Annotated in this window: 105 protein-coding genes and 2 pseudogenes (2 of these 107 cut by a window edge); 45 read left to right on the top strand and 62 right to left on the bottom strand. The window is 62.8% G+C overall.

The genetic code is table 11. The features are described 5' to 3' along the window. Positions 1-584, bottom strand: partial view of a D-amino acid dehydrogenase gene (gene dadA, locus J4D52_RS02030; RefSeq protein ID WP_063433644.1) — the 5' end (the start) only. Its footprint begins 718 nt before the window's first position; 584 of the gene's 1302 nt are visible here — the first part of the coding sequence; the start codon lies at positions 582-584; the stop codon falls past the left edge of the window. 156 nt (positions 585-740) lie between these two features. On the opposite strand from dadA, the gene J4D52_RS02035 reads away from it, so the two are divergent. Beyond that, positions 741-1229 (top strand): Lrp/AsnC ligand binding domain-containing protein, encoded by a 489-nt coding sequence (locus J4D52_RS02035; RefSeq protein WP_007932443.1) that lies wholly within the window; start codon positions 741-743, stop codon positions 1227-1229. 123 nt (positions 1230-1352) lie between these two features. Here the strand turns inward: J4D52_RS02035 and J4D52_RS02040 are convergent, their stop codons facing one another. Next, entirely contained in the window at positions 1353-1706 is a 354-nt protein-coding gene (locus J4D52_RS02040; RefSeq protein WP_009051553.1) for a YkgJ family cysteine cluster protein, read from the bottom strand. 148 nt (positions 1707-1854) lie between these two features. Between J4D52_RS02040 and J4D52_RS02045 the strand changes: the two genes are divergently transcribed. Beyond that, positions 1855-3168, top strand: a complete 1314-nt coding sequence (locus tag J4D52_RS02045) for an FAD-binding oxidoreductase (protein WP_102676141.1) — start codon at positions 1855-1857, stop codon at positions 3166-3168. A 108-nt stretch (positions 3169-3276) separates the two neighbouring features. Here J4D52_RS02045 and J4D52_RS02050 read toward each other — a convergent pair whose 3' ends face one another. Next, positions 3277-3522, bottom strand: coding sequence for a DUF1127 domain-containing protein (locus tag J4D52_RS02050; protein WP_025807022.1), 246 nt, complete (start codon positions 3520-3522; stop codon positions 3277-3279). 180 nt (positions 3523-3702) lie between these two features. On the opposite strand from J4D52_RS02050, the gene J4D52_RS02055 reads away from it, so the two are divergent. After that, complete coding sequence (locus J4D52_RS02055) at positions 3703-5133, top strand: PLP-dependent aminotransferase family protein (protein ID WP_025807021.1); 1431 nt, start codon at positions 3703-3705, stop codon at positions 5131-5133. 60 nt (positions 5134-5193) lie between these two features. Then, entirely contained in the window at positions 5194-6762 is a 1569-nt protein-coding gene (locus J4D52_RS02060; protein WP_173678521.1) for a phospholipase D family protein, read from the top strand. Positions 6763-6859: 97 nt separating this feature from the next. Here the strand turns inward: J4D52_RS02060 and J4D52_RS02065 are convergent, their stop codons facing one another. Together J4D52_RS02065 and J4D52_RS02070 are read right to left on the bottom strand one after the other, a co-directional pair. Then, the gene (locus tag J4D52_RS02065; protein ID WP_025807019.1) at positions 6860-8008 is read right to left on the bottom strand and encodes an MFS transporter; all 1149 of its coding nucleotides are present in this window, start codon (positions 8006-8008) and stop codon (positions 6860-6862) included. A 143-nt stretch (positions 8009-8151) separates the two neighbouring features. Then, positions 8152-9645: an aldehyde dehydrogenase gene (locus J4D52_RS02070; RefSeq protein WP_102676139.1), complete on the bottom strand. Its 1494-nt coding sequence runs from the start codon at positions 9643-9645 to the stop codon at positions 8152-8154. 235 nt (positions 9646-9880) lie between these two features. Here J4D52_RS02070 and J4D52_RS02075 point away from each other — a divergent pair, with 235 nt between their 5' ends. Then, complete coding sequence (locus J4D52_RS02075; protein ID WP_063433394.1) at positions 9881-10243, top strand: cupin domain-containing protein; 363 nt, start codon at positions 9881-9883, stop codon at positions 10241-10243. A 58-nt stretch (positions 10244-10301) separates the two neighbouring features. Here the strand turns inward: J4D52_RS02075 and rpmG are convergent, their stop codons facing one another. Beyond that, positions 10302-10457 carry a 50S ribosomal protein L33 gene (gene rpmG, locus J4D52_RS02080; protein WP_003177274.1) on the bottom strand — a complete coding sequence of 52 codons (156 nt, stop codon included), beginning with the start codon at positions 10455-10457 and terminating at the stop codon, positions 10302-10304. An 11-nt stretch (positions 10458-10468) separates the two neighbouring features. Further along, on the bottom strand, positions 10469-10702 hold the full coding sequence (rpmB, locus tag J4D52_RS02085; RefSeq protein ID WP_007921114.1) for a 50S ribosomal protein L28: 234 nt from the start codon (positions 10700-10702) through the stop codon (positions 10469-10471). A 545-nt stretch (positions 10703-11247) separates the two neighbouring features. On the opposite strand from rpmB, the gene J4D52_RS02090 reads away from it, so the two are divergent. Further along, entirely contained in the window at positions 11248-12837 is a 1590-nt protein-coding gene (locus J4D52_RS02090) for an ABC transporter substrate-binding protein (RefSeq protein WP_063433395.1), read from the top strand. 7 nt (positions 12838-12844) lie between these two features. Here the strand turns inward: J4D52_RS02090 and radC are convergent, their stop codons facing one another. Next, positions 12845-13519, bottom strand: coding sequence for a RadC family protein (gene radC / locus J4D52_RS02095; RefSeq protein WP_007921116.1), 675 nt, complete (start codon positions 13517-13519; stop codon positions 12845-12847). 131 nt (positions 13520-13650) lie between these two features. On the opposite strand from radC, the gene coaBC reads away from it, so the two are divergent. The 4 genes and pseudogenes from coaBC (at position 13651) to argB (ending at position 17920) form a co-directional block, all read left to right on the top strand. Then, positions 13651-14859, top strand: a complete 1209-nt coding sequence (coaBC, locus tag J4D52_RS02100; RefSeq protein WP_007921117.1) for a bifunctional phosphopantothenoylcysteine decarboxylase/phosphopantothenate--cysteine ligase CoaBC — start codon at positions 13651-13653, stop codon at positions 14857-14859. Between the two features lie 5 nt (positions 14860-14864). After that, positions 14865-15320, top strand: a complete 456-nt coding sequence (dut, locus tag J4D52_RS02105) for a dUTP diphosphatase (protein ID WP_016703155.1) — start codon at positions 14865-14867, stop codon at positions 15318-15320. 251 nt (positions 15321-15571) lie between these two features. After that, positions 15572-16975: pseudogene (locus tag J4D52_RS02110) on the top strand (phosphomannomutase/phosphoglucomutase); the annotation flags it as partial. Between the two features lie 39 nt (positions 16976-17014). Next, positions 17015-17920, top strand: a complete 906-nt coding sequence (gene argB, locus J4D52_RS02115; RefSeq protein WP_007921120.1) for an acetylglutamate kinase — start codon at positions 17015-17017, stop codon at positions 17918-17920. A gap of 143 nt (positions 17921-18063) precedes the next feature. On the opposite strand, the gene pyrE is transcribed toward argB, so the two are convergent. Then, complete coding sequence (gene pyrE, locus J4D52_RS02120; protein ID WP_063433397.1) at positions 18064-18708, bottom strand: orotate phosphoribosyltransferase; 645 nt, start codon at positions 18706-18708, stop codon at positions 18064-18066. Positions 18709-18789: 81 nt separating this feature from the next. Here pyrE and J4D52_RS02125 point away from each other — a divergent pair, with 81 nt between their 5' ends. After that, positions 18790-19569 carry an exodeoxyribonuclease III gene (locus tag J4D52_RS02125; RefSeq protein WP_003176915.1) on the top strand — a complete coding sequence of 260 codons (780 nt, stop codon included), beginning with the start codon at positions 18790-18792 and terminating at the stop codon, positions 19567-19569. A gap of 61 nt (positions 19570-19630) precedes the next feature. On the opposite strand, the gene J4D52_RS02130 is transcribed toward J4D52_RS02125, so the two are convergent. Beyond that, entirely contained in the window at positions 19631-19999 is a 369-nt protein-coding gene (locus J4D52_RS02130) for a DUF4870 domain-containing protein (RefSeq protein ID WP_007921123.1), read from the bottom strand. A gap of 31 nt (positions 20000-20030) precedes the next feature. Then, a complete protein-coding gene (rph, locus tag J4D52_RS02135; protein WP_007921124.1) occupies positions 20031-20753 on the bottom strand; it encodes a ribonuclease PH in 723 nt (240 codons plus the stop codon). Between the two features lie 270 nt (positions 20754-21023). Between rph and J4D52_RS02140 the strand changes: the two genes are divergently transcribed. The 6 genes from J4D52_RS02140 to J4D52_RS02165 all read left to right on the top strand — a co-directional run bounded on the left by J4D52_RS02140 (position 21024) and on the right by J4D52_RS02165 (position 26328). Continuing rightward, the gene (locus J4D52_RS02140) at positions 21024-21887 is read left to right on the top strand and encodes a YicC/YloC family endoribonuclease (RefSeq protein ID WP_007921125.1); all 864 of its coding nucleotides are present in this window, start codon (positions 21024-21026) and stop codon (positions 21885-21887) included. A gap of 12 nt (positions 21888-21899) precedes the next feature. After that, positions 21900-22520 carry a guanylate kinase gene (gmk, locus tag J4D52_RS02145; RefSeq protein ID WP_102676138.1) on the top strand — a complete coding sequence of 207 codons (621 nt, stop codon included), beginning with the start codon at positions 21900-21902 and terminating at the stop codon, positions 22518-22520. 168 nt (positions 22521-22688) lie between these two features. Further along, positions 22689-22952, top strand: a complete 264-nt coding sequence (gene rpoZ / locus J4D52_RS02150; protein WP_007921129.1) for a DNA-directed RNA polymerase subunit omega — start codon at positions 22689-22691, stop codon at positions 22950-22952. Positions 22953-23009: 57 nt separating this feature from the next. Further along, positions 23010-25115 carry a bifunctional GTP diphosphokinase/guanosine-3',5'-bis pyrophosphate 3'-pyrophosphohydrolase gene (spoT, locus tag J4D52_RS02155; RefSeq protein ID WP_025807013.1) on the top strand — a complete coding sequence of 702 codons (2106 nt, stop codon included), beginning with the start codon at positions 23010-23012 and terminating at the stop codon, positions 25113-25115. 36 nt (positions 25116-25151) lie between these two features. Beyond that, the gene (locus J4D52_RS02160; protein ID WP_007921133.1) at positions 25152-25532 is read left to right on the top strand and encodes a RidA family protein; all 381 of its coding nucleotides are present in this window, start codon (positions 25152-25154) and stop codon (positions 25530-25532) included. Between the two features lie 55 nt (positions 25533-25587). Continuing rightward, on the top strand, positions 25588-26328 hold the full coding sequence (locus J4D52_RS02165; RefSeq protein ID WP_097306480.1) for a hypothetical protein: 741 nt from the start codon (positions 25588-25590) through the stop codon (positions 26326-26328). 46 nt (positions 26329-26374) lie between these two features. Here the strand turns inward: J4D52_RS02165 and J4D52_RS02170 are convergent, their stop codons facing one another. After that, the gene (locus J4D52_RS02170; protein WP_102676137.1) at positions 26375-27232 is read right to left on the bottom strand and encodes an SDR family oxidoreductase; all 858 of its coding nucleotides are present in this window, start codon (positions 27230-27232) and stop codon (positions 26375-26377) included. A 187-nt stretch (positions 27233-27419) separates the two neighbouring features. On the opposite strand from J4D52_RS02170, the gene exbB reads away from it, so the two are divergent. The 6 genes from exbB to J4D52_RS02200 all read left to right on the top strand — a co-directional run bounded on the left by exbB (position 27420) and on the right by J4D52_RS02200 (position 34238). Continuing rightward, positions 27420-28406 (top strand): tonB-system energizer ExbB, encoded by a 987-nt coding sequence (gene exbB / locus J4D52_RS02175; RefSeq protein WP_025807010.1) that lies wholly within the window; start codon positions 27420-27422, stop codon positions 28404-28406. A 6-nt stretch (positions 28407-28412) separates the two neighbouring features. Next, positions 28413-28841 carry a TonB system transport protein ExbD gene (gene exbD, locus J4D52_RS02180; RefSeq protein WP_044465779.1) on the top strand — a complete coding sequence of 143 codons (429 nt, stop codon included), beginning with the start codon at positions 28413-28415 and terminating at the stop codon, positions 28839-28841. After that, positions 28838-29584: an energy transducer TonB gene (locus J4D52_RS02185; protein WP_007921144.1), complete on the top strand. Its 747-nt coding sequence runs from the start codon at positions 28838-28840 to the stop codon at positions 29582-29584. Before exbD ends, J4D52_RS02185 begins: the two co-directional genes overlap by 4 nt. Positions 29585-29753: 169 nt before the next feature. Next, complete coding sequence (locus J4D52_RS02190; RefSeq protein ID WP_025807009.1) at positions 29754-30674, top strand: hydrogen peroxide-inducible genes activator; 921 nt, start codon at positions 29754-29756, stop codon at positions 30672-30674. A 9-nt stretch (positions 30675-30683) separates the two neighbouring features. Beyond that, on the top strand, positions 30684-32759 hold the full coding sequence (recG, locus tag J4D52_RS02195; RefSeq protein ID WP_025807008.1) for an ATP-dependent DNA helicase RecG: 2076 nt from the start codon (positions 30684-30686) through the stop codon (positions 32757-32759). A 78-nt stretch (positions 32760-32837) separates the two neighbouring features. After that, complete coding sequence (locus J4D52_RS02200; RefSeq protein WP_009051575.1) at positions 32838-34238, top strand: aminoacyl-tRNA deacylase and HDOD domain-containing protein; 1401 nt, start codon at positions 32838-32840, stop codon at positions 34236-34238. A 76-nt stretch (positions 34239-34314) separates the two neighbouring features. Here the strand turns inward: J4D52_RS02200 and J4D52_RS02205 are convergent, their stop codons facing one another. The 30 genes from J4D52_RS02205 to J4D52_RS02350 form a co-directional block, all read right to left on the bottom strand. Further along, complete coding sequence (locus J4D52_RS02205; RefSeq protein ID WP_009051576.1) at positions 34315-34698, bottom strand: hypothetical protein; 384 nt, start codon at positions 34696-34698, stop codon at positions 34315-34317. 204 nt (positions 34699-34902) lie between these two features. Beyond that, positions 34903-35112, bottom strand: a complete 210-nt coding sequence (locus J4D52_RS02210) for a hypothetical protein (RefSeq protein ID WP_102676135.1) — start codon at positions 35110-35112, stop codon at positions 34903-34905. Between the two features lie 103 nt (positions 35113-35215). Beyond that, a complete protein-coding gene (locus tag J4D52_RS02215; protein WP_102676134.1) occupies positions 35216-36082 on the bottom strand; it encodes a tetratricopeptide repeat protein in 867 nt (288 codons plus the stop codon). Then, positions 36069-36878, bottom strand: coding sequence for a tetratricopeptide repeat protein (locus J4D52_RS02220; protein WP_158246962.1), 810 nt, complete (start codon positions 36876-36878; stop codon positions 36069-36071). Before J4D52_RS02220 ends, J4D52_RS02215 begins: the two co-directional genes overlap by 14 nt. Positions 36879-36921: 43 nt before the next feature. Then, a complete protein-coding gene (locus tag J4D52_RS02225; protein WP_102676133.1) occupies positions 36922-39108 on the bottom strand; it encodes a phosphatidylserine/phosphatidylglycerophosphate/cardiolipin synthase family protein in 2187 nt (728 codons plus the stop codon). 12 nt (positions 39109-39120) lie between these two features. After that, on the bottom strand, positions 39121-41481 hold the full coding sequence (locus J4D52_RS02230; protein ID WP_102676132.1) for a type VI secretion system tip protein VgrG: 2361 nt from the start codon (positions 41479-41481) through the stop codon (positions 39121-39123). 21 nt (positions 41482-41502) lie between these two features. Beyond that, positions 41503-42567 (bottom strand): serine/threonine-protein kinase, encoded by a 1065-nt coding sequence (locus J4D52_RS02235; protein ID WP_102676131.1) that lies wholly within the window; start codon positions 42565-42567, stop codon positions 41503-41505. Next, positions 42564-43292 (bottom strand): PP2C family serine/threonine-protein phosphatase, encoded by a 729-nt coding sequence (locus tag J4D52_RS02240; RefSeq protein ID WP_102676130.1) that lies wholly within the window; start codon positions 43290-43292, stop codon positions 42564-42566. The genes J4D52_RS02235 and J4D52_RS02240 overlap by 4 nt, the downstream gene beginning before the upstream one ends. Beyond that, positions 43292-46819 carry a type VI secretion system membrane subunit TssM gene (gene tssM, locus J4D52_RS02245; RefSeq protein ID WP_097306465.1) on the bottom strand — a complete coding sequence of 1176 codons (3528 nt, stop codon included), beginning with the start codon at positions 46817-46819 and terminating at the stop codon, positions 43292-43294. The genes J4D52_RS02240 and tssM overlap by 1 nt, the downstream gene beginning before the upstream one ends. A 14-nt stretch (positions 46820-46833) precedes the next feature. After that, positions 46834-47703, bottom strand: a complete 870-nt coding sequence (gene icmH, locus J4D52_RS02250; RefSeq protein ID WP_102676129.1) for a type IVB secretion system protein IcmH/DotU — start codon at positions 47701-47703, stop codon at positions 46834-46836. 5 nt (positions 47704-47708) lie between these two features. Beyond that, positions 47709-49040 (bottom strand): type VI secretion system baseplate subunit TssK, encoded by a 1332-nt coding sequence (gene tssK / locus J4D52_RS02255; protein ID WP_007930267.1) that lies wholly within the window; start codon positions 49038-49040, stop codon positions 47709-47711. Between the two features lie 2 nt (positions 49041-49042). Beyond that, on the bottom strand, positions 49043-49543 hold the full coding sequence (tssJ, locus tag J4D52_RS02260; protein ID WP_025807000.1) for a type VI secretion system lipoprotein TssJ: 501 nt from the start codon (positions 49541-49543) through the stop codon (positions 49043-49045). 5 nt (positions 49544-49548) lie between these two features. Further along, on the bottom strand, positions 49549-50742 hold the full coding sequence (gene tagH / locus J4D52_RS02265) for a type VI secretion system-associated FHA domain protein TagH (RefSeq protein WP_063433408.1): 1194 nt from the start codon (positions 50740-50742) through the stop codon (positions 49549-49551). 17 nt (positions 50743-50759) lie between these two features. Then, on the bottom strand, positions 50760-50900 hold the full coding sequence (locus tag J4D52_RS02270; protein WP_007930271.1) for a hypothetical protein: 141 nt from the start codon (positions 50898-50900) through the stop codon (positions 50760-50762). Positions 50901-50995: 95 nt separating this feature from the next. Further along, positions 50996-52513 (bottom strand): sigma-54-dependent Fis family transcriptional regulator, encoded by a 1518-nt coding sequence (locus tag J4D52_RS02275; protein ID WP_102676128.1) that lies wholly within the window; start codon positions 52511-52513, stop codon positions 50996-50998. 10 nt (positions 52514-52523) lie between these two features. Further along, positions 52524-55178, bottom strand: a complete 2655-nt coding sequence (gene tssH / locus J4D52_RS02280; protein ID WP_102676127.1) for a type VI secretion system ATPase TssH — start codon at positions 55176-55178, stop codon at positions 52524-52526. Positions 55179-55189: 11 nt separating this feature from the next. After that, positions 55190-56197 (bottom strand): type VI secretion system baseplate subunit TssG, encoded by a 1008-nt coding sequence (gene tssG / locus J4D52_RS02285; protein ID WP_007930277.1) that lies wholly within the window; start codon positions 56195-56197, stop codon positions 55190-55192. Then, a complete protein-coding gene (gene tssF / locus J4D52_RS02290) occupies positions 56161-57948 on the bottom strand; it encodes a type VI secretion system baseplate subunit TssF (protein WP_063433411.1) in 1788 nt (595 codons plus the stop codon). The genes tssG and tssF overlap by 37 nt, the downstream gene beginning before the upstream one ends. A 24-nt stretch (positions 57949-57972) precedes the next feature. Beyond that, on the bottom strand, positions 57973-58392 hold the full coding sequence (locus J4D52_RS02295) for a hypothetical protein (RefSeq protein WP_063433646.1): 420 nt from the start codon (positions 58390-58392) through the stop codon (positions 57973-57975). A gap of 20 nt (positions 58393-58412) precedes the next feature. Further along, positions 58413-58733, bottom strand: coding sequence for a hypothetical protein (locus tag J4D52_RS02300; protein WP_173678519.1), 321 nt, complete (start codon positions 58731-58733; stop codon positions 58413-58415). Between the two features lie 131 nt (positions 58734-58864). Further along, positions 58865-59218, bottom strand: a complete 354-nt coding sequence (locus J4D52_RS02305; protein WP_124303779.1) for a hypothetical protein — start codon at positions 59216-59218, stop codon at positions 58865-58867. Further along, positions 59184-60023, bottom strand: coding sequence for a hypothetical protein (locus J4D52_RS02310; protein ID WP_025806992.1), 840 nt, complete (start codon positions 60021-60023; stop codon positions 59184-59186). Before J4D52_RS02310 ends, J4D52_RS02305 begins: the two co-directional genes overlap by 35 nt. Positions 60024-60026: 3 nt before the next feature. Continuing rightward, positions 60027-60533, bottom strand: a complete 507-nt coding sequence (locus J4D52_RS02315; protein WP_036998079.1) for a PAAR domain-containing protein — start codon at positions 60531-60533, stop codon at positions 60027-60029. 14 nt (positions 60534-60547) lie between these two features. Then, positions 60548-60955 (bottom strand): type VI secretion system baseplate subunit TssE, encoded by a 408-nt coding sequence (tssE, locus tag J4D52_RS02320; RefSeq protein WP_007930282.1) that lies wholly within the window; start codon positions 60953-60955, stop codon positions 60548-60550. A 14-nt stretch (positions 60956-60969) separates the two neighbouring features. Next, complete coding sequence (gene tssC / locus J4D52_RS02325; protein WP_007930285.1) at positions 60970-62445, bottom strand: type VI secretion system contractile sheath large subunit; 1476 nt, start codon at positions 62443-62445, stop codon at positions 60970-60972. A gap of 29 nt (positions 62446-62474) precedes the next feature. Beyond that, entirely contained in the window at positions 62475-62978 is a 504-nt protein-coding gene (gene tssB, locus J4D52_RS02330; protein ID WP_007930286.1) for a type VI secretion system contractile sheath small subunit, read from the bottom strand. Positions 62979-63011: 33 nt separating this feature from the next. Continuing rightward, on the bottom strand, positions 63012-64568 hold the full coding sequence (tssA, locus tag J4D52_RS02335) for a type VI secretion system protein TssA (protein ID WP_102676126.1): 1557 nt from the start codon (positions 64566-64568) through the stop codon (positions 63012-63014). A gap of 630 nt (positions 64569-65198) precedes the next feature. Beyond that, positions 65199-65474, bottom strand: a complete 276-nt coding sequence (locus tag J4D52_RS02340; protein WP_003213368.1) for an HU family DNA-binding protein — start codon at positions 65472-65474, stop codon at positions 65199-65201. Positions 65475-65662: 188 nt separating this feature from the next. Continuing rightward, complete coding sequence (locus J4D52_RS02345) at positions 65663-66811, bottom strand: NAD(P)/FAD-dependent oxidoreductase (RefSeq protein WP_102676125.1); 1149 nt, start codon at positions 66809-66811, stop codon at positions 65663-65665. 38 nt (positions 66812-66849) lie between these two features. After that, positions 66850-67017: a rubredoxin gene (locus tag J4D52_RS02350; RefSeq protein WP_007930291.1), complete on the bottom strand. Its 168-nt coding sequence runs from the start codon at positions 67015-67017 to the stop codon at positions 66850-66852. Positions 67018-67233: 216 nt separating this feature from the next. Between J4D52_RS02350 and J4D52_RS02355 the strand changes: the two genes are divergently transcribed. After that, positions 67234-67797 (top strand): chorismate lyase, encoded by a 564-nt coding sequence (locus tag J4D52_RS02355; RefSeq protein ID WP_102676124.1) that lies wholly within the window; start codon positions 67234-67236, stop codon positions 67795-67797. Next, positions 67797-68687, top strand: a complete 891-nt coding sequence (gene ubiA / locus J4D52_RS02360) for a 4-hydroxybenzoate octaprenyltransferase (protein ID WP_102676123.1) — start codon at positions 67797-67799, stop codon at positions 68685-68687. Before J4D52_RS02355 ends, ubiA begins: the two co-directional genes overlap by 1 nt. 68 nt (positions 68688-68755) lie before the next feature. Here the strand turns inward: ubiA and J4D52_RS02365 are convergent, their stop codons facing one another. After that, on the bottom strand, positions 68756-69139 hold the full coding sequence (locus tag J4D52_RS02365; protein WP_025806986.1) for a hypothetical protein: 384 nt from the start codon (positions 69137-69139) through the stop codon (positions 68756-68758). A 151-nt stretch (positions 69140-69290) separates the two neighbouring features. Between J4D52_RS02365 and phoB the strand changes: the two genes are divergently transcribed. From phoB to J4D52_RS02380, 3 genes are all read left to right on the top strand, one after another. Then, entirely contained in the window at positions 69291-69980 is a 690-nt protein-coding gene (gene phoB / locus J4D52_RS02370; RefSeq protein WP_007896474.1) for a phosphate regulon transcriptional regulator PhoB, read from the top strand. 80 nt (positions 69981-70060) lie between these two features. Further along, on the top strand, positions 70061-71353 hold the full coding sequence (gene phoR, locus J4D52_RS02375; protein ID WP_219736151.1) for a phosphate regulon sensor histidine kinase PhoR: 1293 nt from the start codon (positions 70061-70063) through the stop codon (positions 71351-71353). 116 nt (positions 71354-71469) lie between these two features. Further along, entirely contained in the window at positions 71470-72810 is a 1341-nt protein-coding gene (locus J4D52_RS02380) for a hemolysin family protein (RefSeq protein ID WP_063433418.1), read from the top strand. A 207-nt stretch (positions 72811-73017) separates the two neighbouring features. Here J4D52_RS02380 and J4D52_RS02385 read toward each other — a convergent pair whose 3' ends face one another. The 10 genes and pseudogenes from J4D52_RS02385 to J4D52_RS02430 form a co-directional block, all read right to left on the bottom strand. After that, on the bottom strand, positions 73018-73914 hold the full coding sequence (locus tag J4D52_RS02385; protein WP_102676121.1) for a M23 family metallopeptidase: 897 nt from the start codon (positions 73912-73914) through the stop codon (positions 73018-73020). 61 nt (positions 73915-73975) lie between these two features. Continuing rightward, positions 73976-74290, bottom strand: coding sequence for a helix-turn-helix domain-containing protein (locus J4D52_RS02390; RefSeq protein ID WP_025806982.1), 315 nt, complete (start codon positions 74288-74290; stop codon positions 73976-73978). Between the two features lie 7 nt (positions 74291-74297). Beyond that, positions 74298-74618: pseudogene (locus J4D52_RS02395) on the bottom strand (type II toxin-antitoxin system RelE/ParE family toxin); the annotation flags it as partial. A gap of 532 nt (positions 74619-75150) precedes the next feature. Beyond that, positions 75151-76113: a response regulator gene (locus tag J4D52_RS02400; RefSeq protein WP_053263131.1), complete on the bottom strand. Its 963-nt coding sequence runs from the start codon at positions 76111-76113 to the stop codon at positions 75151-75153. Positions 76114-76281: 168 nt separating this feature from the next. Beyond that, positions 76282-77043: a phosphate signaling complex protein PhoU gene (gene phoU, locus J4D52_RS02405; RefSeq protein ID WP_007928528.1), complete on the bottom strand. Its 762-nt coding sequence runs from the start codon at positions 77041-77043 to the stop codon at positions 76282-76284. A gap of 72 nt (positions 77044-77115) precedes the next feature. After that, positions 77116-77949, bottom strand: coding sequence for a phosphate ABC transporter ATP-binding protein PstB (pstB, locus tag J4D52_RS02410; protein ID WP_009051604.1), 834 nt, complete (start codon positions 77947-77949; stop codon positions 77116-77118). Between the two features lie 91 nt (positions 77950-78040). After that, a complete protein-coding gene (pstA, locus tag J4D52_RS02415) occupies positions 78041-79711 on the bottom strand; it encodes a phosphate ABC transporter permease PstA (protein ID WP_009051605.1) in 1671 nt (556 codons plus the stop codon). 15 nt (positions 79712-79726) lie between these two features. Then, positions 79727-81760: an ABC transporter permease subunit gene (locus J4D52_RS02420; protein ID WP_164486759.1), complete on the bottom strand. Its 2034-nt coding sequence runs from the start codon at positions 81758-81760 to the stop codon at positions 79727-79729. Positions 81761-82169: 409 nt separating this feature from the next. After that, complete coding sequence (locus tag J4D52_RS02425; RefSeq protein ID WP_007928520.1) at positions 82170-83168, bottom strand: phosphate ABC transporter substrate-binding protein PstS family protein; 999 nt, start codon at positions 83166-83168, stop codon at positions 82170-82172. 251 nt (positions 83169-83419) lie between these two features. Continuing rightward, the gene (locus J4D52_RS02430; RefSeq protein WP_102676118.1) at positions 83420-84718 is read right to left on the bottom strand and encodes an MFS transporter; all 1299 of its coding nucleotides are present in this window, start codon (positions 84716-84718) and stop codon (positions 83420-83422) included. A 388-nt stretch (positions 84719-85106) separates the two neighbouring features. Between J4D52_RS02430 and J4D52_RS02435 the strand changes: the two genes are divergently transcribed. Both J4D52_RS02435 and J4D52_RS02440 read left to right on the top strand, forming a co-directional pair. Continuing rightward, positions 85107-85511 carry an acyl-CoA thioesterase gene (locus J4D52_RS02435; RefSeq protein ID WP_003229628.1) on the top strand — a complete coding sequence of 135 codons (405 nt, stop codon included), beginning with the start codon at positions 85107-85109 and terminating at the stop codon, positions 85509-85511. Between the two features lie 72 nt (positions 85512-85583). Then, positions 85584-86483: a D-hexose-6-phosphate mutarotase gene (locus tag J4D52_RS02440; RefSeq protein ID WP_102676117.1), complete on the top strand. Its 900-nt coding sequence runs from the start codon at positions 85584-85586 to the stop codon at positions 86481-86483. Between the two features lie 135 nt (positions 86484-86618). Here J4D52_RS02440 and J4D52_RS02445 read toward each other — a convergent pair whose 3' ends face one another. The 5 genes from J4D52_RS02445 to J4D52_RS02465 all read right to left on the bottom strand — a co-directional run bounded on the left by J4D52_RS02445 (position 86619) and on the right by J4D52_RS02465 (position 90406). Further along, the gene (locus J4D52_RS02445) at positions 86619-87155 is read right to left on the bottom strand and encodes a DUF3299 domain-containing protein (protein WP_025806977.1); all 537 of its coding nucleotides are present in this window, start codon (positions 87153-87155) and stop codon (positions 86619-86621) included. 86 nt (positions 87156-87241) lie between these two features. Next, complete coding sequence (locus J4D52_RS02450; protein ID WP_007928514.1) at positions 87242-87487, bottom strand: GlsB/YeaQ/YmgE family stress response membrane protein; 246 nt, start codon at positions 87485-87487, stop codon at positions 87242-87244. Between the two features lie 107 nt (positions 87488-87594). Further along, complete coding sequence (locus tag J4D52_RS02455; protein WP_025806976.1) at positions 87595-88677, bottom strand: 5-(carboxyamino)imidazole ribonucleotide synthase; 1083 nt, start codon at positions 88675-88677, stop codon at positions 87595-87597. 11 nt (positions 88678-88688) lie between these two features. Beyond that, positions 88689-89180, bottom strand: coding sequence for a 5-(carboxyamino)imidazole ribonucleotide mutase (purE, locus tag J4D52_RS02460; RefSeq protein WP_009051611.1), 492 nt, complete (start codon positions 89178-89180; stop codon positions 88689-88691). Between the two features lie 308 nt (positions 89181-89488). After that, positions 89489-90406 carry a LysR substrate-binding domain-containing protein gene (locus J4D52_RS02465; RefSeq protein ID WP_053276707.1) on the bottom strand — a complete coding sequence of 306 codons (918 nt, stop codon included), beginning with the start codon at positions 90404-90406 and terminating at the stop codon, positions 89489-89491. Positions 90407-90587: 181 nt separating this feature from the next. On the opposite strand from J4D52_RS02465, the gene aspA reads away from it, so the two are divergent. From aspA to J4D52_RS02510, 9 genes are all read left to right on the top strand, one after another. Beyond that, positions 90588-92012 (top strand): aspartate ammonia-lyase, encoded by a 1425-nt coding sequence (gene aspA, locus J4D52_RS02470; protein WP_007928510.1) that lies wholly within the window; start codon positions 90588-90590, stop codon positions 92010-92012. Between the two features lie 238 nt (positions 92013-92250). Beyond that, positions 92251-92976, top strand: a complete 726-nt coding sequence (locus J4D52_RS02475; protein WP_102676116.1) for a hypothetical protein — start codon at positions 92251-92253, stop codon at positions 92974-92976. Positions 92977-93050: 74 nt separating this feature from the next. Next, a complete protein-coding gene (locus tag J4D52_RS02480; RefSeq protein WP_102676115.1) occupies positions 93051-93341 on the top strand; it encodes a hypothetical protein in 291 nt (96 codons plus the stop codon). Between the two features lie 617 nt (positions 93342-93958). Then, entirely contained in the window at positions 93959-95404 is a 1446-nt protein-coding gene (locus J4D52_RS02485) for a sodium:alanine symporter family protein (protein WP_053276710.1), read from the top strand. Positions 95405-95503: 99 nt separating this feature from the next. Continuing rightward, entirely contained in the window at positions 95504-96508 is a 1005-nt protein-coding gene (locus J4D52_RS02490) for an asparaginase (protein ID WP_102676113.1), read from the top strand. A gap of 207 nt (positions 96509-96715) precedes the next feature. Then, positions 96716-97708: an AraC family transcriptional regulator gene (locus J4D52_RS02495; protein WP_102676112.1), complete on the top strand. Its 993-nt coding sequence runs from the start codon at positions 96716-96718 to the stop codon at positions 97706-97708. A gap of 71 nt (positions 97709-97779) precedes the next feature. Beyond that, positions 97780-99699 carry an ankyrin repeat domain-containing protein gene (locus tag J4D52_RS02500; protein ID WP_102676111.1) on the top strand — a complete coding sequence of 640 codons (1920 nt, stop codon included), beginning with the start codon at positions 97780-97782 and terminating at the stop codon, positions 99697-99699. A gap of 161 nt (positions 99700-99860) precedes the next feature. Then, positions 99861-100892 carry a histone deacetylase family protein gene (locus J4D52_RS02505; protein WP_009051617.1) on the top strand — a complete coding sequence of 344 codons (1032 nt, stop codon included), beginning with the start codon at positions 99861-99863 and terminating at the stop codon, positions 100890-100892. A gap of 14 nt (positions 100893-100906) precedes the next feature. Continuing rightward, positions 100907-102007: a polyamine ABC transporter substrate-binding protein gene (locus J4D52_RS02510; RefSeq protein ID WP_102676110.1), complete on the top strand. Its 1101-nt coding sequence runs from the start codon at positions 100907-100909 to the stop codon at positions 102005-102007. Between the two features lie 139 nt (positions 102008-102146). Here the strand turns inward: J4D52_RS02510 and J4D52_RS02515 are convergent, their stop codons facing one another. Next, on the bottom strand, positions 102147-103358 hold the full coding sequence (locus J4D52_RS02515; RefSeq protein ID WP_102676109.1) for a YeeE/YedE family protein: 1212 nt from the start codon (positions 103356-103358) through the stop codon (positions 102147-102149). Positions 103359-103397: 39 nt separating this feature from the next. Continuing rightward, positions 103398-104972, bottom strand: a complete 1575-nt coding sequence (locus J4D52_RS02520; RefSeq protein ID WP_102676108.1) for a PLP-dependent aminotransferase family protein — start codon at positions 104970-104972, stop codon at positions 103398-103400. 123 nt (positions 104973-105095) lie between these two features. On the opposite strand from J4D52_RS02520, the gene J4D52_RS02525 reads away from it, so the two are divergent. Genes J4D52_RS02525 through J4D52_RS02535 form a run of 3 tightly spaced genes read left to right on the top strand, consistent with a single transcriptional unit; the run spans position 105096 to position 106864 of the window. After that, positions 105096-105731 (top strand): FMN-binding negative transcriptional regulator, encoded by a 636-nt coding sequence (locus tag J4D52_RS02525; RefSeq protein WP_102676107.1) that lies wholly within the window; start codon positions 105096-105098, stop codon positions 105729-105731. Continuing rightward, positions 105728-106174 carry a GNAT family N-acetyltransferase gene (locus tag J4D52_RS02530; protein WP_102676106.1) on the top strand — a complete coding sequence of 149 codons (447 nt, stop codon included), beginning with the start codon at positions 105728-105730 and terminating at the stop codon, positions 106172-106174. The genes J4D52_RS02525 and J4D52_RS02530 overlap by 4 nt, the downstream gene beginning before the upstream one ends. Positions 106175-106192: 18 nt before the next feature. Next, positions 106193-106864: a GNAT family N-acetyltransferase gene (locus tag J4D52_RS02535; RefSeq protein ID WP_102676105.1), complete on the top strand. Its 672-nt coding sequence runs from the start codon at positions 106193-106195 to the stop codon at positions 106862-106864. Between the two features lie 124 nt (positions 106865-106988). Here J4D52_RS02535 and J4D52_RS02540 read toward each other — a convergent pair whose 3' ends face one another. Then, a complete protein-coding gene (locus J4D52_RS02540) occupies positions 106989-107888 on the bottom strand; it encodes a homocysteine S-methyltransferase family protein (protein WP_102676104.1) in 900 nt (299 codons plus the stop codon). Between the two features lie 111 nt (positions 107889-107999). On the opposite strand from J4D52_RS02540, the gene J4D52_RS02545 reads away from it, so the two are divergent. From J4D52_RS02545 to J4D52_RS02555, 3 genes are all read left to right on the top strand, one after another. Then, on the top strand, positions 108000-108821 hold the full coding sequence (locus J4D52_RS02545; protein WP_025806960.1) for an ABC transporter substrate-binding protein: 822 nt from the start codon (positions 108000-108002) through the stop codon (positions 108819-108821). Further along, on the top strand, positions 108818-109654 hold the full coding sequence (locus tag J4D52_RS02550; protein ID WP_102676103.1) for an amino acid ABC transporter permease: 837 nt from the start codon (positions 108818-108820) through the stop codon (positions 109652-109654). Before J4D52_RS02545 ends, J4D52_RS02550 begins: the two co-directional genes overlap by 4 nt. A gap of 115 nt (positions 109655-109769) precedes the next feature. After that, the gene (locus J4D52_RS02555) at positions 109770-112802 is read left to right on the top strand and encodes an autotransporter outer membrane beta-barrel domain-containing protein (protein ID WP_102676102.1); all 3033 of its coding nucleotides are present in this window, start codon (positions 109770-109772) and stop codon (positions 112800-112802) included. A 96-nt stretch (positions 112803-112898) separates the two neighbouring features. On the opposite strand, the gene oadA is transcribed toward J4D52_RS02555, so the two are convergent. Beyond that, a protein-coding gene (gene oadA, locus J4D52_RS02560) for a sodium-extruding oxaloacetate decarboxylase subunit alpha (RefSeq protein ID WP_063433435.1) crosses the window boundary here: on the bottom strand, positions 112899-113155 show its end. It continues 1552 nt past the right edge of the window; the window shows 257 of its 1809 coding nt (coding positions 1553-1809); its start codon lies off the right edge, out of view — the gene reads right to left on this strand; it ends in the stop codon at positions 112899-112901.

The following is a 113155-nucleotide window of genomic DNA, read 5'->3' on the forward strand; positions in this document are numbered from 1 at the left end:
TCGTTCGGCAGGCGCAGGGCGCCGGCCAGGATGTCGGTGACGCTGGCCAGGGCCGGCTCGACGCGGGCGATGCCTTCGCGGTCCAGCAGCTCGAAAGGCACGCCGGACTCCTTGAGCACGGCGATATCCTTGGCCGCGCCATCCAGTTGCGCCTGGGTGCGGAACAGCTGGGTGGTCCCCAGGCTGCGGCCTTCGTAGGCGATGCCGGTTTCCAAGCGCAGTTCGTCGAGGCAGTCGCGGCTGTACTCGGACAGGCGGACCATGCGTTCCTTGTTCACCGCGTAGCGGGCAGCGGTGCAGTTGCGCAGCATCTGCGCCATCCACAGGTATTGATCGATGTCGGCGGTGGCCTTGATCGCCAGCGGTGCGTGGCGCTGCAGCAGCCACTTGATGGCCTTGAGCGGCACGCCCGGCGCAGCCCAGGGTGAGGCATAACCCGGCGAAACCTGGCCGGCGTTGGCGAAGCTGGTTTCCATGGCAACGGCCGGCTGACGGTCGACAACCGTCACTTCGAAACCGGCACGGGCCAGATAGTAGGCACTGGTGGTACCGATCACGCCGCTACCCAAGACCAGAACGCGCATTTTCATATCCCTCATCGCGGATAACCGCTGACGTTTGTTATTCAGAGCGAAGATGCGCGCAGTATAAAAAGCAACGGCCAGTGCTTTTCACTATATAAACGCCTATATTTGGCGAGAATTCTCGGCAAAAACCCTTTTCACGGAGGCGCATCCCCTATGCGTACCAACCATCAGACAAAGCGCGAGCTAGACAAGATCGATCGCAATATCCTGCGCATCCTGCAGGCCGATGGGCGCATCTCCTTTACCGAGCTGGGGGAAAAGGTCGGGCTGTCGACCACGCCGTGCACCGAGCGGGTCCGCCGCCTGGAGCGTGAAGGCATCATCATGGGCTACAACGCCCGCCTCAACCCGCAACACCTCAAGGGTAGCTTGCTGGTGTTCGTCGAAATCAGCCTGGACTACAAGTCCGGCGACACTTTCGAAGAGTTCCGGCGCGCGGTGCTGAAACTGCCGCACGTACTGGAATGCCACCTGGTGTCGGGGGACTTCGACTATCTGGTGAAGGCGCGGATTTCCGAAATGGCCTCGTACCGCAAACTGCTGGGCGACATCCTGCTCAAGCTGCCCCACGTGCGCGAATCCAAGAGCTATATCGTGATGGAAGAGGTGAAAGAGAGCCTGAGCCTGCCGATTCCGGATTGATTGCAACGGGCCAGGACCAGTGTTGTCAGGATAATCGCTTCGCGGGCAATCGAGCGTCGACCGGCCGCTCCTACGGGACCTGTGCAACCTGAAGAAGCGAGGCTTGCCCGCGATGGCTTTGGATCAGACCAGCACCTGCCGGGTGCTCGCCATGTATTCATGGATCTGCTTCTCCACCCGCGGGTGGATCAGCTCCACCGGGCGCCGGCCATTGGGGCATGGCAGGCTCGGCGTGGTCCCGAACAGGCGACAGATCAGCGGTCGCTCGTCATACACCGTGCAGCCGTTGGGCCCCAGGTGCACACAGTTCAGCTCTTCCATCGCCGCGTCCTGCTCGGCCCGGGTCTTGCGCGGCAGGCGCGACATCTCTTCGGTCGAGGTAGTGACCGGACCGCAGCAGTCATGACAGCCGGGCACGCACTCGAACGAGGGGATCTGCTGTCGGAGCATGCGGACTTTCTGGCTGTTGCAGCTCATCGAAGCGCTTACCGGGAGTATGGAGAGGCGGCGATTTTGCCCTAAAAGCCCTGTTCCAGACAGCACTGGCCGACCAATGTTGCCGTGCCGGAAAGGTCCGGCTTATGCTCCGTCAAATTTTCCAAACACACGAATCAGGATGATCCACATGAGCACCCGTGTTCAGCCGTCGGGGCCAGGCCATTCGCACCCCGCCTCCTACTACGCCGCCAGCAGCCTGCCCCAGCCCGATTATCCGGCGCTGACCGGCGAGCAGGTGGCGGATGTCTGCGTGGTCGGCGGCGGCTTCTCCGGGCTCAACACCGCGATCGAGCTGGCCGAGCGCGGGCTCAGCGTCATTCTGCTGGAAGCGCGCAAGATCGGCTGGGGCGCCAGTGGGCGCAACGGCGGGCAACTGATTCGCGGGGTGGGTCACGGCCTCGAGCAGTTCGCCCCAATAATCGGCGAAGACGGCGTACGCCAGATGAAGCTGATGGGCCTGGAAGCGGTGGAAATCGTCCGCCAGCGCATCGAACGCTTCCAGATCCCTTGCGACCTGACCTGGGGTTATTGCGACCTGGCCAACAAACCGCGCGACCTCGAAGGTTTCGCCGAAGATGCCCAAGAGCTGCGCGACCTGGGCTATCGCTATGAAACCCGCCTGCTGCAAGCCCATGAGATGCACAGCGTGGTGGGTTCCGACCGTTACGTCGGCGGCCTGATCGACATGGGCTCGGGGCACCTGCACCCGCTGAACCTGGCCCTGGGCGAAGCCGCGGTGGCGCAGCAACTGGGTGTGCGCCTGTTCGAACACTCGGCCGTGACCCGTATCGATTACGGGCCGCAGGTCAAAGTCCATACCGCCCAGGGATCGGTGCGCGCCAACAGCCTGGTGCTGGGGTGCAACGCCTACCTCAACGATCTCAACCCGCAACTGGGTGGCAAGGTGCTGCCAGCCGGCAGCTACATCATCGCCACCGAGCCCTTGAGCGAAGAGCTGGCCCATGCCCTGTTGCCACAGAACATGGCGGTCTGCGACCAGCGGGTGGCCCTGGACTACTACCGCCTTTCGGCCGACCGCCGCTTGCTGTTCGGCGGCGCCTGCCATTATTCCGGCCGCGACCCGCAGGACATTGCTGCTTATATGCGGCCGAAGATGCTGCAGGTGTTCCCGCAGCTGGCGGCCGTGAAGATCGACTATCAATGGGGCGGCATGATCGGCATCGGCGCCAACCGCCTGCCGCAGATCGGCCGGCTCAAGGACCAGCCCAATGTGTATTACGCCCAGGCCTATTCGGGCCACGGCGTGAATGCCACGCACCTGGCTGGCAAGCTGCTGGCCGAAGCCATCAGTGGCCAGCAGAGCGGCGGTTTCGATCTGTTCGCCCAGGTCCCGCACATCACCTTCCCGGGCGGCAAGCACCTGCGCTCACCCCTGCTGGCGTTGGGGATGCTCTGGCATCGGTTGAAAGAACTGGTCTGAAGGTGCCTGTAGCCGCCACATGGCAGGCATGAAAAAGGCCGCATCCAGTGAAATCGGATGCGGCCTTTTTGCGATTGCTGCGCAACCGATCGCAGGCTGCGCCAGCGGCTACAGCCGCCAGAACGGCTTGAGCCCTTCCTGCCGCGCCTGTTCGCGACTCAGGCCGATATCGCGCAACTGTTCGGGGGTCAGCTCAAGCAGCGCCTTGCGTGTACGCAGTCGATGCCAGTACAGGCCCCAGAGACCGAGGCCGGACGGCGCATTGTGGACGGACGTCGCCCCTGCTGCCCGCTCCTGCCCAGCCGCCAGTTCCTGACTGTGTAACGACAGACGCACATCGCTCAAGCCGTTCATTTTTGCTGCTCCTGTTTACTTGGGTCGCTATGAGCAGACATCATGCGCGGGAGCCAAAAACCATTACAGATTCAAAGTGTCGCTATTATCTCCATACAGAATTTCCCCTATCCGGGCTGAATCCTGTAATTTTGCGCCATCTGTACTGGTTACCCGATTAAATCACCCCGAGGCTGCGCCATGACCCTGTATGTCAATCTCGCCGAACTGCTGGGCACACGTATCGAACAAGGCTTCTATCGCCCCGGCGACCGGCTGCCGTCGGTACGGGCCTTGAGTGTCGAACACGGGGTCAGCCTGAGTACCGTGCAGCAGGCCTATCGGGTGCTGGAGGACAGTGGCCTGGCGACCCCCAAGCCCAAGTCCGGTTACTTCGTGCCGGTCAGCCGCGAGCTGCCGGCATTGCCCGCAGTGGGTCGCCCGGCGCAGCGGCCGGTGGAGATTTCGCAGTGGGACCAGGTGCTGGAACTGATCCGCAGCGTGCCGCGCAAGGACATCGTCCAGCTGGGCCGCGGCATGCCCGACGTCACCAGCCCGACCCTCAAGCCCCTGCTGCGCGGGCTGGCCCGCATCAGCCGGCGCCAGGACATGCCCGGTCTGTATTACGACACCATCTACGGCGTGCACGAACTGCGTGAACAGCTGGCGCGGCTGATGCTCGATTCCGGCTGCCAGCTCGGCGCCAACGACCTGGTGATCACCACCGGCTGCCATGAAGCCCTGTCCACCAGCATCCGTGCCACCTGCGAGCCCGGGGATATCGTCGCCGTCGACTCGCCGAGCTTCCACGGCGCCATGCAGACCCTCAAGGGCCTGGGCATGAAGGCCCTGGAAATCCCCACCGACCCGCTCACCGGCATCAGCCTCGATGCCCTGGAACTGGCCCTGGAGCAATGGCCGATCAAGGCCATACAGTTGACCCCCAACTGCAACAATCCGCTGGGCTATATCATGCCGGAGTCGCGCAAACGGGCCCTGCTGACCCTGGCCCAGCGCTTCGACGTGGCGATCATCGAAGACGATGTGTATGGCGAGCTGTCCTACACCTACCCGCGCCCGCGGACCATCAAGTCGTTCGACGACGATGGCCGGGTATTGCTGTGCAGCTCCTTCTCCAAGACCCTGGCGCCGGGGCTGCGTATCGGCTGGGTCGCCCCCGGGCGCTACCTGGAACGGGTGTTGCACATGAAATACATCAGCACCGGTTCCACCGCGCCGCAACCGCAGATCGCCATCGCCGAGTTCCTCAAGAGCGGCAATTTCGAGCCGCACCTGCGGCGCATGCGCACCCAGTACCAGCGCAACCGCGACCTGATGATCGACTGGGTCAGCCGCTACTTCCCTACTGGCACCCGCGCCAGCCGGCCGCAGGGCGGGTTCATGCTGTGGGTCGAACTGCCGGAAGGCTTCGATACCCTGCGCCTGAACCGTGCGCTGCTCGGCCAGGGCGTGCAGATTGCGGTGGGCAGCATCTTTTCGGCCTCGGGCAAGTACCGCAATTGCCTGCGGATGAACTACGCTGCCAAGCCAACCCCGCAGATCGAGGAAGCCGTGCGCAAAGTGGGGGCCGCGGCCATCAAGCTGCTGGCTGAAGAGCGCGCAACGGACTGACCTTTTCCTGTGAAACCGGCGTCACAGCTAGACCATCGCAGCGATTCGAGATGAGCTGACTTGAGATCCAGACAGGCCCTGGCCTTCCTTATGCTGATCGCGCTGTGCCTGAGCGGCTGCGTCAGCCTGAATGTGCCTCGCGAGCCCAGCCAGGCGCTGCCGGCCGCCGACTCGGCCTTCGGTCGCTCGATCCAGGCCCAGGCCGCCCCCTACCAGGGGCGCTCCGGTTTTCGCCTGCTGTCCGACAGCAGTGAAGCCTTCATGGCCCGCGCCGAGCTGATCCGCAATGCCCAAAGCAGCCTCGACCTGCAGTACTACATCGTCCATGACGGCATCAGCACCCGGATGCTGGTGGACGAACTGCTCAAGGCCGCCGACCGCGGCGTGCGCATCCGCATTCTGCTGGACGACACCACCAGCGACGGCCTGGACCAGATCATGGCCACCCTCGCCGCCCATCCGCGGATACAGATCCGCCTGTTCAATCCCCTGCATCTGGGGCGCAGCACCGGCGTGACCCGTACCATGGGACGCCTGTTCAACCTGTCGCTGCAACATCGGCGGATGCACAACAAGCTGTGGCTGGCGGACAACAGCGCGGCCATCGTCGGCGGGCGCAACCTGGGGGACGAGTACTTCGACGCCGAACCCAACCTGAACTTCACCGACATCGACATCCTCGGTGTCGGCCCCGTGGCCGAGCAGCTCGGGCACAGCTTCGACCAGTACTGGAACAGCGCCCTGAGCAAACCCATCGGCGAGTTTTTGTCGCGCCTGCCATCGGCCAGGGAGCTGGCCAACACCCGGCTGCGCCTGGAGCAATCGCTGGACGAGGCGCAGCAACAGAACCATGCGCTGTTTCAGGAGCTCAAGACCTATCGGACCCAGCCGCGCATGAATGCCTGGCGCAAGGAGCTGATCTGGGCTTGGAACCAGGCGCTGTGGGACGCCCCGAGCAAGGTCCTGTCCAACGGCGAGCCCGACCCGCGCCTGCTGCTGACCACCCAGCTGGCGCCGGAGCTGCAGGGCGTCAGCAACGAACTGATAATGGTTTCGGCCTACTTCGTCCCCGGCCAGCCGGGCCTGGTCTACCTCACCGGGCGCGCCGACGCCGGGGTTGCGGTGAGCCTGCTGACCAACTCCCTGGAAGCCACCGACGTGCCGGCGGTCCACGGTGGCTACGCGCCGTACCGCAAGGCGCTGCTGCAACACGGCGTGAAACTCTACGAACTGCGGCGCCAACCCGGTAACGGCGGCGGCAGCGGTCCTCATCTGTTCCACAGTGGCTCGTATCCTGGCTCGGACTCCAGCCTGCACAGCAAGGCGATGATTTTCGATCGCCAGAAGTCCTTTATCGGCTCCTTCAATTTCGACCCGCGCTCGGTGCTGTGGAACACCGAAGTCGGGGTGCTGGTGGACAGCCCCGAGCTGGCCGAACGCGTTCGCAGCCTGGCGCTGCAAGGCATGGCGCCGGCCCTGAGCTACGAAGCGAAGCTGCAGGACGGCAAGCTGGTCTGGGTCACCGAAGACAACCAGCAACTGCACACCCTGACCCGCGAGCCGGGCAGCTGGTGGCGGCGCTTCAATGCCTGGATGAGCAATACCATCGGCCTCGAACGGATGCTCTGAGCGCCGCCCTTGTAGGAGCGAGGCTTGCCCGCGATGAGGGGCTGACAGGCAACATCTTGATTGAATGTAACTCCGTCATCGCGGGTAAGCCTCGCTCCTACAGGGTTTGTGGCTGGGCCACGCCAAACGCGCCTTCACGCAACAACAGCACAATCAGCCCCAGGGCCCCGGCCGCCATCAGCAACAGCAAGGCATGCCCGCTGATCCATTGGCTGCCCGCACCCGCCACCAGCGGCCCGATCAGGCAGCCGATGCCCCACAGCTGGGCGACGTGGGCATTGGCGCGCACCAGCGCATCGTCGCGGTAGCGTTCGCCGATCAGAATCAACGACAAGGTGAACAGGCCACCGGCGCTGGCGCCGAACAGCACCCACAGCGGCCAGATCAGCAGGGTGTCGAGCAACAACGGAATGGCCAGGCTCGACAGCAGCAGGATCACCGCACAGCCGGCAAACAAGGCGCGCCGCGATACGCGGTCGGCCAGGGCGCCAATCGGCAACTGCAACAAGGCATCGCCCACCACCACGGTGCTGACCATCGCCAGGGCGATGTCTTCGGTAAACCCCTGGCGCAGGCAATAGACCGGCAGCAGGGTCAGGATCATCGCTTCAAACGCGGCGAACAGCGCCACCGCCCAGCCAATGGCCGGCAGTCCGCGGCAGAACCGCCACAGGTCGCCGAAGGTCACGCTGCAGGACTCGCTGCTCGGCGCGCCGCTACGGCCCATCAGCAGCAAGGGCGACACCACCAGCAGCACGACGCCCACCCAGAAACCGTAGTCATGCTCGGTGCCCAAGGCCCCCAGCAGCAGCGGGCCAGCCAACTGGCTCAGGGCGTAGCTGCTGCCATACAACGCCACCAGGCGACCGCGCCACTGCTCCACCACCAACTGGTTGATCCAGCTTTCGCCGAGAATGAAGACGATGGTCAGCACCACGCCAATCATCAGCCGCAGCACCAGCCACAGGGGATAACTCGGCAACAGCGCCAGCAGGCCAATGGAGATCGCCCCGCCCCACAGGCACAGGCGCATCAGCCCCGCCGTACCGAAGCGCGCCGCCAGACGGCTGGAAACCTTCGCCCCGAGCAAGACGCCAATCGCCGGCATCGAGGCCATCACCCCGATTGCAAAGGGTCCATAACCCCAGCTCTCCAGGCGAAACGACACCAACGGCATGCTCACGCCCAGAGCCAGGCCCACACTCAGCACAGCCGCCAAAACGGCGAAGTAAGTTGCCCAGCGCATTTCCACGCTCCTGTGGATGTTTTTTTTCATGACAGAGACAACGCAGCCGGACCTCCCTTGCGGAAAGTCCGGCTGCGATATGGATCGGCTAACGGTGTGCGGCATGGCGTCTGTTCAGACGCCCGATATCCGCGCCCCTTGAATTACAGCTTGATCCAGGTCGCCTTCAGCTCGGTGTACTTGTCGAACGCATGCAGCGACTTGTCGCGACCGTTGCCCGACTGCTTGAAGCCGCCGAACGGCGCGGTCATGTCGCCACCGTCGTACTGGTTGACCCAGACGCTGCCGGCACGCAGCGCCTTGGCGGTCAGGTGGGCCTTGGAGATATTGGCCGTCCATACCGCCGCGGCCAGACCATAAGGCGTGTCGTTGGCGATCTGGATGGCTTCTTCCACTGTGTCGAAGGCGATGACCGAGAGCACCGGGCCGAAGATCTCTTCCTGGGCGATCTTCATCGCGTTGCTGACGCCGTCGAAGATGGTCGGCTCAACATAGGTCCCGCCAGTCTCCTGCAGGGTGCGCTTGCCGCCCACCACCAGCTTGGCGCCATCGGCATGGCCGGACTCGATGTATGACAGCACGGTGTTCATCTGCTGGGTATCCACCAGCGCACCGACGTTGGTGGCCGGGTCCAGCGGGTTGCCCGGCTTCCAGCCCTTGAGGGCCTCGATCACCAGCGGCAGGAATTTATCCTTGATCGAACGCTCCACCAGCAGGCGCGAACCGGCGGTGCAGACTTCGCCCTGGTTGAAGGCAATGGCGCTGGCCGCAGATTCGGCCGCGGCCTTCAGGTCGGGGGCATCGGCGAACACGATGTTCGGGCTCTTGCCGCCCGCCTCCAGCCAGACGCGCTTCATGTTCGATTCGCCGGAGTAGACCATCAGCTGCTTGGCGATCTTGGTCGAACCGGTGAACACCAGGGTATCGACGTCCATGTGCAGGGCCAGGGCCTTGCCCACGGTGTGGCCATAACCTGGCAACACGTTGAGCACGCCGGCCGGGATCCCGGCCTCGACGGCCAGGGCAGCGATACGGATAGCGGTCAGCGGCGATTTTTCCGACGGCTTGAGGATCACCGAGTTACCGGTGGACAGTGCCGGACCGAGTTTCCAGCAGGCCATCATCAACGGGAAGTTCCACGGCACGATGGCGCCGACCACGCCCACCGGCTCGCGAGTCACCAGGCCCAGCTGGTCGTGAGGCGTGGCGGCGACTTCGTCGTAGATCTTGTCGATGGCTTCGCCGCTCCAGCTCAGCGCTTGCGCCGCGCCTGGAACGTCGATGCCCAGGGAGTCGCTGATCGGCTTGCCCATGTCCAGGGTTTCAAGCAGGGCCAGTTCTTCGGCGTGTTTTTTCAGCAGGCCGGCAAAACGAATCATGGCGGCTTTGCGCTTGGCCGGCGCCAGGCGCGACCAGACGCCGGAGTTGAAGGTGGCGCGGGCGTTTTCCACGGCACGTTGCGCGTCGGCGGCGTCACAGCTGGCAATACTGGCCAGCAGACGGCCATCGACCGGGCTGATGCATTCGAAGGTTTCGTTGGAAACGGCAGCGGTGTATTCGCCATTGATGTAGGCGCGGCCTTCGATTTTCAGTTCGCGGGCGCGTTGTTCCCAGTCGGCTCGAGTCAGGGTGGTCATGCGAGTGTCCTCCTCTTGTTGGATACAGGCGCCACGCGATCGATGCCGGCACCTTCAGGAATTCTGCCCGGCCAGCCTGCTTCGGCCCATGGCATTCGCCACCCTAAACCAGCGGCACCCGAAGTTTCAATATATTTGACAGAGGCCAGGCAAACGCCATTGCTATGTTCATTTTAATAAACATAGACTTTGGGCTTTCCAGCCACACACAGCGCAATCAGGGGGGAATACCAGCATGAGCATCCAGGACATCGTCGACTTCAATCAGGCCAACACTGCGCCCGAGCGGTACCGCCCCGCCCAGGAAAAAGTCCTCAAGGGCGACCCTGAGCAAACCGTGTTCAACCACTACAACAGCCCGTGCGGCCAGATGAACGCCGGGGTGTGGGAAGGCGCGGTCGGCCAGTGGACGGTGAGTTATACCGAGCATGAATACTGCGAGATCGTGCAGGGGGTTTCGGTCCTGCGTGACGGCGAAGGCAATGCCAAGACCTTGCGCGCCGGCGATCGCTTCGTCATTCCCGCTGGCTTCAAGGGCACCTGGGAGGTGCTGGAACCGTGCCGCAAGATCTATGTGATCTTCGAACCGAAAGCCTGAACCCCAGGCACAAAAAAACCCGCTTGAAGGCGGGTTTTTTTGTCAGAAGAAAAATCAATTACTTGATTTTGCCTTCCTTGTAGATCACGTGCTTACGAACAACCGGATCATATTTCTTGATCTCGATTTTGTCCGGAGTAGTGCGCTTGTTCTTGTCGGTAGTGTAGAAGTGACCAGTACCGGCGCTCGAAATCAAACGAATCAATTCACGCATGATTAGCTCCCTTAAACCTTGCCATCGCGACGAAGTTCGGCCAGCACGACATCAATGCCACGCTTGTCGATGATACGCATGCCTTTGGCAGATACGCGCAGACGCACAAAACGTTTCTCGGACTCAACCCAGAAGCGGTGATGCTGCAGGTTCGGCAGGAAACGACGACGGGTTTTGTTGTTTGCGTGGGAAATGTTATTCCCAGTCACCGGACCCTTACCGGTAACTTGACAGACTCTCGACATGCCTCAGCCCTCTAAAACCACATGCCCAACCCGGCATGGGTTGGCCGCTTAATCTCTCAGTCATTTGGCGCCAGGCGCCGCGTTTCTTTAGGGTCTTACCGGCTACACCTACAAGCGAAGGAACCGGGCCCCTAGAAAAGAGCGCTGCTTTATACCAGAAAGACCCCGTAGCAACAACAGCCGCTGTGCTTTGGATTTCGAAAAGTCCCTGTTTTCTGGCTCCGGATGCCTGCACCAAAGGCTGGCGCCATGCCTGACCGCTCGTCGCAGAATACATTTTCCGTGGACGAAACAGGCGGTAAAACCAGCATGAACAGCCGCTGTGCCGGTCACTCCAGGTCAATATATGGGAAAAACCTCTGTCAATTTATGCCTGATGTGACCATGACAGCCGGCCGCAGAGAGGCTTGGCGCAGCAATAAACGCAAAGCTTTCCGGCCCGCAGGCCAAAAAAGGGGATAGTCATTTTCCAGCGAGGCCACTAGGGTAAGCCTTTTCCAGACTGCACTCGCAGATGGGCCTTCGATCTGCAAAGGAAGCCAAACATGCGCCTCGCTGCCCTCCCGCTCCTGTTCGCCCCTCTTCTTCTGAGCCCGCTGGCCCACGCCGCCGCATTAAGTGTGTGCACCGAGGCCAGCCCGGAAGGTTTCGACGTAGTGCAGTACAACTCGCTGACCACCACCAATGCCTCGGCCGATGTGCTGATGAATCGCCTGGTGGAGTTCGACGCCAACAGCGGCAAGGTGGTACCGAGCCTGGCCGACAGCTGGGAAGTCTCGGCCGACGGCCTGACCTATGTGTTCAAGCTGCACCCGAAAGTGAAGTTTCACCGCACCGCGTACTTCAACCCGAGCCGCGAGCTGACCGCCGAAGACGTGAAGTACAGCTTCGACCGCATGCTCGACCCGGCCAACCCCTGGCATAAAGTGGCGCAGAGCGGCTATCCCCATGCCCAGTCGCTGCAGCTGCCGGCGCTGATCAAGAAGATCGACGCACTGGACCCGCTGACCCTGCGCTTCACCCTCGACCATGCCGACTCGACCTTCCTCGCCACCCTGAGCATGGGGTTTGCGTCGATCTACTCCGCCGAATACGCCGACCAGTTGCTCAAGGCCGGCACCCAGGACAAGCTCAACAGCCAGCCGATCGGCACCGGCCCCTTCGTTTTCGGCCGTTTCCAGAAAGACGCATCGATCCGCTACAAGGCCAACCCCGACTACTTTGCCGGCAAGCCGGCGGTGGACTCGCTGATCTTCGCCATCACCCCGGACGCCAACGTGCGCCTGCAGAAGCTGCGCCGCAACGAATGCCAGATCGCCCTGTCGCCCAAGCCGCTGGACGTGACCGCTGCGCTTGAAGAGCCTGCGCTCAAAGTCGAGAAAACCGCGGCTTTCATGACTGCGTTCGTTGCTATCAACAGCCAGCACCCACCGCTGGACAAACCTGAAGTGCGCCAGGCCATCAACCTCGCCTTCGACAAGGCCAACTACCTGAAAGCGGTCTTCGAAAACACCGCGGAACCCGCCAACGGCCCCTTCCCGCCCAACACCTGGAGCTACGCCAAGGAGTTGCCGGGCTACGCCCACGACCCGGCGAAAGCGCGCCAGCTGCTGGCCAAGGCCGGCCTGAAGGACGGCTTCCAGACCACGATCTGGACCCGCCCTTCCGGCAGTTTGCTGAACCCCAACCCAAGCCTGGGCGCGCAACAGCTGCAAGCAGACCTGGCGGAAGTCGGGATCCAGGCAGAGATCCGCGTGATCGAATGGGGCGAACTGATCCGTCGGGCCAAGGCCGGCGAGCACGACCTGCTGTTCATGGGCTGGGCCGGCGACAACGGCGACCCGGATAACTTCCTCACCCCGCAGTTCACCTGCGCGGCCGTGAAGTCCGGGACCAACTTCGCCCGCTACTGCGACCCAGGCCTGGACAAGCTGATCACCGCCGGCAAGACCACCACCGAGCAGGGCGTGCGCAGCAAGCTCTACCAGCAGGCGCAAACCCAGATCCAGCAGCAGGCCCTGTGGCTACCGCTGGCCCATCCGACCGCCTTCGCCCTGACGCGCAAGGATGTCCAGGGTTATCAGGTTAGCCCGTTCGGTCGCCAGGATTACTCGAAGGTCAGCCTCAAACCCTGACCGAGGGCTACATCCAGCCGTACTCGGCCATCGACAGCGGCTCGCCCTCGCCGACGATGAAATGGTCGAGTACGCGCACATCCACCAGGTCCAGCGCTTCCGTGAGCCTGCGGGTCAGCACCCGATCCGCCTGGCTCGGCTCGGACACGCCCGAAGGATGGTTGTGACACAGGATCAAGGCTGCCGCGTTATGCGCCAGGGCACGCTTGACCACCTGCCGTGGATAGACGCTGGTGGTGTTGATGGAGCCCTGGAACAGCGCCTCGAACGCCAGCACTCGGTGTTTGGAGTCGAGAAACAGGCAGCCGAAGACCTCATGCGGCTCATGCCGCAACATCGCCTTGAGGTAGTCGCGGACCGCCACCGGGCTTTCCAGCACCGAATTGCGACTGAGCTTTTCCGCCAGATGCCGCCGCGCCATTTCCAGCACCGCCTGCAATTGCGCGAACTTGGCCGGGCCCAGGCCCAGTTGCCGGCTGAAGGTCAATTGATCCGCCTCGAGCAGGCCACGCAGGCTGCCGAACTGATGCAACAGGTGTCGCGCCAGGTCGACCGCGCTTTTTCCGGCGACCCCGGTGCGCAGGAAGATCGCCAGCAATTCGGCGTCGGAAAGGGCCAGCGCGCCCTGCTCGAGAAGCTTCTCCCGCGGGCGCTCCGCCGCAGGCCAGTCGCGAATGCTCATAGCACCTCCATGTGTGTGGGCGCCGCTGTTCCATAGCGGTCGCTGTGCTATCTTAGCCCATCTTTTTGCGTGGAATTTCCCCTGGGGAGGGGGTGTTACACGCAGCAATCATTGAACTGAAAGGCAGGCCTATGCAGCGGCTGTATCGGAAACGCATCGTTCTCGGCGTCGGCGGCGGCATCGCTGCCTATAAGAGCGCCGAGCTGGTTCGCCGACTCCTCGACCACGGCGCGGAAGTGCGTGTGGTCATGACCCGTGGCGGCAGTGAATTCATCACCCCGCTGACCATGCAGGCCCTGTCCGGGCACCCGGTCCACCTGGACCTGCTCGACCCCGCGGCCGAAGCCGCCATGGGCCATATCGAACTGGCCAAGTGGGCCGACCTGGTGCTGATCGCCCCGGCCACGGCCGACCTGATCGCCCGCCTGGCCCAAGGCATCGCCGACGACCTGCTGACCACCCTGGTCCTGGCCACCGATGCCACCGTCGCCATCGCCCCGGCCATGAACCAGGCCATGTGGCGCGACCCTGCCACCCAGGCCAACACCCAACTGCTGCAAAGCCGTGGCCTGAAAGTCTTCGGCCCGGCTTCCGGCAGCCAGGCCTGTGGCGACGTCGGCCTGGGCCGCATGCTCGAGGCCAACGATCTGGCGCTGTGCGCCGCCGACTGCTTCCAGCACCTGGCACTGACCGGTAAACATGTGCTGATCACCGCCGGTCCGACCCAGGAAAACATCGACCCGGTGCGCTACATCACCAACCACAGCTCCGGAAAAATGGGCTTTGCCCTGGCTGAAGCCGCGGTCGAAGCCGGCGCCCGGGTGACCCTGATCACCGGCCCGGTGCACCTGCCGACCCCGGATCGCGTGACCCGCATCGACGTGGTCAGCGCCCGCGACATGCTCGCTGCCTGTGAGGCCGCCATCCCGTGCGACCTGTTCATCGCCTCGGCCGCGGTCGCGGACTACCGCCCGGAAGTCGTCGCCCCACAGAAATTGAAGAAAGACCCTACGAACGGCGACGGCCTGCTGCTGCAGATGGTGCGCAACCCGGACATCCTGGCCACCATCGCCACCCGCCCCGACCGTCCGTTCAGCGTCGGCTTCGCCGCTGAAACCGAACACTTGCTCGACTACGCTGCGCGCAAACTCAAAGACAAGAACCTCGACCTGATCGTCGCCAACGACGTGGCCAACCCGAGCATTGGCTTCAACAGCGAGGAAAACGCCTGCAGCGTGATTGACCGGGAGTTGCACGCAACTCTCTTCGCCCAGACCAGCAAGGGCAAGATTGCCCGCCAACTGATCTCTTTCATCGCCGAACGGCTGAACCAGGTTTAACTCGCATGCACGCTTTACAAGCCAAGATCCTCGACCCACGCATCGGCAACGAATTCCCTCTGCCGCAGTACGCCACGCCAGGCTCCGCCGGCCTCGACCTGCGCGCCATGCTCAAGCAGGACACCATCCTGGAACCAGGCCAGACCCTGCTGATTCCTACCGGCCTGTCCGTCTACATCGGCGATCCTGGCCTCGCCGCGCTGATCCTGCCGCGCTCCGGCCTGGGTCACAAGCACGGCATCGTCCTGGGCAACCTGGTCGGCCTGATCGATTCCGATTACCAGGGCGAACTCATGGTCTCCTGCTGGAACCGTGGCCAGACCGCGTTCAACATCGCGGTGGGCGAACGCATTGCCCAGCTGGTGCTGGTACCTGTGGTCCAGGCGCACTTCGAAGTGGTCGAAGCCTTCGACGAAAGCCAGCGTGGCGCGGGTGGTTTCGGTCACTCCGGCAGCCATTGAGCAAAAAATCCGGGCCGCGCCAGCGGCTCGCCTAAGATTGGTGGGTTGTGTTTCAGCACGAAAAACTCAGCAGATTTATTCGCGGACTCAAGCACCCGGAATCACGGTACAAGGTGATTGAAAAGAGCTGACGCTCATCAGATGGCATTTTTGCACCATGAACCCAAGGGCAAAAACACCGTCATACCCTTCAGTTTGAGCCTTCCGGTCAGTATTCCGGCCTGTCCTGCCCCCTTTTAGACGGAGCACCCCCAGTGATGAGCAATGCAGCCCAAGTCGCACCCAAGTTCCCTGAAAGCATCTTTCGCGCTTACGACATTCGCGGAACCGTTCCGGAAACCCTGAACGCTGAAACCGCCTACTGGATCGGTCGCGCCATTGGCTCCGAGAGCCTGGCCCAGGGCGAACCCAACGTTTGCGTAGGCCGTGACGGTCGCCTGTCCGGCCCTGAGCTGGTGGAGCAACTGATCCAGGGCCTGCACGACAGTGGCTGCCACGTCAGCGATGTCGGCCTGGTACCGACACCGGCGCTGTATTACGCGGCCAACGTGCTGGCTGGCAAATCCGGGGTGATGCTGACCGGTAGCCACAACCCGTCGAACTACAACGGCTTCAAGATCGTCATCGCCGGCGATACCCTGGCCAACGAACAGATCCAGGCCCTGCACGATCGCCTCAAGACCAACAACCTGAGCAGCGGCCAGGGCAGCATCACCAAGGTCGACATCCTCGATCGCTACGGCAAGGAAATCACTGCCGACGTCAAACTCGCCCGTCGCCTGAAGGTGGTGGTCGACTGCGGTAACGGCGCGGCCGGCGTTATCGCGCCTCAGCTGATCGAAGCGCTGAACTGCGAAGTCATCCCGCTGTTCTGCGAAGTGGACGGCAACTTCCCCAACCATCACCCGGATCCGGGCAAGCCCGAGAACCTGGAAGACCTGATCGCCAAGGTCGCCGAAACCAACGCCGATATCGGCCTGGCCTTCGACGGCGACGGCGACCGCGTCGGCGTAGTGACCAACACCGGCAGCATCGTCTTCCCCGATCGCCTGTTGATGCTGTTCGCCAAGGACGTGGTAGCGCGCAACCCGGGCGCGGAGATCATCTTCGACGTCAAATGCACCCGCCGCCTGATCCCGCTGATCAAGGAATACGGCGGTCGCCCACTCATGTGGAAGACCGGCCACTCGTTGATCAAAAAGAAAATGAAGCAGACCGGCGCGTTGCTGGCCGGCGAAATGAGCGGCCATGTCTTCTTCAAGGAACGCTGGTTCGGTTTCGACGACGGCATCTACAGCGCCGCGCGGCTGCTGGAGATCCTCAGCAAGGAAAAATCCAACGCGGAAGAGCTGTTTGCCACCTTCCCGAACGATATTTCTACGCCGGAAATCAATATCCATGTGACCGAAGAGAGCAAATTCAGCATCATTGATGCGCTGCACGACGCGCAATGGGGCGAAGGCGCCGACCTGACCACCATCGACGGCGTACGAGTCGACTACCCCAAAGGCTGGGGCCTGGTTCGCGCCTCCAACACCACGCCGGTGCTGGTACTGCGCTTCGAAGCCGATGACGAAGCCGAACTGCAGCGCATCAAGGATGTGTTCCACACCCAGCTGAAACGTGTTGCACCTGACCTCCAACTACCGTTTTGATTTTCTTCAAGCGCCTTTATTGAAGTGCCGGAGCCCTGAATGACCCTCGAACGCGATGCCGCCGCCAATACCGCCAAGGTCCTGTCCGAAGCGCTGCCTTATATTCGCCGCTATGTCGGCAAGACCCTGGTGATCAAATACGGCGGCAACGCGATGGAAAGCGAGGAGCTGAAGACCGGCTTCGCCCGCGACATCGTGCTGATGAAGGCTGTCGGGATCAACCCGGTGGTGGTACACGGCGGCGGCCCGCAAATCGGTGACCTGCTCAAGCGCCTGTCCATCGAAAGCCACTTCATCGATGGCATGCGCGTCACCGACGCGGCGACCATGGATGTGGTGGAGATGGTCCTCGGCGGCCAGGTGAACAAGGACATCGTCAACCTGATCAACCGTCATGGCGGCAGCGCCATCGGCCTGACCGGCAAGGACGCGGAGCTGATTCGCGCGAAGAAGCTCACCGTCACCCGCAAGACGCCGGAAATGACCACCCCGGAAATCATCGACATCGGCCACGTGGGCGAAGTGGTCGGGATCAACACCGACCTGCTGAACCTGCTGGTCAAAGGTGACTTCATCCCGGTGATCGCCCCGATCGGCGTCGGCGCCAACGGCGAGTCGTACAACATCAACGCCGACCTGGTGGCCGGCAAGGTGGCCGAGGCGCTGAAAGCCGAGAAGCTGATGCTGCTGACCAACATCGCCGGCCTGATGGACAAGTCGGGCAAGGTCCTGACCGGCCTGACCACCCAGCAGGTCGATGCCCTGATCGAAGACGGCACCATCTACGGCGGCATGCTGCCGAAGATTCGTTGCGCGCTGGAAGCGGTACAGGGTGGCGTGGGCAGCTCGTTGATCATCGACGGTCGCGTACCCAATGCGATTCTGCTGGAGATCTTCACCGATACCGGTGTCGGCACCCTGATCAGCAATCGCAAGCGTCCTTAAGCGCTGCAAATAAAAAGACCCCGCCTGGCCAAGCCAGGCGGGGTCTTTTTATTGCGCCTTCTGTAGGAGCGGAGCTTGCCCGCGATAGCGGTGTAACCTGATGCACCGCAATCGCGGGCAAGCCTCGCACCTACAAAACAGGGTCAGACGCCGAATTGCGCGCGGTAGGCTTCCACCGCCGGCAGATGTTGCTTGAGCACCGGGTCGTCCGCCAGGAACTGCAGGACCTGGGTCAGGGAAACGATGCTCACCACCGGAATGCCGAAGTCGCGCTCGACCTCCTGGATCGCCGACAACTCACCGTTGCCACGCTCCTGACGGTTCAGGGCGATCAACACACCCGCCGCCTTGGCGCCTTCCTGGGATTCGATGATCTGCATCACTTCGCGAATAGCGGTGCCTGCGGTGATCACGTCGTCGATGATCAGCACATCGCCAGTCAATGGCGCGCCGACCAGGCTGCCGCCTTCTCCGTGAGCCTTGGCTTCCTTGCGGTTGAAGCACCATGGCAGATCGTGCTGATGATGCTCGGCCAAGGCCACGGCCGTCGCCGCCGCCAAAGGAATGCCTTTGTACGCAGGGCCGAAAAGCACGTCGAAAGAAATGCCGCTGTCGACAATCGCCGCGGCATAAAAACGCCCCAGCTGCGCCAGGGCCGAACCGCTGTTGAACAGGCCGGCATTGAAGAAGTAAGGACTGGTACGCCCGGACTTCAGGGTGAACTCACCGAAGCGCAAAACCCCGCGATCGATGGCAAAACGAATGAAATCGCGCTGATACGCCTGCATGAAAAAGCCCCAAATACCACGGATTTAGCTAATTAGGTAGACCTCGGGTATCATACACGCACGTGATTTTTGGGGCCATTTATGCGGATCATCAGTGTGAACGTCAATGGTATTCAGGCTGCAGTGGAGCGAGGTTTGCTCAGTTGGCTGCAAGCACAGAATGCCGACGTCATCTGCCTGCAGGACACCCGCGCCTCCGCCTTTGAACTGGACGATCCAGCCTTCCAACTGGATGGCTACTTCCTTTATGCCTGCGATGCCGAAGTTCCCGCCCAAGGCGGTGTGGCTTTGTATTCGCGGTTGCAACCGAAGGCTGTCATCAGCGGTCTCGGCTTCGAGACGGCCGACCGCTACGGGCGCTACCTGCAAGCCGATTTCGACAAGGTCAGCATCGCGACCTTGCTGCTTCCTTCCGGGCAGAACGGCGATGAAGACTTGAACCAGAAGTTCAAGCTTATGGACGACTTCGCCCGTTACCTGGATAAACAGCGGCGCAAACGTCGCGAGTACATTTATTGTGGCTCGCTGTACGTGGCGCAACAGAAGCTGGATATCAAGAACTGGCGTGACAGCCAGCAATCTCCGGGTTTCCTGGCGCCTGAGCGTGCCTGGATGGACGAGATTGTCGGCAACATGGGTTATGTCGACGCCCTGCGCGAAGTCAGCCGCGAAGGCGATCAATACAGCTGGTGGCCGGACAACGAACAGGCCGAAATGCTCAACCTGGGTTGGCGCTTCGACTATCAGTTGCTGACCCCGGGCCTGCGTCGCTTTGTGCGCAGCGCACGCCTGCCACGCCAGCCGCGCTTCTCGCAGCACGCGCCGCTGATCGTGGACTACGACTGGACGCTGACCATCTAAGCGTCTTTTCGCAGCCACAAAAAAGCCGACATCGCTGTCGGCTTTTTTGTGGGCGCTCGTCCTACTTGATCAATCGCCAGGTGAAGGGGTAGCGGTACGCCACCCCTTCATTGGCCTTGACCCCGGCGATGATGGTCAGCACCAGGGCGCCGATCGCCAGCAGACCAAAGAGCAGGAAACCCACCAGCACCACCATCAGCAGGAAGCAGACCAGCGAGGCCAGGGCCACGGTGATCTGAAAGTTCAGCGCCTCCTTGCCCTGGGCATCGATGAACGGGTCCGTCTCGCGCTTCATCTGCCAGAGCACCAGCGGGCCGATCAGGGTACCGAACGGAATCCAGATGCCCAGCAAGGCCGACAGGTGACAGAACATCGCCCACTGACGCACCTCATGGCTCGGGACAGGTTGCGGAAGCTGGTCGTCGTTCATGCTGCTCTCCTTGCTGAAAGCTACCGGGCCATCAGTCAGCCAGGGCTGCCTGTTGCAATTCAAAGATCTCGCTCATGCCTTTCTTGGCCAGCGCCAGCATGGCGTTCAGCTCTTCCGGCTGGAACGGCGCGCCTTCGGCAGTACCCTGGACTTCGATGAAACCGCCGGTGCTGGTCATGACCACGTTGAGGTCGGTCTCGGCCGCCGAGTCTTCCAGGTAATCCAGATCCAGCACCGGCTCGCCCTGGTACATGCCCACGGACACCGCCGCGATCATTTGCTTGATCGGGTCGCCGCCCTTCAGGCCGCCACGCTTCTTGATCACTTTCAACGCATCCACCAGGGCCACCATGGCACCGGTGATCGACGCGGTACGGGTACCGCCGTCTGCCTGGATCACATCGCAGTCGACATACAGGGTGACGTCGCCCAGTTTGGTCATGTCCAGCGCGGCGCGCAGGGAACGACCGATCAGACGCTGGATCTCCAGGGTACGACCGCCTTGCTTGCCGCGACTGGCTTCACGCTGGTTACGCTCGCCGGTGGCACGCGGCAGCATGCCGTATTCGGCGGTCAACCAACCCTGGCCCTGGCCCTTGAGGAAGCGGGGCACGCCGTTCTCGACGCTGACCGTGCAGATCACTTTGGTATCACCGAACTCGACCAGTACAGATCCCTCGGCGTGTTTGGTGTAGTTGCGGGTGATGCGGATCGAGCGGAGCTGATCGGCAGCGCGACCACTTGGACGTTTCATAGGGAAATACCTGTACGGGGACGGAAAACTGCCGATCATTATAGGGCCCGCGGCCTTGCCTGGGCAGTTCTAAAAACCCCGGCCCGTCGGCGACACCTCTGGAATGGCCCTCCGGTCGCTCCGCAGCGCTTTGTCACACCCGCAGTTTGGGAGCATCCACCGCACTGCGCTACAATCCTGCGCCTTCGCAGCCTGTCGGCTTCAATTCATTCATATCGGGCCCGTGCAACCCTCCGCGGTTGGTGGCGGACCTGTATCGGAGGTACCTCCATGGTGCACAGCATGACCGCCTTCGCCCGGGTAGAACGGGCCGGCACTCAGGGCACCCTGAGTTGGGAACTGCGCTCGGTCAACAGCCGTTACCTGGAACCGCACCTGCGCTTGCCGGAGTCCTTTCGCGATCTGGAAGGCGCAGTCCGTGAGGCGCTGCGCCAGGGGCTGTCGCGCGGCAAGCTCGAATGCACCTTGCGCTTCACCGAAGAAACCACCGGCAAACCACTGCAGGTCGACCGAGAGCGCGCCGCGCAACTGGTGGCGGCAGCCGAGTCCGTTGCCAGCCTGATCAAGCAGCCGGCAGCGCTGAACCCACTGGAAGTGCTGGCCTGGCCCGGCGTCCTGGTGGCCGATGCCAGCGACCCACAGGCGCTGAACAATGAAGCCCTGAGCCTGTTCAACCAGGGGCTGAAAGAGTTGAAGAGCGGCCGCGAGCGCGAAGGTGCGGAGCTGGCCCGACTGATCAACGAACGCCTGACCTCCATCGAGGAAGACGTCGTGACCCTGCGCGAACTGGTTCCGCAGATGCTCGCCACCCAGCGCCAGAAAGTGCTCGACCGCTTCGCCGACATGCAGGCCGAGCTGGACCCGACGCGCCTGGAACAGGAAATGGTGCTGCTCGCCCAGAAGAGCGACGTCGCCGAAGAACTGGACCGCCTGAGCACCCACATCATCGAAGTGCGCCGCGTGCTCAAGTCCGGCGGCGCCGCCGGCCGGCGCCTGGACTTCCTGATGCAGGAACTCAACCGCGAAGCCAACACACTGGGCTCCAAGGCCTTCGACCCGCGCAGCACCCAGGCTGCGGTCAACCTCAAGGTGTTGATCGAGCAGATGCGCGAACAAGTACAGAATATTGAGTAAGGCTACCCAGACATGAACCACAGCACCGGCACCCTCTACATCATTTCCGCCCCCTCGGGCGCGGGCAAGACCAGCCTGGTCAAGGCCTTGATCGACGCCGACCCGTCGATCCGCGTTTCCGTTTCCCACACCACCCGCGCCATGCGCCCGGGCGAAGTGGACGGCGTGAACTATCACTTCGTCTCGCGTGAAACGTTCGTGAAGATGGGCGAACACGGCGACTTCCTCGAGCGCGCCGAAGTCTTCGGCAATCTCTATGGCACTTCCCAAAGCCACTTGCAGCAGACCCTGGACGAAGGTCACGACCTGATCCTGGAGATCGACTGGCAAGGTGCCGAGCAGGTGCGCAAGCTGATGCCCCAGGCTCGCTCGATCTTCATCCTGCCGCCGTCCCAGCAGGCCTTGCGCCAGCGCCTGACCAACCGCGGCCAGGACAGCGACGAGATCATCGAAGGCCGGATGCGCGAAGCCGTCAGCGAGATGAGCCACTACGTCGACTATGACTACCTGATCATCAACGACGATTTCGCCCATGCGCTGGACGATCTGAAGGCGATTTTCCGCACCAACCAGCTGCAGCAGAAGCGCCAACAACAGCGTTTCGGCAAATTGCTCGCCGAATTGCTGGGCTGATATAGCACTTCCCAAAACCGCTGCAAGGGCTTTACATTGGCACTTGTAGCGCGTCGGAAAGCTTGGTTAAAAAATCAGCGCTTCCCTAATCGCTGGTGATTTTTTAAACTGTTGAGTCCGCTCGCCCATCCGGGCAGCGCGCATATTGCATTTGCTACGAGGAAGACCATGGCCCGCGTAACCGTTGAAGACTGTCTAGAACACGTGGATAACCGCTTTGAGCTGGTCATGCTCTCTACCAAGCGTGCCCGTCAACTGGCAACCGGCGGCAAAGAGCCGAAAGTAGCATGGGAAAACGACAAGCCTACCGTCGTCGCCCTGCGCGAAATCGCTGAAGGCCTGATCGACTACGCAGCTATCGCCGAAGCCGAAATCGTTGAAGATGAACCGCTTTTTGCTGCTTTCGAGGACGAGTCCAACGAGGCCGTCTAAGCCTATGCCTGGTCGACGTAGCACGGCGCGGGATCACAGCTTACGGCAGGAGTCATCATGCCGAGCATAGACGCCCTCGCCGATCGCTTATCGACCTATCTCGGCACGGACCAGGTCAATCTGGTCCGCCGAGCGTATTTCTACGCCGAACAAGCCCATGACGGTCAGCGCCGTCGCAGCGGCGAGGCGTACGTCACGCACCCATTAGCGGTCGCAAATATTCTCGCCGACATGCATATGGACCATCAGAGCCTGATGGCAGCCATGCTGCATGACGTGATCGAAGACACCGGTATCGCCAAAGAAGCGCTTTGCGCGCAGTTCGGTGAAACCGTGGCCGAACTGGTCGACGGGGTCAGCAAACTGACCCAGATGAACTTCGAGACCAAGGCCGAAGCCCAAGCGGAAAACTTCCAGAAAATGGCCATGGCCATGGCGCGCGACATCCGCGTGATCCTGGTCAAGCTGGCCGACCGCCTGCACAACATGCGCACCCTGGAAGTGCTGTCCGGTGAAAAACGCCGGCGGATCGCCAAGGAAACCCTGGAGATCTACGCGCCCATCGCCAACCGCCTGGGCATGCACAGCATTCGCATCGAATTCGAAGACCTCGGGTTCAAGGCCATGCACCCGATGCGTTCCGCGCGGATCTACCAGGCGGTCAAGCGCGCCCGGGGCAACCGCAAGGAAATCGTCAACAAGATCGAAGAATCCTTGAGCCACTGCCTGGCCATCGACGGCATCCAGGGCGAAGTCAGCGGCCGCCAGAAGCACCTGTACGGCATCTACAAGAAGATGCGCGGCAAACGCCGGGCCTTCAACGAGATCATGGACGTCTATGCGTTCCGGATCATCGTCGACAAGGTCGATACCTGCTACCGCGTGCTCGGCGCCGTACACAATCTGTACAAGCCACTGCCGGGTCGCTTCAAGGATTACATCGCGATTCCCAAGGCCAACGGCTACCAGTCGCTGCATACGACGCTGTTCGGCATGCACGGCGTTCCGATCGAGATCCAGATCCGCACCCGCGAAATGGAAGAGATGGCCAACAACGGCATCGCCGCCCACTGGCTGTACAAATCCAGCGGTGACGAACAGCCGAAGGGCACCCATGCCCGGGCTCGTCAGTGGGTCAAGGGCGTGCTGGAGATGCAGCAACGCGCCGGCAACTCCCTGGAATTCATCGAAAGCGTGAAGATCGACCTGTTCCCGGACGAGGTCTACGTGTTTACGCCGAAGGGCCGAATCATGGAGCTGCCCAAAGGCTCCACGGCGGTGGACTTCGCCTATGCGGTGCATACCGATGTGGGCAACAGCTGCATCGCCTGTCGTATCAATCGCCGCCTGGCGCCGCTGTCCGAACCGCTGCAAAGCGGCTCCACCGTGGAAATCGTCAGCGCCCCGGGCGCACGCCCCAACCCGGCCTGGCTCAACTTCGTGGTCACCGGCAAGGCTCGCACCCACATCCGCCACGCCCTGAAACTGCAACGCCGCTCCGAGTCCATTAGCCTGGGCGAACGCCTGCTGAACAAGGTGCTCAACGGTTTCGACAGCGCACTGGAAAAGATCCCCGCCGAACGCGTGCAAGCGATGCTCACCGAGTATCGCCTGGAGCTGATCGAAGACCTGCTGGAAGACATCGGCCTGGGCAATCGCATGGCTTATGTGGTCGCCCGCCGCCTGCTCGGCGAAGGCGAACAGCTGCCAAGCCCGGAAGGCCCGCTGGCCATTCGCGGCACCGAAGGCCTGGTCCTGAGCTACGCCAAGTGCTGCACGCCGATCCCGGGCGACCCGATTGTCGGGCACCTGTCCGCGGGCAAAGGGATGGTGGTGCACCTGGACAACTGCCGCAACATCAGCGAAATCCGCCACAACCCGGAAAAATGCATCCAGCTTTCGTGGGCCAAGGATGTCACCGGCGAATTCAACGTCGAGCTGCGCGTCGAGCTGGAACACCAGCGTGGCCTGATCGCCCTGCTGGCCAGCAGCGTCAACGCGGCCGACGGCAATATCGAGAAAATCAGCATGGACGAACGGGATGGTCGCATCAGCGTGGTCCAACTGGTGGTCAGCGTGCACGACCGCGTGCACCTGGCCCGCGTGATCAAGAAACTGCGCGCCCTGACCGGGGTCATCCGCATCACTCGCATGCGTGCATAGCTCGCTATATAGCCCGCCCATTACAAGGAGTCATTCATGACCAAGACCGTTATCACCAGCGACAAGGCACCCGCCGCGATCGGCACCTACTCCCAGGCGATCAAGGCAGGCAACACCGTCTACATGTCCGGCCAGATCCCGCTCGACCCAAAGACCATGGAACTGGTGGAAGGCTTCGAAGCCCAGACCGTCCAGGTCTTCGAGAACCTCAAGTCCGTGGCCGAGGCCGCCGGTGGTTCGTTCAAGGACATCGTCAAGCTCAACATCTTCCTCACCGACCTGAGCCACTTCGCCAAGGTCAACGAGATCATGGGCAAGTACTTCCAGCAGCCTTACCCTGCCCGCGCCGCCATCGGCGTTGCCGCCCTGCCAAAAGGCGCACAGGTTGAAATGGATGCCATCCTGGTCATCGAGTAATACGTCCGGCGCGGCTACCCAGGTCGCGCCGTCTTCGTTCTGAAAGGATTTCCTCATGCGCAAAGCGCTAGCCCTCTCGTTGTGCGCCCTGTTCCTCGGTGGCTGTGCCAGCGATCCCGCCGACCGTGACATCAGTGGCACCTGGATCAACCAGGTCGCCATCGACGCCGCCGCCAAAGGCGGACCGCTGCGCGAAGCCCTGCAAAGCTACGGCCCGAACCTGGAATGGGACGTCAACACCAAGGCCAGTCAGGCGCGCTACACCAACGGCTTCGAAAACGTCGAAGGCAAGGTGCTGGCTGAAGAGTCCGGCTCCTGGAAAATCGATTTCTACGGCAGCTCCGCCAGCACATTGAGCCGCGACGGCAAACAGCTGCTGCAAGAAGCCAACGACAACGAGCCGGAACAGGTATTCGATCGTCCCAAGGAGCCAGCACCGGAAGGCGCGCCACTGGGCGCCAACTTCGAGCGCGCGCTGTACTCGGCCTACCTGGGCGGCGAATGGAAAATCGTCAACGGCCCGGGCGAAGGCGGCACCGTGCTGTTCCAGTCCAACGGCCAGGTCATGGGCCTGCCGGGCGCCGATCGCTACGCACTCTGCCTCGCCGGCGACTGTGCGTCGATGAGCGGTGGCTACGATAACCTGTGGCTGCAGCTCAACGGCCAGGGCAACCCCTGGATCTTCGCACGCGACGGCAAGCAGCTGGAGATCTTCCAGACCATCAACGCCTCCCAGGCGGACGAGGTACCTTCCCTCACCCCGGGTACGCGCCAGTGGCTACTGGAAAAACAGTGATCCAGCAAAAAGGAGCCGAAAGGCTCCTTTTTTTATCCAGCGCGATTCAGCCCTGCCCTTCGATAATCTCCGCATAGCCCTCGCGAAAACTCGGATAACGCGGCTCCCAGCCCAGGGCCTTGGCGCGGGCATTGCTGCAGCGCTTGCTGCCGGAGCGCCGCACACTCGAATTCTCCGCCCACTCGGTCACGCCCAGGTACTCCCGTAACCAGTCCACCACCTCGGCCAAAGGCGCTGGCGCATCGTCGACCCCGATGTAGCAGTCCTCAAGCGCCACGCCGCGCCGATCGGCCTGCAGCAGGAAAGCCAACAGCCCCGCAGCGTCGTCGGCATGAATGCGGTTGCCATACAGCGGCGGATCGATGGCCACGCGATACCCCTGGCGCACCTGGCTCAACAGCCATTCCCGCCCCGGGCCGTAAATCCCGGTCAGGCGCACCAGGCTGGCTGGAATGCCGCTCTGCAAAGCCACTTGCTCGGCCTCGAGCATCAGCCGTCCGGAATAGCCGTCGGCCTGCGCCGGCGAAGTTTCGTCGATCCACTCGCCGTCTTTCTGCCCATAGACGCTGCTGCTGGAAACGAACAGCAGGCGCTTCGGCGACTGCCCGTTCTGCTTGAGCCAACCCAGCACATGGGTCAGCCCCTCGACATAGGCCGCGCGGTAGCCCGCCTCGTCATGTTCGGTAGCGGCCGCGCTGTACACCAGGTAATCCAGCGGTGTGGTGGGCCAGGCTACCGGACACTGCTCACTGAAAAGATCGCCCGCCACGCCAATCACCCCTTCCGGTAATTGCGCAACCCTGCGCCGCAGGCCGTAGACCTGCCAGTTTTCAGCCAGCAGTTGCTTCGCCAGACGGCTGCCGACATCACCGCAGCCAGCGATCAGAACAGAAGGGGCGGACATCAGAAAACTCCTATCAGAAAGGCACAGACTAGCGTCGGCAATGGACGAGCGGCTAGCAATCAAAGAAAAAAAGATACTCTATTACTTCTGTTAACAAGAATTAGTTGCAATAATGACGGCCCATTTGTTCTCGGCCCTGCGAGGCCTAGAAGGACACTTACCCTTTTCCCTCTCAGGTCCGGCCAGCATGACACGCAATCAACTCCCCGCTTCGCCAACCCAACGCCCAAGCCCGCTGCGCGCCATGAGCGCGGCCGCAGCGTTGCTGTTCAGCCTGCTGCTGGCACCGACCGCGGCCTTCGCCGATGAGCAGGCCCCGACTGGCGCCTCGACACCTGCGGCAGCCCACGCGCCAGCCGATGCCACGGCACCGGTAGCCACTCCGGTCGCTGCGGTACCGGCACCCGCCGAAGGCGAACCGGCCGAAGACGCGCCTGAAGTCCTCGAAGCGGACAACACCCTGGGTATGGCCCACGACCTGTCCCCTTGGGGCATGTACCAGAACGCCGACATTATCGTGAAGCTGGTGATGATCGGCCTGGCCATCGCCTCGATCATCACCTGGACCATCTGGATCGCCAAAGGCTTCGAGCTGATGGGCGCCAAGCGTCGCCTGCGCGGTGAGATCCTCAACCTGAAAAAGGCCACCACCCTCAAGGAAGCCAGCGTCACCGCCGCCAAAGAAGGCACCCTGGCCAATCTGCTGGTCCACGACGCTCTGGAAGAAATGCGCCTGTCGGCCAACAGCCGCGAGAAAGAAGGCATCAAGGAACGCGTCAGCTTCCGCCTCGAGCGCCTGGTAGCCGCCTGCGGCCGCAACATGAGCAGCGGCACCGGCGTGCTCGCCACCATCGGTTCCACCGCGCCCTTCGTCGGCCTGTTCGGTACCGTGTGGGGCATCATGAACAGCTTCATCGGCATCGCCAAAACCCAGACCACCAACCTCGCCGTCGTCGCCCCCGGCATCGCCGAAGCCCTGCTGGCAACCGCCCTGGGCCTGGTCGCGGCCATTCCGGCGGTGGTCATCTACAACGTCTTCGCCCGCTCCATCGCCGGCTACAAGGCCCAGGTCTCCGACGCTTCCGCAGAAGTCCTGCTGCTGGTCAGCCGTGATCTCGATCACCTGCCGACCGCCGAGCGCTCTGCGCAACCTCATGTGGCCAAAGTAGGGTAATCCGCCATGGGCCTGCATTTGAAAGAAGGCGCAGAAGACGATCTCGCCGAAAACCACGAAATCAACGTCACGCCGTTCATCGACGTGATGCTGGTGCTGCTGATCATCTTCATGGTCGCGGCGCCACTGGCTACCGTGGACATCAAGGTCGACCTCCCGGCCTCGACGGCCAAACCGGCGCCACGCCCCGAGAAACCGGTGTTTCTCAGCGTCAAGGCCGACCAACGCCTGTACCTCGGCGACGACGAAGTGAAAGCCGAAGCCCTCGGCGCCACCCTCGACGCCAAGACCCATGGCAAAAAAGACACGACGATCTTCTTCCAGGCCGACAAAGGCGTGGATTACGGCGACCTGATGAGCGTGATGGATGCCCTGCGGGCCGCCGGATACCTGAAGGTCGGCCTGGTCGGACTTGAGACGGCTACCAAGAAATGATCACGACGCGCCAAAAACTGACGCGTTACAGCGGTAGCCTGGCCATCGTACTGGGGGTCCATGCGGTCGCGATCCTGCTCGCGCTCAACTGGAGCTCCCCCATGCCGGTCGAGCTGCCACCCCAGGCGATGATGGTCGAGCTGGCGCCGCTTCCGGCACCGCCTCCTCCTGCACCGCCCAAGGTCGTGACGCCACCGCAGCCACCGGCTCCGGTCGAAGAGTTGCCGCTGCCCAAACTCGCGGAAGCGCCGAAGCCGACGATTTCCGTGCCCAAGCCGGTCAAACCCAAGCCCAAGCCACAACCGCCCAAGCCTGTGGAGAAAAAGCCGGAACCGCCGAAGGAAAAGCCGAGCGAAGAGAAGCCCAGCGACGCTCCGCCGACGCCCACCGCGGCACCGTCCTCGGCACCTGCTCCGGGTCCGTCGCCGGCCCAGATCGCCGCCAAGGAAAGCTGGCAAGGCACGCTGCTGGCGCACCTGGCCAAGTACAAGAAGTACCCGCCGGGCGCTCAGGCACGCGGCAAGGAAGGCCTGAACCGGCTGCGCTTCGTGGTCGATGCTCAAGGCAACGTGCTGTCCTATGAACTGGTAGGACGCTCGGGCAACGCCGATCTGGACCGGGCCACCCTGGAAATGATCCGCCGCGCCCAGCCGCTGCCCAAGCCGCCGGCGGACATGCTCAACAACGGCTCGATCGAGATCGTCGCGCCCTTCGTTTACTCCCTGGAGAAACGTCGCCGCTGAGCATGACGCACAGGTAATCCCCAGCAAAAAGGCACCCCAAGGTGCCTTTTTGCTTTTCCGGGCATGAGCAACATGGATTGCCCAGTGTCACAGCGAGCATTGAGTCTGATAACGTGCGTCTATCGATTGCAGCCGGTATGCTTGGCCCGCAACCTCATGGACGTCCGCTATGACTCTTACTGAATTACGCTACATCGTTACCCTCGCCCAAGAGCAGCACTTCGGCCACGCGGCCGAGCGTTGCCATGTCAGCCAGCCGACCCTGTCGGTGGGCGTGAAGAAGCTTGAAGACGAACTCGGTGTGCTGATTTTCGAGCGCAGCAAGAGTGCGGTACGTCTGACACCGGTTGGCGAAGGCATTGTCGCCCAGGCGCAAAAGGTCCTCGAACAGGCCCAGGGCATTCGCGAGCTGGCCCAGGCTGGCAAGAACCAGCTGACCGCCCCGCTGAAAGTCGGCGCGATCTACACCGTCGGCCCGTACCTGTTCCCGCACCTGATCCCACAACTGCACCGGGTCGCCCCGCAGATGCCGTTGTATATCGAAGAGAACTTCACCCACGTACTGCGCGACAAGCTGCGCAACGGCGAACTGGACGCGATCATCATCGCCCTGCCGTTCAACGAAGCCGACGTGCTGACTCTGCCGCTGTACGACGAACCCTTCTACGTGCTGATGCCAAGCACCCACCCCTGGACCCAGAAAGAGAGCATCGACGCCAACCTGCTCAACGACAAGAGCCTGTTGCTGCTGGGCGAAGGCCACTGTTTCCGCGACCAGGTACTCGAGGCCTGCCCGACCCTGGCCAAAGGCAACGATGGCGCCAAGCACACCACGGTGGAATCCAGCTCCCTGGAAACCATTCGCCACATGGTCGCTTCCGGCCTTGGCGTCTCGATCCTGCCGCTCTCGGCGGTGGACAGCCATCACTACGCTCCGGGCGTGATCGAAGTGCGGCCGCTGACCGCGCCCGTGCCGTTCCGCACCGTGGCGATCGCCTGGCGCGCCAGCTTCCCGCGGCCGAAAGCCATCGAGATCCTCGCCGACTCGATCCGCCTGTGTTCGGTGGCCAAGCCGCCTGCCGCGAGTTAAGCCGTCGCGATGACTGAGCTGTCGAACGTGCCGGTCACGGCACTCAAGGGCGTCGGCGAAGCCATGGCCGAAAAGCTGGCCAAGGTCGGCCTGGAGAACCTGCAGGACGTGCTGTTCCACCTGCCCCTGCGTTATCAGGACCGTACCCGCGTGGTGCCGATCGGCGCGCTGCGCCCCGGGCAGGACGCGGTGATCGAAGGCACCGTCAGCGGCGCCGACGTGGTGATGGGCAAGCGCCGCAGCCTGCTGGTGCGCCTGCAGGACGGCACCGGCGGGCTCAGCCTGCGCTTCTACCATTTCAGCAACGCGCAGAAGGAAGGCCTCAAGCGCGGCACCCGCGTGCGCTGTTATGGCGAAGCCCGTCCCGGCGCCTCGGGGCTGGAAATCTACCACCCGGAATACCGCGCCATCAGCGGCGATGAACCGCCGCCCGTGGACCAGACCCTGACCCCCATCTACCCGCTCACCGAAGGCCTGACCCAGCAGCGCCTGCGCATGCTGTGCCAGCAGAGCCTGGCCCTGCTCGGCCCGCGCAGCCTGCCGGACTGGCTGCCGCAAGAGCTGGCGCGGGACTACCAGCTGGCGCCGCTGGACGATGCGATTCGCTACCTGCACCACCCGCCGGCCGACGCCGATGTCGACGAGCTGGCCCTGGGTCACCATTGGGCACAGCATCGCCTGGCGTTCGAGGAACTGCTGACCCATCAGCTGTCCCAGCAGCGCCTGCGCGAAAGCCTGCGCTCGCAACTCGCCCCGGCGCTGCCCAAGGCTACCCGGCTGCCGGCGCAGTACCTGAAGAACCTCGGCTTTCCGCCCACTGGGGCGCAGCAGCGGGTCGGCAACGAGATCGCCTACGACCTCAGCCAGCCAGAACCGATGCTGCGGCTGATCCAGGGCGACGTGGGGGCCGGCAAGACCGTGGTCGCCGCCCTTGCCGCCCTGCAGGCGCTGGAGGCCGGCTATCAGGTGGCGCTGATGGCGCCGACCGAGATCCTCGCCGAACAGCACTTCATCACCTTCAAGCGCTGGCTCGAGCCGCTGGGGCTGGAAGTCGCCTGGCTGGCCGGCAAGCTCAAGGGCAAGAACCGCACAGCGGCCCTGGAACAGATCGCCGCCGGCGCGCCGATGGTGGTCGGCACCCACGCGCTGTTCCAGGACGAAGTGCAGTTCAAGAACCTGGCGCTGGTGATCATCGACGAACAACACCGCTTCGGCGTGCAGCAGCGCCTGGCCCTCCGCCAGAAGGGCGTGGGCGGACGCCTGTGCCCGCACCAGCTGATCATGACCGCCACGCCGATTCCACGGACCCTGGCCATGAGCGCCTACGCCGACCTGGACACCTCGATCCTCGACGAACTGCCCCCAGGCCGCACGCCGGTGAACACCGTGCTGGTGACCGACTCGCGCCGCGTCGAGGTCATCGAGCGGGTGCGCGCCGCCTGCGCCGAAGGGCGCCAGGCCTATTGGGTGTGCACGCTGATCGAGGAATCCGAAGAGCTGACCTGCCAGGCCGCGGAAACCACTTACGAAGACCTGAGCAGCGCCCTGGGCGAACTGCGGGTCGGCCTGATCCACGGGCGCATGAAGCCGGCGGAAAAAGCCGAGGTCATGGGCCAGTTCAAGGCCGGAGAGTTGCAGCTGCTGGTGGCCACCACCGTGATCGAAGTCGGCGTCGATGTGCCCAATGCCAGCCTGATGATCATCGAGAACCCCGAGCGCCTGGGCCTGGCCCAGTTGCACCAGCTGCGCGGTCGCGTTGGTCGGGGCAGCGCCGCCAGCCATTGCGTCATGCTCTACCATCCTCCCTTGTCGCAGATCGGCCGCCAGCGCCTGGGCATCATGCGCGAAACCAACGACGGTTTTGTCATCGCCGAAAAGGACCTGGAACTGCGCGGCCCCGGCGAGATGCTCGGCACCCGCCAGACCGGCCTGCTGCAATTCAAGGTCGCCGACCTGATGCGTGACGCCGACTTGCTGCCGGCCGTGCGCGATGCCGCCCAGGCCTTGCTGGAGCGCTGGCCGCACCACGTCAGCCCGCTGCTGGAACGCTGGCTGCGCCACGGGCAGCAATACGGCCAAGTGTGAGCAGTGTCTCAGTTAAGGGGCGAATGCCCCGATCAAGCTGGTTATACTCCTGAAATTGTTTGAAAACGGATACAGACCATGACAGAAGTTGCCCTCGCCACCGCAGCCCCGCACGCTCCGTCTGTAATCCGGCTGCTGCTCGGCAAACTGAACATCGGCTTCACGGAAGTCCTCGACCACCCGGGCCTGCCAGCCGCGCGCAAGGTACAGGCCGTCCTGCTGGATGACGCCGTCGGTGCGCTGATGGTGCTGTTCCCGCAGAGCCAGTTGCTGGACCTCAATCGCCTCGCCGAATTGACCGGCCGCCGCCTGACCGCCGTCTCCACGGAACGCCTGGAGCGCATGCTCGGCAAACACAACCTGAGCCTGCTGCCCGGCCTGCCGGCGCTCACCAGCTCGCCCTGCCTGTATGAAGAAAGCCTGCTGCGCGAGCCGCTCCTGCTGATCAACTCCGGCGAACCGGGCCTGCTGCTGGAAATCACCAGCGACGCCTTCAAGAGCATGCTGAGCAAGGCCAGCGCCGGCAACTTCGGCGAAGCCCTGAGCAGCATCCGCCCGAACCTCGACCGCCCGGACGACGACCGCGAGGAAATCACCCAGGCCATGCAGGCCTTCACCGCCCGGCGCATCCAGCAACGCCTGGAAGCGACCATCGAGATTCCGCCGCTCGCCGAAACCGCGCAGAAGATCATCAAGCTGCGGGTCGACCCCAACGCCACCATCGACGACATCACCGGCGTGGTGGAAACCGACCCGGCCCTGGCCGCGCAAGTGGTGAGCTGGGCGGCTTCGCCCTACTACGCCTCGCCGGGCAAGATCCGCTCGGTGGAAGACGCCATCGTCCGCGTGCTGGGCTTCGACCTGGTGATCAACCTGGCGCTGGGCCTGGCCCTGGGCAAGACCCTGAGCCTGCCCAAGGACCATCCGCAACACAGCACGCCGTACTGGCAGCAGTCGATCTACACCGCCGCCGTCATCGAAGGCCTGACCCGCGCCATGCCGCGCGCCCAGCGCCCGGAATCCGGCCTGACCTACCTCGCCGGCCTGCTGCACAACTTCGGCTACCTGCTGCTGGCCCACGTCTTCCCGCCGCACTTCTCGCTGATCTGCCGCCACCTGGAGGTCAACCCGCACCTGTGCCACAGCTACGTGGAACAGCACCTGCTGGGCATCAGCCGCGAGCAGATCGGCGCCTGGCTGATGCGCTACTGGGATATGCCGGACGAGCTGTCCACCGCCCTGCGCTTCCAGCACGACCCGAGCTATGACGGCGCCTACGCCGAATACCCGAACCTGGTATGCCTGGCCGTGCGCCTGCTGCGCAGCCGCGGCATCGGCTCCGGCCCCGTCGAAGACATCCCTGACGCCCTGCTCGAACGTCTCGGTCTATCCCGCGATAAAGCCGAAGACGTGGTCAGCAAAGTCCTGGAAGCCGAAGTGCTGCTGCGCGAACTGGCCTCGCAGTTCAGCCAGCACTGACACCCAGAAAAAAGCCCCGCTCCTGTAGGAGCGAGGCTTGCCCGCGATCATCTTCCGGCTGGTATACAGCTCGCCCTCAAGCCTTCGGCTTGGCCTTCTTCGGTTTCAGGTACTTGGTCAGCCCCTGGAACCAGATCACCAGCGCCGGGTTGCCCTTGATCTGGATCGACTTGTCCTGAATCCCGGTCATAAAGGCCAATTGCTTGTTCTTCGCCTGCATCGTGGCAAAACCATAGGCCGCATCCTTGAAGGCAATGGCGAACGCCGGCTCGGGATACACACCAGACTTACTGGTAATCCGCTGGTCCTTCACCCGGAAATGCCGCGCCACCTTGCCATCCAGCGTCTGCAGTTGGAACACCAGTTCCTTGTCACCCAACTGCTGCTGGAACGCAGGATTGGTCCGGCTGGCCTTGCCCATCAACAGCCCCATCATCCACAGCAGAAAACGAAATTTCATGCGCAAAGCCCCAAAGAAAAAATGAACGGCTGGCGCAGTGTAGCGGCTTCGGAAGGGAACGCCACAGTTATGCAGCGTTAAGGGAAGATGAACGCGTTATTGGGGATTATGACTGCCAAGTCACGCTTATTTACGAGCAGCCTTTATAAGTCGTCACGAAGAGACCTGCTCATAACCCTGTGAATCCTGAAACCTGCTCCAGCCTCATCCACTCCTGGGCCAGGCAATAGCCAGCACTCCAGACAACAGGCTCAAGGCGAGCAGCACTTTGGCAACCAGGAACGCAACGTCGACGGAGCCGGAAATGCTCCCACTGCCGCTTGCCCCGCCAGCAATGCCAGCCAGCCCGAGCAAAGCGCTGAGTATCGAGATGGCAAGCAGTAAAATCGCCAGGACCGTGAATATCTTATGCATTATGCGGCTCCTTGATCGGGACAGCCCATAGGTCGCGTTTTGATGCTTCGCATAGGCTCGTTGAAGCTATTTTTTCGGGATACTTCTCGTTGTGGGGTTTCTCTTAATAATCGTCATCGCGTCCGGTTGGTTTCCAGTTGATGTCTTTGTCGGCGTGATAGCCCTGCACAGGGTTCGGTGGCAGTGGGTGGTCTTTGGCCAGATTGGGGAAGCGCAAGTCTGGATTATTGGCTAGCTCCCTAGATACTTTGTAGTATGCATCTTCAATCTTCTTGTCTGTATTATAAGAAAACTTACCATTTTGAAATACATTTTCTATTTCCATGGCACCTTTCCGCTCACCTAGGGCTGCAGCTCTCTGATAATAATGCAAGGCAACAGGGTAGTTCCTATCCAAGATCTCGTAGTATGTGGCCAACTCATAATTCGCGCTTGCATCGTTTTGATCTGCAGCACAGCGTAGATAGGAAACCCCTAGATCTCTTTTCTTCGCCTCATAAATATAGATATTTCCCAGCCTGACTTGAGCTATCGGGTTACCTACATCTCCCGCCTTGAGTAAATATATTACTGATTGCCTATCAGACTGCACCACACCGACGCCTCTTTTGGTCATTGCACTCATATCGTAATAACCCAGCGGCACCTGTAGCTTGACCATTTCCAGATACAGATCAATAGCTTTATTCGTATCCTTGACTACCCCATCACCGCGTAAATATAGCTCTGCAAGGTTGTGCATCGCTTTCCAATGGTTCTTTTCTACAGCCTGCTGATACAGGCTGGCCACTTTGCTCCAGTCGGCCGGACGCTCTTTACTAAGTACCCGAGCTTGCTTAAACCATTGGTCTGCTTGCTGGTCCAGAGGCGGAGCAGTGTCTTTTTCATGAACACACTTGAAATCGTATGCCATGGAAAAACCACTGCTGCCCAATAGCACAACAGCCAGCAGTGCTTTAATAGTCGTCATTACGTCCGGTCGGTTTCCAGTTGATGTCTTTATCTGCGTGATAACCCTGCACAGGGTTCGGTGGAAGCGGGTGATCTTTGGCCAGATTGGGAAAGCGCAAATCTGGATTTTTGGCAAGTTCCCTGGATACTTTGTAGTATGCATCTTCAGTCTTCTTGTCTTTATTATAAGAAAACTTACCATTTTGAAATACATCTTCTATTTCCATGGCTCCTTTCCGCTCACCTAACGCTGCAGCTCGTTGATAATAATGCATGGAGACAGGGTAATTTTTGTCTACCGACTCATAATATGTACCAAGCTTGTATGCAGCATCTGCATAATCCTGACTTTCGGCGCACTTCAGATAGTTGATACCAACAGAATCTTTATTTTTTTCATATATATAAATGTAACCAATCCTTGTTTGAGCTTGAGGGCTTCCCAATTCTGCTGCCTTAATCAGAAATTGCATGGCAGTCCTGTCTGATTGCACAACACCAATTCCTCTTTGTGTCATTACGCTCATATCGTAGTAACCCAGCGGAACCTGCAACTGTGTCATTTTCAGGTATAAGTCAATCGCCTTATTCGTGTCCTTAGAAACCCCATCACCACGTAGATGTAACTCCGCAAGGTTATGCATTGCTTTCCAGTGATCTTTATCTACTGCTTGTTGGTATAGATGGGCGGCTTTGGGCCAGTCAGGCAAGCGCTCTTTACTGATAGATCGAGCTTGTTTGAACCATTCGTCAGCTTGTTGGTTCAGAGGGGGAGCAGTGTCCTTCTCATGCACACATTTGAATTCGTAAGCCATAACCGGGACTCCATAAAAAAATAAAAACAGAGCAAATATCGATCTAATCAAGGGCTTTTGCATAAGGTGTCACCACATCCCAAAATCTGACTAAGTTTCCATTTAGTGGTAGTTTTTTCTTTTGATTTTCCCAATTCTTGGTGATGATCGCGTCCCATTTTTCATAATCATCTTGAATATTATCGATTAAAAAGGGTGTCTTCTTACTTACCCCTTTCCCCGAATGCATCCCCCACAACCGCTCCCGCCAGGTCCGGGTGGTTTGCGGGCTTGGCATGGCGATATTCAGTTCGGAGTCCGAGTTCAGGCTGCGTTCGTTGATGTTGGCGGAGCCTAGGGTGAAGAACAGGTCGTCCACCAGCAGCAGCTTGCTGTGCACATAGATGGACTTGTATTGCGCCATGCCTTGTTCCGGGCCGAGGTGTTCGGTGATATCGCGTTCGGTCTGGCGTTGCTCGCGTGTCTTGGCAGTAGCCGTTTCGCCGCCGTCCTTGCAACTGACCAGGGTCGCGATAATGATTTTCAAACCCTTGGGCGGCAGCAGCTCCGGCTCCAGCTCGCGAGCCGCAGCCTGGTTGTAGTGCTTGTTGGGGTCCATGGCCAGGAGTTCATCGGTATGGCTCGAATCGATACCCTGCTCATTCATTTGCGTCTGCACCTTGGCCAGTTCCTGATCGCGTGTCGGCGATTCGTCGCGGGCCTTCAGTTCGCGCTGGCGATAGGCAAGCTGGCGTTGATCGTAGAGCAGGTCGCGGTGGGCCAGGGGCATCAGTTCACCCTGCCCAAGGGTGTCGAGCATCTCATAGGTGGAGCTGGAGTAGTGCCCGCTCTCCGGGTTGTTGGTAACCACGAACAGGTGCAGGTCCTGTTGTTTGCCGGCAGCGACGTAGTCGGCGGCAACTTTCTTCAGGCGTTCGGCCAGCGGTTTGTAGCGGAAGTACTGGTTCTCGATATAGGCGTACTGATGCACATTGCCCAGGGCCTTTTCATATACCTCGAGAATGGTTTTTTCCGGGCCTTCCTCCGGTTGGGTCCGGCAAATCTGCGCGGGCTCTCCGCCGTCACGAATCAGGCTCAGCGGTTTGACCGAAGAGCGCTCATGGTTCAGGGTGCCCTTGAAGACGCGGCGTATCCAGCTGCTGCTTTTGTCCCAGGCATTGCAGAAGTTGTGATTGAGGTCGAACAGCACCGGACCGAGTACGTGCAGTGAGAGGTCCTGCCAGGGGCCAAAGCCCTGGTCACGCTTGCCGGCTTCGTCGTCGTAGGCGTGGGCAGTGGTGTCCCAGTAGTTGCGCTGCAGGTTATGGCCCATCACGAAGCCTTCCGCCTTTTGCGGGTCCATGTAGTCGATCACCAGGGTTTTCTGGTGATGGCTGGGAAATAGGCTCAGGACCAACATCTGCATGAAGGGTACATCGTGAGACTCGTCCTTGAGCATTCGCCATAGGATGGCAAGGCGCCCCCAATGCATCCGCAGGCCATTCTGATCGTCGTAGGTCAACTGTCCTAAGAACTCGAAATCTCTTGTACGAAACTCGATATTGCGGGCTTCGCGACTGTGTACCCAGCGATGCCAATCGCGGGTCTTGACCTGTTCGTTCGGGTCCTGGACCGTTCCCCCCGAATCGCTGCCCTTGGTGTAGCCGCTGTCCAGGTCGTCCAGGCTTTTCTGGATGTCGATCAGACGGTTACGCGAGGTGCGTCGGCCGGACTCGTCGTTTGCCGAGAGCTTCTCCAGACGCACCTGCTCCTCCTGCTGCTTTCGCAGAAGTTTTTGCCGTTTGACCTCCCGGGCACTGGTATCAGCCGGCTTACCCGCGGTCAGACCGGAGCCTGCCGAGGTCCCACCCTCGCCGCTCCAGCCCTCACCGATAACCGAGTTTTCAACGAACTGGGCCGCCCGGTTGTTCCAGATCAGTACCCGCACCTCGACGCCCTGGTCAGCCTTCTGCTTGAGCAACTCACCCAGGCTGAGGCTGTCGGCTGAAGCTCGGTTGAGACGCAACCCCGGGTCGAAGCCCCAGCTGATGAGATCAATACTTTTCGTGGCTTTCTGGATGCATTCATAGACTTTGCCGAAGGCTTCCTCGCCACACACCAGCGGCGTCACCACGTTGCCTGCCGGACGTGGCGGGCTTAGCGGATTGTTCTTGTGGGCGAACCAATCCGAGGTCAGGGTTGCGGCGCTTTCTTCAAGCGAGATCGACAGTTTCTGATCGAGGTATGTCATGGAGTGCTTCCTTTACTCTTTCTGCTCGCTTTGATCCGCCCACAATTGGCGGAACGCCTCACTGCTGCTCAACGCCTCCAGAGAGGCAGCCGCGCCCGGGAAGTCGCGGTATCCCTCACGCCCCAGGCGTTCACTGCGTTGGCGCGTCTGTTCGGTCGAGGTTTCGCTCATGTCCAGGTTGAAACGGTGTCCGTTCACCGTTTCCACCGAGTAGTTGCGGGTACCGGGAATATGCTGGAAAAGCACATTGCCCTTCTCGTCGCTGAAGCCTTTGTCGACAAGTGCGCCATCGGCGTAGAGCTGATAGGGCTCATCCGGATACCCCGGCATGTTGGGCAACGGGGAAATACGGATGCACAGCTGACCCGGCACGGTTTCTTTCGCCGGGTTGGCCAATGCCTCCTCCATCAGGCTGCCAGCCTTGTCCGCATCGGCCGCTCCCGGCAGACCCGGCATCAGAATGCCGATCCCAGTGCCACTCCCCGCCGAGCCCCCCGCATTGATCTTCACCACCGGCCCCACCACCGTGACGCCGCCGGCATCGAGTTTGATAAAACTCCCCCCGGCCTTGATCGTCAGTTCGCTGCCGGCTTCGATCACCATCTTGGCGCCGGCCTTGAGGTGGATTTCCTGGCCGGCTTTGGTCAGTTGCGCGGTGCCGAGTTTGATGTGCTGGTTTTCGCCCACGGTCAGGTGGTCGTCGACGCGAGTCTCGGTCTTGCGGTCGGCGTGGGTGATGCGGTGTTCTTCGGCCTTGAGTTCGGTGTAGGTGTTCTTCACCACGGTGTCGTGGCGTTCGTGGCCGATGCGGATTTTCTGGTCGTGCTCGATGTTTTCGTCCCAGTCGCGCTGGGCGTGGATGAAGATCTGTTCGGCGCCTTTTTTGTCTTCGATGCGCAGTTCGTTGTAGCCGGCGCCGCCGGGTGAGCTCATGGACTTGAAGACGGTGCGGGTCTTGTTCGCCGGCAAGGCGTAAGGCACCGGGTGTTCCTTGTGGTACAGGCAGCCGGTGATCAGCGGCTGGTCGGGGTCGCCTTCGAGGAAGGTCACCAGCACTTCCATGCCGATGCGCGGGATGACGATGGCGCCGTAGCGGTCGCCGGCCCAGCTGGAGGACACGCGCAGCCAGCAGCTGGTCTTGTCGTCGGCCTTGCCTTCGCGGTCCCAGTGGAACTGCACCTTCACCCGGCCGTACTGGTCGCAGTGGATTTCTTCGCCCTTGGGCCCGGTGACCACCGCGGTCTGGCTGCCGAGGACACGCGGTTTCGGGTGGTTCAGGGCCGGGCGATAGAACACCTGCCAGGGCGTGGCGAGAAAGCGGTTGCGGTAGCCCTGGTGGAAGTCGTCCTTGTTGTCGGTGGTGTCGCTGGTCACCGACTCTTCCAGCACCTGCGGCTGCTTGCCTTCGTGGACGATGTGGGTCAGCAGCCACAGGTCGTTCCACTCGCTGCGCGGGTGCTCGGACAATTCCAGGAAGTGGCCACTGACCAGTCGTGTCTGGTCGCCCCAGCCTTCGGCCTGCTGGTAGTCGGCGCGGTGGCGTTCGAGGGCGCGCTGGCTGAGGAACTTGCCGCGTGCGCGGTCGGTGAAGCGCCCCGGGTAGTCGTAGTCTTCCAGGTCCGGCTCTTCGCTTTCGGCCTCGGGTTTATAGGCCGCTTCCAGTTGCAGGCGCGGCTTCTCGAAGTCGTAGTCGCGGCGGGTGGTGCGGCTGGTTCGGGTTTCCAGGCGCAGGTTGAAGCCCTTGATCACCGGCTCGTCGGCGACCATGCCGCTGCCCTGGATATAGGCGGTGGGCTGGCCGAGCTTGGGGAATACGGTCTGGTCGTCGCCGAACACCAGCAAATGACCTTGCGGGCTGTGCTGGAAGTGGTAATGCAGGCCTTCCTCTTCGCACAGGCGCTGGATGAAGTGCAGGTCGGTTTCGTCGTACTGCACGCAGTAGTCGCGGTCCGGGCACGGGGTGCCGAGCTGGAACTGGTAGGCATTGCTCTGGATGCCGTGCTCCTCGAGGATCAGGGCGATGATCTTCGGCGCCGACAGCTGCTGGTAGATGCGCTGGTTGGTACGGTGTTCGAGGTAGGCCAGCTGCGGCACCAGCGACACCTTGTAGCGGGTCAGACGCTTGCCGGCATCGCCCTGGGCCACGCGGTAGATCTGGCCGTGGATGCCGCTACCTTGCGGATCAAACGCCAGAAAAGCCTGCTTGTGCAGCAGCGTCTCCAGGTCCAGGTCGGGGTTCTCGCTGACCAGTTCCAGATCGAAACGGAACGGCTGGCTGATGCCTTCGATCCCTTCGAAAGACAGCACCTGCAAGTCACCCTGGAAGTCGTCGACCGTCAGGCTGAAGTGAGTTTCATTGGAAGGATTGAACATATCTTGCTCCCTGTTCGATGGTCATCCGTTACGCCGATGGAACCAGCGTTGCAGCCAGGACGAATCCGCGCGCATGGCGTCGCGCAATGCTTGGGCGCAGATGCTGCGTTGCGCCACGTCGAAGGCCAGCGCCGCGCGCAGGGCTGGCCAACAATGTCTGGGAAGGTTCTTGGGCGCTTGCAGCGTGCGGTCCAGGCGTTCGTCGCGGGCCTGGGTCGACGGCAACCGGCGATACGGGTGCTTGCCGCAGGCCAGCTCAAAGATCACACAGGCCACCGCGTACAGATCGGCGCTGGCCGACAAGGCCCCGCCCTCCAGCAATTCGGGGGCGGCATAGCCGGGCGTCCAGGCGTTGAAGCGGCTGCGGCTCAGCTGCGGCAGGCCGGGCAGCACGCCCTCCTCGGCCTGGCTCAGGCCGAAGTCGAACAGCCGCACGCCGTCTTCGCACAGCATCACGTTGCTCGGCTTCAGGTCGCCGTGCAGCACACCGCGAGCGTGGCTGTACGCCAGGGCATCGAGCAGTGGCCGCACCACATCGCGCAGCTCTTTCCACGGCAGGCCGGTAGGCCGCTCGCAGAGCAGTTTGTCCAGGGTCAGGCCGCGCATCAGCTCCATGGTGATGAAGGCGCGCTGGCACTGGGTGTCCACCTCGAAGCTGTGCAAGCGCACGACGTTCGGGTGGCGCAGGCGTCGGGTCAGGGCGAACTCGCTGTAGAGCAAGGCACTGGCATCCGGCGTCTCGGAGAATTCTTCGCTCATGACTTTGAGCGCTATGTAAGGGTCGGGATCGCCGAACTGCTCATGCAGCAGGTCCCGCGCGCGGTAGACCGCACCCATGCCACCGGCCCCGAGCAGGCGCTCGAGGCGGTAACGTCCGGCCAGCACATCCGGCAGCCCACCCACCGGCGCCACGGCCTTGGCCTTGGAACGGGAGCGGTTCCTCGAGCGGTTGCGCCCCTTGCCCTTGGCCTTGGGCGCCACGGGACGCGGCGCCTCATTGGCCTTGGCGAAGGCGAAGTAGGTCAGGTTGCTGGCCTCTTCCTCGCTCATCAGGATGTTATCCAGACCGGATTTGAGATCACTCATTGGCGGATCACCACGGCTGTCAGGTTGTCCCGCGCCGAGCCGCGCATGGCGCCGTCGAACAGACGCTCCAGCGCCACCTGCGGCGAAGCCAGGCTCAAGGCGTTACCCAGCGCGTCGCTGGTCAGCCCCTGGTACAGGCCGTCGCTGCACAGCAGGAAGGCATCGCCGGGGTAGACCTGCAGCTCCAGCACATCCAGGGTCAGCTGCTCGCTGGCGCCCACCGCCCGGGTCAGGGCATTGGCCGCCGGATGGGCCCGCGCCTGCTCGACGCTCATCTGCTGCTCGTCGATCAGTTGCTGTTGCAGCGAATGGTCCTTGGACAGCTGGTACAGACGCTGCCCGCGCCACAGGTAACAACGGCTGTCGCCGGCCCAGATGCACGCCGCGCGGTCGCCTTCCAGCAACAGCGCGACCACGGTGCTGCCCATGATGCTGTCGTGGCGCTCGGCAGTGACGGTCAACTCCTGGCCCAGGCGCCGGTTGAGCCAGTGCAGGCACTGGCGCAGGCCCTTGAGCCGCTCGTCGAAACTGTCCTGCGCCGGCAACTCGGCCAGACTGGCGACGATCAACTGGCTGGCGATGTCACCACCCTGATGCCCGCCCATGCCGTCCGCGACCACCCAGAGCCCCTGCTCCGGACAGTCGAGGAAGGCATCTTCGTTGCGCGCCCGAACCTTGCCCGGGTCGGTGCGCGCAGCGCTGCGCCAGGTACTGGCAACCAGCATCAGAGCTGCACCGGCATGCGGAAGGTGCGCAGCACGCCCATGTCGAACGGGTTCGGCGTGCGCTGGCTCATCAGCAGGTAGTTGGCGCGCAGGCCGCCCAGGTCGGCCTTGAGCACCAGCACGTCACGGCCGGTCAGGTACTCGGTCTGCATCAGGTCGAACAGACGGAACAGCGACCAGGGGCCGGTGTTCTTTTCGATACCCACCGGGCGCCCGGCCATCTTGTCCAGCACCAGGCTGGTGCGGCCATCTTCGGCATCGGTCGGCCACTTGAAGGACACCGGCACGATCGGGCCGTGGCGGTACTCCATGGTCTTGTCGCCGAAACGGAACTCGGAGCGGCTCACCGCCGGGTCCAGGGTGTAGGGCTCCAGCTTGAACTGCACCTGCGGCTCCGCCGGGTTCTCCGAGAAGAAGCTCTGGCGAATCACCTGGGCCGCGGCCATCTGGTCGAGGTAGACCTTGGACATCGGCAGGCTGTGGCCGTCGATGCTGCGCAGGCGGTAGTTGCCCGGATCGCCGCTGACGAAAGGCCGCATGTAGGTTTCGAAGAAGCGATCGGCAATGCCCTGGGCCTTGAAGAACTCGCGGAAGTCGCTGATGGCGACATCGCTGGTGCTGTGGGCGCTGAACGGATAACGCTTGCTGATGGCCTTGCCATAGAAGCTGTACAGCTCGCTCTGATAACGCTGGTTCAGGTACTGGTAGGAGTCGTTGAGCACCAGGCGCCAGGTGTCTTCCGCCAGTACGTTGAACCACACGCTCACCGGACGCGGCAGGCGCACCGAAGCGTTGCGCAGGTTGCTCAGCGCATCGCGCTGGCCGCTCATGCGGGTCTTGGCCATTTCGAACGCCGCCTGCTCGGGCGCGCTGGCACGGGCCAGGCCGGCCAGTTGCAGTTGCAGGTCGTTCAGCGCTTGCAGCGCCGGCGTCAGGTCCGCCGCCGGGCCGTTGTTGTCGTCCAGCAGACGGTGCAGCGGCTCGAAGCGACGTTGCAGCGACTTCTTCGCCGTGTCCGGCAGGTTCTTGGCCAGGGCTTCCTGGGCCTTGCCCGCGGCAGCCGCCGCGACCTTGCCCAGCGCCCCGCCCTTCTCGGCGGCCTTGTCCGCCGCGGCGGTCGCGTCTTCGGCCGCTTCGGCGATGGCCTGGAAGCGGGTGTTCTCGCGCACCTCCACCAGCAGTTGCAGCACCGGCGAGTTAGCCGAAGTCAGGCCAGCGACCTGATCGGCGCCTTCGCCGGCATCGTTGAACGGCTGCAGGCCGACCTGGCCGACCGCTTCGCTCCAGAAGTTGGCGTAGTCGCGGAAGTACAGCTGCTCCAGCTCCACCATCAGGCGGCGCAGGTCCATGCCGCTGATGCCGCTGCCTTCGCCCAGCACCCAGTTGTCACGCAGGATATCGGTGACCAGCGCCGTGCCCTGGACCGAGAAATACTGCTGGTAACCCTGCTGGGTGTAGAAGCCCGGGATCGCGTAGTCGGTGCCAACGAACAGGCTGCCTTGCGGCCCCAAGTGCTGGCTCAGACGGTACTCCGGCAGGCTCCGTGCCTGTTCGCGCAGCACGCGATAGACCACGTTGGCCAGCGACTCGCTGCGCAACACCTGGCGCGCCTGGGCCACCAGAGTGTCGTTGAGCGGGTAGCTGAACGGCAGCTTGAGCAGGCGTTCGAAGTGCGCGCCCAGGCCGTTCTGCACCGCGGTGTTGCCGGCGTAGCGCGTCGACCAGTCGGTGGCCACCCAGTCCTTGAGCCAGGACGGATCGCGACGGTCCTGCATGTTCAGCATCAGGTACGCCCGCAGGCTGTTGAGCAGGCGGTCGCGGTCGCGCATGTTGCTGCGGATCTGCCCTTCCAGCATCTGCGCCACCCGTGGCAGCAGCTGCGCTTGCAGCTCACGCTCGTAGGCGCTGAGCACCACCGGGTTGCTTTCCTCGCCCTGGTACAGGCCGACCCGCTCGTGCAGCGAGACGTCGCCCTTGGCCGGGAACACCTTGGTGGCTTCGAAGCTGGTGTCGAGGGTCTTGAGCGCCGCCATCGCGTCGTCGCGGGCGGTCAGCGCGGTGCGCTGCTGGTTCCAGTTCTGCGCCAGGGAGCGCAGGTTTTCCAGGCGCTCGTAGTTGGCGGAGAAGCCGCCGGCCCAGAGCAGGCCGAACAAGGCCAGGGCCACCAGCGCGCCAACGTACAGCGCACGCTGGCCCCAATGGATGCGATTGCGCTCGCGCTTGTCCAGGCCAGCCAGGTCGGCCTCGGGGAAAATCACCCGGCTCAGCAGGTGGTGAATGAAACGCGAACGACCGCTGCGCAGGGTCGGCAGCACGCCGGCCGCCATGCCCAGGCTGGCGCCGATGCTGGCGGTGTCGTGGTCGAGCTTTTCCGTCAGGTGCGGCGCGCTGGTCAGGTAGAAACCGCGCAGCTGGCTGGCCCGCTGGTAGCGGTTGCCGGTGAACGCCATGTCGACGAACAGGCACAAGCGCTCGCCGATCTGGCCCAGCTGGTGCGGGAAGTCGAGGATGCGGCCACGGCGCTGGGTGTCGCGCTCCTGGTGCATGCGCATGATCACCTGGCTGTTCAGGCGGCGCAGCAGTTCTTCGAACTCCTGGCGCAGCACGGCGACGTCGGTGCCGTTCTGTTCCTTGCGGAAGCTGGTGCCGAGCACCTGGTCGCTTTCCTCGCGGCTCAGCTGGTCGAAGAACTCGTCGAAGCCCAGCAACTGGTCGGCCTTGCTCAGCACCAGGTACACCGGTACATCGACGTGCAGCTTCTGGTGCACGTCCTGCAGGCGCGCGCGGACCTGGCGCGCCAGGGTGTCGAGATCCTGCTCGTTGCCGCTCAGCAGCAGTTCCACCGGAATGGTCACCAGCACGCCATTGAGCGGACGCCCGCGACGGCGCTTGCGCAGCAGGTTGAGCAAGGTGCTCCAGGCGCTGCCGTCGACTTCCGCGTCGGGCTGGGTCAGGTAGCGGCCGGCGGTGTCGATCAGTACGCCGTGGTCGGCGAAGTACCAGTCGCAATGCCGGGTGCCGATGGTGTCGCGGGTCAGCTTGCGGTCGATCTTGTTGATCGGGAACTCAAGGCCCGAGAAGTCCAGCAGGCTGGTCTTGCCACTGCTCTGCGGACCGATCAGCAGGTACCAGGGCAGGTCGTTGCGCCAGCGCTCGCTGCGCCCGCGGTACAGGCTCGAGGTCTTGAGGGTGCGCATGGCTTCCTTGAAGCGGCTGCGCAGCTCTTTCTGTTCCTCGTCGATCAGCTCTTCACGGCGCAGGCGTTCCTGGCCATCTTCGCTGTCTTCCATTTCTTTCTTGCGGATCCCGGCGCGCCAGCTGACGAAGACCATGGTCAGGCCCCAGATCAGGAACAGCACGCTGATGGTCAGCAGGCGCGAGGTCGCGCTTTCCCAGAACTTGTAGTCGTTGACCGCCAGCAGCGGCCCGACGAACCACACCAACAGTGCCACGAACAGCACCAGCAACAGCGTCCAGACCCACGTCTTGCGCAGGAAGGCGCCGACTTTCTTGAAGAAGTTTTTCATCACACGTCCCTGTATTACTGCTGGGGCTGGACCACGGCCGGGTCAAGCTGCTGATAAGGTTGCAGAACGGTCTCGCGCTGCTCGCCCAGAACCCAGGCGAACCCCGAATACATCACCACCAGGCAGACCACCGTGAACAGCGCGACCATCCACCACGGCACGATACGCACCAGGCTGCGGCGCTTGTCGTGCAAGCCTTCCCAATGCGGTGACAGCTCGCGCGGCACATCGCCACGCAGCTGACGGATCTGCCGGTACAGCGCATCGCGGATGCCTTCGAGTTCGAGCATGCCGCGGGCCATGACCCGGTACTTGCCCTCGAAGCCCAGCGACAGGCACAGGTACATCAGTTCCAGCATCGGCAGGTGCTTGACCGGGTTCTTCGACAGCCGATCCAGCAGCTGGAAGAACTTCTCGCCACCAAAGGTCTCGTTGTGGAAGCTGCTGAGCAGGCTCATCTGCGACCACTCGCTTTCATTGCCCCAGGGGGTAGTGACCACCGCCTCGTCAACCACGGTGCACAGCACGTAGCGGGCGGCCATGACCTGGCTGCTTTCGGCGCCGTTGTGCAGGGCGCGCACCTCGAACAGTTTCAGGGCCGAGGTCAGGCGCTCGTTGAGCGCGTACAGGTCTTCGCGGGTGTCGCTGTGCTTGAGACGCACCACTTCCGACAACAGATCGGAGGCCGCCGCCACCAGCGCGTTCAGGCTGATGTTGAAGGCCTCGGCCGGGCGCAGGCGCGCGGCGTAGATCATTCGTTCTTCCAGTTGCTCGAAGCGCGGCGGCGCGGCGAAATCGGTCAGCGGACTCTGCGCCGGGCCATGGCCCTGGCGATCGAGCAGGACGGTCTTGTCGTCCTGGTTGTGTTCCATGTCCTTGATCATGTCAGTCAGTTCCTGATGGCCCAGAATTTCAGTTCAAGCTCGGCGAATTCGCCGGACACGTGGAAGGCGAAACCGCCGGAACGCTCCAGTTGCGCCAGGTCTTCGGAACTGAGTTCGAGGATGAAATAGGTTTTGTTGGAGTGGAACGCGATCTGCCGTGGCGCCACCGGCAAGGGTTTGACCTTGATCCCCGGCAGGTGCAGGTTGACCAGCTGGCGAATGCGCTCCACCGGGCCGACCTTGAGGTGCGCCGGCAAGCGATGGCGCAGTTCTTCGGAGTCGCAGTTGGCACTGGCGGCCAGGACAAACGAGGCCGAACCCAGCAGCTTGTGGTCGTGCAGCGGCGACACGATGATCCCGTACTGGCGCGCCTGCAGTACCAGCTCGATGGCGTGCTGTTCGAGCACCATCGACAGCACCTGGCGGATCGCATCCATCAACTTGCGGAAGCTCGCGCCCTGGTCGCTGTGCTGGTAGCGGCTGTCCAGGCGCGGGCGCTTGCTGTCGCTGGCGAAGGTCGCCAGATCGCCGAGCATGGTCAGCAGCGTGCGGTACAGCTCTTCCGGGTGCACCTGCTCCAGGCCCAGGTAGTGGCGCAGCAGCAGTTCGGTGCGGTTGATCAGTTGCAGCATCATGAAGTCGCCGACTTCGGCGCCACCGACCTTGCCGTTGGAACGAATCCGGTCGGCAATGGTGTCGCCACGGTGGCTGAGCATGCTGATCACTTCCTTCAGGCACGACAGCAGGTAGCTCGAGGCATGGGCGTGAATGAAGGTCGGCACGAAGTCCGGGTCGAGGCTGATCACCCCGTCGGGCGTGGTGTCGAGGACTTCACAGAGCTTGAGCTTCACATAGGCCTGGTCGCTCTGTTGCTCGCCGAGCAGCAGGCGGAAGTCCGGCCGGGCGCAGCTGACCTGGCTGCTGGAGTCGTCGCCGGCGTTGGAGTCGGCCACTTCCGCCTCGTAGGCGGTGTAGCGCGCCAGCACGTCGGACTGCTCCGGACGGCGCGACTCGATGTGGTTGCCGGTCACCAGCGGCAAGGCCAGGTAGACCGGGGTGTTGCCGGTGTTCGGCGGCACGTCGAGGGCCAGCGGCTCGGTGTTGCCACCCAGTTCGAACAGGCTGCCGTCGGGCAGGATGCCGGAGGCCTGGCTGATCACCAGCTTGCCCATGTTGAGGAACTGCAGGTCGATCTCCAGGCTCAGGAAACCCCAGGAATAACTGCCCAGCAACTGGGTACGGGTCTTCATCTGGTAGTCGTAGTAGCGATCGTTGTGCTGGAAGTGCTGCGGGCGCAGCAACATGCCTTCCTGCCAAATGACTTTATGCACGTTCATGATTACTTGTCCGCCTTGGCGAGCGTTGCGTTGCTGGTGCGGATGCCGGCCTGGTCGAGGGTCAGATCGGCTTCGGTCAGTTCCACCGGAGTGAGCTGCACCACATAGCGCCACTGGGCTTCGGAGATATCGCGGTAGGCCGCCAGCACGCCGACGTAGCGGCTGCCTTCTTCGACGCTGAGCTTGAGTTCCACGGTTTCACCCGGGCGCAGCTCCAGTTCTTCGCTGGCCACCATGTCCGGCGCCAGGGACTCCTTGGCGCGCTCGTAGAGGCTGAAGAAATCGGCGTTCTCGAAGGCCACCGGATGCTTGAGCTCGATCAGCCGCACCACGATCGGCGACGGACGACCGTTGAGGTCCGGGTTGAGCTGGTCGCTGGCGGTCAGCTTGAGGTTGAGCTTGGTCATGGTCGAGTACGGCGACAGCGACGAGCAGCCGGCCAGCAACACCAGGGCGGTCAGCGCAGCCAGCGTCTTGAGTAACAGGGTCGAGCAGCGAGACATGCGCATCATCCTTGGTGTTCGGTGTGAAGGGTGGAGATCAGGCGGATCTGTTCTTCGTAGGCCTGGGCGAAGTCGCGGGCCAGCAGGCGTTCGCTCCAGTCATCGTCCTGACGCAGGGCCTGGTGGTAGCGGTTGTAGGCTCTCCAGCGGCTGCCGGACGTGGCCAGCAACGGCTTGTTGTCGCGCTCGAAACGCAGGGTCAGCTGCTGCGGCGAGAAATGCTCGAGGGTGCCGCGCACGGCCGCGCGGCTGGCGGTCAACAGCGCCACCTGGTGCGCCTGCAGATCGCGGAAAGCGCGGGAGATCGCCTGCTCGGCCGGCAACTGGCCGGGCTTGTTGCCCTGCAGCAGGATGCCCAGCGCTTCGCTGGCGTCCACAGCAAACTTGAGCGGGTTCTTGCTGCCGCCCTGGGCGGTGGTCAGGGCCAGGCGCAGTTCGTTTTTCAGCTCGCTGCGGGTGCGCAGGCTCTGCTGCAGGCCGCCGATGCTTTGCTTGAGCAGGCGCGCGGCATCGATCGCCAGGGCTTCGCGGGCGTCGTGATCGAGGCCTTTGAGGTCCACCCCCAGCGCCGCGCCGAAATGCTCCCAGAAACCTTCGCGCTGGCGCTCCACCGGGGCCGGTTCGACGGCGACCGGCGCCTCGGGCTGCGCCACCAGTTCCGGCACCAGCAGGCTTTCCATGTCGATGCGCGCATAGTCCGCGCGCTGCCGTGGTTCCTGGCGCGGCGTGTTGAGCGCGGTCAGTTCGTCGATTTCCGAATACACCCGCTCCTGCTGGTCCAGCGCGTTGAGCGGGTCGAGGTCGAGGAAGGCGTCATCGGGAATGATGCTGCCAGCGGCTTGCGGACGCCCGACTTCGGTGTCGAAGGTCGCCGGATCGCGCACCAGGCGCGCGCGGATCTCGAAATCCCCCAGCACATAGACGCTGCCGTGCTCGATGCGCTGCGGCTCGCCCTTGCGCAGGCGCGCGCCGCTGTCGCTGGCCTGGATACCGTTGCTGCTGGTATCGGTGAGGAAAAACACCCCGTCGCGGTAGCTGACGATCGCGTGGTGATTGGACAGGTGACGCTTGCGGTCCGGAATGATCCAGTCGCAATCCTCGCCCCGCCCGATCACCCCACCGGCCTGCTTGAAGGTTTTGCTGCTCAACTCCGTGGGCACGAACTGCTTGGTGTTCAGCATTTCGAAAACCAGTTCCATGATGATGCTCCTTGCGGTCACTTGCCGCGATTGACCGCCTGCGGATCACCCAATGGGCGATAGGTGTTGTCGTTGAATTTGTAATTGCCGCTACAGCCGCCGAGGCCGCTGAGAACGATCAGAGCCAGCAGGGCGGCTTGCCAGTGACGAACAGACATCAGAGGGTCTCCATGGGTAGACAATGCACAAAGCGCCGACCCTTGCGGGCGACGCTTGGCGAAACGAAAAAGGCGCTGGGGGAAGTCATGTCGCGCTAACCCTCGAAGTCGCCAAGATTGATGTTCAGCCGCCCGAGGCGGTACAGCAGCGTGCGCCTGGGCAAGCCCAGCTCGCGGGCCGCCAGGGTCTGGTTGCCGTCGTTCTTGCGCAGGCAATCGAGCAACAGGTGACGCTCGACCTTCTCCAGGCGTTCGCGCAGGTTCAGGCCGGGCTCTTCCGGCAGCGCTTCGCTGCTCAGGGAGAAATGCTCGGCCAGCAGCTCGCCGCCTTCGCACAGCAGCACCGCCCGTTCCACCAGGCCCTTGAGCTCGCGCACGTTGCCCGGGAAGGTGTAGCCCGACAGGTGATTGAGGGCGGTTTCCGACCAGATCACCGGGTCGCGCTGCAGGAAGGCGCAGGCCTTGTCGGCGAAGTGCCGGGCCAGGTCGAGGATGTCGCCTTCGCGCTGGCGCAGGGCCGGCAACTCGATCGGGAACTGCGCCAGGCGGTAGTACAGGTCCTCGCGGAACTTGCCTTCGCTGACCAGCACCGCCAGGTCGCGGTGGGTCGCGGCGATGATGCGCACGTCGATCTTGTGGGTGTCGTTGGAACCCAACGGACGGATCTCGCCCTCCTGCAACACGCGCAGCAGCTTGGCTTGCAGGGACAGCGGCATGTCGCCGATTTCGTCCAGCAACAGGGTGCCGCCATTGGCCGCGTCGAACAGCCCCGGACGGTTGCGATCGGCACCGGTGAAGGCGCCCTTGCGGTAGCCGAACAGCTCGCTCTCCAGCAGGTTCTCCGGGAACGCCGCGCAGTTCTGCACGATGAACGCCTGGGAGCGCCGTGGGCCGTAGTCGTGGATGGCCCGCGCCACCACTTCCTTGCCGGTGCCGGTCTCGCCGCGCAGCAATACGGTGTAGGGGCTGTGCAGCACCTTGCTGATCAACTGGTAGGTCTGGCGCATGGCCGTGCTGTTGCCGATCAACCCGTAGCCGCTGGCGCTGACCGGGGTGCTGGCCACAGGCGCCGCGTCACCCACCGGACGACGCAGGCGTTGCAACAGGTGCAATTGCCCGAGCACGAACGAGCCCAGCTGGCCCATGGAATCGGCGAAGCCCTGCAGGTCGATATGTTCGCGACTGGCGCACAGCAGCAGGCCCTCGACGGCCTTTTGCGTGTTCACCAGCGGCACGCACAGCAGCGACTGCCAGGGCGTCTCACGGGCCGGCAGGAAACTGGTTTCGTGCAGGCTGCCACTCAGCCCCACCAGGCTCACCACGCGGTTCTGGCACAGGGCGAACTGCAGCAGCTGCTCACCGTTGTAGTCCGCAGGCAGGCTCGCCGCTTCCCGCGGTTGCAGGATGCCGCCCAGGCATTCGGCGCTCAGGCCCAGCCGGGTATGGGTGGCATCCAGCAGGTACAGCTGGCTCAGCTCGCAGCCGCTGAGCCCGGCCACACCGCGCACGAAATCGCCCAGCAGCGTGCCACCGTCGGCCGCCCGCGACAGGCTGGCGAACTGCGCCAGCAGCGCCTCGGCGTAGATCAGCGGTTGCGGTACACGAGTGAACATCACACCCACCTCAGGCGAACTCGCAGGTCACGCCGCCGCTGCTGTCGAGCGTCGCGTGTACGCGCTTGAGATTCTCGCCGGTGGCCATGGCATCCAGCAGGCGGTCGGCCACCAGCGGCAGTACGTGCAGGTCGAGCAAGTGGTCGATCAGGCGTGCGCCGCTTTCGCTCTGGGTGCAACGCTCGGCCAGGTGGTCGACCAGATTCTGGCAGTGAGTGAAATCCAGCTGGCGCCGGTTCAGGCGCTCGCCCAGGCGGCCCAGCTTGATTTCGATCAGCTCGCGCAGCACCGGGCCACCTACCGGGTAGTAGGGCACCACGCGCATGCGCGCCAGCAGCGCCGGCTTGAAGTGCTTGCTCAGGACTGGGCGAATGGTCTCTTCCAGGGTCTCGGCGCTCGGCCGCTCGCCGTTCTCGCACAGGGCGCTGATACGGTCGCTGGCCAGGTTCGAGGTCATCAGGATCAGCGTGTTGCGGAAGTCGATCTCGCGCCCTTCGCCGTCGTTGGCCACGCCCTTGTCGAAGATCTGATAGAACAGGTTGAGCACGTCCGGGTCGGCTTTCTCGACCTCGTCGAGCAGAATCACCGAATAGGGTTTCTGCCGCACCGCCTCGGTGAGCATGCCGCCCTCGCCGTAGCCGACGTAGCCTGGAGGCGCGCCGATCAGGCGCGACACGGTGTGCTTCTCCTGGAACTCGGACATGTTGATGGTGGTGATGAAGCGATCACCGCCGTACAACAGGTCGGCCAGGGCCAGGGCGGTTTCGGTCTTGCCGACGCCGCTCGGGCCCACCAGCAGGAATACCCCCACCGGAGCATCCGGCTTGTTCAGGCCAGCGGCAGTGGCGCGCATCGAACGATCCAGCGCGTGCACCGCCTGCTCCTGACCACGAATGCGCGTGCGCAGGTCGGTGGCGAAGCTCGCCACCTTGGCGTTGTGTTCACGGGCCAGCTGCGTCAGCGGCACACCGGTCCAGGCGCTGATCACTTCGGCTACCAGGCGCGGGCAGACTTCGAAGCTGACCAGGCGTTCCTGGCTCTGGGCATCGCTCAGGGCGCGATGGGTTTCGTTGAGGGCAGCTTCCAGCGCCTCGACGCTCTGCCCCTCTTCCACTTCAGCGGCGAGGGTTTCGATCACCCTACCTTCGGCGTCTTCTTCCACCGACACCAGTGGCGGCTGATTCGCCGCGTCGCGGGCCTTGGCCAGTTGCTGGCGCAGTTCGAGTAGACGCTCGGCCAGAATGCGTTGTTCGCTCCACAGGGTTTCCAGGGCTTGCTGCTCGGCCTCGGCTTCGGCCAGACGAGTCTCCAGCGCATCCAGCGCATCCTGGTCGATCGCCAGGCCGGCCTCGGCGTCGCGGCGCAGCGCCTGACGCTGACGGCCGCCCTCGGCCAGCTCGCCACGCAGGCGCTCCAGGCTCTCCGGCGCCGCCGCCAGGCTGATGCGCACCCGGGCACAGGCGGTGTCGAGCACGTCCACCGCCTTGTCCGGCAGCTGGCGGCCAGCCAGGTAGCGGGCCGACAGTTCGGCCGCGGCCACCACCGCGTCGTCGCGCAGGTAGATGCCGTGGCTCTTCTCGTAGACCTGGGCCAGGCCACGCAGGATGGTCACCGCCTCGCTGACGGTCGGCTCGTGCAACTGCACCGGCTGGAAGCGCCGGGCCAGGGCCGGGTCTTTCTCGAAGTACTTCTTGTACTCGGCCCAGGTGGTGGCGGCGATGGTGCGCAGCTCGCCGCGGGCCAGGGCTGGCTTGAGCAGGTTGGCCGCGTCGGAACCGCCCGCGTTACCGCCGGCGCCGATCAGGGTGTGGGCTTCATCGATAAACAGAATGATCGGCTTCGGCGAAGCCTTGACCTCGTCGATCACGCCCTTGAGGCGGCGCTCGAACTCGCCCTTCACACTGGCGCCTGCCTGCAGCAGTCCCATATCCAGCGACAGCAGCTCGACGCCCTTGAGCACCTGCGGCACTTCACCGGCGGCGATGCGCGAGGCCAGGCCTTCGACCACCGCGGTTTTACCGACGCCGGCTTCGCCGACCACGATCGGGTTGTTCTTGCGGCGCCGGGCGAGGATGTCGACCATCTGGCGGATCGCGCCATCGCGGCACAGCACCGGGTCGAGCTTGCCCTCGCGCGCCTGCTGGGTCAGGTTGTGGGTGAAGCGCTGCAACAGCGATTCGCCCGGCGCCGCCGGCTTGCCGCTGGCCGGCTCTTCCTTCTGCGACAGGGCGAAATCCTTCAGGCGCTCGATGTTCAGCTTGGCCAGCAGCGGCTGGTAACGGCTACCGGCATAACGCATCGGGTTGCGCAGGAGCGCGAGGATCAGCGCCGCCTGCTCGACCTGGCTCTGGCCCAGTTCGAGGTTGGCCACCAGCAAGGCGTCCTGCAGCCACTGCACCAGCTCCGGGGCGAACACCGGGTTGCGCGAGGCGCTGTGCTCGACCCGCGATTGCAGTGCCGCGCTCAGCTCACCGGCATCCACTTCGGCGTCCTGCAACGCGCGGGCGAGCAGGCCTTGCGGACGCTCCAGCAGGCCCAGCAGCAGGTCTTCGACCAGGATCTTGCTGCCGCCACGGGCGACGCAGCGTTCGGCGGAGCTTTCCAGGTCACGGCGGGTTTCGGCGTCCAGCGCCTGGATCAGTTGCTGCAGGTCTACGTTGATCATGTCATCTGTCCTTAATGAATTTTGCTGCCCAGGGTCACCACGCCGTCCGCGCGCTCGCGGCCGAGCCAACTGGTCCACCCGAGGCGACAGGCGTTCTGCTCACCGATGCGCAGTTCGCGGATTTCTTCCTGGCGCAGGACCAGGCGAATGTCGTAGTCCAGCGGGTCACGCAGGGTGAACCGCACCAGCGCGCACAGCGGCTGGTAGCCGAAACCGATCGGCAGGAATTCGTGGAAGCGCTGCCAGTCGAGCTGGCGGATATGGATGCGGAACTTGCCGCTGCGGTCGCGCACCCTTTCGCCCAGCACCAGGTCTTCGCCGAGCTGGCTGTTGGCGCGGCCCAGGCGGTTGCGTTGCTCCTCGAGAATCTCCACCCGGCGCTCGATGCACTGCTCGATCACCAGATCCGCGTGCTTGAAGTAGTAACGCAGCACGGCCTCGATCAGCGCCGCCGAGTGAGCCCGCAGGCTGAGCAGGCCGAGGTAAGGCAGCAGGCGCTTCCAGTTCAGCTCCTTGGCCTTGCGGATGTCTTCGCCGCCGAGGCCGATCAGGGCGAACAGCTGGGCGGAAAACGGGTCGAGCGCGCCGCTCTTGAAGCTGGCGCGGTAGCGGTACTTGCGCCAGATCGGCAGCATCAGCCGCTGCAGGCGATGGTGGAACAGGTCGAGGAAGTTGCGGGTCGGGTTACCGTCCTCGCTGTCACCCAGGGCCTGCTCACCGTAAAACGCCGGCAGCGGCGAGCCGGAGCCGAACAGCCCGATCAGGTTGAACCGCAGGCGCGCGCGCATCTGCCCGTGCTCTTCGAAAAACTCCACGCGATCGACGTCGCTGCCAGGGAAACCCAGGCTCGGATTGGCCTGGAATTCCAGCTGGTCGTAGAGATCCTCTTCGCTCAGGCCCGGATGGGAGTCGCGCAGCCGGTCCACCACCAGCAGCACGGCCTGGAACAGCGAGTACTCGCGGATGACCCGGGTCAGCCCGCTTAAAGCAGGGGCTGTAGACCCATACGTGGTGTCCATTGGTACACCTCTCCCTGTGTACTTTTTACCCGCAGCTCGTGGTACGAGTTGAGACTGGCGTAAAGAGCGAAAAACTCGTTGAGAACCGAGGCGAAGACGAACATGTCGCCTTCACCGATATAACCTTCCGGATCGATGGTCAGCTCGGTGCGCAGACCGCGCAGCGGCAGGCCCCGATGCAGCCGGTCGACATGCTCGTGGCGGATCGACTTGAGCCCGCCCAGCAGGCGCTTGCTGACCTTTTCCAGGTGCTGGTCGTAGTAGCGCGGCAAGTCGTAGGTTTCCAGGATCACCTTGAGCGCATCGACGTTGGCCAGCGACAGATAGTTGAGCGACATGTTGCTGATCAGCTTCCACAGGAAGTCGCGATTCAGCGGTGGCGCGTAGCTCGAGGTGGCCGGGGTGATATTGCGGAAACTGAGGAATTCCGGGGTTTCCTCGCACGCCTGGTTGATCTCGCCGAGCTTGAGCCGGCGCGGCAGGTTCTGGTTGGTGCAGGTCAGCTCGATGGACAGGGTCTCGTGGGCCTCGGTGTGGCGGATGCCGAAGCTCAGGTAGGTGTCCAGGCCATCGTGCAGCAGCGAGGAACGCTGGCGGATGCTGTAGTGCGGACGGCTTTGCGGGACGTCGAAACTCGGGTCGTGCTCGAAGGATTCGAACGGCACGTATTCCTGGTAACCCAGGCCTCCGGGCTTCCAGCCGGTGACGGTTTCCACCGAGAACACACCGCAGTTTTCCAGGTCGTACTCGGCCGGCAGCAGCAGGTACTCGTCCTGCTTGCCATCGAGACGGATCGGCAGCGCATCGTGCTTGAACAGGTTGGCGATCGGCGTGCAGTACAGCTTCACGTTGTCCAGGGTCGGCCGCAGGCGCTGGATGCCGCTCTTGCGAATGTCGAAGCGCACTTCCAGGCCGTGCATCTGCTTGAGGGTGTCCTCCGGCAGCGACTTGAGCAGGTCCAGGCCGTTCAGGTCGACGAACAGGAACTTGTCCTGGAAGGCGAAATATTCCTGCAGGTAGCGATAGCCGCGGAAGGTGTTCAGCGGATACGGGATCAACGCCTCTTCTTCGGCAAAGCCCACCGGCTGCACGCGGTTGCCCGGCATCTTGAACAACATGGCGTCGCCGCTGACGCCGGGGAACGGCTTGCCGTCCATGCCCAGCGGCACCAGCTCGATGCCTTCGAGGTTGCGCAGCAGGCTCAGGTAGAGCATCTGACTGATATAGCGCTCGCCCGCCAGGTGCAGGCGCAGGCGGCTCAGGTTCAGCTCTCCGAGATGGCCGTCGCAGCTCATCTCCAGGCGCAGGCTGAGCAGCGCGCCGTCGCCTTTCACCGAGTAGTTCAGCGCGGTCAGGTCCAGCGGCAGGACTTCGGTCGGGTAGCAGGTACGGAAGCGGCAGCGCACGTCATCGATGGGCTTGCTCTCCACCGGCGTATCACGCTCCACACGCAGGGCCGGCCCGGACTGCTTCAGCGGGTCGAACTGCAAAATGCTGAACGCCGGCAACGGCCGCATGTAGTTCGGCCACAGCAGGTGCATCAGCGAGTGGCTCAGCTCCGGCAGCTCGTCATCGAGCTTCTGCCGCAGGCGACCGGTGAGGAAAGCGAAACCTTCGAGCAGGCGCTCCACATCCGGGTCCCGCCCGGCCTGGCCGAGAAACGGCGCCAGGGCCGGACTACGCTCGGCGAAACGGCGACCCAGCTGACGCAGCGCGGTGAGTTCGCTTTGGTAGTAGTGGTTAAAGGACACGGGTTACCTGCCTGGTATTGAATCTCATGAATAAACCGTCCTGTAGAGCGCAACCGTCAGCCCGGAAACCACGTAGCCCGCGATGAGCACACACGGAATGAAAACCAGCCAACCAAACATCGGTGCAACGTCACTGGCAACACCGCCAAGCATTTTTGCCAACCGGAAAAGCATCCACGAAGTGGCGTAAAACGGGATGAACAACAACGGCCCGAGCCAGACCCGCGCGAGTACTTGTTGCTCGCTCTTGCCACGCAGCAGGCGCATCTCCAGAAGGGCAAAGGCGATGTACGCCGCAATGCCCATGCTCAACGCGTAGGTTTCGAACAACTCGAGGGTCAAGGGGGTGCCCCTCAGGCACTCGTCCAGCAGCATCAGCAGGAGAACGGCCAGCGGAATCCACAGGGCTGTAATAAGCAGTCGACGGCGGCCTGCGCTGAGCATGCGAACCTCCTCTCTCATGATTACCGGCCCTCCGCTTTTTCAGGCGTCATCGCAACGCTGGTCTGTAGATAAAGCGCCTCGCCACCAAATCCGGTGATGGCGGCGGCACTCAGCGGGAAGCCATCTTTACTGTCGTAGCGGATCCAGCCTTCAGCCCAGATGTCCCCATTCTCGTGTCGAATCTCGACGTAATAATCCGGCGCCTCGGCCTTGGCGATTTCGACGAACACACCGCCATCCTCAGCGCCAACCCACAGTGCATTGGGATGAGCGAACAGTTTTGGCGGGGTATCCCGCTGCCAGGTAAACAGCAGCGCAGACAGCACCAGAATCGTCAGCACTCCGACTGAACAAAGGAATGCGTTGAGGAGTCGCAACACCTTGCCCCCCGTCGAGGGTGCAGCGATAGCTGGCATCGGCCCGTTAGAACAATTCACGGGACACCCATTGATTGCAGCGACAAGGTTGGAATTTAGAAAATCTCATAAACAACCCAATCGCCGAACCGGCTCAAACTCACCACGATAAGCGCAAACAAAATAAACGGCTCGAACCCACCCCTGAGATCTCGAAACTTGACCAAACGAACTGCACTTTTTACAAAATAATAAAAACCGACAACTATCATCGGAAGATAAAGAAAAATACAAACCACGAAAAAAAATGTATACACCGCCTGAGGGAGCAATAAGCCCATAAAATCGATACTAACCCCCCACGGGGCTTTGGGATCGATAAAGCTCAAAGACAGCATGACAAGAGAAATGAAGATAACGAAATATCGCATCACTTTATCGAAGCCCTTCGTCATAAAGCCGCTTTGCAAGTTCCCGATGCCTTAATTGACCGTCTGCATCATCCCCTGAATAGTAAAAGTGCCCTTGGTTAGTGCCTGACATCTGCCCCGCAAGCTCAGGTGCAACGCCAACCAATTCGGCATCCGTCATCCCGGCATAAATCGGATCGCCCTTATCCGTCAGGTCAATAATTATTGTTTTGATTATTTTCGGATGCCCGGTTACCGCATCCTTCAAGTCCTGATTGATCGGCGCACCGATGAGAACCAAGTGATCGACGGTAATATCCTTGCGCGCATGATACATAGCGCTACGCGCTGCAATTACCGCCCCCCATGAGTACCCGACAATATTGAACTGCCCAGAAGTCGGAATCTTTTTTGATATGCCAATGGCAGCAAGGGAGAAATCCGCAGGTTGGCTTTCTATAACAGGCATAGTGCTTTTAACAGCGACCAAACCATACAAATCGGTTCTTTCTTTTACAACTCCCAACTGGTCATATTCAAACTCTGCCGGCCTACTACTATCCTGATTGTAAAAAATAACCGCCGATGCGTCGGCGAGCATATCAACCATTGGATGGACATACTCATCCGCCCCAGTGATCAAGGATGAATAGTTTCCGTAGACAGAATTAGCGATGCCTATCTCGGTAAATGCGTTGATCATGTCGGCGTTATAACCACCAATCATCCCAGCGCCACCCAAAAATACGGTCAGCCCTTGCTCAACTACAACCGGCTTAGGGACAAGCTCTTTGGTAGGGGAACTTTGCACCGTAGTGACTTTTTTGAAAGTGCCACTTGAAGTGCTGATGGTATCAGTGGCCATTCATCAACTTCCCGCTGCTACGTAGACTTCGACTTTCTCTGCTCGCTCATGTCGAGCAAGCCGATGAGTAAGCCCTGCATCATTGGTAATCCCTTCTTCCTGCGTGCCATCTTCGCGAACAAGCAGATATCGGCGATTGGCAATCGGAGCTCCCGCCTCATCTGTCAGCGCAAACTGCTCATCAAATCCAGGAATAATCAGCGGTGATGGAGGAACAAACGGCGCCGCCGAGTGGGAGTCACCGATAATCACCGTCCCCGATCCAGCCGTGACTGTATTGCCGTGAGTGCCCACCGAACCGACGGTAGCCGCGGCTTTGCCATTGATCAGCACCGTGGTCGCCAAGGCGCTGGCCATCGCGCCGCCACAGGCCGAGGCATCACCTTGGCGGGCAGCCGGAAGTCCGTCGAAGAACACATCGCCGGAACCGGCGGCGATCGGATTGGTTGCGTGGCCGGGGAGCGGGCAGGCGGTGGGGTCGCTGACGCGTGCTGCGGGTTTACCTGACATCGTCCTCTCCTTGCTTAACTGACCTTGACCTGTCCGCTGCCATCCAGGCGCGCGGAAAAACTGACCTGGCGCTTGAACCCGTCCACCTCAAGCAGGCCTTCGATATTGAAAGCCAGCTTGAGCTGGTCGTGATCACGCGGCAGGGAAACGACACGCACATTGCTCAGACGCGGCTCGTAGGCTTCGATGAAGCTTTCGATGGCCAGGCGAGCCTGGCTCAGGGCGTCGTGCAAACTCAGGCGCATGTCGTTGAGATCGGGCAACCCGTAATCGGACAGCGTCTGCACGCTGCCCGCACGGGTGCTGAGCATCTTGCCCAGATGGGCAGCCACCGACGCCATGGCGGAAACCTCGCGGCTCCAGCCGACACGTTTGTCGGCCTCGCCACTCAGGCGTTCGAAAAGGCTGCCGTATCCGGTCATGACCTAGCTCCTGGTTACTCTTTGTCCAGCTTGCCAACCAGCGACAGGGTGAAATCGGCACCCATGTACTTGAAGTGCGGACGCACGTTCAGGCTGACGCGGTACCAGCCCGGCTCACCTTCCACATCGCTGACGATGATCTGCGCGGCGCGCAGCGGACGGCGGCCACGAACTTCGGCGCTCGGGTTTTCCTGGTCGGCGACGTACTGGCGGATCCACTTGTTGAGTTCCAGCTCGAGGTCGGTACGTTCTTTCCACGAACCGAGTTGCTCGCGCTGCAGCACTTTCAGGTAGTGAGCCAGGCGGTTGACGATCATCATGTACGGCAGCTGGGTACCGAGCTTGTAGTTCAGCTCCGCAGCCTTGCCTTCCGCGCTGATGCCGAAGAACTTCGGCTTCTGTACCGAGCTGGCGGAGAAGAACGCCGCGTTGTCGCTGCCTTTGCGCATGGTCAGGGAGATGAAGCCTTCCTCGGCCAGTTCGTATTCACGACGGTCGGAAACCAGAACCTCAGTCGGGATCTTGGTTTCGATTTCGCCCATGCTTTCGAAGTGGTGCAACGGCAGGTCTTCTACCGCGCCACCGCTCTGCGGGCCGATGATGTTCGGGCACCAGCGGAACTTGGCGAAGCTGTCGGTCAGTTTGGTACCGAACGCGTACGCGGTGTTGCCCCACAGGTAGTGTTCGTGGCTGTTGGCAACGGTTTCCTTGTAGACGAAGGATTTGACCGGGTTCTCTTCCGGATCGTACGGGTTGCGCAGCAGGAAGCGCGGTACGGTCAGGCCGATGTAGCGCGAGTCTTCCGACTGGCGGAAGCTCTGCCATTTGGCGAATTGCGGGCCTTCGAAGTGGTCTTTCAGATCCTTCAGGTCCGGCAGGCCGGTGAAGCTTTCCAGGCCGAAGAACTTCGGACCGGCCGCGGCGATGAATGGCGCGTGGGACATGCAGGCAACGCTGGACACGTACTGCATCAGCTTCACGTCTGGCGAGCTTGGCGACATGAAGTAGTTGGCGATGATCGCGCCCACCGGCTGGCCACCGAACTGGCCGTATTCAGCGGTGTAGATGTGCTTGTACAGGCCAGCCTGCATCACTTCCGGCGAATCTTCGAAGTCGTCCAGCAGGTCCTGCTTGGAAACGTTGAGGATTTCGATCTTGATGTTTTCGCGGAAGTTGGTGCGGTCGACCAGCAACTGCAGGCCACGCCAGGCCGACTCCAGGGACTGGAAGTCTTCGTGGTGAAGGATTTCGTCCATCTGGCGGCTGAGCTTGGCATCGATCTCAGCGATCATGCGGTCAACCATGGCCTTCTTGACCGGCTCGCCGTCGTTCTGAGGCTTGAGCAGCTCTTCGATGAAGGCCGACACGCCGCGCTTGGCGATGTCGTAGGCTTCGTCGTCCGGAGTCAGGCGGGTTTCGGCGATGATGCTGTCGAGAATGCTGTACTCGCCGTTCTCGTTGCTTTTCTGTTGTGCTGCACTAGTGCTCATAGTGTTTGGCTTCCTTGACTGATGGAGACTCAGGCTTCGGTGGCTGCGGCGTTCAAGCCCAGCTCACCGAGTACACGACCGCGCGATTCGTCGTCGGCGAGTACGCCTTCGATGGCTTTACGGAATGCAGGGGCGTTACCCAGCGGACCCTTGAGGGCCACCAGCGCGTCGCGCAGTTCCATCAGTTTTTTCAGCTCAGGCACTTGCTCGACCAGGCTGGCCGGGTTGAAGTCCTTCATCGAGTTGACGCGCAGCTTGACCGCCAGCTCTTCGGTGTCGCCCTCTTCCTGAAGACGGTTAGGCACGCTCAGCGTCAGGCTCAGCTCCTGCTTGGCCAGCACTTCGTCGAACGTCATTTTGTCGATGCTGATCGGCTTGCGGTCTTCCACTTTGCGCTCGTCCACGCGCTGGGTGTAATCACCGATTGCCAGTAGCTTCAACGGCAGTTCAATCTCTTCCTGAGCACCGCCGGTGGCGGGTTTGAAGGTGACGTTGATGCGTTCCTTGGGGGCTACCGAGCCTTCTTTGGCCATGGCTTTTCTCCTTGCGGTTGTTGGCCCTGGGGCCTATTCGAGTACCACTTCGAGGTCGAGGTGGCACAGCCTGCGATAAATCTCTTCCTTGCGTTCTCGCACTGCGTGGTTCTGCGGCAACAACTCACAGCAGCTATGCAGGAGGTGCAGCACTTCCAACGCAAGATCCGGCTCCCAGGCATGCAGGCCCGAGCTCAGTAATTCTTGATCGAGGGTTTCGAGCTGGGTCTTGGCCAGCTCGTATTTCTTGGCCATGAAGCACAGCCGCGCCAGGCTGAACTGCCAGAAAAACCGCACCCGCCCGCCATGGGCGTTCTGCAGGCCTTGCTTGAGGATCTGCACGGCGGCCTTGAGGCCGTCCTTGCGCAGGATCGGCAATACCTCTTCGAGGGCTTCTTCCCAGGCGGGCTGGCTGGCGGTCGCTTCGACCTTGCGCGGCGCGCTGGCGCTTTGCAGATGGGGCATGACGTGGGCGCTGATCCAACTGCGGGTGGCCGGATCGGCGAAAGGCGCGCCGTCGTGGAAACGCAGCTCGACCACGCCCGGCAGGCGCTGCAACAGGAGTGCGAAGTGAAACTCCACCTCGCGCATCGCCTGGTCCGCGTTCAGCCCTTGCAGACATTCCCAGACCATGCGCTGGCCGTCGAACCAGAACGGCGCCCTGGCCAGGCTGGCTTCGAGCTCCACCAGCAGGTCGGCGTACTGCCCATTGGCAAAACGCTCCTGATAGGTCTTGAGCTTGTCGGCCGGCAGCCCGCGCAACGCGGTGATCTGCTCGGCATTGCGCTCCGGGACGGCATCGATGGGCAACCACAGCATGGTGCGGTTCAAGCGCAGGGCGCGCACATCCGTGGCCTTTTGCTTGAGCCACCAGGCGCTCAAGGGGCGGGCGTTTTCCTGCAACGCCCGCAGGGCCTTCTGCGCTTCCTTTTCGTTGTCGATAGGCGCGCCGGGCGTGAACAGCTGGGTCGCGGCCTGCTTGACCTGCGCCACCACCGTGCCTACGGCGCCGGGTTCCGGCTGGTTGTCGGCGGCGCGCTGGACCATGGTCGACAGCCGCCGGCAGATCGGCAGCAGCAAGGGCGCATCGTCGCCCAGATGCTCGGTGAGCGCGGCGTCGAGCCCTTCCAGATGTTCCACCAGACGGCGGAACAGCGGCAGCTGCTCCTTGATCGCGACGTTTTCGCCCAGCACCTGCTCGAGACGCGGCACCAGCCAGCCGATGGCGGCAGACCGGGTACGCAGTTTGGCGGGGTGGATCTGCGCCCAATGCTGTTCGCACAGGTGCTGCAGAAGGCCAAAGCCGGCCAGCAGGCCGGGGAAGGATTCACGCTGATACAAGGCCCAGGTAAGCCAGGCGGCCACCCGCAGATCCTTGGACTGGGTACGCAGCAGCGCTTCACTGTTTTCGAGGATTTTCAGCCAGTCGATCTGACCGCTTTCGTGCATGGATTGGGCTTTGCCCAGCTCACTTTCCAACGCCTCGTATTCGCTGGAGAAGCGAACGTCCTCGCCCGCAAAACTCTCTTTGGAAATAGAGGCCTTGGCGAGTTCGAGGTAATGGGCAGAAAGTTTGCTTGAGTAGGACATCCATGGCCTTTTTCGAGATTACGGTCTATACGCCCGCGAGACATTTTTCGCGTGCTTGACAGTATCAAAGAGCGTACTCATCCAATTGAGCGCTGCTCTTTCAAGAGCGCGCATCGTAATCAGTATGATGGCCACTAGCAAGCATCCCCTCAAACAACAAGACGAACTGTCATCGGCTTCTCGTAAGAGATTGCCTTATATATGACAGGGGTTCCCCCTAGACCGTCAGTTGAATCCCTATTTCAACCAGAAACGCCAGGAGCCGCGAGCCAGAGCCTTGCACGATATGAACCAGAGCACGATTCAATGATTAAGGGACAATGCTATGCCGAGTCGAAAAGTGCCGGATATGGGAATAGTCTTAATTCTGAACTTTTATGAAATAGTGCAGTCCGCGTACAACACCCAACTTCGGAAAGTGCCACCAATATGATGGCACTTGAGACGGTAGTTTGCTATCAAACACTCTGTATGATTTTTGAACAATACAGATGTAGTTCTGACGAAACTTGCGTTAGGCATTCCTGTTCTTTATATGCGAACAGCCACCCATAAAAAATGGGCATCCGAGTTATCGGCTTGCCCATTTTTCAATACGGTTCTCCCCGCTATCGAGGGAGTTCGCAACAGTTATGGATTGACGCTGTCTTTCAGCGATTTGCCTGGCTTGAAGGCCACGGTGTTGCTGGCCTTGATCTTCACCGGCTCACCGGTTTGCGGGTTCTTGCCGGTACGGGCGCCACGGTGACGCTGCAGGAAGGTTCCGAAACCTACCAGGGTGACACTGTCCTTACGATGCAGGGCGCCGGTGATTTCTTCGAGAACGGCGTTGAGAACGCGGTTGGCCTGTTCTTTGGTCAGATCCGCTTTTTCAGCAATTGCAGCGGCGAGTTCTGGTTTACGCATAGTGAAGCCTCTTTGACGGTTTTTTGTTGTTATGTCCGTGCTGTTCTTCCGGAACAGCGCCCAAGGCGCCGCAGGCTCTACTCTGCGGCAGACGGGTGTGAGGATGGCACGCGGTTAGGAGTGGCGCCAGTCTCTGCGCGACCTTTGTAGTGGCAAACACATGATTATTCCGACAGAACGACCAGTATTTAGGCCAACAAGCCGGGAAGCTCCTTGTTCAGGGCCAGTTTGTCCATGACCGCGGCCCCGGTCAGCGCATAACCCAGCAGTTTGCCGCCGGCATCGCGGCACAGCGCCTTGATGTCGGCGCCCTGCCCTTCGACCGTCCACACGCCTTCCAGGCCGCGTGGCGGTGGCGAAACCACCAACGGGCAGACCGGGGTTTTCACGGTGATCGGCATCGGGCCGTAGCTGACTGCCGTCGGGTTGCCAGCCAGGGTTTGTGCCAGCGCTCGCGCACAACCCATGAGGGGCATGACGTACAGCAAATTCAGCCCATCGACCTCGGCGCAGTCACCCAAGGCATAGATATTGGCGTGGGAAGTCTTGAGATGCCGGTCCACCACCACCCCACGATTGACCATCACCCCTGCGGCGGCGGCCAGGTCGATGCGCGGCCGCAGGCCGATTGCCGACACCACCAGATCGCAGGCAATCACCTCTCCATCGGACAGATGCGCTTCAAGGCCATCCGCCGTGCGCTGCAGGCGATTGAGCACCGGCCCCAGGTGGAAGCGCGCGCCCAGGCTTTCCAGCCCGGCCTGTACCGCGGCAGCCGCCGCAGGGTGCAGCAGCGTCGGCATGACCTGCTCGCAAGGTGCCACCAGGTCCACCTCGTAACCGCCGAGGATCAGGTCGTTGGCGAACTCGCAGCCGATCAGGCCGGCGCCCAGCAGCAGCACCCGGCGCTTGCCGGCCGCAGCCGCGCGAAAGCGCGCGTAGTCTTCCAGGTCGTTGATCGGGAAGATCAGATCACCGGCATCGCCCTCCACCGGTACCCGCACGGTTTCCGCACCCCAAGCGAGGATCAGGTCGCGGTAGCTCACCGCTTCTTCACCTATCCACAGGCGCTTGTGGCCAGGGTCGATGCCGCTGATGCGGGTATGGGTGCGCACCTCGGCCTTCAGTTGCTCGGCCATGGCGCCGGGTTCGGCCATGCTCAGGCCGTCGGCTTCCTTGTTCTTGCCAAAGCCGGTGGACAGCATCGGCTTGGAATAGGAACGTCCGTCATCTGCGGTAATCAGCAGCAGCGGCGTTTCGCTATCGAGCTTGCGAAACTCTCGGGCCAGGTTGTAGCCGGCCAGCCCAGTGCCCACGATGACGACAGGTGCGTTCATTCCTTACTCCTTCAGGTTCAGGGGATCACAGGTTGTGATCAGCCGATTTCGATCATTTCGAAATCCATTTTGCCGACTCCGCAATCCGGGCAGAGCCAGTCTTCAGGCACGTCTTCCCAGCGGGTACCGGGCAAGATTCCGTCGTCCGGCCAGCCGTCGGCTTCGTTGTAGATCAGGCCGCAGACCACACATTGCCACTTTTTCATTTACGCATTTCCTCAGGTTCTCAGGCTGTTGCCGGCGGGATGGTCGATGAATCGACTCTGGATGACGCCAGGGGGCGTGTCCGGCCCAGCGCGTTTTGTACTGATGAGCACCGACGGATGCAAGCACGTTCGCTGCGGGCGGCCGCTCCATTGCGGCAAAATCACTCGTCGCCATGCTAAGCTCGCGGCCTCATTTGCTGCCAATAATGACCCACTGTGCCGCACTCAATCTCTTCATTTTCCACCCCGGACTGGCTCTCGCAAAGCCGGCTGACGCCCCTCCCCGACACACAAACCCTCGACTGGCTGTTCGATGAAGGTTCGCTGACCCGGCGCCTGACCCGTCTCTCCAATGACGGTTTCAGCGTGACGCCGCTGGTCGAGGGCTGGCAAACCCTGCGCGCCGACGAATGCGCCGCGCTGGACCTGCCGCCGGACAGCCAGGGCTGGGTACGCGAGGTGTATCTGCGCGGTCACGGCCAGGCCTGGGTATTCGCCCGCAGCGTGGCGGCCCGCAGTGCCCTGCAGGATGGCGGGCTGAACATGGACGAACTGGGCAGCCGCTCCCTGGGCGAACTGCTGTTCTGCGACCAGGCCTTTGCGCGCCGCCCCATCGAGGTCTGCCATTACCCACGCCCATGGCTGCCCGACGAGGTGCAAGCCGATGACCTCTGGGCTCGCCGTTCGCGCTTCGATCGCGCAACCCTGAGTGTGCTGGTCGCCGAAATCTTCCTGCCGTCCCTGTGGAGCGCCGTCGGCGCCCAGCCGGAGAACCGCTGATGTATCAGAGCCTGCTCAAATCCCTCAACCGCCTGAACCCGCGTGCCTGGGACTTCATCCAGCTGACCCGCATGGACAAGCCGATCGGCATCTACCTGCTGCTCTGGCCGACCCTCTGGGCCCTGTGGATTGCCGGCGAAGGCTCGCCATCGCTGGCCAATATCGTGATTTTCGTCCTCGGCGTGACCCTCACCCGGGCTGGCGGCTGCGTGATCAACGACTGGGCCGACCGCAAGGTCGACGGCCACGTGAAGCGCACCGAACAGCGTCCGCTGGTCAGCGGCAAGATCAGTTCCAAGGAAGCCCTGGTGTTCTTCGCCGTGCTGATGTTCATCAGCTTCCTGCTGGTGCTGTGCACCAACGCGGCAACCATCTGGCTGTCGCTGGGCGGCCTGGCCCTGGCGGCCAGCTACCCCTTCATGAAGCGCTACACCTATTACCCGCAAGTGGTGCTGGGCGCAGCGTTCTCCTGGGGCATCCCGATGGCCTTCACCGCCGAAACCGGCGAGCTGCCGGCCACCGCCTGGCTGTTGTACATCGCCAACCTGCTGTGGACCGTGGGTTATGACACCTATTACGCGATGACCGACCGCGACGACGACCTGAAGATCGGGGTGAAATCCACCGCGATCCTGTTCGGCGAAGCCGACCGGGTAATCATTCTGACCCTGCAGGGCCTGGCGCTGGGCTGCCTGCTGCTGGCAGGCGCGCGCTTCGAACTGGGGGGCTGGTTCCATCTCGGCTTGCTGGCCGCGGCCGGCTGTTTTGCCTGGGAGTTCTGGGACACCCGCGATCGCGACCGGATGAAGTGCTTCAAGGCCTTCCTGCATAACCACTGGGCAGGGTTGGCGATTTTCCTGGGGATAGTCATGGACTACGCGGTTCGCTGAAAATCGTTATCGCGGGCAAGCCTCGCTCCTGCACAGGAGCGAGGCTTGCCCGCGATGAAACACTGCGGTCAATCAGGCTTGGCCACTTTCCAGGCGCCATCCATCTTGCCGTCACCGGTCATGTCACCGGCTTTCTTGTCCATCACGAAGGTGTACAGCGGCTTGCCGTCGTAGGCCCACTGCATGGAGCCATCGTCACGCTTGATGACGGTCCACTCGCCCATGGCCTTGTCGCCGCTGGCGGCCATCAGCGGCGGCCAGTTGGCGGCGCACTTGTCGTTGCACATGGACTTGCCGTCGGCATCCTTGGCAAAGGTGTACAGGGTCATGCCCTTGTGGTCGACGTACATACCATCTTTGACCATCGCCGGTTCCGCGGCGAACGCCAGCCCGGGCAAGGCCAGCGCAGCGCTCAGCAACAGGGCTTTGCAGGATTTCGTGAGTTGAGTCATGGAAACCTTCTTTGGTGGTTGTCAGGATTCGGACCCAAAGCTTAGTCCATGAATGCAGCCCTCGCCCCAGCACCTAAAATACTGTCACACGACTGCAATAATTCCGTTATCTAATGCGGCGCAAGACAGTTAAATGACAAGAGGATTAAGCATGGTTGGCAGGAGCATTCTGATCGTTGACGACGAAGCGCCCATTCGCGAAATGATCGCCGTTGCGTTGGAAATGGCCGGCTACGACTGCCTGGAGGCGGAAAACTCCCAGCAGGCCCATGCCATCATCGTCGACCGCAAGCCCGACCTGATCCTGCTCGACTGGATGCTGCCCGGCACCTCCGGCATCGAACTGGCCCGGCGTCTGAAACGCGATGAGCTGACCGGTGACATCCCGATCATCATGCTCACCGCCAAGGGCGAAGAGGACAACAAGATCCAGGGCCTGGAAGTCGGCGCCGACGACTACATCACCAAGCCGTTCTCCCCTCGCGAGCTGGTAGCGCGCCTCAAGGCCGTGCTGCGCCGCGCCGGCCCGACCGACGGCGAGGCGCCGATCGAAGTCGGCGGCCTGCTGCTGGACCCGATCAGCCACCGCGTGACCATCGACGGCAAACCGGCCGAGATGGGCCCGACCGAATACCGCCTGCTGCAATTCTTCATGACCCACCAGGAACGCGCCTACACCCGCGGCCAGTTGCTGGATCAGGTCTGGGGCGGCAACGTCTATGTCGAAGAGCGTACCGTCGACGTGCATATCCGCCGCCTGCGCAAAGCCTTGGGCGATGCCTACGAGAATCTGGTACAAACCGTGCGCGGCACCGGCTACCGTTTTTCCACCAAGGCCTGAAGCCGGCCCCTTATTCGCCAGACGCTTACAAGGACGCGTGTTAAGTGAACCAAAACTGGCATGGCACCCTGATTCGCCACATGTTGCTGTTGGTCACTGGCTGCCTGCTGGTGGGCCTGATCAGCGGTTACTACGGCTGGAGCCTGGCCATCGGCCTGGGGATCTATCTGGCCTGGACCCTCAAGCAACTGCTGCGCCTGCACGAATGGCTGCGCCTGCACCAACCCGATGAAGCACCGCCCGATGGCTACGGCCTGTGGGGCGAGGTGTTCGACAGCATCTATCACCTGCAACGCCGCGACCAACGGGTGCGCGGGCGCCTGCAAGCGGTGATCGACCGGGTCCAGGAGTCCACTGCGGCGCTGAAAGACGCGGTGATCATGCTCGACAGCGACGGCAACCTGGAATGGTGGAACCGCGCCGCGGAAACCCTGCTGGGCCTGAAAACCCCACAGGACAGCGGCCAGCCGGTGACCAACCTGGTGCGCCATCCGCGCTTCAAGGAATATTTCGAGCAGGACAATTACAACGAGCCGCTGGAAATCCCCTCGCCGACCAACGACCGGATACGCATCCAGCTGTACATCACCCGCTACGGCAACAACGAACACCTGATGCTGGTGCGCGACGTGACCCGCATCCACCAGCTGGAACAGATGCGCAAAGACTTCATCGCCAACGTCTCCCACGAACTGCGCACGCCGCTGACGGTGATCTGCGGCTACCTGGAAACCCTGCTCGACAACGTCGAGGAAGTGAACCCGCGCTGGAGCCGCGCCCTGCAGCAGATGCAGCAGCAAGGCGGGCGCATGCAGACCCTGCTCAACGACCTTCTGCTTTTGGCCAAGCTGGAAGCCACCGACTATCCGTCGGACAACCAGCCGGTGCCGATCGACGTGCTCCTGCAATCAATCAAGAGCGATGCCCAGGCGCTTTCCGGGGAGCGCAACCAGCGCATCACCCTGGAAGCCGACGCGCAGGTCCAGCTCAAGGGCAGCGAGGCGGAACTGCGCAGCGCCTTTTCCAACCTGGTGTTCAACGCCGTGAAATACACCCCCGCCGAGGGCAACATCCGCATTCGCTGGTGGGGCGACGAGCAAGGCGCACACCTGAGCGTGCAGGATTCGGGGATCGGCATCGACAACAAGCACTTGCCGCGCCTGACCGAACGCTTCTACCGGGTCGACTCCAGCCGCAACTCCAACACCGGCGGCACCGGCCTGGGCCTGGCCATCGTCAAGCATGTGCTGCTGCGCCATCGGGCGCGCCTGGAGATCAGCAGCGTACCGGGCCACGGCAGCACTTTTACCTGCCATTTCGCCCCGGCCCAGGTGAAAAGATTCCGTGCCGGCACCCTGACCGACCAGCGGTGACAGCCACGCGCCACTAGGCAATCGCCCTGCCAGCCGCTACATTGGCTGGCTTGCGCCTGCCATTGCGCCGCGCATTTCTCTCTTTTTCGAATACACGGAACCCGCAAAACTCCATCATGGACCCTTCCCCTGGTTTTACCCTCGCGTCTCTTTTCGCCGACTTCGGCATGATTCTTTTTGCACTGCTCCTGGTTCTGCTCAACGGCTTTTTCGTAGCCGCCGAGTTCGCCATGGTCAAACTGCGCTCGACCCGGGTCGAGGCCATCGCCCACAAGAACGGCTGGCGCGGGCAGATCCTGCGCACCGTACACAGCCAGTTGGATGCCTACCTTTCCGCATGCCAGCTGGGGATCACCCTGGCCTCCCTTGGCCTGGGCTGGGTCGGTGAGCCCGCCTTCGCCCACCTGCTGGCGCCGCTGCTCAGCGCCGTGGGCGTGGACTCGCCGGAAGTGATCAAGGGCGTGTCGTTCTTTACCGCCTTCTTCATCATTTCCTACCTGCACATCGTGGTCGGCGAGCTGGCGCCCAAGTCCTGGGCCATCCGCAAGCCCGAGCTGCTGTCGCTGTGGACGGCGGTGCCGCTGTACCTGTTCTACTGGCTGATGTACCCGGCGATCTACCTGCTCAACGCCAGCGCCAACACCATCCTGCGCATCGCCGGCCAGGGCGAGCCCGGCCCGCATCACGAGCACCACTACAGCCGCGAAGAACTGAAGCTGATCCTGCACTCCAGCCGGGGCCAGGACCCCAGCGACCAGGGCATGCGCGTACTGGCCTCGGCCGTGGAAATGGGCGAGCTGGAAGTGGTGGACTGGGCCAACTCCCGGGAAGACCTGATCAGCGTGGAATTCAACGCGCCGCTGAAGCAAATCCTCGCCCTGTTCCGCCGCCACAAGTTCAGCCGCTACCCGGTCTACGACAGCGAGCGCAACGAGTTCGTCGGCCTGCTGCACATCAAGGACCTGCTGCTGGAACTGGCGGCGCTGGACCACATCCCCGAGTCGTTCAACCTGGCCGAGCTGACCCGCCCGCTGGAGCGCGTTTCTCGGCACATGCCGCTGTCGCAGCTGCTGGAACAGTTCCGTAAAGGCGGTTCGCACTTCGCCCTGGTGGAGGAAGCCGACGGCAAGATCATCGGCTACCTGACCATGGAAGACGTGCTGGAAGTGCTAGTCGGCGACATTCAGGACGAACACCGCAAGGCCGAGCGCGGCATCCTCGCCTACCAGCCCGGCAAACTGCTGGTGCGCGGCGATACCCCGTTGTTCAAGGTGGAACGCCTGCTGGGCATCGACCTGGACCATATCGAGGCCGAAACCCTTGCCGGCCTGGTCTACGAGACCCTGAAACGGGTACCGGAAGAAGAAGAGGTCATGGAAGTCGAAGGCCTGCGCATCATCATCAAGAAGATGAAAGGTCCGAAAATCGTCCTGGCCAAGGTGTTGATGCTCGATTGAGCACAGTCTGACACCTCATCGCGAGCAGCCGGTCGACGCTCGATTGCTCGCGATTCCCTCCCCTGATTACACCCGCCCCGCAGATCGCCCTGTAGCCGCTGCCGCAGGCTGCGATCGACTTGGGCGGCACTCCGACGACGCGGGCGCAGGATCTAGAGATCGCTGAAGGCCTTCGGCCTTATCGCAGCCTGCGGCAGCGGCTACAGGCTACTTCTTGCCCAATGCGAAATTCGGCAGGCTGCCGATGGGCTGGTTGAACTGATAGGGAATCGACACCAGCCCCAGGCCGGTATTGCGCTGCACCACGAAGTGCAGGTGCGGGCCGCTGCTGTTGCCGGTGTTGCCCGACAGCGCCAGCGGGCTGCCCACCACGATCCGCTGGCCTTCACGCACCCTGACCGAGCCGCGCTTGAGGTGCAGGTACACCCCCATGGTGCCGTCGTTGTGCAGCACCCGCACGAAATTGCCGGAAGGGTCGGTGCCGCGCCCGCTCTGGCGGTTCTCGGTCTTCACCACCACCCCGCCACGCGCCGCGATGATCGGCGTGCCCTCGGGCATGGCGATGTCCATGGCATAACGGCTCTTGGGGCCGAAATGGCTGTACCGGCCGTTGGCACCCTGGGTCAGGCGGAAGGGGCCGCCACGCCAGGGCAGCGGGTAACGATAGGCCTGGGCGGCGCCTGCAGGGTCGCCCAGGGAATAACGGAACTGCGGGACATAGATCAGCGGCTTGCCCGCCTGCACGGCCGTGAGCTGCGCCAGGCGCTGTCGGCTGCGGGCCGGCAGTACCCGGCGAATCGGCTGCCTGGGTGCACTGCGGATGTTCTTCAAGCCGGTAAACCCCAGCTCGATCTCCACCGGCGCATACAGGTCGTTACGCACAAAGACGCTGTCCACCCCCCAGCTCTTCTCGACATCCAAACGCACCTGGCGCTCCAGGTGCTCGACCATGCGATCGCGAAACACGAACACCTGGGCGCCCGGCGACGGACGGTCACTGTAGGACACCACGCCATTGGCGTCGGTGGACTTGTAGATGGTCATGGCCATGGCCGAGGTAGCAGCCAGCAACAGACCACAGGAAACCAGCAGGTGCATGAACATGGGCAAGATTCTGAGGAAAGCCTGAAGTCAGGCTAGCAGCCCGACGTGGACTTTGTATGAATCAACCCTGCACCAGAGGTTCCATTGCCGACGGACTGAAGCTGATATCGACGCCCAGTTGCGCGGCGTCGGAGAGGTTGACCAGCGCATCCAGGGAAAACTTGTTGATCTTGCCGCTGAGCACGTCGTTGAGCCGCGGCTGGGTGATATTGAGCCGCCTGGCGGCCTCCTTCTGCGAAACACCCCAGGCCTTGATGGTCTTGCCCAGCTCCAGCATGAGCTTGGAGCGCAGGCGCATATTCGCGGCTTCCTGGGGCGAACCTTCGAGCGCGTCCCAGACACTGGCGAAACGCTCGGTATGCATGTGATCGGTCATGGCGTGCACTTATCTCCTGAAGTCTGGCCCGAGCCAGCTCGATGTCCCGCGCTTCGGTCTTGCGGGTGGTCTTGCGCATGGCGTGCAGCACATAAATGGCCGCGGGCCGGTTGGCCACGTAAAACACCCGAAACGCCCCTGAGTCCTCACTGATCCTGATCTCGAACACCCCCGGCCCCACGGTTTTCATCGACCGGCAGTCATAGGGTTGCTCGCCCTGCTGCAACAGATCCAGCTGAAAACCCGCGGCCCTTCGCGCATCCAGTGGAAAAGCCCGGAGGTCCCGGAGCGCGCTCCCGACAAACACCACATCCTTGTGCCTAGGCATCGAACCTCTCCCGTTACTGACCCCAGAGAGGTTAAACAACCCGACCGCCACAGCACGCGGCCGGGTTGTTTCAAAGCGTGGCCCGGCACAAGAAAAGCCAAAAGCACAGACCACAAACTATATCAGTACAGATATAAATCAACCTGAAAAACCGAGAATCAGACACACGGCATCAAACCACCGCCCCCTCCCCCAACGCCTTGTGCTGCGCGGCCTGCAACACATCACAGCCAGCATCCAGCAGCAGATACAAGGCCTGGGTGACACGCCCCAGATCACCTTCGTCAGCGTGCAGAAGCGTGGTACAGGAAAGTGTTTGCAGCAGGTTTCGCGCGGCACTCCGACGAAGGGGGCGCAAGGTTTTGAGATAGCTGAAGGCCTTCGGCCTTATCGCAGCCTGCGGCGGCTACAGGGTCGGGGCCAGCGGCCCGGAAAATGGGGCGTCAGAGCGGACGTCATCGCGGGCAAGCCTCGCTCCTACAGAAGCGTGGTTGCCCGCGAAATAGTGCTCAGGAATGGGGCTGAGAGGGGCTCAGGCGCCGGGGACGAAGTGTTTCTGCGCCGTGCCGCGGGCGATCAGGCGGGAGATGTAATCGAGCTTCTGCGCATCCTGGTCGACGAAGCGGAAAGTCAGCTGCAGCCACTCGCTGTCCGGCTTCGGCTCATAGGCCACCACCGCATGCAGATAGCCGTTCAGACGCGCCACCTCGGCATTATCACCCTGCTCCAGATCCAGCACAGCGCTGTCGAGCACCTGCGGCAGCGTATCGGTACGCTTCACCACCAGCAGCGCCTCCTTGATGCTCAGCGCCTTGATCACGCACTGCTGGGTACCGCTGGGCAGGCGCAACTGACCCTGGCCGCGACCACCGGCAGACGCCGCGGCGGCAGGAGCCGGTGCCTTCACCGGCGGGCTGTTGAGCAAACCACGGGACGGGGCAGCAGCGGGAGCAGGAGCAGACACCACGGCAGGCTTGGCAAACGGGTTGACCGCCGCAGCCGCCGGCGCGGCGCCGATGACTTCAGCCTTGCCACCGGTCAGGGCGCTCAGGGAGTCGTTGCCGAACGCCGAGTTCATCTTGGTCGGCGCGCTGTTCATCAGGGTGTCGAGCTTGCCGACCTTGTTCAGCGCCTGCTTGACCTTGGTCAGCAGCTGCTCGTTGGTGAACGGCTTGCTGACGTAGCCGGAGACGCCGGCCTGGATCGCCTGCACCACGTTCTCCTTGTCGCCACGACTGGTGACCATGATGAACGGCATGGCCTTCATCGCTTCCTGGCCGCGGCACCAGGTCAGCAGCTCCAGGCCGGACATTTCCGGCATTTCCCAGTCGCACAGGACCAGGTCGAAGGCTTCACGGGCCAGCAGGGCCTGGGCTTTACGGCCGTTGATGGCGTCCTCGATCTTGATGCCAGGGAAGTAGTTGCGCAGACACTTCTTCACCAGGTCACGAATGAACGAAGCGTCATCCACCACCAACACACTTACCTTACTCATCGACCACCCCTTTAAAAATCCCGGCTAGCATAACGCTTTACTGATGGCACTTTGCCAAAACTCTTCAGTCACGCCAGGACTTTTCGTTCGCGGGCGCTGCTTTTCAAGTTCAATCCCCATAAACGAAAACGCCCGGCCAAAAGGGCCGGGCGCTTCTATCGGGCAACCTTACTTATCGTCAGCTTCACCCGGAACATTAGCGCTTTCGGCGCTTGTGCCTTCAACTTCTTCCTTCATCCGCTTGAGCCCCAGATGGCGTACATCGGTGCCGCGCACCAGGTAAATCACCAGCTCCGAGATGTTGCGCGCGTGGTCGCCGATCCGCTCCAGGGAGCGCAGCACCCAGATGATGCTCAGAACGCGCGAGATCGAACGCGGATCTTCCATCATGTAGGTGGCCAGCTCGCGCAGCGCGGTCTTGTACTCACGGTCGATGATCTTGTCGTACTGGGCCACCGACAGCGCCAGGTCGGCGTCGAAGCGGGCAAAGGCGTCCAGCGCGTCGCGGACCATGTTGCGCACCTGATCGCCGATGTGCCGCACTTCCACGTAGCCGCGCGGGGCCTCGCCTTCTTCGCACAACTGGATGGCGCGACGGGCGATCTTGGTCGATTCGTCGCCGATGCGCTCCAGGTCGATCACCGACTTGGAGATGCTGATGATCAGGCGCAGGTCGGAAGCCGCCGGCTGGCGCCGGGCGAGAATGCGCAGGCATTCTTCGTCGATGTTGCGTTCCATCTGGTTGATCTGGTCGTCGATCTCGCGCACCTGCTGGGCGAGCCCCGAGTCGGCTTCGATCAGCGCGGTGACGGCGTCGTTGACTTGTTTCTCGACCAGCCCGCCCATCGCCAGGAGGTGGCTGCGCACCTCCTCGAGTTCGGCGTTGAACTGCTGGGAGATGTGATGCGTGAGGCCTTCTTTACTAATCATGGTTGGCGTCCTTGGAGCGTCCGGTAAGGTGCGGTGGACCGCAGCGTCAGTTCAGTGAGCAACAACAGCTTCCTAGCCGTAACGACCGGTGATGTAGTCTTCGGTCTGCTTCTTCGCCGGATTGGTGAACAGGGTGTCGGTGTCGCCGAATTCCACCAGTTTGCCCATGTACATGAACGCCGTGTAGTCGGAAACGCGCGCGGCCTGCTGCATGTTGTGGGTCACGATCACGATGGTGAACTTCGATTTCAGTTCGTAGATCAGTTCTTCGACCTTCAGGGTGGAAATCGGGTCGAGTGCCGAGCAGGGTTCGTCGAGCAGCAGCACTTCCGGTTCCACGGCGATGGTACGGGCGATCACCAGACGCTGCTGCTGACCACCGGACAGGCCGAGCGCCGAGTCGTGCAGGCGGTCCTTGACTTCATCCCACAGCGCCGCGCCCTTGAGGGCCCACTCGACGGCTTCGTCGAGAATGCGCTTCTTGTTGATGCCCTGGATGCGCAGGCCGTAGACCACATTCTCGTAGATGGTCTTCGGGAACGGGTTGGGCTTCTGGAACACCATGCCCACGCGGCGGCGCAGCTCGGCCACGTCTTCGCCCTTGCGGTAGATGTTGTTGCCGTAGAGGTTGATCTCGCCTTCCACGCGGCAGCCGTCCACCAGGTCGTTCATCCGGTTGAAGGTACGCAGCAGGGTCGACTTGCCGCAGCCGGACGGGCCGATGAAGGCGGTCACGCGCTGCTTCGGAATGTTCATGCTGACATCGAACAGCGCCTGCTTCTCACCGTAGAACAGGCTCAGGCCCGGGACTTCGATGGCCACGGTTTCCTGCTCCAGGCTCAGGCTCTGCTTGTCGCGGCCCAGGGCCGACATGTTGATGCCGTGGGTATGTGCTTCTTGCTGCATGGGTAACTCCCTACGCTAACAAATTCGTTTCAGTGAGCCGCTGGCCGCGTCGATCGGGCCAGCGGTAACGCCGTACAGGGGACGGCGGTAATCAGCTATCCAGTGCCTTGTATTTCTCGCGCAGGTGGTTACGAATCCACACTGCCGACAGGTTGAGCGTCGCGATCACCAGCACCAGCAGCAGCGCCGTGGCGTACACCAGCGGCCGCGCGGCCTCGACGTTCGGGCTCTGGAAGCCGACGTCGTAGATGTGGAAGCCCAGGTGCATGATCTTCTGGTCCAGGTGCAGGTACGGGTAGTTGCCGTCCACCGGCAGCGACGGCGCCAGTTTCACCACACCCACCAGCATCAGCGGCGCCACTTCACCGGCGGCGCGGGCCACCGCGAGGATCATGCCGGTCATCATCGCCGGGCTGGCCATCGGCAGCACGATCTTCCACAGGGTTTCCGCCTTGGTCGCGCCAAGGGCCAGGGAACCTTCACGCACGGTGCGGGGAATCCGCGCCAGGCCTTCCTCGGTGGCCACGATCACCACCGGCACCGCCAGCAGCGCCAGGGTCAGGGAGGCCCAGAGCAGGCCCGGAGTACCGAAGGTCGGCGCCGGCAAGGCTTCCGGGAAGAACAAGCGGTCGAGGGAACCGCCCAGCACATAGACGAAGAAGCCCAGGCCGAACACGCCGTAGACGATGGCCGGAACGCCTGCCAGGTTGTTCACCGCGATGCGGATCACCCGGGTCAGGGTGTTCTGCTTGGCGTATTCACGCAGGTACACCGCCGCCAGCACGCCGAACGGGGTCACGATCATCGCCATGATCAGGGTCATCATCACCGTACCGAAAATCGCCGGGAAGATGCCGCCTTCGGTGTTGGCTTCACGCGGGTCGTCGCTGAGGAATTCCCAGACCTTGCTGAAGTAGAAACCCATTTTGGTCAGGGTGCCCATGCCGTTCGGCTGGTAGGCGTGCACCACCTTGCCCAGGCTGATTTCCACTTCCTTGCCGTTGGCGTCGCGGGCGGTGAGGCTGTCGCGGTTGAACTGCGCGTGCAGGTCGCTCAGGCGGGCCTCGACGTCCTGGTAACGGGCGTTCAGCTCGGCGCGTTCGCTTTCCATGTCGGCCTGGGCGGCGGCATCGAGCTTGCCGTCCAGTTCCAGCTTGCGACCGTGCAGGCGGATACGCTCGAGGCCAGCGTTGATCGCGCCGATATCGACTTTCTCCAGGGTCTTGAGCTGGGCAGCCAGCTTGTTCACTCGCTCGATCCGCGCCTGCAGTTCCGGCCAGGCCGCTTCGCCTTCGGCGATGACCTTGCCATCCTGCTTGACGTTGACCAGGTAGCCGTAGAAGTTGCCCCACTCGCGCCGCTCGATGGCCATCAGCTCCGGCGGCGTGGTCTGGTTGGTCAGCCAGTCGCCGACAATCCAGGTGAAGTCGTTGCCGTTCAGGTCACGGTTGCCGACCTTGATCAGCTCGCGGGTCATGAACTCGGGGCCTTCGTCCGGCACCGGCAGGCCGGCGCTCTTCAGGCGTGCCCGCGGCACTTCTTCTTTCTGTACCACTTCGCCGATGACCAGGTGGTTGGCCTGGCCCGGTACGTCGTAGTGGGCATGCACCAGGTCCGCCGGCCAGAAGTGGCCCAGACCGCGCACGGCGATCACCGCCAGCAGGCCGATGGTCATGATGACCGCGATGGACACCGCGCCACCGCTGATCCAGACGCCCGGGGCGCCGCTCTTGAACCAGTCTTTTAGGGAGTTCTGTTTCACAGACTTCTACCTTTCTTAAAGCGACGAGTATTTCTTGCGCAGACGCTGACGGATCAGCTCGGCGAGGGTGTTCATGACGAAGGTGAACAGCAGCAGCACCAGCGCCGAGAGGAACAGCACGCGGTAGTGGCTGCCGCCGACTTCCGACTCCGGCATTTCCACCGCGACGTTGGCCGCCAGGGTGCGCAGGCCTTCGAACAGGTTCATTTCCATGACCGGGGTGTTGCCGGTGGCCATCAGCACGATCATGGTTTCGCCGACCGCGCGGCCCATGCCGATCATCAGCGCCGAGAAGATGCCCGGGCTGGCGGTGAGGATCACCACGCGGGTCATGGTCTGCCATGGGGTCGCGCCCAGAGCCAGGGAGCCCAGGGTCAGGCCGCGCGGCACGCTGAACACGGCGTCTTCGGCGATCGAGTAGATGTTCGGGATCACCGCGAAGCCCATGGCCAGGCCGACCACCAGGGCGTTGCGCTGGTCATAGGTGATGCCCAGGTCATGGGAGATCCACATGCGCATGTCGCCGCCGAAGAACCAGTTCTCCATGAACGGGCTCATGTACAGCGAGAACCAGCCCACCAGGATGATCACCGGGATCAGGATCGCGCTTTCCCAGCCGTCCGGCACCTTGAGGCGCACCGATTCAGGCAGGCGGCTGAAGATGAAACCGGCCACCAGGATGCCGATCGGCAGCAGCATCAGCAGGCTGAAGATGCCCGGCAGATGGCCTTCGACATAAGGCGCCAGGAACAGGCCGGCGAAGAAGCCGAGGATCACCGTCGGCATCGCTTCCATCAGCTCGATCACCGGCTTGACCTTGCGGCGCATGCCCGGAGCCATGAAGTAAGCGGTGTAGATCGCCGCGGCAACCGCCAGCGGCGCCGCCAGCAGCATCGCGTAGAACGCTGCCTTCAAAGTACCGAAGGTCAGGGGCGAGAGGCTCAGCTTGGGTTCGAAGTCGGTGTTGGCCGCGGTCGATTGCCAGACGTATTTAGGCTCGTCGTAGTTCTCGTACCAGACCTTGCTCCACAGCGCGCTCCAGGACACTTCCGGGTGCGGGTTATCGAGCACCAGCGGTTGCAGCTTGCCGCCGGCTTCGACGATCACCCGGTTGGCCCGTGGCGACAGGCCGAACAGGCCTTCGCCTTCGACCACCTGGTCCACCAGCAGGGTGCGGTGCGCGGTGCTGTGGAACACGCCGAGCTTGCCCGAGGCGTCCAGGGCGACGAAGCCTTTGCGGCGCTCTTCAGCGGTGATTTCAATGATCGGCGTGGTGCCCATCTGGAAGGTGCGGATCTGCTTCAGGCGCAGTTCGCCGTCCGTATCGCGGGCCATGAACCATTGGGCCAGGCCGCCCTTGGAGGTACCGATGATCAGCGAGATACCGCCCACCAGCTGGGTGCTGGCCGTCACTTCGGCATTGGCATCCTCCAGCAACTTGTAGCGACCGTTGAGGCTCTTGTCGCGCAGGCTGAACACGTCGGCCTGGGCACGCCCGTTGATCACGTACAGCCACTGCTGGCGCGGGTCGATGTACATGGCCTTGACCGGTTCGGTCATCTGCGGCAGCTCGATGCGGTTCTGCTCGCTGGTGACTTCGCCGGTCATCATGTTTTCTTCGCGGGTCAGCTGCAGCACATGCAGTTGCGCGCCGCTGGAACCGGCCACCACCAACGCCGAATCGGTGGCGTTGAGGTTGACGTGCTCCAGGGCGCCGCCCTGCTCGTTCAGCACGATCGGGGTTTCGCCGTAGGGGTATTCGATGGCCGGCGAGATGGTTTTCTTGCCGTCCGGGTAGCTGACCTTATAGGTGTGACGGAACACCAGCGCCTGGCCGTTGGACAGGCCAACCACCACCAGCGGGCTGCCCGGCTGATCCTTGCCGATGGCGGTCACGGTGGCGCCGGCCGGGATCGGCAAGTCGACGCGGCGCAGCTCGGCACCGTTATCGATGTCGAAGAACAGCGCCTGGCCCTTGTCGGAAACCCGCATGCCGACCTGGTTCTGCTCTTCCAGGGAGAACATCAGCGGCTTGCCGGCGTCCTGCATCCAGGCTGGGGTCAGCGGGTCCTTGGAGGTCAGGTCGGCGCCCTGGAACAGGGGCAGCACGACATAGGCGAGGAAGAAGAAGATCAAGGTGATCGCGGCCAGCACGGCCAGACCGCCGACGAGGACGTACCAACGGGTCAGGCGATCTTTGAGCGCGCGGATGCGGCGCTTGCGTTGCAGCTCAGGCGTATTGAAGTCAATGCGCTTGGGGGGGGAAGTCGGAGTCATGGTGGAGTTGGCCAGATCATTCATGCGCACACCCTAGCGATCCTGTATGACAGAAAGATGACAATGCAGTGACGCAACAAATCCGCCGCGGAGCAGAGCTGGCAGCGGATCGAAAATTGGGGGGTGTAGGAGCGAGCCCGCTCGCTCCTACAAGGTCCGGGACAGGCCCGGACCTAGGGTGTTACTTCTTTACGACTGCAGCGCCTTCCTGCAGGCCCAGGTCAGCCAGTGCCTTGGCGGCGACTTTGGCTGGCAGTGGGATGTAACCGTCTTTCACCACTACTTCCTGGCCCTGTTTCGACAGAACCAGCTTCACGAACTCGGCTTCCAGCGGGGCCAGAGGCTTGTTCGGGGCCTTGTTGATGTACACGTACAGGAAGCGGGACAGCGGGTACTTGCCGTTCAGGGCGTTTTCTTCGGTGTCTTCGATGAAGTCGCTGCTGCCTTTCTTGGCCAGGGCCACGGTCTTCACGCTAGCGGTCTTGTAGCCGATGCCCGAGTAGCCGATGCCGTTCAGCGAGGAGCTGATGGACTGGACCACCGAAGCCGAACCTGGCTGTTCGTTGACGTTAGGCTTGTAGTCGCCTTTGCACAGGGCTTCTTCCTTGAAGTAGCCGTAGGTGCCGGATACCGAGTTACGACCGAACAGCTGGACCGGCTTGTTGGCCAGGTCGCCGGTCACGCCCAGGTCGCCCCAGGTCTTGACGTCGGCTTTGGCGCCGCACAGGCGGGTCGAGGAGAAGATCGCGTCAACCTGCTCCATGGTCAGGTGCTGGATCGGGTTGTCCTTGTGCACGAACACGGCCAGGGCGTCCACGGCAACCGGGATGGCGGTTGGCTTGTAGCCGTACTTCTGCTCGAAGGCAGCCAGTTCGGTGTCCTTCATCTTGCGGCTCATCGGGCCCAGGTTGGAGGTGCCTTCGGTCAGCGCAGGTGGCGCGGTGGCGGAGCCAGCGGCCTGAATCTGGATGTTTACGTTCGGGTATTCTTTCTTGTAGTGCTCGGCCCACAGGGTCATGAGGTTGGCCAGGGTATCGGAACCGACGCTGGACAGGTTGCCCGACACACCAGTGGTCTTGGTGTAGCTCGGGATAGCAGGGTCAACAGCGGCAACCGCGTGGGCAGTCGCAACGCCAGCAGCGACAAAAGTCATTGCCGCCATCAAACGCTTCAGTTTCATGCCTTACTCCTAGCAGATAGGGTGTGTTAAGTCGGGCCAAGTATCTGTAGGCCGTGTGAACACTCTATGGCTGAAATATGACAATTAGATGAAAGGCCAGCATTCGCGATGGAAGGCTGGCCTTTATTTATAGAGCACTTTATAGCCGCTGCCGAAGGCGGCGATCGACTGCAAGGCAGGCGTGCTTTTGAGGCCCTGGAAGGCCTGCGGCCTTGTCGCAGCCTGCGGCAGCGGCTACAGGATGGGCCGGATCAGCGGCCCTTTTTCCACAGGTACAGGCCGACCAGGATCCCGATGCTGCAAATAATTGCAACATAATAGGCCGGGCCCATCGGGCTCTCCTTGAGCAGCGCGGTCACCACCATCGGCGTCAGGCCACCGAAGATCGCGTAGGCCAGGTTGTAGGAGAACGACAGGCCGCTGAAGCGCACCACCGCCGGGAAGGCCTTGACCATCACATAAGGCACCGCGCCGATGGTGCCCACCAGCAGGCCAGTCAGCGCGTACAGCGGGAACAGCCAGTCCGGGTGATCCAGCAGGCTGTGGTAGAAGGTCCAGGAAGTCGCCAGCAGCAGCGCGCTGCCGAACACGAACACCCGGCCGGCGCCAAAACGGTCGGCCAGCGCGCCGGACGCCACGCAACCCAGGCTCAGGAACACGATCGCCAGGCTGTTGGCCTGCAACGCGGTGGTCGGGGTGAAGTGATAGACCGTCTGCAATACGGTCGGGGTCATCAGGATCACCACGATGATCCCGGCGGACAGCAGCCAGGTCAGCAGCATCGAGAGAATGATCGCGCTGCGGTGGTCGCGCAGCACCGCGCGCAGCGGCACTTCCTCGGCCAACGCCTTGCGCAGTTGCAGCTCGGCGAACACCGGGGTTTCGTGCAACCAGCGACGCAGGTACACCGAGAACAGGCCGAACACGCCGCCCAGCAGGAAAGGAATCCGCCAGGCGTAATCGGCGACTTCGCCCGGGGTGTAGATGCTATTGATCGCGGTGGCCACCAGCGAGCCCAGGAGGATGCCGGCGGTCAGGCCCGAAGTCAGGGTGCCGCAGGCGTAGCCGATATGCCGCTGCGGCACATGCTCGGAAACGAACACCCAGGCGCCCGGCACTTCACCGCCGATGGCCGCGCCCTGGATCACCCGCATCAGCAGCAACAGGATCGGCGCCCACATGCCGATCTGCGCGTAGGTCGGCAGCAGGCCCATGATCAGGGTCGGCACAGCCATCATGAAAATGCTCAGGGTGAACATCTTCTTGCGCCCGAGCAGGTCGCCGAAGTGCGCCATGACGATCCCGCCCAGGGGCCGGGCCAGGTAGCCGGCGGCGAAGATCCCGAAGGTCTGCATCAGGCGCAGCCACTCGGGCATGTCCGCCGGGAAGAACAGCCTGCCGACCACCGTGGCGAAGAACACGAAAATGATGAAGTCGTAGAACTCCAGCGCGCCGCCCAGGGCGGACAGCGACAGGGTCTTGTAGTCGTTGCGGGTCAACGGACGAGCAGGTTGCGCGGGCTGCGCGATGCTCGAAGGCACAGTGGTCATGGCAAGGGCTTCTCTTATAGTCGGTTCTGGAAGCCGCAACAGCGCTGGTTGTGGCCTGGCAGGTTCGGCACGATAGCAAATTGTTCGAAAAAGCACATAGATGTGCACAATTGCCGGTCAAAATCAGAACCGGATGGTCGTCGTGGAGCCTGTCGACCGATATACTCGCAGGCATTGGAGCAAAGCCGCCCCGGCAAGGGTTGCTGTGCGAAAACGCCGCTGGGCGCCCCAGGCGCCGACTGGGCCAGCCGGTTTCGCAGAGTTTCCCTTTAGTACGCCTTACGAAGAACGTGACGAACGTAGTATGTTCGGGCTGAATCGTTTTTCCTCAAGACGGCTATTCACCTGAAGTACCAATGAAGAGTCACGGGTCAGAGGCACCCCCGGCATGATAGAGCTCGAACAAGAAGATCCGATCCCGCAAGGCGACCTGGCCCTGCAAATCACCGCGCTTCCCCGCGAAACCAACGGCTTTGGCGATATTTTCGGCGGCTGGCTGGTGGCGCAGATGGACCTGGCGGGCACCGCCATGGCCAGTCGCGTGGCCGGCGGGCGTGTCGCCACCGTCGCTATCGACCGCATGGCATTCCTGGTGCCGGTAGCGGTCGGCGCGCAGCTTTCCTTTTATACCCAGACCCTGGAAATCGGTCGCAGCTCGATCCAGATGATGGTCGAGGTGTGGAGCGACGATCCGCTGTCCAGCGAATGGCGCAAGGTCACCGAGGCAGTGTTCGTGTTCGTTGCCATCGACGGCAGCGGCCGCACTCGCTCGGTTCCACCCAGAGCCCGTTAATTGCGGCGAAGGTTAAACCCGGCGGCCGTTACGTGGTCCATAGCAGCCCTGCTTTTGAACGAGAACAGCACCATGCCTACCCCTCACGTTGAAACGGTGAAACTGGATGAACTGAACTGCTGGCGCATCCGCCACGGTCAGGCCGAACTGCTGGTGGCCCAGCAAGGCGCGCACATCCTCAGCTATCAATTGGCCGGGCAACCGCCGCTGATCTGGCTCAACGACGAGGCGGTGTTCAAGACCGGCAAAAGCATTCGCGCCGGCGTTCCGGTGTGCTGGCCGTGGTTCGGCAATTTCGCGCGCAACCCGCAAAGCGTCCAGGCCATGCGCCAGAGCAGCGAGCCGGCCGGAGCCCATGGCCTGGTCCGCGCCACCGACTGGGAACTGCTGGGCATCGAGGCCGAAGGCGAAAGCCTGCTGGTGGAACTGCAACTGCCGATCCCCGAGGGTGGGCTGCCAGGCTGGCCGCATCAGGTCGAGCTGAAGCTGAGCATCCGTCTCGACGACCAACTGCATATCAACCTCACCAGCCACAACCTGGGCGACGACAGCGTCACCATTAGCCAGGCGCTGCACAGCTACTTCGCGGTCAGCGATGTGCGCAAGGTGCATGTCGAAGGGCTGGACGGCCTGAATTACATCGAGACCCTGGATGACTGGAAGACCCGGCAGCAGTCCGGCGACCTGCATTTCACCGGCGAGACCGACCGTATCTACCTCGATCCTCCACCACAGCTGAATATCGTCGACCCGGCCTGGGAGCGCCGCATCCAGCTGACCAGCAACGGCTCACGCTCGGCGGTGATCTGGAACCCCTGGATTGCCCGCGCCGAGCAGTTCAGCGACATGGCCAACGATGGCTGGCAACGCATGCTGTGCATCGAAACCGCCAACGTGATGGATGATGTGGTGACCCTGGCGCCGGGCGCCAGTCATACCCTGGGTGTGAGCGTTACCAGCGTAGCGCTGTAACGCCGGGCTCTGCCTTCCGTAGGAGCAGCCGGTCGACGCTCGATTGCTCGCGAAAGAATCTCGCAGCGCCTGATGTATCGCCGCTGCGCGGCTATCGCGAGCAAGCTTCGCTCCTACAGAAATAAGCATCCCGCCTTACAGATCCGATTCCTGCACCACCCGCACTTTCTGCGCATCCAGCGCATAGGCCGCGTCGGCCAGGTCGTTGCTGACCGTCTCGACCTTCAGGTGGCCGGTCACCCACAGCGGCGTGTAGATATCGTCCAGCTTCACGCCCTTGGGGAAACGCACCAGCACCAGCTGATTGGGCGGCGGTGGCGGCACATGGATGCAGGCGCCCGGGTAAGGCACGAGGAAAAACAGGGTGCTGCGCCCCTTGGCATCGGACTCCAGCGGCACCGGATAACCCCCGATGCGGATGTCCTTGCCGTTCATGGCCGGCACGGTCTTGGTCGAATACATCACCGCCGGCAACCCCTTGCTCTGCTTCAGGCCGCCCTTTTCGGTAAAGGTGCCATTGGCTTCGGGGGAGTTGTGATCGATTTCCGGCATTTGCTCGAGGGCTTTCTGGTCCGACTTGGGCATCAGTTCGAGCCAGTCGGTTTCCGGCAGTTCACCGGCATGGGCCAGGCCTGAGCCCAGCAGAACAAGAGTCAACAGAAGACGGCGCATGGAGGAGCTCGGCAAGAAAGGGACAAGACAACGCCGGGCATTCTAGCCCTCTCTACCTGCGCAGCAGAGAGGGCTTTGTCGCTAAATCAGTTCTTTTTGACCAGGCCGTAGATCACCAGCAGCACGACCGCGCCAACCAGCGCGCCGATGAAACCCGCACCCTGGCCCGCCTGGTAGATGCCCAGGGCCTGGCCGCCGTAGGTGGCTGCCAGCGAACCGCCGATACCGAGCAGGATGGTCATGATCCAGCCCATGCTGTCATCGCCCGGTTTCAGGAAGCGGGCCAGCAGGCCAACGATCAAGCCGATAAAGATGGTTCCAATAATTCCCATGGCATTTCCCTCTGTATGAGTTAGGTATGCCAAAGCCTAGTTAGCGCATTGGCATCCTGCCATCAGAGAACGGCGGCCCCGATTGGTTCCACCGCAGCCCCAGGAAGTTATTCGGCGATCAGCGCTTCGACCTTGAGGATCTGCGCCTCGAGGGTCGCCTTGTCCTTGCAGCGCAGGTTGGCGTGACCGACCTTGCGCCCGACCTTGAAGGCCTTGCCGTAGTGATGCAGGTGGCAATCGTCGATGGCGATGACTTTCTCCACCGCCGGCACTTCGCCGATGAAGTTGATCATCGCGCTCTCGCCGACCTTGGCGGTCGAACCCAGTGGCAGGCCGGCGACGGCCCGCAGGTGGTTTTCGAACTGGCTGCACTCGGCGCCTTCGGTGGTCCAGTGCCCGGAGTTGTGCACCCGTGGCGCGATCTCGTTGGCCTTGAGGCCACCGTCGACTTCAAAGAACTCGAACGCCATCACGCCGACGTAGTCCAGCTGCTTGAGCACCCGGCTGGAATAGTCTTCGGCCAGGGCCTGCAGCGGGTGATCGCTGCTGGCCACGGACAGCTTGAGGATGCCGCTGTGGTGGGTGTTGTGCACCAGCGGGTAGAAGCGGGTTTCGCCATCGCGGGCGCGCACGGCGATCAGCGAGACTTCGCCGGTGAACGGCACGAAGCCCTCCAGCAGGCAGGCCACGCTGCCCAGCTCGGCGAAAGTGCCAACCACATCTTCAGGACTGCGCAGGACCTTCTGGCCCTTGCCGTCGTAACCCAGGGTGCGGGTTTTCAGCACGGCCGGCAGGCCGATGCTGGCCACGGCGGCCTCCAGGTCGGCTTGCGACTGGATGTCGGCGAACGCCGGGGTCGGAATCCCCAGGTCCTTGAACATGCTCTTCTCGAACCAGCGATCGCGGGCGATGCGCAGGGCTTCGGCGCTCGGGTAGACCGGGACGAACTGCGACAGGAAGGCCACGGTTTCCGCCGGTACGCTTTCGAACTCGAAGGTCACCAGGTCCACTTCGTCAGCCAGCTGGCGCAGGTGATCCTGATCGCCGTAATCGGCTCGCAGGTGTTCGCCCAGGGCAGCGGCACAGGCATCTGGCGCCGGGTCGAGGAAAGCGAAGTTCATCCCCAGCGGAGTGCCCGCCAGAGCCAACATGCGACCCAGCTGGCCGCCACCGATTACACCGATCTTCATCGTCAAAAACCTCAGGCGACGCGTGGGTCTGGATTGTCCAGGACGCTGTCTGTCTGCTCAGCGCGGAATTTTTTCAGTACGGTATGAAATTGCGGATGCTTGGCGCCGAGGATGCTCGCCGACAGCAGCGCGGCGTTGATCGCGCCGGCCTTGCCGATGGCCAGGGTGGCGACCGGAATGCCCGCGGGCATCTGCACGATGGAGAGCAGCGAGTCCACGCCCGAGAGCATCGACGACTGCACCGGAACGCCCAGCACCGGCAGGTGGGTCTTGGCCGCACACATGCCTGGCAGGTGGGCCGCGCCACCGGCACCGGCGATGATCACCTCGATGCCACGCGATTCGGCCTCTTCGGCGTACTGGAACAGCAGGTCCGGGGTGCGGTGGGCAGAGACCACTTTCACCTCGTAAGGGATGCCGAGCTTTTCCAGCATATCGGCGGTGTGGCTAAGGGTGGACCAATCGGACTTGGAGCCCATGATCACGCCAACCAGTGCACTCATCGTCGTGCCTCTTCTCTCTGGGCGCCCGCGGGCGCGTCAAAAAACAACAAGCCACGCAGAGTGCGTGGCTTGATTGTACGAATTATGGCCGGGCAAACCGGCCGAAGGCCGCGCAGTATACCGAAAAAGGTGAGTTAAACGCACTTTTGCCGACCATCTGTCATACACCATGTTTCAGGCGCAAAGCGGCGGTTTTATTGACTTTGGGGTCAGCCGCCAAGCGTGGTTTCGCCCGGGTTGACGCCATCGCGGGCAAGCCTCGCTCCTACGGAGTCTTCTGTAGGAGCGAGGCTTGCCCGCGAAGAGCCTCACGCGCCTGTCGTACCCTGCGCCGCGCCGCCTTCCAGCTTGCGCCACAACAATCGGACATTGGCCTTGCGCACCAGCGCGCAGCGGTACAGGCGGATCTCCAGCGGCACATGCCATTGCGCGCCGCCGCAGACCACCAGTTCGCCGCGGGCCAGTTCGGCACGCACGCTCAGGTGCGGTACCCAGGCAATCCCCAGGCCTTCCAGGGCCATGCTCTTGAGGCTGTCGGCCATGGCGGTTTCATACACTGTGGTGAACCGCAGGTTGCGCTGGCGCAGCAACTGGTTCACCGAACGCCCGAGAAACGCCCCGGCGCTGTACGCCAGCAGCGGCACGCTGGCCTCGCCTTCCAGGTCAAACAGCGGCTTGCCGGCGGCATCCGCTGCGCACACCGGCAGCATCTCGGTGTGCCCCAGGTGCAGCGAAGGGAAGATTTCCGGGTCCATCTGCATCGCCGAATCCGGGTCATAGAAGGCCAGCATCAGGTCGCAACCGCCTTCGCGCAGGGCATGCACCGCATCGCCAACGTTAGTCGCCACCAGCCGCGTGGCGATGTTCAGACCTTCGTTACGCAGTTGGGCGATCCAGCGCGGGAAGAAGCCCAGGGCCAGGGAGTGCGCCGCGGCGACCTGCATCACTTCGCCCTGCCCGCCTTCAAGGTGATGCAAGTGCCGCAGCACTTCGCCCAGTTGCTCGACCACCGTGCGCGCGGTCACCAGGAACAGCTGCCCCGCCGCCGTCAGTTCGATCGGCGTGCGCGAGCGGTTGACCAGGGTCAGCCCCAGCGCCGCTTCCAGGCTGCGGATCCGCCGGCTGAAGGCCGGCTGGGTCACGAAGCGCCGTTCGGCGGCCTGCGAAAAGCTGCGGGTGGCGGCCAGGGCACTGAAGTCCTCGAGCCATTTGCTTTCCAGATTCATCACGTCCTCCCGGGGAACGCACCATTTTAGGTCACACGCTTGCCACGCAAGCGGCGTCACACGGGCATTATGCCGTTTATGCATAGGCCAGTGTTTAACAGCATTGGCCCAAATTTTCCCGCAAGCCTAGGATTCGCAGCGTTCCGGCACAGACCGGGTCCATATCGAGATGATTTCTATCATGTCCTCCGCTGCATCTTTCCGCACAGAAAAAGACCTGCTTGGCGTACTCGAAGTACCTGCTCAAGCGTATTACGGCATCCAGACCCTGCGAGCGGTGAACAACTTCCGCCTCTCCGGCGTTCCGATTTCGCACTACCCAAAACTGGTCGTGGCCCTGGCAATGGTCAAGCAGGCAGCTGCTGACGCCAACCGCGAGCTGGGTCACCTGAGCGAAGCCAAGCACGCTGCCATCAGCGAAGCCTGTGCCCGTCTGATCCGCGGCGATTTCCACGAAGAGTTCGTGGTGGACATGATTCAAGGCGGCGCTGGCACTTCGACCAACATGAATGCCAACGAAGTCATCGCCAACATCGCACTGGAGGCCATGGGCCACAGCAAGGGCGAATACCAGTACCTGCACCCGAACAACGACGTGAACATGGCGCAGTCGACCAACGACGCCTACCCGACCGCGATCCGCCTGGGTCTGCTGCTGGGCCACGACGCGCTGCTGGCCAGCCTCGACAGCCTGATCCAGTCGTTCGCCGCCAAGGGTGAAGAATTCAGCCACGTCCTGAAGATGGGCCGTACCCAGCTGCAAGACGCCGTGCCAATGACCCTGGGTCAAGAGTTCCGCGCCTTCGCCACCACCCTGAGCGAAGACCTGGCCCGCCTGAAGACCCTGGCGCCTGAAGTGCTGACCGAAGTGAACCTGGGCGGTACCGCCATCGGTACCGGCATCAATGCCGACCCGCGTTACCAGGCCCTGGCCGTTCAGCGCCTGGCCACCATCAGCGGCCAGCCGCTGGTACCGGCCGCCGACCTGATCGAAGCCACCTCCGACATGGGCGCCTTCGTGCTGTTCTCCGGCATGCTCAAGCGCACCGCGGTCAAGCTGTCGAAGATCTGCAACGACCTGCGCCTGCTGTCCAGCGGCCCACGCACCGGCATCAACGAAATCAACCTGCCGGCGCGTCAGCCAGGCAGCTCGATCATGCCCGGCAAGGTCAACCCGGTGATCCCGGAAGCGGTCAACCAGGTGGCGTTCCAGATCATCGGCAACGACCTGGCCCTGACCATCGCGGCCGAAGGCGGCCAGCTGCAACTGAACGTGATGGAACCGCTGATCGCCTTCAAGATCTTCGACTCGATCCGCCTGCTGCAACGCGCCATGGACATGCTGCGCGAGCACTGCATCACCGGCATCACCGCCAACGAGCAGCGCTGCCGCGAACTGGTCGAGCACTCGATCGGCCTGGTCACCGCGCTGAACCCGTACATCGGCTATGAAAACGCCACCCGTATCGCCCGCATCGCCCTGGAAAGCGGCCGCGGCGTACTGGAACTGGTGCGCGAAGAAGGCTTGCTCGACGACGCCATGCTCGCCGACATCCTGCGCCCGGAAAACATGATTGCCCCGCGTCTGGTCCCGCTCAAAGCCTGACCAACGCCCGCCCTGGCCACAGGGCACCGCTCACCAGGTCGAGGGACTAGACACCTCTCACCTTTTGAGGGCTTGGAGATTCTTCTCCAAGCCCTTTTTTTTGCCTGCCGTTCTCCCGACCTCCCGCCGACGCTCTTCGTCCTTGAGATCGCCACGCCCGTGCTTTAAACAAGCGCACTCCCCCGGCGCGGAGGATAATCGGCGTCCCGCCCAATCAGACACCGAGGCACTGCCGTCGATGGACCCGACGCAAATCCAGGCCATACAGCAACTGCGCAGCTTGGTCCCCGTGGGCCTGCGCCATGCCCAGGCCTTGCTCGAGCGCTGCGCAGGCAACCCCCAGCAAGCCGCCGAACACTACAAGAACGAGCTGCTGCAAGTGCTGGCGAGCAAGTCCGGGCTGTCCCTGGAGCAAGCCCGGGAACCTCTGCACAACGCCGGCTATGACCTGGGCCGCGCCTTGAACGCTATCGAAGAAGCGCGCTTCACCCTGACCCAGCGCATCCTGCGCAAACATCACCGAGACAAGGGTCGAGCCCTGGACCTGATCGCCCAGGCCATAGAAGTCGCCGAGCCACTACAACGACAGTACTGGCTGGCCTTCGAGCAGCTGGAGCAACTGGCACCGGCGCCGCGCTGCTTCATGGTGCTCCACGAGTGGCTGGCCTTTGAGAACTGGGAAGGCTTTGACAGTGCCCTGCACTTTCACCTGCCCCAGGCCATCGCCCAATTCAGGCACCTGCAACTGGATGCCCTGGCGGACACCCTGGAACAGGCCGACCAGCGACAGAAACACCTGAGGGCGAGCCATGCCGGGCGCGACAGCCCTACCGCGCTGGCCGCGCGGGTCAATCAGGACCCGCTCTTCAACAGCCACCAGGACGCCTACGACCGCTACCGACCGCAGCTCGACGAGCGCCTGTTCGAGTGGGTGGAACAGCATGTACGGCAGTTTCCAGCCTGAGCGACGAGCGGCCGAGCTTTGCCCAAACCGGTAGACGCCACCCTCAACCGAACATGGGCATCGGATTCAGCCCCATGGAACTGCAGTTCAGCATCACTCCCGCCCACACCGAAATCAGGCTCGCCGAAAAGCTGCGGCAGGAAATGCTCAAGCACGACCAGCAGCAGGCGCGGATCATGGGCAGCGTCGCCCACTGGCAGAGCCGCCTGCTCGGCCCCCTGATGCTCGTCCTGTGCCTGGTCGCCGCCGTCCTGGCGATCTATCTCCCCGAGCGGCGCTTCACGCCAGAGAAGGTCGCCGCCCTGGTGCTGTTCGCGCTGACCTTCATCCCGCTAAAGAGCCGGCGCCTGGTGCTGGGTCTCTAGCCCGCTACGTAATGGCTACGTAACCGTTACGTAATCGCTACGTAATCGATGCCAGGCAAAGGCTGTGTGAATGGTATGTAACCGCTGCCGAGCTCCGCTCGGTAGGCAGCAACGGGTGGTACTACCGGACCAGCGTCAACATCGGCTACTACTTCCGAGGCCTGTCGGACCGCACTGGATTCATCGCGGGCAAGCCTCGCTCCTACAGAAACAACCCATTCCCCGTAGGAGCGAAGCTTGCTCGCGATAGCCGCAAAGCGGCGCTTCAGCAGCCTCACCACATCATCGTTGACCGCCATCAACCATGCCTGCGCAAAACGCGCCGAGGCGCTCGCGCAAGAACCGATTCAGCCCCTTTCCCCGCCTGCCATTCCTCGGCTCGACGCGCAACATGCAGACGGCAGGCGCGCGCACCGGTATAGTGCGCCCCCTCTTCACGTGGGCGGCCGTCGGTAACGAGGCTCAACCTCACGGGGAACCCGAACTAATAACAACCCGCGAATTGGAACCGGGACGAACACTCGCCCCACCTGTCGTGCTGCCCGCGCGACGGTGTGTAACTCGATGTTTCGGACCACCCAGCTTCTGCCTTTACAAAAAACAGCGAGGAATACTCCATGCTCGAAGTCATCAACGACTTCCTCTCAGGGAAAGTACTGATCGTGCTCATTGTCGGGCTCGGTAGCTACTTCACGATCCGCTCGCGTTTCGTTCAATTGCGCCACTTCTTCCACATGTTCGCGGTGTTCCGCGACAGCCTCAAAGGCAGCGCCGGACAACTCAGCTCGTTCCAGGCCCTGATGCTCAGCCTTGCCGGCCGCGTCGGCGCGGGCAACATCGCCGGTGTCGGCATCGCCGTGACCCTCGGTGGTCCGGGTGCGGTGTTCTGGATGTGGGTGACCGCACTGGTCGGCATGTCCAGCAGCTTCTTCGAATGCACCCTGGCCCAGGTCTACAAGCGTGCCGATGGCGACGGCCTGTACCGTGGCGGCCCGGCTTACTACATCCAGCACGGCCTCAAGCTCAAAGGCATGGCGGTGGTGTTCTCGATCCTGCTGCTGGTCACCTACGGCTTCGCCTTCATTGGCCTGCAGTCCTACACCGTGACCCACTCGCTGCAGAACGCCTTTGCTTTCGACCCGCAACACACCGGTATCGTCCTGGCAGTGCTGCTGGCCATCACCTTCATCGGCGGCATCAAGCGCATCGCCTCGGTGTCCGACCTGCTGGTACCGATCAAGACCCTGGCCTATATCGGCGTGACCCTGTACGTGATCGGCACCCAGATCGAACACGTGCCAGCCATGCTGGAAACCATCTTCAAGAGCGCCTTCGGTCTCGACCCGGCCTTCGGCGGCCTGCTCGGCAGCGCCATCGTCATGGGCGTGAAGCGTGGCGTGTTCGCCAACGAAGCGGGCCTGGGCAGTGCGCCGAACGTCGCCGCCGTGGCCGCCGTGAAGCACCCCGGCGCCCAAGGTGTGGTCCAGGCCTTCAGCGTGTTCCTCGACACCTTCGTGATCTGCACCTGCACCGCGCTGCTGATCCTGCTGTCGGGCTTCTACACCCCGGGCTTCGAAGGTGACGGCATCGTCCTGACCCAGAACTCGCTGGCCGCCGTGGTCGGTGACTGGGGCCGCATGTTCGTCAGCGTCGCGCTGTCGCTGTTCGTCTTCACTTGCATCCTCTACAACTACTACCTGGGCGAGAACAGCCTGCAGTTCCTCACCCGCAACCGCGCTGCGCTGATGACTTTCCGCGGCCTGGTGCTGGCGCTGGTGGTCTGGGGTTCGATGCAGGACCTTTCGACCGTGTTCGCCTTCGCCGACATCACCATGACCTGCCTGGCCTTCGTCAACCTGATAGCCCTGGCCATGCTGTTCAAGGTCGGCATGCGCGTAATGCGCGACTACGACGAGCAGCGCCGCGCCGGCGTCAACCAGCCTGTGTTCGACTCCAGCAAATTTACCGATCTGGACCTGGACCTGAAGGCCTGGCCGACCAGCCCGTCGGTTGCTGTCAAGGCTGACGCTCAGCCGCAAGGCATTCCCGCAGCGCAACGCTGATCGGGTACAAACCGGGCGCATGTCTTGCGCCCGACGTGACACTCCCTGCGGTCGGCGTCATGCTCGACCGCACGCTGTCATCGTTCCGGAGACTCCCTAATGAATGCCAACACCTATCCTGCCGCGCAGAACGTCATGGTGCTCTACACCGGCGGCACCATCGGCATGCAGGCCAGCGCCCACGGCCTGGCCCCGGCCTCGGGTTTCGAGGCGCGGATGCGCGACTACCTGCACAGCCAGCCCGAACTGGTGGTGCCCAACTGGCGCTTTCGCGAGATGGCGCCGCTGATCGACAGCGCGAACATGACCCCCGTCTACTGGCAGCGCCTGCGCGAAGCCGTGGTCGATGCGGTCGACGTGCAGGGCTGCGACAGCGTGCTGATCCTGCACGGCACCGACACCCTGGCCTACAGCGCCGCGGCCATGAGCTTCCAGCTGCTGGGCCTGCATGCCCGCGTGGTGTTCACCGGCTCGATGCTGCCGGCCGGCGTGACCGACAGCGATGCCTGGGAAAACCTCGGCGGCGCGCTGGTCGCCCTCGGCCAGGGCCTGGCCCCGGGCGTGCACCTGTACTTCCACGGCGAACTACTGGCGCCGACCCGTTGCGCGAAGATCCGCAGCTTCGGCCGTCATCCGTTCGCGGCCTTGCAGCGCCAGGGTGGCGCAGCCAAGGCAACGTCGACTCCGCCGCAGCTGGATTACCGCCAGGGCAAGCAACTGGCCAGGGTCGGCGTATTGCCGCTGGTGCCGGGGATCGCCGCCGAACAGCTCGACGCCCTGCTGGGCAGCGGCATCCAGGCGCTGGTGCTGGAGTGCTTCGGCAGCGGCACCGGGCCGAGCGACAACCCGCAGTTCCTGGCCAGCCTGCAACGCGCCCGGGAACAGGGCATCGTGGTCGTGGCCATCACCCAATGCCATGAAGGTGGCGTGGAGCTGGACATCTACGAAGCCGGCAGCCGCCTGCGTGGCGTCGGCGTGCTGTCCGGCGGCGGCATGACCCGCGAAGCGGCGTTCGGCAAGCTCAACGCCCTGCTCGGCGCCGGCCTGGACACCGCCGAAGTGCGGCGCCTGGTGGAGCTGGACCTGTGCGGTGAGCTGAGCTGATCCCTCCCCTCGCTCCTACAGAAATACGCGTTCCTCTGTAGGAGCGACCGGTCGACGCTCGATTACCCGTGATAGCCGCAAAGCGGCGGTCCAACAGTCACACCGCAGCATCGTTGGAATTCATCGCGGGCAAGCCTCGCTCCTACCGAAGCACAGCGCGGCATACAAATTGCTCCGTTTTCAGCACTCCCCGGGCTGGAAACGGACATGCTGCATTCCCACCTCACCACCCTCAACGCCGTCTCGCTGGTGCTCAATACCTTCAAGGACCAGGGCCAGGACAGCGAAGCACTGCTGGCTGGCAGCGGCATCAACGCCGCCGACCTGAGCCGCGCCGACACCCGCATCACCACCAATCAGGAAATGCTGGTGTGCGCCAACGCCGTGGCCCTGCAACGGGATATCGGCCTGGAGCTGGGCCGGCGCATGCACGTTTCCAGCTATGGCATGCTCGGTTATGCCCTGCTCACCAGTGCCACCTTAGGTGACGCTTTGCGCCTGGCGCTGCGTTATCCGGCGCTGTTGGGAACACTTTTCGAGCTGAGCCTGGAAGCGGACGGCGAGCTGATCTGGCTGACCGCCGCGGATTACCGCGAAAACCCGGCGCTGGCGACCTTCAATATCGAGTTCTGCCTGGTGTCGATGAAGGTCATCTGCGACGACCTGCTGGGCCATCCGCTGCCCTTGCGCGGCGCCCGCTTCGACTACCCCGCCCCCGATTACCAGGGCCGCTACGCCGAGCGTTTCGACTGCCCGCTGCAGTTCGATGCGGTGTCCAACGCCTTCGCCTTCGACCGGCGCTGGCTCGAGCAGCCGCTGCCCCTGGCGGACGCCATCACCCACCAGGCCATGGCCGAACGCTGCCGCAAACAGAACACCGAATTCACCGGGCGCCAGGCCTGGCTGGGGCGCATCCGCCAGCTGCTGGCGGCGCAACTGGACGCCGCGCCGGGCCTGGAAGGCCTGGCCGAACAGATGAACTGCTCGGCCCGCACCCTGCGCCGGCACCTCAAGGACCTGGGTTGCAGCTATCAGGAACTGCTCGACGAGCTGCGCTTCGAGCGGGCCAAACAGATGCTCTGCGAGGACGACCTGCCGATCTACCGCATCGCCGAGGCCCTGGGCTTCAGCGAAACCGCGAGCTTCCGCCATGCCTTCGTGCGCTGGAGCGGCGTCGCCCCCAGCCAGTTCCGGCCCTGACACAAACCCCGGCATAAAGCCGCCGATTGCATTACATTGCCGGCCTTTCATACCGGCAAGGGACTGCAATCTTGAAACTCTTCACAGGCGCCGCTGCCAGGCACAACCGCTTTTACGGGATCTGCCTGACGCTGCTGATGCTCGCTGTCGCACCCGCCGCCCAGGCATTCGACCTGGACCTGGCCAAGATCAAATGGTGGCAAGTCTCCCGCGGCATTGTCCTGGACGAGCCGGAAACCGCCACCCTGCAGATCAAGCCGTTCCCCTTGCCCGGCCTTGCGCAGCTTCCGGCGCGGATCGTGCTCAGCCAGTACCGCGGGCTGTTCTATCTCAACGCCTATCAGGACGCGCAGTACCAGCAGCGCATCTACAAATCGCCGCCCTTGCCGTTGTTCAGCCCGGAGGAACTGCGGGCCTGTGTCTCGCCGGACGACCCGATCCAGGTCTCGGACAACTGGCCGCCCAGCAATCAACTCGAAGTCGGGCTGAGCCTGACGCCCTTGAGCTTCGACTGCGTCAGCCCGGACTGGCAGCTCAGCCAACGTTATCTGCTGATCGACCAACGTTATCCACAACAGCCGATGCTGGCCGTCAGTCACCGCCGGGACCTGACCCAGATGGACTTCACCCCGCTGCAACCGATAGGTACCGAGATCGAGCAACAGTGGTTGTATGCCCTGCAGCGCTTTCCCCAGTGGTTCCGACCCTTCAGCAGCGGCACGGGCCCGATCACCTTCAATGCCTATTCGCCACCGGCCACGGCGGACGACGTCTGGGCGCAGTTCCGCGAACTCCACGAGCAACTGCGCAAAGCCAAGGACAAGGCGCCGGGCATTCGCCAGGTGGAAGGTTTCTTTTCCGCCCATGACTTTCGCACCATCGCCCTGGACCGCAGCGAGTACCCGGGCCTGCTCAATGACATCGCCTACTGGACCAGCGAGGCCGGCCAACTGAAAACCGCCCGCCCCTGGCTGTTGGAGGTGCTGCGCCGGGAACCCGGGCGCATGCCGACCTACCTCAACCTGGCCGACCTGGACTGGGCCCAGTTCGAACAACGGCCGCTGGACAACATCCACCAGGGCCGTGCCATCGAGCGCTATCGGCTGTATTGCGGCATGCGCCTGCAACGCCAGCTGAGCGTGCCGCCACGGGTACTCCAGCGCCTCGGCCTGCAGTCCGCCAACCCGCAGGCGTGCCAGGGTTTCTGGCCGCTGGTGGCCGCCGTGGATGCCGGTGATGCGGCCGAGGTCCGGCGCTTGCTGGCCAGTGGCGTCAGTGGCGAAGTCATGGCCGATGACGGGCGCAGTGCGCTGTTGCACGCCCTGGATGCGCCAAACCTGGAGATTGCCCGGCAGCTGCTGGCCCACGGCGCCCATACCAGCGGCCAGTACAACTGGAGCACCCTGGCCCTGCTGGCCATGGAGCGCGACCTCAAGGACAGCCCCGACCTGAACCAGGGCGGGCGCCTGAAGTTCCTGCTGGAGGCCGGCGTCGCCATCGACGAGCAAAACAGCCGGGGCTACACCCCGCTGCTGCAACTGGCCGAACAGCAACGCAACCTCAAAGGCTTCACCTGGCTGCTGCAACACCCGCAGAACCTCGAACTGCGGACCGTGAATGACAACGAAACCGCACTGTACCGGGCGTTCTGGGGAAACAACTACACGGCCATGAGACAGCTGATCGAAGCCGGTGCCAATCTCAACCTGAACTACGGTCGTGGCACCTGTTCCAACCACCAACCCGGCGGGCAGAACCTGCTGACGTTCGTCGCCGACAAGACCTCCGCCGACGACAAGTCGCCCACTGTCAGCCAGCAGGAGACCCTGGACATGTTCACCCTGCTGCTGGAAAAAGGCGCCGATCCGAATGCCGGCCAGCGTTGCGAGAAAAACGGCCGCGCCCTGCTGCTGGACATCCTCGCCCGGAAAAAACGCGAGGACATGCTCCAGGTGCTGCAGCGCTTCACTCAAGCGCCGTCCGCAAGCTGAACCCACTGGCGCCCCGCAACGGGGCGCCGTGCCGCTTCATGGGGCGAATTGCGGACACAGGTTTTGGCCATATCGATCCCCTTTTGGCCGCTCCTGCCGTTCTCCAAAAGGCCCGGCGCCGCAAGACTGTGAGCACCGAACCAGCCTGCGGAGAACAAGAAATGCTGACGATCTACTCGGACGATCACCACCTGCACCATGGCCGCTGCGAACTGATCGACGGGCAACTGATGCCCTGCTTCGAAATGCCGTCCCGTGCCGACCATGTGCTGGACCGTGTGAAATATCGCAACCTGGGCCCGGTCGAGGCGCCCAGGGACTTCGGCCTGGGGCCGATCGAACGCATCCACAGCCGCGCCTACCTGGACTTCTTCAAGGGCGCCTGGGACCGCTGGGCCGCCCAGGGCATCGACGGCGACCTGCTGCCCTACACCTGGCCGGCGCGCACCCTGCGCAGCGTGATCCCCACCAGCCTGCACGGCCAGCTCGGCTACTACAGCTTCGACGGCGGCGCGCCGATCACCGCCGGCACCTGGCAGGCGGCCTATAGCGCCGCGCAGGTCGCCCTGACCGCCCAAGCGGTGATCCAGCGCGGCGCGCGCAGTGCCTTCGCCTTGTGCCGTCCGCCGGGACACCACGCCGCCGGCGACCTGATGGGCGGCTACTGCTACCTGAACAACGCGGCCATCGCCGCCCAGGCCTTCCTCGACCAGGGCCACAAGAAGGTCGCGATCCTCGACGTCGACTACCACCACGGCAACGGCACCCAGTCGATTTTCTACGCGCGCAATGACGTGCTGTTCACCTCGATCCACGGCCACCCGGAAGCCGAATTCCCGTTCTTCCTGGGCTACGCGGACGAGCTGGGCGAAGGCGCAGGCGTTGGCTTCAACTTCAACTACCCGCTGCCCGCCGGCAGCGGCTGGGACAGCTGGAGCGCGGCGCTGGAACAGGCCTGCGAGGAAATCCGCCGTTATGGCGCCGACATCGTGGTGGTGTCGCTGGGCGTGGACACCTTCAAGGACGACCCGATCTCGCAGTTCAAGCTCGACAGCCCGGACTACCTGGCCATGGGGCAGCGCATCGCCGCCCTGGGCACGCCGACGCTGTTCGTCATGGAAGGCGGTTATGCGGTGGAAGAAATCGGCATCAACGCCGTGAACGTTCTCGAAGGCTTTCAAAGCGCCCAGTGAAGGAAACCCGCAACATGAACAGGCTCAAAAGTTACATCGCGCCCGCACTCTGCGCGGCGCTGCTGGGCGGTGCCGCACAGGCTGAAGAACGCACCCTGCGTGTCTACAACTGGTTCGACTACATCACCCCCAAGGCCCTGGAAGACTTCAAGGCCGAGAACAGCCAGGTCAAGCTGGTCTACGACATCTTCGACACCAACGAGGCGCTGGAGGCCAAGCTGCTGACCGGCAACTCCGGCTACGACGTGGTGGTGCCGTCCAACGTGTTCCTCGCCAAGCAGATCGAGGCCGGGGTGTTCCAGTCGCTGGACCGCAGCAAGCTGCCGAACTGGAACCATCTCGATCCCAAGCTGATGAAGCTGATCGAGGCCAACGACCCGGGCAACAAATTCGCCGTGCCCTACATGTACGGCACCATCCTGATCGGCTTCAACCCAGCCAAGGTCAAGGCCGCCCTCGGCGAGAACGCGCCGGTGGACAGCTGGGACCTGATCTTCAAGGAAGAGAACATCAGCAAGCTCAAGCAGTGCGGCGTGGCCCTGCTCGATTCGCCGTCGGAGATCCTGCCGCTGGCCTTGCAGCACCTGGGCCTGGATCCCAACAGCAAGCAACCGGCGGACTACGCCAAGGCCGAAGCGCTGCTGCTGAAGATCCGCCCCTACGTCACCTACTTCCACTCGTCCAAGTACATGGCCGACATCGCCAACGGCGACATCTGCGTGGCGGTGGGTTATTCCGGCAGCTTCTCCCAGGCCGCCAACCGCGCCAAGGAAGCCAAGAACGGCGTGGTGGTGGACATGCGCCTGCCCAAGGAAGGCGCGCCGATCTGGTTCGACATGCTGGCGATCCCCAAAGGCGCGAAGAACCCGGACGATGCCTACGGCTTCATCAACTACCTGCTGCAACCCAAGGTGATCGCTCCGGTCAGCGACTTCGTCGGCTACCCGAACCCGAACAAGGACGCCACCGAGCTGGTCGATCCGTCGATCCGCAACAACCCCAACCTGTACCCGACCGACGCGGCGATGAGCACGCTGTACACCCTGCAGCCGCTACCTCGCGACGCGGAACGGGCACGGACCCGGGCCTGGACCAAGATCAAGGCCGGGACCTGAGCACCCGGTTCTTCTGTAGGAGCGGCCGGTCGACGCTCGATTGCCCGCGATGAACGATAACGCGGTGTGGCCGATACACCGCGGCGTCCCTATCGCGGGCAAGCCTCGCTCCTACAAAAGCTAGAAGCTCAAGGTCGCTTCAACACCCCGTCAGCCCTTGCGGCTGACGCTCCTCGACAAAGAACCACGGCCGCAGGCGCACGCCTACGCCGTTGCCGATAAAGGCCGCTACCAGCCACAGCCAGCCGTGCAGGCTGCCGGAGGCGATGCCGCTGAAATAGGCGCCGATGTTGCAGCCATAGGCCAGGCGCGAACCGTAACCCAGCAACAAACCACCGATCACCGCCGCCACCAGCGAACGCGCGGGAATCTTCAGGCTCGGCGCGAAACGCCCGGCCAGGCCCGCCGCCAGCAAGGCGCCGAAGACGATACCGATATCCATCACGCTGGTGATGTCCTGCCACACTGGCGCGGCCAGGGCCTTGGCGTTCGCCGCGCCCTGCCAGAACACCCAGCTGCCGACATCCACTCCCAGCCCGCTGGCGATCTTGGCGCCCCACAGGGCAAACGCCGAGGTGACACCCCAGGGCCGTCCGGCCAGGGCCAGGGTGGCGAAGTTCAGCAAGGCCAGGGCGACCGCGCCCCACACCAGCAGCCAAGGCCCGCGCAGCAGACGGCGCCAACCTTGGTGTGCGCTGTCGACCGGTGCTTCCAGCGCGCCGTGGCGGCTCTTTTCCAGGCGTACCGTGACCAGGGCAATCAAGGCGAACAGACCGAGGCTGAGCCCCAATGCCGGCACCACACCGAAGCGCTGCACGATGGAAACCGGCGGCAGCGATGGCAAGGCAAACCACCAGTCCACATGGTGGGTGGCGATCAGCGAACCGCAGATGAAAAACAGCAGGGTCACCAGCATCCGCGCGTTACCGCCACCCACGGTGAACAGCGTGCCGGACGCACAACCGCCGCCCAGTTGCATGCCGATACCGAAGATGAACGCACCGACAATCACCGAAACCCCGGCCGGCGCCACCAGCCCCGTGACCGGCGAACCGAACAGGCTGCCCGCGCCCAGGGCCGGGAAGAACAGCAGCACCGCCAGCGCCAGCATGACCATCTGCGCCCGCAGGCCGGCGCCGCGTCGATCGCGGATGAACACCCGCCAGGCCGAAGTGAAACCGAAGGCGGCGTGATACAGGGTCAGGCCCAGGGCCGCGCCCAGCAGCAACAGCCACACCTGGCGCGCGCCGACCTGGGCCTGCAGGAATACAGCGCCGGCCAGCAGCACGATCAAAGCGAACACAGGCGCGCCGAACTTGCGTTCGGGCGCCGCGGAAAGAATCAGGCTCATAAGGGTTCTCGGCAAAGACAATGGCCGCGAGTATAGCCGTCACACGCCCCAGGCCCGACGCAGACGCTCCAGGGCACAGGCGATAGCGGCCTCGGGCACCGCGGCAAAGCCCAGCACCAACCCCGCGCGCTGGTCCTGCGGCAGCGGCGAATCCGGCAGCCAGTAGTTGCTCAGGCCATTGATCTCCACATCCACTGCCGCGGCCTGCGCCACCAGTTCCTGCTCCCGGGCCAGGCTGTCCACCGGGATCGTCAGGTGCAGGCCCGCCGCCACGTTCGGCAACTTGCCCACCCCGGGGATATCCACAGGCCAGCCGGCCAGCAAGGCATCGCGCCGGCTCAAGGCGGCGCGGCGCATACGCCGGATATGCCGCTGGAAATGCCCGGCAGCCATGAACTCGGCCATCACCGCCTGGGTGCTGACCTCGGAGTGGCGCACATCCACCGCTCGGCGCTGGGCGAAGGGCTGCACCAGCGCCGGTGGCAATACCAGGTAACCCAGGCGCAAGGCCGGGAACGCGACCTTGCCGAAGGTGCCGACGTACAGCACCCGACCCTGCCGGTCGAGGGCTGCCAAGGGTGCCAGTGGCGCCCCGCTGTAGCGGTACTCGCCGTCATAGTCGTCCTCGACTATCCAGCCGTTGGTGCGCTCGGCCCAGGCCAGCAGTTCCAGGCGCCGGGCCAGGCTCAGGGTCACCCCCGTGGGGTACTGGTGGGACGGCGTGACATAGGCCAGGCGACAATCGCTCAGGCCCGCCAGGGCTGCGCAGTCGAAGCCCTCGTTGTCCACCGCCACCCCGTGCAGGCGCGCGCCGGCAATCGCGAAGGCATGCCCCGCCGCCCGATAGCCGGGGTTTTCCACAGCCACGCCGTCGCCGGGGTTCACCAGCAACTGTGCACAAAGGCTTATGCCCTGTTGTGCACCACTGGTGATCACAATTTGTTCAGCGCTGCATTGCATGCCGCGTGAACTGCGCAGGTAGGCGGCGATCAATCCGCGCAGACGCTCCTCGCCGGCCGAATCGCCATAACACAGCTGGCCCAGATCCGGCTTGCGCCAGAAAGCCGCATTCAGCTTGGCCCAGACTTCGAACGGGAACAGATCGAAGGCTGGAATCCCCACCCGAAAAGCCCGTGGCGGACCGCTTTGCGGGGTCGACAAATGATGCTGTTCGACCCGCTCCAACGCCTCGCTGTGGATAACTTTACTGGATGTAATCCCAGGTAAATTCGGGTTTTTTGTGGATAACCCTGTGGGTAAGCCTGGTGATAACCCTGTGGATACTTTTGTGGATACTTTTGTAGGTAAATCCCTCGCCGACTTTTTGATCGGCAGCCGGCTCTCGGGCAATTGCGCCACATAGGTGCCGTCGCCGACCCGGCCTTCGATAAAACCTTCGGCGTACAGCTGGTCATAGGCGCGCACCACGCTGTTGCGGGAAATCTCCAGGGCCGCCGCCAGGTCGCGACTGGCCGGCAGGCGCGTGCCGCTGGCCAGCCGGCCGTCCAGCACCCGCTGGCGCAACGCCTGGTACAGCTGGCGGCTGAGCCCCTGCCCACGGTCCAGCTCGATACCGGCGGGGTTGAAGGAAAGCGGCAATGCCGGGCTGTTCATGGGCCTGTCCCCTGAGCGGCTGAATGGAGTGGCCAAATGGACCTATGAAAATGACCAAAGATGGCTCTTACAACAGACCAATAGCCTGCCTAGGATGCAACCATTCGCCAAGGATATTTTTCCATGTACCTACCCCGCGCTTTCGCCGAAGAAGACCTGCCTACGCTGCACCAGCTGATCGGGGAAACCCGCCTGGCCACCCTGGTGACCTACGGGGAACGCGGCCTGCAGGCCAATCACCTGCCGCTGTTGTTCGCTTCGGACCAGGGCCCGTACGGCACCCTCTACGGCCACCTGGCCAGGGCCAACCCACAATGGCAGGAACTGGCCAGCGGCGCCGAGGCCCTGCTGATCTTCCAAGGGGCCGAGGCCTACGTCAGCCCGTCGCTGTACCCGAGCAAGGCCGAGCACGGCAAAGTGGTGCCGACCTGGAACTACGTGAGCGTGCATGCCTACGGCGTGGCCGAGGTGTTCCATGATCCGCAGCGCATCCGCGAAGTGGTCAGCGCCCTGACCAACCAGCATGAAGCCGGCCGCGCCAGCCCCTGGAAGTTCGAGGACGCCCCCGCCGAGTTCATGGACAGCATGCTGCGCGCCATTGTCGGCTTCGCCCTGCCGATTCAGCGCCTGGAGGGCAAACGCAAACTCAGCCAGAACCGCACCGCCGTCGACATCGCCGGCGTGCGCGACGGATTGGCCACCAGCGCCGATCCCCATGACCAGAGCATTTCCCAACTGATGCGCCAGGAGCAGCCATGAGCCAGATCCAGATTCGTCCCGTCACCGCCAATGATCACGCAGCCTGGCTGCCGCTGTGGCAGGCCTACCTGCGGTTCTACGACACCGAGCTGGCCGACGCGGTCACCCGCAGCACCTGGCAGCGCTTTCTCGACCCTGCCGAACCGACCCACGCCGCCCTGGCCTGGGACGGCGAGCAGGCGGTGGGCATGGTGCATTTCATCTACCACCGCTCCAACTGGAGCATCGAGAGCTCCTGCTACCTGCAGGACCTGCTGGTCATCCCGGAGCAACGCGGCACCGGCGTCGGTCGCCAACTGATCGAATTCGTCTACGCCACCGCCAAGGCCAACGGCTGCTGCAAGGTCCACTGGCTGACCCACGAAACCAACGCCACCGCCATCCAGCTCTACGAGCGGATCGCCGAGCGCCCGGGTTTCATTCAATTTCGCAAAGCCCTTTAAGCGTTCAAGGAGAACCCCATGCCGACCTCACTCGCCGACTGGAAAGGCGTGCCGCCGCCGTCCACCACCTTGCTCGAAGGGCGCTTCATCCGCCTGGAAAAACTCGACCCGGCGCGCCACGCCGACGACCTGTGGCAAGCCTTCCAGGGCCCGGGCGCCGACCCCAAGCTGTGGGACTACCTGCCCTACGGCCCCTTTACCGAACGCAGCGCCTTCAATGACTGGCTGAACAACCACGCGGCCAACAGCGACCCGTATTTCTTCAGCGTGATCGACCGGGCCAGCGGCCAGGTGCAGGGCATCCTCAGCCTGATGTCGATCGTCCCGGCCCAGGGCCGCATCGAGATCGGCCACGTCACCTTCGGCGCGCCCATGCAGCGTTCGCCCAAGAGCACCGAAGCGGTGTACCTGCTGGCCAAGGAAGCTTTCGCCCTGGGCTATCGCCGCCTGGAATGGAAATGCAACAACGCCAACGCCCGCTCCCGTTATGCGGCCGAGCGCCTGGGTTTCAGCTTCGAGGGGGTGTTCCGCCAGCACATGGTGGTCAAGGGCCAGAACCGCGATACCGCCTGGTATTCGATCCTCGATTCCGAGTGGCCGAAGGTCGGCGCGGGGTTCGAGCGCTGGTTGAGCGAGGAGAACCAGAGCGGTTCGGGGCAGGTGAAGGGACTGGTAGAGTGCCGGGGGTAACCCTCTTGTCAGGTGGTGTTTGGCTTGACGTCATCGCGGGCAAGCCTCGCTCCTACAGAAGCGTGTCGTTCGACGCGAACCTGTAGGAGCAGCCGGTCGGCGCTCGATTGCCCGCGATGCTTTTTCAGACCAACTTCTGCGCCAGCACGGCAATGTGCTCCGGCCCGATACCGCAGCAACCGCCCAGGTGGCTGGCGCCGCGTTGCCGCCAGTCGGCCGCCCACTGCAGGTAGCCCGGCGGATCGAGGTCTTCGCGCAGCGGGTCGAGGCCATCGTTGGCCGTGGCTTCCTTCGGTTGCGGCGGGAAGGCGTTGGCGTAGGCGCCGATATGGATCTTCACCCCCAGCCGCTCGAAGGTTGCCCGCGCCGCGTCGATCGCCGCGCCTATCACTTCCGGCTGGCTGCAGTTGAACAGCAGGGTTTCCACCCCCAGCTCGGCGGCCACCGCCGCCGCATCCGCCACCGGCTCGCCGGAGCGCAAGCGCGGCACTTCGTCGGGGTTCTCATCATGCAAGGTGAAGGATAGCCAGAAGGCCTTGCCGTCCTTGGGCAGGCCGGCGTGGATCGCCCGCGCCTCGACCGTGGAACTCTGGGTTTCCGCCAGCCACAGGTCGACATGGGGGGCCAGGCCGTTGACCAGCGGCGCCAGCAACTCCGCGGCGCGGTCGGCCTCGAACAGGTCCGGGCGATAGGAGCCGAACAACGGTGGCAGCGAACCGGCGACCCGCACCGGCTTGCCGGAAGCCTGTACCGCTCGCCGCGCCAGCTCGCCGGCCAGGGCCGCCAACGCCTGCCCTTCTGCGGCAAACCGCGCTTCGCCGATGTGGAACGGCACCACCGCGTAGCTGTTGCTGGTGATGACGTCGGCACCGCTTTCGATATAAGCCGCATGCACCGCTTCCACCGCCTGCGGTGCTTCGCTCAGGGCCAGCGCCGACCACTCGGGCTGCCTGAACGGCGCCCCACGGCGTTGCAGTTCACGACCCATGCCGCCATCCAGAATTACCCTGCTGCCTGCGCCCATATGCTCTTTACTCATATGCTTATGAAAATAACTCACTATCTGAGTCGTTCTTATAACTATTTAATACGCACCATTCAGTTAATAACAACCTTTTTTCTGCTCGGGACTTCCATGAATTTCAAACCGCTGCTGGCCCTCGGCCTGACGATTCTCGCTGCCTCCAGCCAGGCCTTTGCCGGCGCTACCCTGGACCGTATCGAACAGAAAAAAGAGCTGGTGGGCGTGCTGATGGAAAGCTACCCGCCCTTCTCCTTCCTCAACGATCAGAACCAGCTCGACGGCTTCGACGTCGACGTGGCCAAGGCCGTGGCTGACAGACTGGGGGTGAAGCTGCGCCTGGAAACGCCGTCCTGGGACGTGATCGCCGCCGGCCGCTGGAGCGGTCGCTACGACATCTGCATCTGCTCCATGACCCCGAGCAAGGCCCGCGCCGAGGTCTTCGACTTCCCGGTGCAGTACTACGCCTCGCCCGCGGTGATCGTGGTCAACGCCAAGGACCAGCGCATCCACGGCGCCAAGGACCTGAGCGACAAGAAGGTCGGCCTGACCAGCGCTTCCAGCTACGAGAGTTACCTGAACAAGAACCTGGTGATCGAGGGCGCCGAGGACACCCAGCTGCAGTACCCGTTCGACAACGTGCAGATCGCCCCGTACGACACCGACAACGTGGCCTTCCAGGACCTCGGCCTGGGCGCTGGCGTGCGCCTGGACGCGATCCTCACCAACCTGGTGACCGCCCAGCCGCGCCTGGCCCAGGACCCGCGCTTCAAGCTCGCCGGCGAGCCGCTGTACGCCGAGCCCAACTCGGTGGCCATCGAGAAAGGCGACGCCCAGTGGCATGCCAAGGTCCGTGAAGTGTTCGCCCAGCTGAAGCAGGACGGCACCCTGAGCAAGCTCTCGCAGAAATGGATCGGCGCCGACATCAGCCAATGACTTCTCTTTCCCAACCGCCTCGGCCACCGCAAGTGCTGGCCGAACCGCTGGCCAAACGCCTCTTCGGTTTCCGCACCCGCCTGTACCTGACCTGGGCGGTGCTGTTCGGCCTGTTCGCCAGTTTCTTCCTGAGCTTCGACCTGAAGTTCTCGATCATCCTCGACAAGCTGCCCAACCTGCTCGGCCTGACCCTGGCCCCCAGCGGCTTTCTGCAAGGCGCGGCGCTGACCCTGTTCCTCTGCCTCTGCTCGATCGCGTTGTCGTCGCTGCTGGGCTTCGTCACCGCCCTCGCCCGGCTGTCGAAAAGCGCCGTGGCCTTTGGCATCGCCAGCTTCTACGCCTCGTTCTTTCGCGGCACGCCGCTGCTGATCCAGATCCTGCTGATCTACCTCGGCCTGCCGCAGCTGGGCGTGGTGCCGGGCGCCATCGCCGCGGGGATCATCGCCCTGTCGCTGAACTACGGCGCCTACCTCAGCGAGATCTTCCGCGCCGGCATCCTCGGCGTGCCCCACGGCCAGCGCGAAGCCTCCCTGGCGCTGGGCATGCGCGACAGCGTGATCTTCTGGCGCGTGACCCTGCCGCAAGCCATGCGCACCATCATCCCGCCGGCCACCAACCAGTTCATCTCGATGCTCAAGGACTCGTCGCTGATCTCGGTGATGGGCGTCTGGGAAGTGATGTTCCTGGCCCAGTCCTACGGCCGCTCCAGCTACCGCTACATCGAAATGCTCAGCACCGCGGCGATCATCTACTGGCTGCTGTCGATCGGCCTGGAACTGATCCAGGCGCGGATGGAAAGGCATTACGGCAAGGCTTACGCCAAGCGCGGTTGAAGCCGATTTCATTGACAGGTTGTAGTCCTGGAGAAAACGCCGAGTAAGGAACCTCAGCCTTGTAATGCCAAACCGGCATATAGGACCATGACATCCTTCAGAAAAGGACTTCCCCATGATTCTTGCGCCCCATCGTCTGGCCTTGCGTATTGCGTTGATCGTTTCCGGCAGCCTGGCAGCCCAGGCCCATGCCACCAACCTCATCATCGACAGCCCGATCACCACGCCACCCGACACCCAGGATGTTACCAGGGTCACGGTTACCCCCACGGGCAGCCTGATCACCAGTCCAACGGCGCTGGGCCTGCACTCCGATTACGAAACCCGCGACCGACGTATTTATAACTCCGGCCAGATCATTTCCACGGGTGGTCTGGCGATAGACATAAGCCGCAATCCCGTCTGGTCACTGGGTAGTTACCAGATTCAGAACAATGCGGGCGGACTGATTCAGGGCCTGGATGCGGCCATTCGCATCAATGACTACGCCGCCAGCTATATCGCCATCGATAACGCCGGCACGATTCGCTCGCTCAACGGTGAGGGCCTGGAATTAAGACAGGCCGGATGGTTCATGGACGGTGCCTCGGTGACCAACCGCGCGAGCGGCGTGATCCATTCCACTTTCAATGACGGCATCAAGACAATCGACAAGAGTCACATCATCAACTATGGAGAGATTTCGACCGGCGACACCCGAACCGCCAGTGACGAGTTCGACGGCATCGACGCTGGCAGCCCAGGTATCGACACGGGTATCGCAGTCTCGGTCGACAACCAGGGCCTGATATCCGGTGGTCGGCACGGCATAGCCACGCTTCGGGATGCCACGCTGGTGAATGTCGGGACAGTCACCGGGCGCAATGGCGCCGGCTTTTTCAGCGCAGGCGACGGCGAAGTCTCCAATCGCTATACCGGCATCATCAGCGGCAATGTGAGCGGGCTGCACGATGCGGACGGTGACGGTATCAGGATCGCCAAGGTTGCCTCGGTGGTCAACTCCGGCATCATCCAGGGAACCGGCGCCAGCGGTGTTAACCAACACGGCGCAGCCAATACCAGTGAAGGTATCTCCATCGGCGGCGGCTCCATTACCAACGCGGGGGCACCTGCACCCGGCATGGCGGCCGCTCTGATCAGCGGTGCCAACAACGGCATTCTGGTCGACGATGGCAACGGCGGCTCGGCCGTCGCCGCAACGACCCTCAACAATGGCGGCATCATTCGTGGCCTGGATGGTTTTGGGGTGAAGTTCGTAGGCGACTTCGCCGACGAGGTAAGAAACAGCGGCCTGATCAGCGGCAGCAATGGCCTGGCCCTGGACATGGGCGGGGGTGACGACCGGTTGACCCTGCTCAACGGCAGCCGCTTCGATGGCCTGGTAGATGGTGGCACTGGCCACAACACCCTGGTCATGGGCGTAGACAACGGTGCCGCTCCCACTGGCAGCTTCGGTGACAGCCGTAACTTCCAGGTCCTGGAAGTGCGCCGGGGCGACTGGACCCTGACCGGCAAGGGCGACTTCAGCGAAGGGGCGCACGTCTTCGACTTCGCGCACCTGACCAACCTGGGTGCTATCGCGGGCGATGTGCTCGTCGACCCACAAGCGCAATACAGCGGCAACGGCACGGTCAACAACCTGACCATCAATGGCTTGCTCAGCACCAGCGCTCAGCTCGGAGCCCCGCAGGTCAAGGGTGACCTGGTGATGGGCAGTGGCTCTACGCTGTTGTTCGGGGTCGATGCCGACGGTAGCGCCGGCACCACCCGGGTCGCAGGCAACGCCAAGCTGACCGGCTCATCATTGATCGTGCGCGCCGACGACTCCGTAGACGACTATCCGTGGCGTAGCCAATACAGGGTGCTGGAGGCCGGTAGCATTACAGGGACCTTCGCCAGGGTCTCCGGTGATGCCTATGCCTTCCTTGACCCGGTCATTACCTATGGTTCCAACGCCGTTGATCTGACGTATACCCGCAACGGAGTCGACTTCAGCGAATACGCCCGCACCGCCAACGGTGCGCGGGCCGTGCGCAGCATAGAAGAGATGCACCAGGCAGAAGAAAACACCCTGTACAACGCCCTGCTGAACACCAGTGAAAGCAGCGCCGGCATCGCCATCGAAAAACTGGCCGGCAGCGGCAACGCCAATCTGGGCATCGCTACCCTGAACGCCAGTTCGCAAGTCGCTACGTCCATGCTCGCCGCCATGCACCAGATGGGCAGCGGCGCCGGCCTGCTGGTGGGGCTCGATCAAGCGCAAACCCCGACCCTCGCGGCCACTGGCGTACCCGGTAGCCTGCGCAACCTGAATGACCCGAACGCCCGGGGTCGCGTCTGGCTGCAAGGTATCGGCAGCTACGGCAAGCTCGATGGCGAACACGGCAACCCTGGGCTGCAGCAGAAAACCGCCGGTAGCGTGCTGGGTATCGATTGGTCGTTGTCACCGGTCTGGCGCATGGGCGTACTGGGGGGCTACTCGAAAACCGACCTGAGCAACAGCGACGTCGACGGCAAGCTTCGCAGCTGGCACCTGGGGGCTTATGCCATGCGCCAGGACGGGCCGCTGGCGTTGCGCCTGGGCGCGGCATACAGCCGGCACGACGGGGATAACAAACGCACGGTGGAGTTCGACAGCTTCAGCGATCACCCCAAGGGCAGCTACGACGCCGACAGCCAACAGGCGTTCGCCGAGCTGGGTTACACCCTGGGCACAGGCCGGCTCAATGTCGAACCCTTCGCCAATCTGGGCTACCAGCGTTATCACCGTGATCGCTATACCGAGAAAGGCGGCGCGGCATCACTGGACGTGCACTCCCAGACCCAGGACAACTTCAGCAGCACCTTTGGCGTACGCCTGGCCCAACTCAACCAGCTGCAAAACGGAATCAGCCTGACGCCCCGGGCCAGTCTCGGCTGGCGCCATACCTATGGGGATGTCGACAGCGAAACCCGCCAGGCATTCCTGCTGGGCGGCAGCGCCTTCAAGGTCGAAGGCAGCGCCCTGGATCGCGATAGCTTGATGATCGAGGCCGGCCTGGATGTCGGGCTGTCGGCGCGTCATACCTTGAGTGTCGGCTACAACGGGGAGCTGGGTAGCAACAGCCGTAACCATGCATGGATGGGGCAGTGGCAGATGAGCTTCTGATCGCGACGTGACCATCGCGGGACGCCAGAAAAAACCAGGCAAAAAAAAGGGGGCATCTGCCCCCCGAGGTAAAACGTTGCAGATGAAGGCCTGAACTCAGCCTTCGATCTCGATCAGGATTTCGCCCGGGTTGACCCGGTCGCCCTTGGCCACGTGGATGGCGGTGACCTTGCCGGCGATGGCCGCCTGGACTTCGGTTTCCATCTTCATGGCTTCGGTGATCAGTACGGCCTGGCCGGCCTTGACGCTGTCGCCTTCCTTGACCAGCACGTCGACGATATTGCCCGGCATGGTGGTGCTGACGTGGCCCGGCGCACTGGCTTGCTTGCGCTTGCTGCTGCCGCTGCCGACGA

This window comes from Pseudomonas sp. GW460-12-10-14-TSB1, assembly GCF_017349775.1.
GTDB lineage: Bacteria > Pseudomonadota > Gammaproteobacteria > Pseudomonadales > Pseudomonadaceae > Aquipseudomonas > Aquipseudomonas piscium.

What these genes read in the sequence shown, in the direction of transcription:
- J4D52_RS02530 (WP_102676106.1), top strand. Translation starts at nt 105,728, where the DNA reads ATGAGCCAGATCCAGATTCGTCCCGTCACCGCCAATGATCACGCAGCC.
- J4D52_RS02340 (WP_003213368.1), bottom strand. Translation starts at nt 65,474, where the DNA reads ATGCGTAAACCAGAACTCGCCGCTGCAATTGCTGAAAAAGCGGATCTG.
- J4D52_RS02295 (WP_063433646.1), bottom strand. Translation starts at nt 58,392, where the DNA reads ATGCTCAGCGCAGGCCGCCGTCGACTGCTTATTACAGCCCTGTGGATT.
- exbB (WP_025807010.1), top strand. Translation starts at nt 27,420, where the DNA reads ATGACACGCAATCAACTCCCCGCTTCGCCAACCCAACGCCCAAGCCCG.
- J4D52_RS02035 (WP_007932443.1), top strand. Translation starts at nt 741, where the DNA reads ATGCGTACCAACCATCAGACAAAGCGCGAGCTAGACAAGATCGATCGC.
- J4D52_RS02430 (WP_102676118.1), bottom strand. Translation starts at nt 84,718, where the DNA reads ATGACCACTGTGCCTTCGAGCATCGCGCAGCCCGCGCAACCTGCTCGT.
- coaBC (WP_007921117.1), top strand. Translation starts at nt 13,651, where the DNA reads ATGCAGCGGCTGTATCGGAAACGCATCGTTCTCGGCGTCGGCGGCGGC.
- spoT (WP_025807013.1), top strand. Translation starts at nt 23,010, where the DNA reads ATGCCGAGCATAGACGCCCTCGCCGATCGCTTATCGACCTATCTCGGC.
- J4D52_RS02225 (WP_102676133.1), bottom strand. Translation starts at nt 39,108, where the DNA reads ATGACATACCTCGATCAGAAACTGTCGATCTCGCTTGAAGAAAGCGCC.
- J4D52_RS02220 (WP_158246962.1), bottom strand. Translation starts at nt 36,878, where the DNA reads ATGGCTTACGAATTCAAATGTGTGCATGAGAAGGACACTGCTCCCCCT.
- J4D52_RS02535 (WP_102676105.1), top strand. Translation starts at nt 106,193, where the DNA reads ATGCCGACCTCACTCGCCGACTGGAAAGGCGTGCCGCCGCCGTCCACC.
- tssM (WP_097306465.1), bottom strand. Translation starts at nt 46,819, where the DNA reads ATGAAAAACTTCTTCAAGAAAGTCGGCGCCTTCCTGCGCAAGACGTGG.
- tssE (WP_007930282.1), bottom strand. Translation starts at nt 60,955, where the DNA reads ATGACCGGATACGGCAGCCTTTTCGAACGCCTGAGTGGCGAGGCCGAC.
- J4D52_RS02520 (WP_102676108.1), bottom strand. Translation starts at nt 104,972, where the DNA reads ATGAACAGCCCGGCATTGCCGCTTTCCTTCAACCCCGCCGGTATCGAG.
- J4D52_RS02525 (WP_102676107.1), top strand. Translation starts at nt 105,096, where the DNA reads ATGTACCTACCCCGCGCTTTCGCCGAAGAAGACCTGCCTACGCTGCAC.
- J4D52_RS02275 (WP_102676128.1), bottom strand. Translation starts at nt 52,513, where the DNA reads ATGTTCACTCGTGTACCGCAACCGCTGATCTACGCCGAGGCGCTGCTG.
- J4D52_RS02140 (WP_007921125.1), top strand. Translation starts at nt 21,024, where the DNA reads ATGGTGCACAGCATGACCGCCTTCGCCCGGGTAGAACGGGCCGGCACT.
- J4D52_RS02070 (WP_102676139.1), bottom strand. Translation starts at nt 9,645, where the DNA reads ATGACCACCCTGACTCGAGCCGACTGGGAACAACGCGCCCGCGAACTG.
- J4D52_RS02090 (WP_063433395.1), top strand. Translation starts at nt 11,248, where the DNA reads ATGCGCCTCGCTGCCCTCCCGCTCCTGTTCGCCCCTCTTCTTCTGAGC.
- J4D52_RS02065 (WP_025807019.1), bottom strand. Translation starts at nt 8,008, where the DNA reads ATGCGCTGGGCAACTTACTTCGCCGTTTTGGCGGCTGTGCTGAGTGTG.
- radC (WP_007921116.1), bottom strand. Translation starts at nt 13,519, where the DNA reads ATGAGCATTCGCGACTGGCCTGCGGCGGAGCGCCCGCGGGAGAAGCTT.
- rpmG (WP_003177274.1), bottom strand. Translation starts at nt 10,457, where the DNA reads ATGCGTGAATTGATTCGTTTGATTTCGAGCGCCGGTACTGGTCACTTC.
- J4D52_RS02455 (WP_025806976.1), bottom strand. Translation starts at nt 88,677, where the DNA reads ATGAAGATCGGTGTAATCGGTGGCGGCCAGCTGGGTCGCATGTTGGCT.
- ubiA (WP_102676123.1), top strand. Translation starts at nt 67,797, where the DNA reads ATGTATCAGAGCCTGCTCAAATCCCTCAACCGCCTGAACCCGCGTGCC.
- J4D52_RS02555 (WP_102676102.1), top strand. Translation starts at nt 109,770, where the DNA reads ATGATTCTTGCGCCCCATCGTCTGGCCTTGCGTATTGCGTTGATCGTT.
- tagH (WP_063433408.1), bottom strand. Translation starts at nt 50,742, where the DNA reads ATGGAACTGGTTTTCGAAATGCTGAACACCAAGCAGTTCGTGCCCACG.
- J4D52_RS02545 (WP_025806960.1), top strand. Translation starts at nt 108,000, where the DNA reads ATGAATTTCAAACCGCTGCTGGCCCTCGGCCTGACGATTCTCGCTGCC.
- J4D52_RS02475 (WP_102676116.1), top strand. Translation starts at nt 92,251, where the DNA reads ATGGACCCGACGCAAATCCAGGCCATACAGCAACTGCGCAGCTTGGTC.
- J4D52_RS02230 (WP_102676132.1), bottom strand. Translation starts at nt 41,481, where the DNA reads ATGTTCAATCCTTCCAATGAAACTCACTTCAGCCTGACGGTCGACGAC.
- J4D52_RS02240 (WP_102676130.1), bottom strand. Translation starts at nt 43,292, where the DNA reads ATGCTGGTTGCCAGTACCTGGCGCAGCGCTGCGCGCACCGACCCGGGC.
- gmk (WP_102676138.1), top strand. Translation starts at nt 21,900, where the DNA reads ATGAACCACAGCACCGGCACCCTCTACATCATTTCCGCCCCCTCGGGC.
- J4D52_RS02385 (WP_102676121.1), bottom strand. Translation starts at nt 73,914, where the DNA reads ATGTTCATGCACCTGCTGGTTTCCTGTGGTCTGTTGCTGGCTGCTACC.
- J4D52_RS02550 (WP_102676103.1), top strand. Translation starts at nt 108,818, where the DNA reads ATGACTTCTCTTTCCCAACCGCCTCGGCCACCGCAAGTGCTGGCCGAA.
- J4D52_RS02505 (WP_009051617.1), top strand. Translation starts at nt 99,861, where the DNA reads ATGCTGACGATCTACTCGGACGATCACCACCTGCACCATGGCCGCTGC.
- J4D52_RS02165 (WP_097306480.1), top strand. Translation starts at nt 25,588, where the DNA reads ATGCGCAAAGCGCTAGCCCTCTCGTTGTGCGCCCTGTTCCTCGGTGGC.
- J4D52_RS02315 (WP_036998079.1), bottom strand. Translation starts at nt 60,533, where the DNA reads ATGTCAGGTAAACCCGCAGCACGCGTCAGCGACCCCACCGCCTGCCCG.
- J4D52_RS02125 (WP_003176915.1), top strand. Translation starts at nt 18,790, where the DNA reads ATGCGGATCATCAGTGTGAACGTCAATGGTATTCAGGCTGCAGTGGAG.
- J4D52_RS02130 (WP_007921123.1), bottom strand. Translation starts at nt 19,999, where the DNA reads ATGAACGACGACCAGCTTCCGCAACCTGTCCCGAGCCATGAGGTGCGT.
- J4D52_RS02420 (WP_164486759.1), bottom strand. Translation starts at nt 81,760, where the DNA reads ATGCAGGACGCCGGCAAGCCGCTGATGTTCTCCCTGGAAGAGCAGAAC.
- J4D52_RS02485 (WP_053276710.1), top strand. Translation starts at nt 93,959, where the DNA reads ATGCTCGAAGTCATCAACGACTTCCTCTCAGGGAAAGTACTGATCGTG.
- rph (WP_007921124.1), bottom strand. Translation starts at nt 20,753, where the DNA reads ATGAAACGTCCAAGTGGTCGCGCTGCCGATCAGCTCCGCTCGATCCGC.
- J4D52_RS02235 (WP_102676131.1), bottom strand. Translation starts at nt 42,567, where the DNA reads ATGAGTGATCTCAAATCCGGTCTGGATAACATCCTGATGAGCGAGGAA.
- J4D52_RS02270 (WP_007930271.1), bottom strand. Translation starts at nt 50,900, where the DNA reads ATGTCTGTTCGTCACTGGCAAGCCGCCCTGCTGGCTCTGATCGTTCTC.
- tssH (WP_102676127.1), bottom strand. Translation starts at nt 55,178, where the DNA reads ATGATCAACGTAGACCTGCAGCAACTGATCCAGGCGCTGGACGCCGAA.
- phoR (WP_219736151.1), top strand. Translation starts at nt 70,061, where the DNA reads ATGTTGCTGTTGGTCACTGGCTGCCTGCTGGTGGGCCTGATCAGCGGT.
- recG (WP_025807008.1), top strand. Translation starts at nt 30,684, where the DNA reads ATGACTGAGCTGTCGAACGTGCCGGTCACGGCACTCAAGGGCGTCGGC.
- J4D52_RS02440 (WP_102676117.1), top strand. Translation starts at nt 85,584, where the DNA reads ATGCCTACCCCTCACGTTGAAACGGTGAAACTGGATGAACTGAACTGC.
- J4D52_RS02495 (WP_102676112.1), top strand. Translation starts at nt 96,716, where the DNA reads ATGCTGCATTCCCACCTCACCACCCTCAACGCCGTCTCGCTGGTGCTC.
- tssB (WP_007930286.1), bottom strand. Translation starts at nt 62,978, where the DNA reads ATGGCCAAAGAAGGCTCGGTAGCCCCCAAGGAACGCATCAACGTCACC.
- pyrE (WP_063433397.1), bottom strand. Translation starts at nt 18,708, where the DNA reads ATGCAGGCGTATCAGCGCGATTTCATTCGTTTTGCCATCGATCGCGGG.
- rpoZ (WP_007921129.1), top strand. Translation starts at nt 22,689, where the DNA reads ATGGCCCGCGTAACCGTTGAAGACTGTCTAGAACACGTGGATAACCGC.
- J4D52_RS02490 (WP_102676113.1), top strand. Translation starts at nt 95,504, where the DNA reads ATGAATGCCAACACCTATCCTGCCGCGCAGAACGTCATGGTGCTCTAC.
- tssC (WP_007930285.1), bottom strand. Translation starts at nt 62,445, where the DNA reads ATGAGCACTAGTGCAGCACAACAGAAAAGCAACGAGAACGGCGAGTAC.
- J4D52_RS02310 (WP_025806992.1), bottom strand. Translation starts at nt 60,023, where the DNA reads ATGGCCACTGATACCATCAGCACTTCAAGTGGCACTTTCAAAAAAGTC.
- J4D52_RS02540 (WP_102676104.1), bottom strand. Translation starts at nt 107,888, where the DNA reads ATGGGCGCAGGCAGCAGGGTAATTCTGGATGGCGGCATGGGTCGTGAA.
- J4D52_RS02055 (WP_025807021.1), top strand. Translation starts at nt 3,703, where the DNA reads ATGACCCTGTATGTCAATCTCGCCGAACTGCTGGGCACACGTATCGAA.
- argB (WP_007921120.1), top strand. Translation starts at nt 17,015, where the DNA reads ATGACCCTCGAACGCGATGCCGCCGCCAATACCGCCAAGGTCCTGTCC.
- J4D52_RS02345 (WP_102676125.1), bottom strand. Translation starts at nt 66,811, where the DNA reads ATGAACGCACCTGTCGTCATCGTGGGCACTGGGCTGGCCGGCTACAAC.
- tssJ (WP_025807000.1), bottom strand. Translation starts at nt 49,543, where the DNA reads ATGTCTCGCTGCTCGACCCTGTTACTCAAGACGCTGGCTGCGCTGACC.
- J4D52_RS02185 (WP_007921144.1), top strand. Translation starts at nt 28,838, where the DNA reads ATGATCACGACGCGCCAAAAACTGACGCGTTACAGCGGTAGCCTGGCC.
- phoU (WP_007928528.1), bottom strand. Translation starts at nt 77,043, where the DNA reads ATGATTAGTAAAGAAGGCCTCACGCATCACATCTCCCAGCAGTTCAAC.
- tssK (WP_007930267.1), bottom strand. Translation starts at nt 49,040, where the DNA reads ATGAACGTGCATAAAGTCATTTGGCAGGAAGGCATGTTGCTGCGCCCG.
- J4D52_RS02205 (WP_009051576.1), bottom strand. Translation starts at nt 34,698, where the DNA reads ATGAAATTTCGTTTTCTGCTGTGGATGATGGGGCTGTTGATGGGCAAG.
- tssA (WP_102676126.1), bottom strand. Translation starts at nt 64,568, where the DNA reads ATGTCCTACTCAAGCAAACTTTCTGCCCATTACCTCGAACTCGCCAAG.
- J4D52_RS02040 (WP_009051553.1), bottom strand. Translation starts at nt 1,706, where the DNA reads ATGAGCTGCAACAGCCAGAAAGTCCGCATGCTCCGACAGCAGATCCCC.
- J4D52_RS02390 (WP_025806982.1), bottom strand. Translation starts at nt 74,290, where the DNA reads ATGACCGATCACATGCATACCGAGCGTTTCGCCAGTGTCTGGGACGCG.
- J4D52_RS02425 (WP_007928520.1), bottom strand. Translation starts at nt 83,168, where the DNA reads ATGAAACTGAAGCGTTTGATGGCGGCAATGACTTTTGTCGCTGCTGGC.
- tssG (WP_007930277.1), bottom strand. Translation starts at nt 56,197, where the DNA reads ATGGACACCACGTATGGGTCTACAGCCCCTGCTTTAAGCGGGCTGACC.
- J4D52_RS02210 (WP_102676135.1), bottom strand. Translation starts at nt 35,112, where the DNA reads ATGCATAAGATATTCACGGTCCTGGCGATTTTACTGCTTGCCATCTCG.
- pstB (WP_009051604.1), bottom strand. Translation starts at nt 77,949, where the DNA reads ATGCAGCAAGAAGCACATACCCACGGCATCAACATGTCGGCCCTGGGC.
- J4D52_RS02160 (WP_007921133.1), top strand. Translation starts at nt 25,152, where the DNA reads ATGACCAAGACCGTTATCACCAGCGACAAGGCACCCGCCGCGATCGGC.
- dut (WP_016703155.1), top strand. Translation starts at nt 14,865, where the DNA reads ATGCACGCTTTACAAGCCAAGATCCTCGACCCACGCATCGGCAACGAA.
- J4D52_RS02365 (WP_025806986.1), bottom strand. Translation starts at nt 69,139, where the DNA reads ATGACTCAACTCACGAAATCCTGCAAAGCCCTGTTGCTGAGCGCTGCG.
- J4D52_RS02050 (WP_025807022.1), bottom strand. Translation starts at nt 3,522, where the DNA reads ATGAACGGCTTGAGCGATGTGCGTCTGTCGTTACACAGTCAGGAACTG.
- J4D52_RS02380 (WP_063433418.1), top strand. Translation starts at nt 71,470, where the DNA reads ATGGACCCTTCCCCTGGTTTTACCCTCGCGTCTCTTTTCGCCGACTTC.
- J4D52_RS02200 (WP_009051575.1), top strand. Translation starts at nt 32,838, where the DNA reads ATGACAGAAGTTGCCCTCGCCACCGCAGCCCCGCACGCTCCGTCTGTA.
- J4D52_RS02190 (WP_025807009.1), top strand. Translation starts at nt 29,754, where the DNA reads ATGACTCTTACTGAATTACGCTACATCGTTACCCTCGCCCAAGAGCAG.
- icmH (WP_102676129.1), bottom strand. Translation starts at nt 47,703, where the DNA reads ATGATCAAGGACATGGAACACAACCAGGACGACAAGACCGTCCTGCTC.
- phoB (WP_007896474.1), top strand. Translation starts at nt 69,291, where the DNA reads ATGGTTGGCAGGAGCATTCTGATCGTTGACGACGAAGCGCCCATTCGC.
- J4D52_RS02435 (WP_003229628.1), top strand. Translation starts at nt 85,107, where the DNA reads ATGATAGAGCTCGAACAAGAAGATCCGATCCCGCAAGGCGACCTGGCC.
- exbD (WP_044465779.1), top strand. Translation starts at nt 28,413, where the DNA reads ATGGGCCTGCATTTGAAAGAAGGCGCAGAAGACGATCTCGCCGAAAAC.
- J4D52_RS02450 (WP_007928514.1), bottom strand. Translation starts at nt 87,487, where the DNA reads ATGGGAATTATTGGAACCATCTTTATCGGCTTGATCGTTGGCCTGCTG.
- J4D52_RS02515 (WP_102676109.1), bottom strand. Translation starts at nt 103,358, where the DNA reads ATGAGCCTGATTCTTTCCGCGGCGCCCGAACGCAAGTTCGGCGCGCCT.
- J4D52_RS02400 (WP_053263131.1), bottom strand. Translation starts at nt 76,113, where the DNA reads ATGAGTAAGGTAAGTGTGTTGGTGGTGGATGACGCTTCGTTCATTCGT.
- J4D52_RS02045 (WP_102676141.1), top strand. Translation starts at nt 1,855, where the DNA reads ATGAGCACCCGTGTTCAGCCGTCGGGGCCAGGCCATTCGCACCCCGCC.
- J4D52_RS02215 (WP_102676134.1), bottom strand. Translation starts at nt 36,082, where the DNA reads ATGACGACTATTAAAGCACTGCTGGCTGTTGTGCTATTGGGCAGCAGT.
- J4D52_RS02350 (WP_007930291.1), bottom strand. Translation starts at nt 67,017, where the DNA reads ATGAAAAAGTGGCAATGTGTGGTCTGCGGCCTGATCTACAACGAAGCC.
- J4D52_RS02445 (WP_025806977.1), bottom strand. Translation starts at nt 87,155, where the DNA reads ATGCGCCGTCTTCTGTTGACTCTTGTTCTGCTGGGCTCAGGCCTGGCC.
- rpmB (WP_007921114.1), bottom strand. Translation starts at nt 10,702, where the DNA reads ATGTCGAGAGTCTGTCAAGTTACCGGTAAGGGTCCGGTGACTGGGAAT.
- J4D52_RS02170 (WP_102676137.1), bottom strand. Translation starts at nt 27,232, where the DNA reads ATGTCCGCCCCTTCTGTTCTGATCGCTGGCTGCGGTGATGTCGGCAGC.
- J4D52_RS02480 (WP_102676115.1), top strand. Translation starts at nt 93,051, where the DNA reads ATGGAACTGCAGTTCAGCATCACTCCCGCCCACACCGAAATCAGGCTC.
- J4D52_RS02075 (WP_063433394.1), top strand. Translation starts at nt 9,881, where the DNA reads ATGAGCATCCAGGACATCGTCGACTTCAATCAGGCCAACACTGCGCCC.
- J4D52_RS02510 (WP_102676110.1), top strand. Translation starts at nt 100,907, where the DNA reads ATGAACAGGCTCAAAAGTTACATCGCGCCCGCACTCTGCGCGGCGCTG.
- aspA (WP_007928510.1), top strand. Translation starts at nt 90,588, where the DNA reads ATGTCCTCCGCTGCATCTTTCCGCACAGAAAAAGACCTGCTTGGCGTA.
- J4D52_RS02465 (WP_053276707.1), bottom strand. Translation starts at nt 90,406, where the DNA reads ATGAATCTGGAAAGCAAATGGCTCGAGGACTTCAGTGCCCTGGCCGCC.
- purE (WP_009051611.1), bottom strand. Translation starts at nt 89,180, where the DNA reads ATGAGTGCACTGGTTGGCGTGATCATGGGCTCCAAGTCCGATTGGTCC.